We start from the raw sequence: 114,547 nt of genomic DNA on the forward strand, positions 1-114,547 counted from the left end.
TGATCAGTCATCCCCACCGCGGGCATCCCCAGCCGGGCCGCCTCCGCGAACAAAGGCCCGATCTTCGCCGCACCGTCCAACATCGAATACTCAGTGTGGACGTGCAGGTGGACGAAAGAATCGTTCGACACCAGCGAAAACCTCCCCTAGGCAGACGGCTTCCCGGCTCCGGTCGACGCGGCGGGCCCGGGCTGCCCACCCTAGTCCGCCGCGGTCCGAGCGTTCCGTCTGGATCCTCTCTCTTCCGTAGGCCGAGCGCGGCTGCGACGCGCCGGGCGCGTTCGGCGTGGTGATCGCCGGTGCGCCCCTCAGTACCCGGACACGGTCGCACCCGGCACCGACAAAACCGGGGCCTCGGACAGCCGGACCGTCCAGAGTCACCCGGGAGCGTGAACCAGCCCACAACCGCCGAGCAAGGGACCATGGCTCCGCTTGACAGCGGCCGGGCCGGAACCGACGATCCGTCGCGTGAACCTGTCTGACAGCCGGGCAGCCGGACCGCTCCCCCGGCGCGTCAGCGCGATGGAAGCCGTCCTCGGCCATCTGCGGCAGGCGATCGAGCACGGCGAGTACGCCGTCGGCGACCAGCTGCCGTCGGAGGCGGCGCTGAGCAGGGAGTTCGAGGTCAGCCGATCGGTCGTGCGCGAGGCGTTGCGCGGGCTGCAGGCGCTCGGGCTGACCGTTTCGCGCACCGGCCGCGGCACGTTCGTCACCGCGAGCGGCCCGCCGGAGAACCCTACGTTCGGCGACTACTCGGCCCGCGACCTGGTCGAGGTGCGCAGGCACGTCGAGGTTCCGGTGGCCGCCTACGCCGCCCGCCGCCGCGACGCCGACCAGCTCGCCCGGCTCGCCGATCTCGTCGACCGGATGGACGCCGAGACCGCGGACGCCGCTTGGGTGGCGCTCGACTCACAGTTTCACGTCACGATCGCACGGGCATCAGGCAATCCGGTGTTCGCGAAGGTGATCGAGGAGATCCGCGACGCGCTGGCCCGCCAGTCCGCGTTCCTGAACCACCTCGGCGGACGGCGCACCCAGTCGAACGTCGAGCACCGGCGCATCGTCACGGCGATCGCCGAAGGCGAAGAAGACGCGGCGGCGGCCGCGATGACCGAACATCTCGATCACGTCGAGAAGACCCTGACCACGATCGTACGACCGGCGCGCGCCGGCGAAGCAGAAACAGGTACCACCGCGTGACTGAAGAAACCCTGCCCGCGGCTGCCGAGGCGGGTCCCGCCGACGCGGGCGACGCCGGATACCGCAAGGCGCTGAAATCCCGGCACATCACCATGATCGCCATCGGCGGCGCGATCGGCACCGGCCTGTTCCTCGGCGCGGGCGGACGGCTCGCGCAGGCCGGTCCGGCGCTCGCGATCGTGTATGCGGTGTGCGGGCTCTTCGCGTTCTTCGTGGTGCGCTCGCTCGGCGAACTGATCCTGCACCGGCCGTCGTCCGGCGCGTTCGTGTCCTACGCGCGCGAGTTCATGGGCGAGAAGGGCGCGTACGTCGCGGGCTGGATGCACTTCCTCAACTGGTCGACCACCGGCATCGCGGACATCACCGCCATCGCGCTCTACGCGCACTTCTGGTCGTTCTTCACGCCGATCCCGCAGTGGGTGCTCGCGCTGATCGCACTGGCGGTCGTGCTGTCGCTGAACCTCGTGTCGGTGAGGCTGTTCGGCGAGATGGAATTCTGGTTCTCGATCGTCAAGGTCGCCGCGCTGGTGCTGTTCCTGATCGTCGGCATCGTCCTGCTGGTGACGCAACATCCGATCGACGGCCACGTGCCCGGCCCGCAGCTGATCTCCGACCACGGCGGCGTGTTCCCGGCGGGCATCCTGCCGATGATCCTGATCGTGCAGGGCGTGGTGTTCGCCTACGCCTCGTGCGAACTGGTCGGCGTCGCGGCGGGCGAAACCGAGAACCCGAAGAAGATCGTGCCCAAGGCGATCAACTCGATCATGTGGCGGATCGCGGTGTTCTACGTCGGCTCGGTCGTGCTGCTGGCGATGCTGCTGCCGTGGGACGCCTACTCGGCCGACCAGAGCCCGTTCGTCACCGTGCTGGCGAAACTGGGCGTGCCCGGCGCGGACAGCATCATGAACCTGGTCGTGCTGACCGCCGCGCTGTCGAGCCTCAACTCCGGCCTGTACTCGACCGGGCGGATCCTGCGCTCGATGTCGCTGGCCGGGTCCGCGCCGAAGTTCACCGGCGTGATGAACCGCAACCAGGTGCCCTACGGCGGGATCCTGCTGACCTCGTCGGTGTGCGTGGTCGGCGTCGGGCTGAACTACGTGGTGCCGAAGGACGCGTTCGAGATCGTGCTGAACTTCGCCGCCGTCGGCATCCTCGGCACCTGGGCGATCATCGTGCTCAGCCACCTGCTGTTCGTGCGGAAGGCCCAACGCGGCGAGGCGACCCGGCCGCGCTTCCGGCTCCCGTTCTCGCCCTATACCGAAATCGCGACGCTCGCGTTCCTCGCCGCGGTCGTCGTGCTGATGGGCTTCGACAAGACCGGCCGGATCACCCTGATGGCGCTGCCGGTGATCGTCGTCGCGCTGGTGGCCGGCTGGTTCGTCGTGCGCAAGCGGATCGACATGAGCGCGTTCGACAAGGCGGAAGCGTCGTGATCCCGCAGGAACGCGAACCGCGGCACGTCCCGCTGGTCCATCTTCTGCGCGAGGGCATGGTCGAAGGCGTGCACCACGGTTCGGTCGTCGTGCTCTCTCCTGATGGTTCGACGCTGTTCGAGGCAGGCGACCCCGACGTCGCGATGTACCCGCGCTCGACGGCGAAACCATTGCAGGCCGCCGCGATGGCCCGGCTCGGACTGCGCCTCGGCCCGTCCGGTTTCGCGATCGCCGCGGCCAGCCACTCCGGCGAACCGCGGCATCTCGAAGCGGCGGCCGCTGTGCTGGCAAGCCGGGGCTTCGCCGAAACCGACCTGGGCAACCCCGCCGACCTGCCGTACGACCCGATCGAACGGGACGCCTGGATCGCCGGCGGACGGCAGGCGGCGCGGCTCGCGCACAACTGCTCCGGCAAGCACGCCGCGATGCTGGCCGTCTGCCGAGAGCTGCGATGGGACATCGACGGCTACCTCGATCCGGCACACCCGTTGCAGCGCGCGATCCGGGAAACCGTCGAAGAGCTGACCGGGCAAACCGTGCCGCGCGTGGCCACGGACGGCTGCGGCGCGCCCCTGTTCGCCCTCTCCCTGCGGGGCCTGGCGAGGGCTGCTTCGCAGATTGCTACCGCGCCCGAGGGTTCGCCGGAATCGTTGGTGGCCACCGGAATCCGGCGGCATCCGGACCTGGTGGCAGGAAGCAGGCGCGACGTCACCCGGCTGATGCGGGCCGTGCCGGGACTGATCGCGAAGGACGGTTTCGAGGCCGTGCAGCTCGCCGCGTTGCCGAACGGAACCGCAGTGGCCTTGAAGATCGCCGACGGCGGCGACCGAGCCCGCCCAGCGGTACTCGCAGCGGCACTGGCGCGAGCAGGCGTCGGCCCGGAACTGCTGGCCCCGTTCAGCAACCCCGCACTCCGGGTGACGGACGCACTCGCCGCCTAGGTCCGTGCGGGGAACCCTCACAGACGCTGATTCCCTCAGGGTTCCCCTCACGACCAACGACGATGCCTCCCCCTCGCCCCGATACGAAGCCGGGGCGCCACCACTTCCCAGCAGGAGCGGAACGGTAGCGACTCGCGTAGGTTCGATGACGTGCTGAACCGAATCGTCGACCGGGTGCTCGGTCTCCCCGCGGCCGAAGGCCCGGCCCCCGCCGCCGCCGAGGGCCTCCGCGTCCCGATGCAGGACGGCGCACACCTCCTAGCCGATCGCTACACCCCGGCGGGCTTGACGACCGGCCCAGTAGTCCTGATCCGCACCCCTTACGGCCGCACCGGCCCCCTCGCCAAACTCTTCGGCGAAACCTTCGCGCGCCACGGCCTGCAGACAGTCCTCCAAAGCACCCGCGGCACCTTCGGCTCCGAAGGCGAATTCCGCCCGTTCCACACCGAACGCGAGGACGGGATCGCCACCGCGGAATGGCTGCGCGCGCAACCCTGGTGCGACGGGCGGATCGCCATGGCGGGCGCGAGCTACCTCGGCCACACCCAATGGGCGGTCGGCCCGTATCTCGACCCGCCGCTGGAGGCCATGTGCCTCGGGATCACCGCGTCGGAATTCGTCAGCACGTTCTATCCGGGAGGGGTGCTCGCGGCGGACAACATGGTGTCCTGGTCGAGCCTGATCGGGAAGCAGGAGGAGCGGTTCGCCGCGCTGCCGAACCCGCTGCAGACGCGGCGCACGCGCAACGCGATGGCGTACCTGCCGATCGCGGGCGCGGATGTGGCGGCGATCGGCAAGCCGGTGCGGTTCCTCCAGGACGTCACCGAGCACGCGGACCCGGACGACGATTTCTGGCGGATGTCGGACCACAGCGCCGAAGTCGCGAAACTCGACGTGCCGGTCAGCATGGTCACCGGCTGGTACGACCTGTTCATCCGCGCGCAGCTGCGGGACTTCCGCACGCTGCAGGACGCCGGACGGTCGCCGCGGATCACCGTCGGCCCGTGGTCGCACGGCGAACCGGCCAGCTTCCGCACACTGATCCAAGACCAGCTCGGCTTCCTGCGCGCGCACCTCGCCGGCGACCGTACCCAGTTGCAGCGCTCCCCCGTGCGGATCTTCCTTCAGCGGGCGTCGACCTGGCTCGATTTCGACCAGTGGCCGCCCGCTTCCGAGCCCACGCACGCACACCTGCGCCCGGTCGGCGGCCTCGGCGAGACAGTGCCCGGCGAGGCACTGCCCACGCCCTTCACCTACGACCCGGCGGATCCGACCCCGGCCGTCGGCGGGCCGTTGCTGACGGGAAAGTCCAAGCAGCGCGACAATTCCGAGATCGAGGCGCGCGACGACGTGCTGGTGTTCACCGGCGAACCGCTGGCGCACGACGTCGACGTGATCGGCGACGTGTCCGCCACGGTGTTCGTACGGACCGAATTGCCCGACGCTGACGTGTACGTGCGGCTGTGCGACGTCGACCCCGGCGGCATCTCGCGCAACGTCACCGACGGAATCCTGCGGTTGCGTCCCGGCGTGCCGGAAGCCGGTGCCGACGCAGTGGTGCGGGCCGAGGTGGAACTCGACCCGACCGCGTACCGCTTCCGCCGCGGGCACCGGTTGCGCGTTCAGGTCGCGGGCGGCGCGTTCCCCCGGTTCGCGCGCAATCACGGTACGGGAGAACGGGTTTCGTCCGCGGTGCGCGGCGCGCCGAACCGGTTCGAGGTGTTCCACGACGAGACCCGGCCGTCGCGGGTCACGCTGCCGGTCTTTACTCGGTGACCGCGCGCTGATGCGTCGTCAGCCTGCCGTCGTCGTGCAGCACGTGCAGCAGGAGCGACGGCGGGCTGTCGAAGTCCAATGGCCCGCCCTCGTCCCAGCCGCGTTCCGCGCCGGGTTCCACCGGCAGCAGTGAGCCGGACACCACGCCCGGCGCGATCCGCACCGGCACGCCCGCGAACTCGGTCGCCGCGCCGGTGTGCACGTGTCCGCACAACAGCGCCGTTATGCCGGGATGCCGCTTCAGCACGGCGGCGAGGCGGTCTTCGCCGGTCTGGCGGATCGCGTCCACCAAGGGCACTCCGACGTCGAGCGGCGGATGGTGGAACGCGACGAACGACGGACCGTCATGGCTGGCGAGCGTGTCGTCCAGCCAGGCGAGCGTCTCGTCGGCGAGGTAGCCGGCGCCTTTGCCCGGAATCGTCGAATCGCATGACACGAGCAGCAGATCGGCCACCTTGGTCGCGGAGTTCACCGGTGCGTCGCTGGCCGGTTGTCCCAGCATCGCCTCGCGAAACCGCGCGCGGACGTCGTGGTTGCCAGGGCAGACCACCACCGGCATCGGGAGGTCCAGCAGTTCGGCCGCGCGACGGTACTCCTCGGGCAGTCCGTGATCGGCGATGTCGCCGGTGGCGAACACGGCGTCGACCGGGTTTTCGAGGTTTCGCAGGTACCGCGTCACCGCGGCGGCCCGTGCGTCGGCGCGCTCGCTGCCGTCGAGGTGGATGTCGGACAGATGCGCGAAAACCCGCACCGGATCAGCTCCCTTGCAAATACGTCAACGCTTTCACCCAGTTCCGGACGAGCAGCGCGGACGCGCCGGGCAGGTCGCCGGCCCGCAAGGCCGCCGCGATCTCGCGGTGTTCGGCCACGCTCTCCGCCACTCGGTCCCGCCCGCCGAAGTATGCCGTCTCGTAGCGTTTGAGCAACGGTTTTGTCTGCTCGATCAAGCGCAGCAGATGCGGGTTGCCGCAGCGGGACGTGAGCAGCGCGTGCCAGCGGTCGTCCGCCGCGGGGAGATCGCGGGAATCGGCTGTCTCGTCGGAGATCCGGTCGAGCGCGTCCGGCAGCGAGGCGAGCTCCAGCGGCGACGTCCAGCGCAGCGCGAGCGCTTCCAGCTCGGCGACCAGCGGGTACAGCCGGCGCGCCTCCTGCGGGTCGAGCGGCGCGACCAGGAAGCCGCGGCCGGGCGCGGCGACGAGCAGCCCGCGGTCGGCCAGTCCGATGAGCGCCTCGCGCAACGGCGTCCGGGAGACGCCCAGCTCGTTCGCCAGGCGGACCTCGTTGATCCGGGTGTCGGCGGGAAACCGTCCGTCGAGGACGCGCGCGGTGATCTCCTCGACAAGTTCACCGCGCAGGAGTCTTCTGACCATGCGAGGAGTATTGCACACAGTTCGCCCGTACTGTATTCAGTTCATATGGCCAGCTCTTTCGATGTCGACCGCGCACGATACGAAACACCAGGGTGCGTCGGAGTCACGCACTTCAACAACGCAGGCTCCGCCCTCCCGCCCGCGCGCGTCACCGACACGGTGATCGACTACCTGCGCACCGAATCCCTGCTCGGCGGCTACGAAGCGGCCGAACAGGCCAAGGACCGCATCAACGGCGTGTACACCTCGGTCGCGCGGCTGCTCAACGCCGCTCCGGACGACATCGCGCTCAGCGACAACGCGACCCGCTCGTGGCAGGCGATCTTCTACGCGCTGCCGTTCGGACCGGGCGACCGGATTCTCACCGCGAGCGCCGAATACGCCAGCAACGCCATCGCCTACCTCCAGATCGCGCGCCGCACCGGAGCGACCGTCGAGGTCGTGGACAGCGACGAAACCGGCCAGCTCGACGTCGACGACCTGCGCCGCCGCATCGACTCCGACGTCAAGCTCATCGCGGTGACCCACGTCCCCACGCAGGGCGGCCTGGTGAACCCCGCCGAGGAAATCGGCGCCGTCGCCCGCGAGGCAGGCATCCCGTTCCTGCTCGACGCGTGCCAGTCGGCCGGCCAGCTGGACCTCGACGTCGAACGCATCGGCTGCGACGCCCTGACCTCCACCGGCCGGAAATACCTGCGCGGCCCGCGCGGCACCGGCTTCCTGTACGTGCACCCGCGACTGCGCGACCGTCTCGAACCGGCGATGCTCGACCTGCACTCGGCCAAGTGGACCTCCCCTGCCGAGTACGTCGTCGACCCGACCGCCAAGCGATTCGAGGTGTGGGAACGCGACTACGCCGCCGTACTCGGCCTCGGCGCGGCCGTGGACTACGCGATCGAGTGGGGCCTGCCCGCGATCGAAGACCGCGTCACCGCCCTGGCCGCGACCCTGCGCTCCCGCCTGGCCGACCTGGACCGAGTCACCGTGCACGACGCCGGCGCGCGCAAATGCGGCCTCGTGACCTTCAGCGTCGACGGACTGCCCGCGGACGAGATCAAGGACCGCCTCAACGCGGCGAAGATCAACACGAGCGTCACGCACGCGTCGTCGGCGCAGTACGACTTCACCGCCCGCCGCTTGCCGGACCTGGTGCGCGCCTCGGTGCACTACTACAACACCGAGGAGGAAATCGACCGGTTGACCGGCGAGGTCGCCGTCCTCTCGCGGTGACCTCGCGGCGCGGAAGATCACCCGTTTGACGCAGTATCCAGCACCGCCGACACCGCCTCTTGTCTCGCGTACACCCGCGGAGTGCGCTGCGGCCGGGCCTGTCGAGGGGGCAGGCCCGACGGGGCAAGGGGAGGGACGAGAAGGCCTCTTGGGCCGGGAACGATGGGGGATCCCGGCCCAGGAGGCCTTCTCTTGTTCCTAGACCAGCGCCGCCGACGGGTCGGAGTCGCGCAGCGCTTCGACCACCGCCCGGGCGTTCTTGACGCTCGCCGCCTTCGAGTAGGTGTTCTTCGTGCCGCCCATCGCCCGGCTGAAGCCCGAGTGGTACACGGCGTGCACTTCCACCAAGCGGCTGTCGTCCTCGTCGTAGACGTAGATCTGCACCGCCCAGCTGCCGATGTTCTTGTCGTGCGAGGCGACCGCGCTGAAGACCGGCTGGCGCAGCACGTCGGCGAACGGATCGTCGTCCTGGTCGATCTTGCCGAAGACGACGCGCCTGCCGCCCAAAGCGTTCTGGAACACCCGCGCGATATCTCCCGCGGACAAAGACGATCTCGCCTGAATGACGTCACTTGGCATTTCCGCACCCGTTCTGGTCAACAATTTCCGGTTGAATTGCGGCACCCCCGACGCACAAGTCGGCATGAACCGAACAGCTGGTACACGAATTCGCCGACAGAGACCGAACCGTGACTCGCCCGGCTCAGCGCCCCTGCCGCGTCTGCCCCGCCCGGCGGCGCATCTCGGCGGCCTGTTCCTCCTGGCGGCGGCGCTTCCGCTCCGCCTCTTCGCGCTTCTGCTGGTCCGCCAGCTCCTTCTGCTGCTTCTGGACCCGTTTCGCCGCTTCGGCATCGGCCTGCCGGTGGTGGCCGTAGTCCGGCGGCGGGGTGTAGGGCATGAGAACCTCCAGCATCGCGTGACGGTTTCGCTGACGCGCGAATCGACATCAGCACGTGCGGAGTCGGCCGGGCAGAACGGCTTGTTACAACTGCCCTATCCCGGCTCGTCGGATATCGGCAGCAATTCTTGGGCTTCCTCGCCAGATTGTTTAAAACACTCAGGCCGGGCTAGCCGACGAGTGCGAGAACGACCAAACCCCATCCGGTGAAGCTTTCACCGGATGGGGTCAGATCAACCACGGTGGGCGCAGCAGGGATCGAACCTGCGACCGCTCGGGTGTAAACCGAGTGCTCTCCCGCTGAGCTATGCGCCCGCACGCCGGAGCGGGGAAACCCCGCCCCGGCGGACGAAAACAATCAGGCAGTCAGTTCCTCGACCGCCTTCTTCCACCCCGCCTGGTCGCGCGCCTCGCCCGGCGCGTTGACCTCGGCGAAGCGGACCACGCCTTCGGCGTCGATCAGGAAGGTGCCGCGGACGGCGAGCCCTGCCTGGTCGTTGAACACGCCGTATTTCCGCGCCACCTCGCCGTGCGGCCAGAAGTCCGACAGCAGCGGGAACTGGTAGCCCTCGACCTCGGCCCACGCCTTGAGCGAGAACGGCGTGTCGACCGAGACGCCCAGCACCTGGACGCCCTTGCCGTCGTAGTCGCCGAACTCGTCGCGCAGCTGGCACAGCTCGCCGGTGCAGATCCCGCTGAAGGCGAACGGGTAGAACACCAGCAGGACCGGCTTGTCGCCCTTGAACTGCGACAGCGTGACCGGCTGCTTGTTGTAGTCGTTGAGCGTGAAGTCAGGGGCCTGCGAACCGACCTCGACGGCCATACCGGCGATTCCTCTCCAGAGCGAACACGAGCGTGCCGCCCACCCTATCGCGGCCTCAGCGCTGCTTGGCCTTCGAGGACTTCGGCGACACCAGCCGGGTGCCCAGCCAGCCAGGGCCCACGCTGATGTTCGCCGTCTGGGCGAGCCCGACCTGGGGCACCGCCTCGGCGATGTCGCTGGGCTCGACGTGCCCGGGCTGCCCGGTCTTCGGGGTCAGCACCCAGATCACGCCGTCCTCCTCCAGCGGACCGCGGGCGTCTACCAGCGCGTCCCCGAGGTCTCCGTCGTTGTCGCGCCACCACAGCAGCACGACGTCGATGACCTCCTGGGCGTCCTCGTCGAGGAGCTCACCGCCGATCGTTTCCTCGATCGCCGCGCGAACGTCGTCGTCGACGTCCTCGTCCCAGCCGATCTCCTGGACCACCATGTCCGGCTTGATGCCAAGGCTTTCGGCGACGCCGGCACTGCCTGCGTCTCCCGCGGCGACCACTGCTTTCACTCCTCCAACTACGACGGAGCGCGGCAGTAGGTCCGCCGCACTCGGATACACGGATGTCGAACAGCGAACACTGACGCGGCGCTGCGCGCAACCGTCCACACCGGATCTTTGGCAAGTCGTGTCTGCAGCGTAGGGGCCCGCCGCCGCCTCGCCCGACTCCGGGTGGCACTCAGTACCCCACCACTGCGAAGCTCTCCCGGGGAGCCTCCTTTAGGGTGGAGAAGAGAAAACGCGCGCGCGATACACCGTGCGCGGGGAGTGGCGACACTCGGGCGGCCGATGTTACCGGGCAGTACAGGTGACGGGAACCCCAACCGGGACGACCATGGACGTCGGCGAGCACTCCCGCCCACCAGCTACAACGGCTACAACCAGCTACAAGGAGACCCCTTGGCCCCGCAGAACGACGGCGCCTCCGGCAAGGAGACCCCGGCTCGCGTACGCGTCATCCGTGACGGACTCGCGGCGCACCTTCCCGACATCGACCCGGAAGAGACCAGCGAATGGCTGGACTCCTTCGACGAGGCGCTGGCCCGAGGGGGCCAGCAGCGGGCCAGGTACCTGATGCTGCGCATCCTCGAGCGCGCCCGGGAGCGCAATGTCGGCGTCCCGGCGCTCACGTCGACCGACTACGTGAACACGATCCCCACCGAGAACGAGCCGTGGTTCCCGGGCGACGAGGAGATCGAGCGCCGCTACCGCCGCTACATCCGCTGGAACGCGGCGATCATGGTGCACCGCGCGCAGCGGCCGGGCGTCGGCGTCGGCGGCCACATCTCCACCTACGCCTCGTCGGCGGCGCTGTACGAGGTCGGCTTCAACCACTTCTTCCGCGGCAAGGACCACTCCGGCGGCGGCGACCAGGTCTTCTTCCAGGGCCACGCCTCCCCCGGCATGTACGCCCGCGCGTTCCTCGAGGGCCGCCTCACCGAGCAGCAGCTCGACGGGTTCCGCCAGGAGTTCAGCCACGCGGGCGAGGGCGGCGGCCTTCCGTCGTACCCGCACCCGCGGCTGATGCCGGAGTTCTGGGAGAACCCGACGGTGTCGATGGGCCTCGGCCCGATGAACGCGATCTACCAGGCGCGGTTCAACCGCTACCTGCGCGACCGCGGCATCAAGGACACCTCCGACCAGCACGTCTGGGCGTTCCTCGGCGACGGCGAGATGGACGAGGCCGAATCGCGCGGCCTGATCCACGTGGCCGCGGGCGAGGGCCTGGACAACCTGACCTTCGTGATCAACTGCAACCTGCAGCGGCTCGACGGCCCGGTGCGCGGCAACGGCAAGATCATCCAGGAACTGGAGTCCTACTTCCGCGGCGCGGGCTGGAACGTGATCAAGGTCATCTGGGGCCGCGAATGGGACTCGCTGCTCTCGGCCGACCGCGACGGCGCGCTGGTCAACCTGATGAACGTCACGCCGGACGGCGACTACCAGACCTACAAGGCCAACGACGGCGCCTTCGTCCGCGAGCACTTCTTCGGCCGCGACCCGCGGACGAAGGAACTGGTCAAGGACCTGTCCGACGCCGACGTCTGGAACCTCAAGCGCGGCGGCCACGACTACCGCAAGGTGTACGCGGCGTACAAGGCGGCCATGGAGCACCACGGCCAGCCGACGGTGATCCTGGCCCACACCATCAAGGGCTACGGCCTCGGCCCGTCGTTCGAGGGCCGCAACGCCACGCACCAGATGAAGAAGCTCACCCTCGACGACCTGAAGCTGTTCCGGGACGCGCAGCGGATCCCGATCAGCGACGAGGAACTTGAGAAGAACCCGAAGCTGCCGCCGTACTTCCACCCGGGCCCGGATTCGCCGGAGATCGAGTACATGCGCGGCCGCCGCAAGGCGCTGGGCGGGTACCTGCCGGAGCGCCGCCCGAAGACCGCCAAGGCGCTCGTGCTGCCCGGCGACAAGGTCTACGAGGGCGTCCGCAAGGGCTCGGGCAAGCAGGAGGTCGCCACCACGATGGCGATCGTCCGGCTCATCCGCGAGCTGGCGAAGGACTCGGAGATCGGCAAGCGGATCGTCCCGATCATCCCGGACGAGGCGCGCACCTTCGGCCTCGACTCGATGTTCCCGACCGCCAAGATCTACAACCCGCACGGCCAGACCTACACCTCGGTCGACGCGAGCCTGATGCTGGCGTACAAGGAGTCCGAGAAGGGCCAGCTGCTGCACGAGGGCATCAACGAGGCGGGGTCCACCGCGTCGTTCACCGCCGTCGGCACGTCGTACGCGACGCACGGCGAGCCGATGATCCCGATCTACATCTTCTACTCGATGTTCGGGTTCCAGCGCACCGGCGACGGCCTGTACGCGGCGGCGGACCAGATGGCCCGCGGTTTCGTGCTCGGCGCCACCGCCGGCCGCACCACGCTGACCGGCGAGGGCCTGCAGCACGCGGACGGGCACTCGCTGCTGCTGGCGGCGACGAACCCGGCCGTCGTGGCGTACGACCCGGCTTACTCCTTCGAGATCGCCCACATCGTCAAGGACGGCCTGCGCCGGATGTACGGCGAGACCGGCCCGGACGGCAACGGCGAGAACATCTTCTACTACATCACCATCTACAACGAGCCCTACCAGCAGCCGGCCGAGCCGGAGAACCTGGACGTCGACGGCGTCCTGAAGGGCCTCTACCGGTACTCCGACGCCCCGGCGGGCGACGGCCCGGAGGTGCAGGTGCTGGTCTCCGGCGTCACGATGCCGGACGCGCTGAAGGCGCAGAAGAGACTGGCCGAGGAGTGGGGCGTGCGGGCCGCGGTGTGGTCGGCCACGTCGTGGGGCGAGCTGCGCCGCGAAGCGGTCGAGATCGACCACGAGAACCTGCTGCACCCGGACCAGACGCCGCGGGTTCCGTACGTCACGCGGAAGCTGTCGGAGGTTTCCGGCCCGGTCGTGGCGGTGTCGGACTGGATGCGCGCGGTGCCGGACATGATCCGCCCGTGGGTGCCCACCGACATGCTCACGCTCGGCACCGACGGGTTCGGCTTCTCCGACACCCGCCCGGCCGCGCGGCGCAAGTTCCTGGTGGACGCCGAGTCGATCACCGTCGGCGCGCTGTCCGCGCTCGCCAAGCGCGGCGAGTTCGACCAGGCGAAGGTCGCCGAGGCGGCGCGCCGCTACCGGCTCGACGACGTGGCGGCCGCCGGGCCGCAGACGTCCGACTCCGGCAACGCGTGACCGTCGCTTGATTTCAGGGGCCCCTCCGGGACAGTGTCCGGGAGGGGCCCCTGCTGTGCTGATCCGGCCACAAGCAGGCCGGCCGCGCAGCGGCACGCGACCGTGGCTGTGGTCGGATCGGTCGGATCGGCAACGATCGGCACAGTACGGTAGACATCGGATGTATCCGGATGCCTGACGAAAGGTGGTCGAGCGTGACCCAGCGTCGCCTGCCCCGGCCCAGCGAGCTCAAAGAGATCCTGCGGCCGAAGCCGATCGTGCTCAACCCGACCGACCGGCGCCTGGCCGCCGCGCACACGATCGCCGACCTGCGGACGATCGCGCGCAAGCGGACCCCGCGCGCGGCGTTCGACTACACCGACGGCGCGGCCGAGCTCGAGGACAGCCTGCGCCGCGCCCGGCAGGCCTACCGCCGGGTGGAATTCCAGCCCAACGTGCTGCGTGGAGTGTCCGATGTGGACACCAGCAGGGAGATCCTCGGCACGCGCTCGGCGCTGCCGTTCGCGTTCGCGCCCACCGGGTTCACGCGGATGATGCAGACCGAGGGCGAGCGCGCGGTGGCCAGGGTGGCGCAGCGCAACACCATGCCGATGGCGCTCTCGACAATGGGCACCACGTCGATCGAGGACCTCGCGGCGGCCGCGCCGGACGCGCGCAAATGGTTCCAGCTGTACGTGTGGCGCGACCACGGCGCGGGCGAAGATCTGATGAATCGCGCGTGGGAGAGCGGATACGACACGCTCCTGCTGACGGTCGACACCCCGGTCGCTGGCCAGCGGCTGCGCGACGTCCGCAACGGCCTCACCATCCCGCCCGCGCTGACCCTGAAAACGTTCGCGGACGGCGCGATGCACCCGGCGTGGTGGTTCAACCTGCTGACCACCGAGCCGCTGAACTTCGCGTCGCTCAACCACTTCGGCGGCACCGTCGCGGACCTGCTGGACAAGCTCTTCGACCCGACGCTGAACTTCGACGACCTCGACTGGGTGCGCCAGACCTGGCCGGGCAAGCTCGTGATCAAGGGCGTGCAGAACGTCGACGACGCCCGCGACGTGGTGAAACACGGCGCGGACGCGGTCCTGCTGTCCAACCACGGCGGCCGTCAGCTCGACCGCGCCCCGACGCCGATCGAGCTGCTGCCCGCGACGCTGGACGAGATCCAGGACAGCGCCGAGGTCTGGGTCGACACCGGCATCCTGTCCGGCGGCGACATCGTGGCCGCGCTCGCCCGCGGCGCGAACGCGGTGCTGATCGGCCGCGCGTTCCTGTACGGCCTGATGGCGGGCGGCGAACGCGGCGTGCAGCGCTGCGTGGACATCCTGCGCACCGAGATGATCCGCACGATGCAGCTGCTCGGGGTCCGGCGAGTGGACGACCTGCGCCCCACCCACGCCACGCTCCGCTGAGCCCCCGACGTCCTTCCCCGGCCGGCGCGATCGGCGTAATCCGGTATTCAGTGACAGACATCACGTCTCCTGCCTTCGGAACATCCGAGGGGGAAGACCATGTCCGTCACGCCGAACCGCCGCGCACTGGCGATGCTGCGCGCGATCGCCGCCGGCCGAGCCGAACTCACCCGCAGCTGCGAACCGGACCTGAGGGTCGACGGCCTGCCCTGCTGCGACCAGACGACCGCGCACGATCTCGTCCGGGAAGGCCTGGTCCGCCCGGTGTCCGCGCCGGGCGGCGCGGTCGGGCAGTGGACGCGGGCCGAGTTGACCCCGGACGGGCAGCTCGCGCTCGGGGCCTGACCTCAGCGCGCCGCGGCGACGGCCTTCCCGCCGGCCACCGCGGTGCGCGCCGAGCGATTCCAGGTGACCCAGCCGTGGACGACCAGCGCGGCGAAGACGAGGTAGATCGCGGCCGAGAAGTACAGGCCGGAACTGATCTGCAGCGGCACGCCGATCGCGTCGACCACCAGCCACACGCCCCAGAACTCCACGAGCCCGACGCCTTGCGCGGCGAACGCGACGAGCGTCCCGACGAAAATCGCGGCGTCCGGCCAGGGCGCCCACGAGGCATCGAGTGCCTGGAGCGTCAGCGCCATCGCGACCGTGCCCAGCCCGAACGCACCGAGCATCACGGCCCGCTCGGTCCAGCGGCCCTTGCGCACGACGACGCCGTACACCGGGTCGGTCCGGCGGTTCCAGGCCCACCAGCCGTAGAGCGAGATGAGCAGGATCGCGACCTGCCGCCCGGCGAGCCCGCCGAGATGCGCGGACGCGTAAACGGAGAAGAGCAGGACGGTCGCGCCGACCTGCACCGGCCAGGTCCACAGCGTCCGCCGCTGCGCGAGGAACACGACCGCGAGCGCGAACACCTGCCCGGCCAGCTCGGCGATCGAGATCCACTGGCCGAACACGGTCACGCCGTGCTGCAACAGGAAGTCCACGTCGGCACCCCTTCCGATCTACGCTTCCCAACATGCAGCACGGAGCCTCCATTCCCGTGCCGATGTGAGACTGAAGACAGTCCCGCCGAGTGGACGCCGGGCAGAGGGAAGGGGCCGCGCTGCTGGAAGCAGCGCGGCCCCTTGCTCGCCCCGGTCAGCGGACCGGGAAGGCCGTCAGCGAAGCCGTCAGCCGGACTCGACTCCGGGCGGCGGCACGGCCTCACCCTCCTTGCCGGTACCGGTTCAGCGGTCCACGCGCCCGAACCCGGCGGGCGGGGTCGGCGGCTCCGGCGGCCGGCCGCCGTCCACGGGCATCTGGCGCGTCTGCTCGCCCGGCTGCGGCAGGCTGCCCGACTGCGACTGCGGGTAGCTCTGCGTCCGGGCCTGTCCGGCCTGCGCGTGCTGCCCGCTCACCTGGCCCGGCTCGCGCGCACCGTTGCCGGAGCCGATCTGGCCCTGCAGATTGGCCAGCCAGCCGCCCCACCGTTCCTGGGCCGGTTTGATCAGGCCGCCGCCGAAGCCGACCACGATCACGCCGCCGACGGTCGCCAGCACCGCGATCAGGATCGGGCCGGTCACCGCCGTCGCGATGTTCACCTGGCCCAGCGCCGCGATGATGCCGAACGCCATCACCAGCCAGTACGCGATCGTGCTGAGCAGCCGTCCGGCCGGGCGGCCCGACAGCGCGCCCGCGACGAGGTCCCGCACGACCTTCGCGATCGCCGCCGCCACGATGATCAGCACCACCGCGACCAGGATCCTCGGCAGGAACGCGATGATGTCGTTCAGCAGCTGGCTCACCGGGTTCGACTGCCCGAACACCCCGAACGCCAGCTGCAGCGCGATCAGCAGAATGAAGTAGTAGACGAGTTTCACGAGCACCGCGGTGGCGTCGAGATTCGCGCCCTTCACCATTCCGGTCAGCCCGGTCTTCTCCACCATCCGCGTGAAACCGAGTTTTCCGAGAACGAGCCCGACGGCTTTGGACACGGCTTTCGCGATCAGCCAGCCGATCAGGAGGATGATCAGAAAGCCCACGAGTTTCGGGACGAACGTGGCCACCAGATTCCAGGCCTGTCCGAGTCCGTCCTTGAGTTGTTCACCCACGCTGGCTCCCTTCGCCGCGGTTCGACGTGGATTCCGGCACCGTCCTGTCGCACCGGGTCGCAGGACAGGTACCCACTGCACCCGAGTGCTGTGCACCACGATCGAGTGAGACGACTGGCGCGGGAAGATCAATCGCGGCCATACTTGTCCTACCGGTGGGGACCGGGGAGACGAGGCCGCTCGGCGCAGCGAAAACCGCAAGCGCCGGGCGGCCTCGAACATTTCCCGCTCTTTATTGCCGCGCGACGGCGCTTCCGAGACGAATGCGGTTCGGGTTTTCTCCGCCGTTCATCTGGTCTTCATGGTCGGGCCATCGGCGGGCCGCCGACGGATTTGCGCGCCGGCCAGCGGACGGCGGCGGAGATGTCCGGACGGAATCCCGTGCAGGCCCGGTCTGTGCGGTGCGCATTCGCGTTGCGCGGCAGCCCGCGGCGGCGAATTGCGGGCCTTCCGCTCGCATGCCGGATAACCGCGCAGCGGCAATAGCGCGCGGGCGAGATGCCGTACGAAGGTCGATAACCGGTGTTCGGCCGACGACCGGAACGGCGCGCCCTCGCGAGGGCGGCGTTCACGCAACTCACCCGATACCGCTAACCCACGTGGGTGAGAGCTCCCGCTGCCCGGGTCCCGCACCGGACCGACAGGTCCACCGAGAGTAGCGGCTTTCGGAGAAGAACCAGCGGGCCGCGGCAATTCCGCCGCGGCCCGCTGTCCGGAACTCCGCGGTCAGGCAGCGCGCAGCGCGTCCCGCAGCTTCACCTTCGCGCCGGTGCGCATCACCGCGTTGCGGTAGATCCGCGCGGCCAGCCAGATCAGCGCCGGGATGAGCGCGATGACCAGGCCGACCGACAGCACCGCCTCCCACACCGGCACGCCGCCCATCGCCAGCCGCATCGGCATCAGCGTCGGCGCGAACACCGGGATCACCGACAGCACCTCGGCCAGCGGGCTCCCCGGATTCGACGGCAGGATCGAAATCCCCACCACGTACCCGGCGATCACGAACATCAGCGCGGGCATGGTCGCGCCGCCCACGTCCTCCTGCCGCGACACCAGCGCGCCGAGCGCGGCGAACACGATCGAATACATGAAGAACCCGAGCAGATACCAGACGATCAGCCAGATCACGGTGCCGATCGCCGCGTTCGCCGAGATCGTGAGCACGCCGAACCCGAGCCCGGCCGCGACACCGGCCACGCCGATCGCCAGCATCTGGATCAGCCCGACGACGCCGATGCCGAGCACCTTCCCGGCCATCAGCTGCCACGGTTTGATCGTCGAGAGCAGCAGTTCGACCACCCGCGAGGTTTTCTCCTCGACGACGCCCTGGGCCACGCTCTGCCCGTTGAGCATCAGCGAGAGGTAGATCAGGATGCCCGCGATGATGCCGAGCACCAGCTGCTGCCCGTTGTAGTCGTACGGTTTCTCGAGCGGCGGCAGTTCGTCGATCGTCGCCTCGGCGGTCGCCTGGCGCACCTTCGCCGGGTCGCCGCCGAGAGACTCGATCTGCTGGTTGAGCGCCAGCTGCCCCTCAAGCACGGTGAACGTGTTCTTCAGTTTCGCGTCCAGGTCCTTTTTCACCTGGACGTGCAAGCGCTTCGCGTCCTGCACCAGCAGCGCGTCGATCGAACCGTCCCGCAGCTTGTCCTGGCCCGCCTTCTCGTCGGGCACCTGCTGCGTCGCGACGGTCTGGCCGATCGACTTCGCCGTCGCGCTCAGCGGCTGTGCCAGCTGCGCGGCGGCCGGCACGTAGCCGACCGTCGCGTCGGCGCTCCCGCTGCCGTTGAAGAGCTTGAAGACGAGCGCCAGCCCGACGACGATGACCACCATCACCAGCGTGGTGATGCGGTAGGCCTTGGAATTGACCCGCGTGCTGATTTCCCGCCCGGCCACGAGGCCGACCGCGGACATCGGGCTCATCTGGACTCCTGCCCCGGTCATGCCGCGGCCTCCTGCTGCTGCTCGGACACGACAGAACGGAACAACTCGGTCAGGGACGGCAGTTTCCGGGCGAATTCCCGCACCGGGCCGGTCGCCAGCGCGGCGCGCAGCACCGCCTGGTCGTCCGCGCCGTCGGCCAGTTCCAGTTCGGTCACCGCTGCCCTGCGCCCGATCACGGTCACCCCGGACAGCCCGGCCGCCCAGTTTTCGGGAGCCTCGGGAGCGTCGACGAGCAGCCGGACGGTCCCGCCGGCGCGCAGTTCCGCCACCGTGCCGGACGCTTCCATCCGTCCACTCCGGACAATCCCGATCCGGTCGCACAGCCGTTCCACCAAATCCAGCTGATGGCTGGAAAACACGACCGGAACGCCCTCGGCCGCCTTCTCCTTCAGCACGTCGCTCATCACGTCGACGGCCACCGGGTCCAGCCCGGAAAACGGTTCGTCCAGCACCAGAATCCGCGGTTCGTGCACCAGCGCGGCGGCCAGCTGCACGCGCTGCTGGTTGCCGAGGCTGAGCTTCTGCACCTCGTCCTCGCGGCGCGCGGCCACGCCGAGGCGTTCGGTCCACCGCTCGCTCGACGCCTTCGCCGCGGCGGCGGGCATTCCGTGCAGCCGGGCCAGATACGTGAGCTGGTCGCCGACCTTCATTTTCGGGTAAAGCCCGCGTTCCTCGGGCATATAACCGATCTGCCGGCGGGTCTCGTGCGTGATCGGCTCGCCCGCGTAGCGCACCTGGCCCGCGTCGGCGCTCAGCACGCCGAGCGCGATCCGCATCGTGGTCGTTTTGCCCGCCCCGTTGCTGCCGACGAATCCGAAAAGCTCGCCCGGCCGCACCTCGAACGTCATTTTCTCGAGCGCCACCACGGCGCCGTACCGCTTCGAGATCCCGTCGATCTCCAGTCCGGGCTCTGGCATGGCCCGTCCCCCTGTTCTCTTTTCGCCCGGGGCGATCCCCTGCCACCCCACCCGGGATCCTAGGCACTTCGGCCGAACTTCGCCCACCGCCTGAGGTCGCCGCCGCGTCCGCCTAAAGTTGCGGGTCGCGGGCGGCACGTAGGATCGGATCCGACATGGCCGACACCACGGGACGTCCCGCGCGCAAGCACCACGGGCTGTCCGCGAAAACCCTGCGCAGCCTGGAGCACGCCTCCGGGCGGCTGGCGAGCGCGAGCGTCGCGGAAATGGAACGCCGCCTGGTGTGGTTCGCGCGGCTGCCCGCCGACCAGCGCGCCAGCGTCCTGCTCATCACGCAGACCGGGGCCAGCGGATTCGTCGCGTGGCTGCGGGATTCGAAAGAAGCGCTGCAGCTCACCACCGAGGCCTTCCGCGACGCGCCGACCGAAGTGTCGCGCTGGATCAGCCTGCGCCAGGCCGTCGCGATGGTGCGGCTCGCGATCGAGGTATTCGAGGAGCAGCTCCCCGAATTCGCCGCGTCGGAGGCCGAACGTGCCGCGTTGATCGAAGGAATTCTGCGCTACGGCAGGGAAATCGCTTTCGCCGCGGCCAACTCCTACGCCGCGGCGGCGGAAGCGCGCGGCGCGTGGGACGCCCGGCTCGAAGCGCTCGTGGTCGACGGAATCGTCCGCGGGGACGCCGAAGAATCCGTCCTTTCGCGGGCCGCGGCGCTGGGCTGGGATCCGGCGGCGGCAGCGACCGTGTTGGTGGGGAATCCGCCCTCCGACGACCCGCCGACGGTGGTTTTCGACGTCCGCGCCCGCGCCGCGCGCGTCGGCCGCGCGGTACTGCTGTCGGTGCAGGGCTCGCGGCTGGTGATCGTGATCGGCGGCCCCACCGAGGGCGGGCCGAAGGAACGCGAAATCCTCGCCCGGATGTCAACGGTGTTCGCCGACGGCCCGGTCGTGGCCGGTCCGACAGTGCCGACGCTGGCCGAGGCGCACCACAGCGCGGCCGAAGCCCTGTCCGGGCTGCGGGCGGTGGTCGGCTGGCCCGCCGCGCCGCGCCCAGTGCGCTCCGACGATCTCCTCCCCGAACGCGCACTCTCCGGCGACCCCGGCGCGGAACGGCTGCTGGTCGACCTGGTGGCCCGGCCGCTGGAAGAAGCCGGAGCGGCCTTGCAGCGGACGGTCGAGACCTATCTGGACACTGGCGGAGTGCTGGAACGGTGCGCGCAAACGCTGTTCGTGCACCCGAACACGGTCCGGTACCGGCTGCGCAAAGCCGCCGAACTCACCGGCCGCAACCCGACCGACGCCCGCGACGCGCTGGTGCTGCGGGTCGCGCTGACGGTGGGCAGGCTCGCCCGCGCCCGCGGGCTTTGGTGACCGCCTGAGCCGGGTGCCGCTGCCGCACCCGATGCGGGCGTTCGGTGCGTTGTGCCGCTTCGCGGCCGTTGGACGCAGCCCGCTACGGAGATGCGGAGCACCCGGCCGGGCCGCTTGGCTTCCTGCTCCGGCGACCGGCAGCCGAGGACAACTGGTTGCGTCGGACGCCACACACGGGGGACATCCCGTACCCGAGCCCGCGTCCGGTGGAAGCGCCGCTGATCTCCGGCCCGCCGCTCCGAGGCGCGAGCAAGCCGTGACAGGGGCGTGGCGAGCGCGTGGCGGGTGACGGACTTCACGGCAAGCGCTGGTTGAATCCCACAAGGCGGATGGGTTAAGGACCGGGTTCTCCGGCGGGTCTTTGGAGGTTTCCTCCAATTACGCCGCACGGACTTGGTGACCGCCCGCATCTGAAGCACTGACCGGTCCCGTGGTCTCATAGACACCGTGACAGTTGCAGTCCTCTCCCCCGGCCAGGGTTCCCAAGCCCCCGGCATGCTCGCTCCGTGGCTCGAGCTCGACGGTGCCCGCGCGCGCGTCGAAGAGTGGTCCGCCCGCTGCGGGCTCGACCTGATCCGGCTCGGCACGGAGGCCGGAGCCGAGGAGATCCAGGACACCGCTGTCGCGCAGCCGCTGATCGTCGCGCTGTCCCTGCTGTCCTTCGAGCACCTGCCGGTCCCCGCGGACGCCCCGGTCGCCGGCCACTCCGTCGGCGAACTGGCCGCGGCCGCGATCGCCGGCGTGCTCAGCCCCTCCGACGCCGTCGCGCTCGCCGCGGTCCGCGGCGCGGAGATGGCCAAGGCGTGCGCGCTCGAACCGACGTCGATGGCCGCGGTGATGCTCGGCGACCCCGAGGAAGTCGCCGCGTGGCTGGAAAGCCAGGGCCTCGCCGCCGCGAACCGCAACGGGGCCGGGCAGATCGTCGCCTCCGGGTCCGCCGCCGCGATCGAGCGCATCGTCGCCGAGCCGATGGAGGGCACGAAGATCCGTGCGCTCAAGGTCGCCGGCGCCTTCCACACGCCCTACATGGCGCCCGCGGAAGACGCCCTGCGCGAGCACGCCGCCGGCCTCTCCCCGGCCGACCCGGCGCGCCCGCTGCTGTCCAATGCCGACGGTCAGGTCGTCCCGAGCGGCGCGGAGTACCTGCGCAGGCTCGTCGCCCAGGTGACCCGCCCGGTCCGCTGGGACCTCACCATGGACGGGCTCGTCTCGCTCGGCGTGGACCGCACCGTCGAACTGGCGCCCGCGGGCACCCTGACCGGACTGGTCAAGCGGCAGCTCAAGGGCGTCGTCACCACTACCACCGCGCTGAAGTCGCCCGCCGAGCTGGCGGCGCTGCGCGAGGAGGACGCCCAGTGACCGCCCGCCCCACCCTGCGCCTGTCCCAGGGCGCGCCCGCCGCCCGCATCCTCGGCTTCGGCAGCTACCAGCCGGACCGGATCGTCACGAACGACGACCTGTCGCAGGTCATGGACACCAGCGACCAGTGGATCCGCGACCGCGTCGGCATCGTCGAGCGGCGGTTCGGCGAGAAGGACGACGTGCTGGTCGACTACGCCGTCGCCGCCGGGTCCGAAGCGCTCGCCGACGCGGGCGTCGACGCGTCCGAAGTGGACACCGTCATCGTGCCCAACTGCACCATGCCCTCGCAGATCCCGAACGCGGCCGGGCAGATCGCCGCGCGGATCGGCGTCCCGAGCCCCGGCGCGTTCGACCTCAACGCCGCGTGCGCCGGATTCTGCTACGGCCTCGGCGTCGCCTCCGACCTCGTGCGCGCGGGCTCGGCGAAGAAGGTCCTCGTGATCGGCGCGGAGAAGCTCACCGACGTGGTGGACCCGGCCGACCGCGCGAACGCGATCATCTTCGCCGACGGCGCGGGAGCCGCGGTGGTCGGCGGGTCCGACGAACCGGGCATCGGCCCGGTCGCGTGGGGCAGCGCGGGCGACCTCGTCGACCTCATCTACATGCGCGATCACCAGTGGATCTACCAGGAGGGCCAGTCGGTCTTCCGCTGGGCGACCACGCAGATCGCGCCGATCGCGCTGCGCGCGCTCGAAGCCGCCGGGCTGCAACCGTCCGATGTGGACGTGCTGGCCCCGCACCAGGCGAACCTCCGGATCGTCGAGTCGATCGCCAAGAAGCTGCGCGCCAAGGGGGCGCGCGAGGACATGGTGGTGGCCGACGACATCAAGTACTCGGGCAACACCTCGTCCGCTTCGATCCCGATGGCGCTGGACCACATGCGCAAGGCGGGAACGGCGAAAAGCGGCGACGTGGTGCTGGCGGTCGGCTTCGGAGCCGGGCTTTCCTATGCCGCGCAGGCGTTCGTCCTGCCCTGAGCGATACTTCCCCCGCGGGCGCCGTGCCCGCGAGCGGACCTCCAGAAGAACCGAGAAGGGAACAACACCGATGGCTGACAACACTGAGATTCTCGCCGGCCTCGCCGAGATCGTCGAAGAGGTCGCCGGCGTGGCTCAGGACGACGTCACCGCCGAGAAGTCGTTCGTGGACGACCTGGACATCGACTCGCTGTCGATGGTCGAGATCGCCGTGCAGGCCGAGGACAAGTTCGGCGTCAAGATCCCGGACGACGAGCTGGCCAACCTGAAGACCGTCGGCGACGCGGTGAACTACGTCTCCGCCAACTCGAAGTAAGTCCTCTTCGTACCCGGGCCCCGGTCCGGAGCCGACCTTGGGGAGACACCCATGAGCAACATCGACGTCGTGATCACCGGTATGGGCGCGACCACGCCGCTGGGCGGGGACGTCGCGTCCACCTGGGACGGTCTGCTGGCCGGCCGCAGCGGGATCCGCACGATCGAGGCGGACTGGGCGGCGGAGCTGGACCTGCCGGTGCGGATCGCGGCGCAGCTCGCCGTCGAGCCGACCGACATCCTGCCCCGCGTGCAGGCCCGCCGGCTCGACCGGTGCGAGCAGGTGGCGATCATCGCCGCCCGCCAGGCCTGGGCCGACGCCGGGTTCGCCGAGCAGACCGACGAGCACGCCGACGTCGAACCGGAACGCCTCGGCGTCTCGATCGGCACCGGGGTCGGCGGGCCGGTGACCCTGCTGACCCAGAACGATCTGTTGCACCAGCAGGGTCTTCGCAAGGTCTCGCCGCTGACCGTGCCGATGCTGATGCCGAACGGTCCCGCCGCGCACGTGGGCATCGATCTGAAGGCGCGGGCCGGGGTGCACTCGCCCGCGTCGGCGTGCGCGTCCGGAGCCGAGGGCATCGCGAACGGCTTCGAGATGATCCGGTCCGGACGGGCCGACGTGGTGGTCGCGGGCGGTTCCGAGGCGTGCATCCACCCGATCACCGTCGCCGGGTTCGCCCAGGCGCGCACGGTGTCGACGCGCAACGACGACCCGGCCGCGGCGTCGCGTCCGTTCGACGTGAGCCGCGACGGCTTCGTGCTCGGCGAGGGCTCCGGCGTCGTCGTGCTCGAACGTGCCGACCGCGCGAAGGCCCGCGGCGCGCGGATCTACGCGAAGCTGGCCGGCTACGGCCTGACCTCCGACGCCTACCACATCACGGGCAACCACCCGGAGGGCATCGGGCAGATCGCGGCGATGCGCGCGGCGATGACGATGGCCGGACTGTCCCCTTCGGACATCGGCCACGTGAACGCGCACGCGACGTCCACTGTGGTCGGCGACATCGGCGAGGCGGCCGCGATCCGGTCGGCGATCGGCGAGCACCCGGTGGTCACCGCGCCGAAGGGCGCGCTCGGCCACCTCGTCGGCGGGGCGGGCGCGGTCGAGGGCATCGCGACGATTCTCGCGCTGTACGAGGGAGTCGTGCCCGCGACGCTGAACCTCACCGAACTGGACCCGAAGGTGCAGCTCGACGTCGTGGCCGGGGAGAACCGCAAGGTCGAACTCGCCGCGGCGCTGTCCAACTCGTTCGGTTTCGGCGGGCACAACACCGCGCTGCTGTTCACGCCGGCGAGCTGAGTCCCCTTTTCACGCTGAAGGGCCCCTGCGGGAATTTCTCCCGCAGGGGCCCTTCAGCGTTTCACCGGGTTTTCAGCACTTGTCGTGTTCGGTGGCCGTGCCGTCGACGGTGTCGATCCGGTACGAGCCGTGCTCGAATTTCATCGGCAGCACCAGCCGCCAGTGGATGCACTTCTCCGGGAAGTCGACCGGGGCCTCGTCGAGCGACTGGGTGCTGGTGAACCCGACCAGGGCCCGCAGCGTTCCCTGCGCGCCCGGTTCGATGCGGTACAGCATGACGTCGACGTCCTTCGTGGACCGGAAGTTGCGGTGCCAGTCCGCTTCCGGCGTCTTGCTGCGGCGCGCGTCGCTGACCGTCTCGGTCCAGGCTTCGTAGTTCTTCTGGTTCAGCGCGGTGAAATAGGCCTTCAGCACGGTGCGGACGGCGTCGTCCTGCGGGTGGTTCTGGGCGTCCGGGGTGGCCCCGACCTCGACCGAGCCGGACTTGTCGGCCGAACCGCCGCTGGTCGTGGCGGACGGCGCCATGGCCTCGCTGTCGGTCGCACGCGGGGAATCGGGGCGGCGGTACAGCTCGCGGGCGAGCAGACCTCCGGCGACGGTGATGGACAGCACCACCACGAGCACGGGGATCAACCACCGCTGACGGGACGGCGGGGCCGGGTGAACGCTCACCCGGGTGAGGGTACCGTCCTCGCTCACCCGACCTGGTGCAGCCAGGTGACCGGGGCGCCGTCGCCCGCGTGCCGGTACGGCTCAAGCGCCTCGTCCCAGGCCGCGGCGAGGAGTTCGTCGAGTTTGTGCGCGAGGGTTTCGCCGCCGCGGGTCATGCTGACGAGCGCGCGCAGCTGGTCCTCGCCTACGACGATGTCGCCGTTGGCGCTGGTGCGGCCGTGCCAGAGGCCGAGTCCGGGCGCGAAGCAGAACCGCTCGCCGTCGACGCCCGCGCTGGGTTCCTCGGTGATTTCGAAGCGCACCATCGGCCACGCCTTGAGCGCGCCGGCGAGTTTGCCCGCGGTTCCTGCGGGCGCGCTCCAGCTGCATTCGGCCCGGAGCTGTCCCGGACTGGCCGGCTGGGCCGTCCACTTCAGCTCGACGCGGGCGCCAAGGGTGCCCGAAATAGCCCACTCGACGTGCGGACATACCGCAGACGGCGACGAGTGGACGTACACCACGCCTCGGGTGCTGCCACGGGTGCTCACTGCTGACCTCCGCTTGTTCGACGAGGGACGTCTTCCCCTACGACCTCTCGAACCTTGCGCAGGTTGCGTAGCCTCCACGGCAGTTCCCGACCTGTGTAGCACATTCTGCACCCCAACCGTGCCGTTTGGCCACATGAACACCACAAGTCGCAGCGGACGACCCATTGTGGTGAGGCACGCCGACGCGAGGGCGCGGAGCATGGTTCCGGCGGCCCGGCACGCTAGCGTGGTGCACCGGAAACGCTGCGGATTCGACAGGAGATTTCGGTGCGACTGGTCCGTCTCGGGCAGCAGCCCTCGCGCGTCGCGGAAGACGTGCGGGCCGCACTGGCCTCCCTCGGCCGGGGGAGCACGGTGATCGGCGGCGTCGCGCTCGTCGGCGCCCGCCCGGCCGGAGACCGTCCGGTCGAGGCGGTCGTCGTGCTGCCCGCGGGCGTGCTGGTCGTGATCGGCGTGGACCTGCCCGACCCGGCCCTGCGCCTCGAAGCGCCGCTGGGCGGCCCGTGGAAAGCGGACGGCTGGCCCCTGGTCCACGGCGACGACGTCAACCCCGCCACCGAAGCGCTCGACCTGTCCCAGGAATGCGAACGCCGCATCGCGGAGCTCGGCGGAGGCCCGGTCGGCACGATCGTGGCGGTCGGCCCGTACGTGGAAACGGTCGACCAGCCGCCGGGCGACCTCGCGGGCCCGGTCCGGGTCCTGCACCCGACGCCGACGACCATGCTGGCAGCGACGGTCTCCCTCGCCACGGCGCGGCATCCGCGGTCGGTGGACCAGGCGCGGGCGTTGATCGCGGCGCTGGCGCCGGATGCGCCGGAGCTTTCGGACGAGGTTTTGCGCGGAGAAGGGTTCGTCCGGTTCGCGGACGACGTTCCGGTTCCTCCTGGGCCCCGGTCTCCCGGTGGGTCAGCTGGCGCTGCTTCGGCCGGTGCTGCTGGCGCTGCCAGCGCTGGCCCGGCGAGCAATCGCACTGCCGCCGCGAACTCCGGTTCCTCGACGGGCCCCGCTCTGGCAGCTCCTGGAAGCGACGCCGGGCCGAGCACAGCCGCCGCTGCCAGCCCAGGAACGGCCGCGGTCTCCGCAGGCGCCGCTGCCGGCCCAACGGCCGGGGTCTCCGCAGGCGCCGCTGCCGGCCCAACGGCCGGGGTCTCCGCAGGCGCCGTCGGCGCTGCTGCGTCGACGGCGGCGACGTCCGGCCCTGCCGGAGCCGCCGCCGAGCCCGGTGCGGCTGGGTCCGGTTCCGGCTCGCCAGGTCCGGGAAACTCCGCTCCAGACTCGGCCCGGGGCGATGCTGCCGGGTCAGGTGCCGCCGGGTCGAACACTGTCGCTTCCGGCGCCGCTCCGTCCGGCGCCGTCGGATCGGGGGCAGCCGCATCCGGTGCCGCCGGTTCCGGCTCGGCCAAGCCCGACGCTGCCGGTTCGGGTCCGGCTGGTTCCGCCAGCGCTGGCACCGATGCCGCGATCGCGGCTGGACGATCCACCGCGGATGCCGTCACCGGCGACACCGCGGGGCCGCAAAACCCAGCCGGTGCCGAAGATGCCCGGGGCCTTCCCGTCTTCCCTGGCAACGGCACTACCGCTTCGGGCGCTATGGAGCCGAAGGCTGCTGCTTCCCCCAGCAACCCTTCCGCCGCTCCCCCGGTGCCGCGGCCGAAGATCATCGCGGTGCGGCCGCCTCGGCCGGAGATTCCGCCGATCGAACTGGGGTCGCTTTCGGAAGCACCTGCCAAGTCCGCTGCCCCGCCCGAGGCTCCGACCGAGAAGATGCCGTCACCGGCGAAACCGCGGGACGCCGGACGTCCACGCGGAGCCGTTCCGCCGGTCGTGCCCGGGAACGGGCCCTGGCCGAGCAGTCCGCCGCAACCGGCTCCGGCCGCGGGCGCGGGAGCGATGCCGGCCGCCGACCCCGGTACCAGTGCGGGAGCAGGAACCGGATCGGGACCAGCCAGTCCCGGAACCGGAGCACCAGCCACCGGAGCGGGAGCAGAGACAACCGCCGCCGCAGGACCCGGCACCGGGGCAGGGGCGACCGCCGCGGCGGGAACCGGCGCCGGGGCAGCCGGCGCCGGGCCGGACTCCCCGGCCGGGCCCGGAAAACCGGCCTCCCGGACGGTCAAGTGGGTGCCGATCGCGGCGATCGTCTTGCTGGTCGCCCTGGTGGTGTCGGCGATCGTCGTGGCGACAAACGGCGGAGACGACACCGCCGCGGCACCGCCCGCCGGCAGTGCGCCGCCGAGCAGCGTGCCGAGTCCGGCACCGAGCAGCGCGAAGCCGAGCGTCCCCCCGGCCCCGGCCCTCACCTTCGAACCCCGGGCGAGCAGCGCCGACCAGAAGTGCGCCTCGCACGCTTTCGGGGACGTCCAGGCGAGTCTCCAGCAAACCAGCTGCTCCGCGGTCCGCCGCGCGAGCTACACGGCGCTCGTGGACGGACGGACGGCCGCGGTCACCGTCGCGGTGGTCGAGTTTTCCGATGCCGGGCAGGCCAATCACCTCAAGCAGGTCGCCGACAATCCGGGCGGCGGCGGAATCCTGGACGTCGCCACGGAAACCGGCAAGTGGCCTTCGGGCCCACCGCAGTTCGACGGCGCCGCCTACGCCAGCAAGATCGACGGGAACGGCGTCCGGATCGTGCAGGCGGTCTGGCAACCCGGACCGTCCACTGCGGACGATCCCGGCCTCGCCCGCGCGGCGAAAGGCGCGCTCGACTTGCAGCTGCCGTCCTGAGGGAACGGCTCAGCGGCCGATCGCGTCGAGTTCGCCACTGCCCTGCCGAGCGAACGGCTAGGCCACCAACCACGCTCAACTCACCGCCGCCACACCGAGCGAACAGCTCAGCCACCAACCACGCCCAACCCGCCACCGCCACACCGAGCGAACAGCTCACTGCCACCCGTTCTCCAGCAGGTCGAACGCCACGTCGACAACCCGCGGCGGATCGTCCGAACGATCGGCCAGCGCAGCCGTCTCCAACGCGAAATGGGCGAGCACCGCGCACCGCGGATCGTCCTCGGGCGCACCGGTTTCCTCCGTGATCACGCGGCTCAGCGTGTGCTCGTGCCCCATCCACATCTTGTGCCAGTACTCGGCGAGCGCGGGCGTCTCCCGCACCAGCCGCAGCAGCGGTTCGGCCTCGGCGCGGATGCCGGAGGTCGCCCGCACGTGGATGTGCGCGCGCAGCGCCTCCAGCACCGACGTGCCTTCCGTCCGGTCGCGGACGGCCGAGACCAGCGCCTCGTCCACCTCGGGCTCCCGGTCGAAAACGAGAGCTTCCTTCGTCGGGAAGTGCTTCATCAGCGTGGTGGTGGACACGTCGGCGGCATCGGCGATCTCGCGCACGGTCACCTGGTCGTAGCCCCGCTCCAGGAACATCCGCAGGGCGGCGTCGGCCAGCGCCTGACGGGTCGCCGCCTTTTTGCGTTCACGCCGGCCGGGAACGGGGGCACTGGTCATGCCCCCGACGCTACCGGACCGCACCGTCGTTCAGAGCCCGTAAGCCTCCAGCAGCCGCAGCCACACCTCGCTGATCGTCGGGAAGGCGGGGACCGCGTGCCACAACCGGTCCAGCGGCACTTCGCCGACGACCGCGATCGTCGCCGAGTGCAGCAGTTCCGCCACGTCCTGGCCGACGAACGTGACACCCAGCACGACGCCGCGTTCGGTGTCGACGACCATGCGCGCTTTGCCCTGGTACCCATCGGCGTGCAGCGAGGAACCGGCGACCGCGATGTCGATGTCCACCACCCGGTCCGCGGACCCGTCGCGCGCCTCGGTCAGGCCGACCGACGTCACCTCCGGATCGGTGAACACCACTTGCGGCACCGCGTGATGGTCGGCGGTCGCGCTGTAGCGGCTCCAGGGTTCGGTCGAGATCTCCTCGCCGCGGGCGCGGGCGGCGACCGAGTCCCCGACGACGCGAGCGGCGTATTTTCCCTGGTGGGTCAGCAAAGCACGGCCCGTGACGTCGCCCGCGGCGTACAGCCAGCCACCCTCCACAGCGGACACTCGGCCGCTTTCGCCGACCTGGAGCGGGCCGTCGGTGGGCAGGCCGAGGACGTCCAGCCCGATTGTGCTGGTCGCGGGCGCGCGGCCGGTGGCGACCAGGAGCTCGTCGACGACGATCTCGCCGCCGCCGGACAGTTTCAGCCGCGCACCACCGTCCACACTGGACACTTCGGTCAAGCCCGAGTTCGTGTGCACGCGGACGCCCGCCTCGCGCAATCCGTCCAGGACCAGGTCTCCGGCGAACCCGGGCAGCCGGGGCAGCGGGCGTTCGCCGGTGATCACGAGGTCGACCCGCGCGCCGAGCCGGGCCCACGCCTGCGCCATCTCGACGCCGACCACACCGCCGCCGAGCACGCCGAGCCGTCCGGGCACCTCGGTCGCCGACGTCGCTTCCCGCGAACCCCACGGCTTGATGGTGTCCAGCCCCGGAATCCGCGGCGTGCGCGGAACGCTGCCGGTGCACACGATCACCGCGTGCCGGGCGGTGAAAACGCGGCCGTCGTCGAGGGTGACCTCGCGCTCGCCGGTGATCCGGCCGTAGCCGCGCACGGGTTCGATGCCCGCGCCGCGCGCCCATTCGACCTGGCCGGAGTCGTCGCCCTTGCCGGTGAACCAGTCGCGGCGGGCGAGCACCTTTTCCGCGTCGAGCGCGTCGCCGATCGGCACGCCGGGCATCCGCTTGGCCGCGGCGAGCAGGTTTCCCGGGCGCAGCAACGCCTTGCTCGGGATGCAGGCCCAGTACGAACACTCCCCGCCGAACCGTTCGTGTTCGAGGAGCGCCACCTTGAGCCCGCCCTTGGCGGCCCGTTCGGCGGCCACTTCCCCGACCGGACCCGCCCCGATGACCACGACGTCGAAAGTCTCAGCTGCCATGAGCACAGCGCACACCACCGCGCAGGTTCGCGCAAGCCTGCCGGTATTCTCGTCCGAGAGCTGCAAGAAACCGGCGGCACCGCGGAATCCGGGTCGTCGCCGTGCCGGTTGCACGCACGACCACGATCGAGCACGGGAGGCTCCCTTGGCGAGGAACACTGCTGTCCGCATTCAGGACGACCTGACCGGAGGACGCGCGGCCGAGACCGTCGCCTTCGCGCTGGACGGCGTCGAGTACGACATCGACCTCGGTGCCCGCAACGCGACCGCGCTTCGGCGGCTGCTGGAGCGGTACGCCAAGGCAGGCCGCCGGACGGGCGGACGGAAACTGCGGCCGCGGCTCGTTGCCGGGGCGAAGAAGACCGAGCCGAAGCCGGCGGCGGAGAAAGCGGCCGCGGCGGGCAAGGCCGGGAAAGCCGTTGCTGGCAAGAGGACTGCTGCCGCCGGTACCGCGAAGACCGCCCGAACGGGTGGCGCGACCGGGGCTGCCGGCCGGACCGCGCGCAAGTCCGCCGCCGCCAAGCCGGCGAAGGCCGCGACCAAGACCACCGCGAAGACGACCAGCGCCGCGACAGCCAAGCCCGCGCCCAAGCCGACGAAGGCCGCCGCGATCAAGACCGCCGCAGCGACCGCCAAGACACCCACACCCCCGAAGACTGCCCCGGCCAAGACCGCCGCAGCGACCGCCAAGACACCCGCACCCGCAAAGACCGCCCCCGCCAAGACCGCCGCAGCGACCGCCAAGACACCCGCACCCGCGAAGGCCGCCCCGGCAGCGACCAAGTCCGCCGCCAAGCCGCGCCGCCGCGCCGCCAGCGCAGTGCCGCAGGTGCTGTTCTCCTCCTCCAGCAACTGATCCGTCCGTGCGGAGGACCCTGAGGGAATCTGACTCCCTCAGGGTTGCCCGCACGGACTTCCGTTACGAACGCTGGCGTCCCTCGGCATGCCAGTCCGGGTATTCGTAGCGGCTCCACAGCAATGCCCGCTGCCGCTCCAGCTCCCCCGGCGCCGGTTCGCGCGGCGGGAGCGGACCGAGCAGTCCCGCCGCGGCCGCGCGGACGGTGTCTTCCACTTCCGCCAGCGGCAACCGCACCCCGTGGTCAAGCAGGGACGCGACCTTGCTCCGGTGCGAATCCAGCGGCTTCGGGTCCGGCGGCGGACCGGTGAGATACGCGCCGACGCGAGCGGCATCGGTGTCGACCAGCAGTGTCGAATGCGCCAGCAGCACGTCTTTGGTCCGGAACACCGCGAACCCGCACAGTTTCGCGTCGCCGACGAAGATCCCGCGGTCGCCGATCCTGGCCGGAAGGCCGAGTTTCTCCACCGCGGCGGACATCACGAGACCAAGCATTTCCAACGGACGCGGCGCGTGGCCGGGCACCACGAGCGTCACGTTGAGATTGCCCGGGTCGTGGAACACCGTGCCGCCGCCGCTGGCTCGCCGCAGCACCGGAACGCCGTCACGAGCGCATTCGTCCACGCGGACCTCGCGGGCGATTCGCTGACCGCGGCCGACAACCACGCACACCGGGTTCCGCCACAGCCACACCACCGGCGCTGTCGGCCCCTCGCGCAGCAGCGCCTCGTCGAACGCCAGGTTGAGCACTGGGTCGGTGAACTCGGCTCGGACTTCCGACCCGCTCGGCATAGCGTTCCTCCACGATCTGCTGGACCCCGGGATCGTAGAACAGGCTCAGGAGGCGGCCGGTCCGAGCAGGTCCCAGCGGTTGCCCGCGAGGTCGCGGAACACGGCGACCCGGCCGTAGGGCTCGGTCCGCGGTTCGCCGAGGAACTCCACCCCGGCGTCCCGCATCCGCTCGTAGCTGGCCGCGAAGTCGTCCACCCGCAGGAAAAACCCGACCCGGCCGGCGTGCTGGTCGCCGATCGCACGGGACTGCCGTTCGCCGTCGGCCTGCGCCAGCAGGATGCCGGTTTCGCCGCCGGGCGGGCGGACGACCACCCATCGTTTGGGGCGGCCGTCGTTGGTGAGCGACGGCGAGTCCTCGGCCAGGTCGAAGCCGAGCGCGCGGGTGAAGAAGGCGATCGCCTCGTCGTAGTCGTCGACGATGATCGCGGTCAGCTGCAGGAAGGCCACGGGCGCTAAGACTGCCAGTGCGCCGCGCCGAGCAGAATCATCCGGAGCCGTTTTTCCGCCGCGACCAACGTGCGCTCGTCGGCGGCGGTGTCGCCGGGACGGATGTCCAGCAGTTCGGCGACCGTGCCGAGCATCGCGGTGACGATGAGGTCGGCCAGCAGGTGCAGGTCCTCGGTGGGCCAGGTGCGCAGCGGATCGAAGCGCGCCAGGTCCAGCGCCAGATCGCTGGAGAACATCCGCATCTCGACCGCGATCGCCCGGGACACCGCGCCCGGCCCGGCGTAGCGCTCGCGCGTGACGAACCGGAAGTGGTCCTCGTGCTCGCGGACGTGCCGGTGCAGCGTGTGCACCGAAGCCCGGATCATGCCGCCGTAGCCGCTCTGCTCGGTGCGCGCGCCGCGAAGCAGCCCGCGCAGCGTGCGCGTGGTCTCCTCGACCAGCGCGACGCCCAGTTCCTCCATCGACGAGAAGTGCCGGTAGAACGCCGTCGGCACGATGCCCGCGCCCTTCGCGACCTCGCGCAGCGAAAGGCTGGCGAAACTCCGGTCGGCGAGCAGGTCGTGCGCCGCGTCGAGCAGCGCCTGACGGGTGCGCTGTTTGCGCTCCTGCCGGCTCACCGGGCCGGCCGGCTCCTCGGCTGCGGACACGTCGAGCAGCGTACTGGCGATCGCCGCATGGCCCACGTCACATCACCTCGCTTCCGCGTTGACAGGCCCCGGGGCCGTGCCCCCACACTAGTCAGTGTACGACTGTGCACTCAACCTTCTGGAGGAGTGATGACCGCACTGCTCCCGCGCCGCGTGCGCGGGCTCGTCTCGCTCGCCGAGGCGCTGCTCACCCCGCACGGCGCGGACCGGTACCTCGAACTGGTCGACCCGATGCTGGTGCGGCGCGAGATCCGCGGCCGCGTCACCGCCGTGCGGCATCAGACGCCGGACACCGTCACCTTCACGGTGCGGCCGAGCCGGGCATGGCAGGGCTTCCGCGCGGGCCAGTACGTGCGGATGCAGGTGGAGATCGACGGCGTGCGCCGCACTCGCTGCTACTCGCCGTGCGGCGCGCAGGGCAGCGGCGACCTGGAGTTCACCGTGAAAGCCGACCCGAAGGGCCTGGTGTCGCGGCATCTGCAGGACACCGCCGCCGGCGCGGTGGTCGGACTTTCGCCGGCGGACGGCGAATTCACCCTGCCCTCGCCGCGCCCGGACCGGATCGTGCTGATGAGCGGCGGCAGCGGGATCACGCCGGTGCTCGCGATGGCCCGGACGCTCGTCGCCGAGGGACACCCCGGCGAGATCGTGTTCCTGCACTACTCGAACACCGCCGAGGACGCGCTCTACCGCGCCGAACTGGCGGAACTCGCCACCCGGCACCCGGCGTTCCGCGTGGTCCACGCCCACACCCACGCCCGCCGCGGCGGCGACCTGCACGGCCTGTTCTCCGTCGCGCACCTGGAGAAGGCCGCGCCGTGGTTCCGCGAGGCCGAGACTTTCCTCTGCGGCCCTGCTCCACTGATGACCGCCGCCCGCGAACTCTTCGAAAGCGAGGGTTTGAGTGCACAACTGCACACCGAAGAGTTCACGGCAGCGCCGTTGACCTTCGCCGCCGAGGCAGCCGAAGGCCGAGTGCGCTTCGCCCGCAGCGGCCGGGAGTGCGACAACTCCGGCAAGCCGCTGCTCGAACAGGCCGAGGACGCGGGCCTGACGCCGGAACACGGCTGCCGGATGGGCATCTGCTTCTCCTGCACGCAGCTCAAAACCGCCGGACGCGTCCGCAACGCCCGCACCGGCGAGGTCTCCGGCGAGGAGAACGAAGAGATCCAGCTCTGCATCAGCGTCCCCGTCGGGGACGTCGAAATCGACGCCTGACCACCGGAGGTAGCAGCATGACCGGCTTGCAGGACCGCTTGACCCCCGCACAGGTCGAGGAATTCGGCCGGGAACTCGACGCACTGCGCCAGCGGATCGTCGACGACCTCGGCGAGGAAGACCTCGACTACATCCGCAAGATCATCAAGACCCAGCGCGCGCTGGAGGTGACCGGCCGCGGCCTGCTGTTCGCCGGCTTCCTGCCGCCCGCGTGGCTGGCCGGCGTCGCCGCGCTGGCGGGCGCGAAAATCCTGGACAACATGGAGATCGGCCACAACGTGATGCACGGCCAGTACGACTGGACGCGCATCCCGGAGCTGAGCTCGCAACGCTTCGAATGGGACACCGTCGCGCCGGCGGAGAACTGGCGGCACTCGCACAACTACATCCACCACACCTACACCAACATCGTCGACAAGGACCGCGACGTCGGCTACGGAATCCTCCGGATGGACCCAGCGCAGAAGTGGCATCCGTACTACCTGGGCAACCCGGTGTACGCGACGCTGCTCGCGTTGCTGTTCCAGTGGGGTGTGATGCTGCACGACCTGGAGGTCGACCGGGTCGTGAAGGGCGAGCGGACGTGGGCGGAAAACGTGCCGGTGCTGCGCCGGATCGTCCGCAAGGCCTCCCGCCAGATCGGCAAGGACTACGTCCTGTTCCCGCTGCTCACCGGCCCGCTGGCGCCGCTGACGCTGCTGGGCAACGCGAGCGCCAACCTGGTCCGCAACCTGTGGGCGTTCTCGATCATCTTCTGCGGCCACTTCCCGGCGGACGTCGAAAGCTTCACCGAGGAGGAGACCGAGAACGAAACGCGCGGCCAGTGGTACCTGCGCCAGATCCTGGGCTCCGCGAACATCACCGGCAGCCCGCTGTTCCACATTTTGTCCGGGAACCTGTCGCACCAGATCGAGCACCACCTGTTCCCGGACCTGCCCGCACGCCGCTACCCGCAGATCGCGGGCGAGGTGCGGGAAATCTGCGAACGCTACGGCCTGCCCTACCACACCGGCCCCCTGCACAAGCAACTGTGGTCGGTAGCGAAGAAGATCGCGCGGCTGGCCCTCCCCGGAAAACCGGCCGCGCCCGCTACCGTGGACCCGGAACGGCAACTCCGAGCAGCCTGAGGAAGCCCATGGTCGGCCCATTCGAAAGTGGCAAGGACACCGTGCAGGAGCTGACGGAGTCCGCGGCCACCCACATCGGCAACATCGCCACGATAATTACTGGCGCAGTCCGCGACATAGCGCGCGAAACGGGCGACTGGTTCACGGACATGATCGAAATGCGCGAAGCAGCACAACGCGCCAAAGAAGACGACGTCCGCCTGGACCAACCTCCCACAACAGACTGACGCGTATGTGAGGGGAACCCTGAGGAACTTTGATTCCCTCAGGGTTCCCCTCACGTACAGCCGCAGGCCGCCCCACCGCCGGCGCTGCACCGCCCGCGCAGCCCTCCCGCACAATCAAGCTTCGGGGCGCCCACGCCAAGACCACGGCAATGGCCGCCCCAGGCGACGAGGTAGGGCTACCCCCCGCCCAACCACACGGGCCACCCCGCTACCCCCCCACCCCCACAACCCGGCAAACTCAACCAGGTGACCGCCACCCCGCCCCGCGCCCCGCGGAACCGCACCGGTCACCCCATGAACCCCACCCTCCGCCGCCTCTGGCCCGCCACTCCCCGCCAGGCCCTGGCCGAAGCAACCTGGATCGCCACAACCGGCCTGCTCCCGTTGCTCTCCGTACTACTTCTCCTGGCGGGGACAACCCTCGGCCTGGCCCTGACCCCCGTCCTCGCAGGCCTCCTGATCCTCACCGGAGTCCTCAAGACCGCCAGGCTCTTCGGCGGCCTCCACCGCCGCCTGGCCGCCCGGCTCCTGAACCTCCCCCTCCCGGCCCCGCCGAGAACCGACCTCAAACCCGGCCTGTGGAACTGGCTGACCGCCCGCCTGTCCGACCGGACAGCCTGGCGATCCGTCGCCTACCTCCTGGTCCGCCTGCCCACCGCCCTCCTGGCCCTGCTGGGCACCGGCGCTCTCGGCTTGTACGGCCTGGCCTCCTTCACCTACCCCTTCACCTGGCTGCTCGAGACCAGACCCGGCCACGGCCTCCCGGTCTTCAACATCCAGAGCGACACCTGGACAGGCTCCCTGGTCTGGTGCGTCTCCGGCATCCTGGTCCTGGCGGTCTGGCCCGCCGTCGTGCACCTGATCACCGGAGTGGACCGCCTCCTCCTCCGCACCCTCGTGGCCGACCCAGACCTGCGCGAACGAGTCCGCTTCCTCGAAGAAACCCGCGCCACCGCCCTCGACGACGCGGCGGAACAACTCCGCCGCATCGAACGCGACCTCCACGACGGCGCCCAAGCCCAACTGGTCGCCATGGCCATGAAACTGGGGCTGGCAAAGGAAGAACTGGCCGCCGGCCCCGTCGACCTCGACCAGATCCGCACCCTGGTCGAGGCCGCCCACGGCAACGCCAAACAAGCCCTCACCGAACTGCGCGACCTGGCCCGCGGCATCCATCCCGCCGCACTGGACAAAGGCCTGAATCTCGCACTGTCCACATTGGCCAGCTCCGCCGATTTCTCCGCGGCAGTCACCGTGGAACTGAGCCGCCGCCCGCCACCGTCGCTGGAAACGATCGTCTACTTCGCCGCCGCCGAACTCATGACCAACGCGTCCAAACACGGCGCCGGACGCTGCACAGTCCTGGTCGAAGACCGCGAAGACGTCCTGCGCCTGACCGTAATCGACCATGGCCCAGGCGGTGCCGCGATCATCCCCGGCGGGGGACTGTCGGGCATCGCCGAACGCCTCCGCCCCGCCGACGGAGACCTGACCGTGTCGAGCCCGGACGGCGGCCCGACCGTCGTCACCGCCACGCTCCCGCTGCCCCGCTAAACTCGGTGAAATGAGGGGGAAACCGTGCGGATCGTGATCGCGGAAGACTCGGCCATTCTGCGCCAGGGCCTAGTCGAACTGCTGGGCCTGCGCGGCCACGAGGTAGCAGCGGCGGTGAAGAACGCCGACGACCTCCGGACCGCCGTCCGCGAGCACCGGCCCGATGTGTCTATTGTGGACATCAGGATGCCGCCGACCCACACCGACGAAGGCCTGCGCGCGGCGATTGACCTGCGCGCCGAACGGCCCGGCTGCGCGATTCTGGTCTTCTCGCAGTACGTCGAGACCAACTACGCCAAGCAACTGCTCGCCGGGGAAGCAGGCGCGGTCGGCTACCTGCTGAAGGACCGCGTCGCGGAGGTGTCGGACTTCCTCACCGCGCTGGAACGCGTCGCCGCCGGAGAGACGGTGCTCGATCCGGAAGTCGTCCGCCAGCTGTTCGCGACCACCGGCCAGGCCGGCCCGCTCGCCGAGCTGACACCGCGCGAACGCGAGATCCTCGGCTTGATGGCGCAGGGCCGGTCGAACTCGGCGATCGCGGCGGAGGCGTTCCTGTCCGCGGGCTCGGTCGAGAAGTACGTGACGAGCATCTTCGGCAAACTGGGCCTGCCGCCGTCGGACGGGCACAACCGGCGCGTCCTCGCCGTGCTCCGCTATCTCGATTCCTGACGCCTACCCTGACGGTATGTACTCCACCGAGATCGAGGTGCACACCGGCAACACCGCGGTCGTGCACAACCTGACCCGGGAGGCCGAAAGGTTCCTGCGCGACGCCGACGCCACCGACGGCCTGCTGCACGTGTGGGTGCCGCACGCGACGGCCGGGCTCGCCGTGCTGGAAACCGGCGCGGGCAGCGACGACGACCTCCTCGCCGCGCTCGACGATTTGCTCCCCCGCGACAACCGCTGGCGCCACCAGCACGGCACCGGCGGACACGGCCGCGACCACGTGCTCCCGGCGTTCCTCCCGCCGTACGCGACCGTGCCGGTGCTCGGCGGCGTGCTGCTGCTCGGCACCTGGCAGTCGGTGTGCCTGGTGGACACGAACGTCGACAACCCCGTCCGCCGCGTCCGCTTCAGCTACCTCACCGGCTGAACCCGCCGTAGCATCGCTGCCGTGACGGCCATTCGCGCGCACCGGCTGGTGCTCTGGGACATCGACCACACGCTCGTCGACTACACCGGGCTGGGGATCGGCTGGTACGGATCCGCGCTCGCCGCCGCGACCGGCGCGGAGTTCCGCACGCCCCCGGACTTCGGCGGCCGGACCGAACGCGCGATCACCGCCGACGTGCTGAAGACGCACGGGATCGAACCGGACGAGGACACCATCCAGCGGATGTGGCGGGAGCTGATCGCGGCCGTCGAACGCGCCAGGGAAACGCTGCCCGAGGAAGGCCGGGCGCTCGACGGCGCGGCGGCCGTGCTCGCCGACTTCGCCGGCCGTGAGGGCGTCGTGCAGAGCCTCATCACCGGAAACCTGCCGGAGATCTCGCTGCACAAGCTCGCCGCGCTCGGTCTCGACGAACATCTCGACCTGGAGATCGGCGGCTACGGCTCGCTTTCGGCCCGCCGCGCGGATCTGGTCCCGCACGCCGTAAAAGCAGCGGAAACGAAGCATGACACGGAATTCCCTGCTGAATCCGTAGTAATCCTCGGGGACACTCCCCACGATATCGAGGCCGCTCTCGATTACGGCGCGGTGGCGATCGGTGTCGCTACTGGCCGGTTTTCCGCCGAACAACTGACTGCCGCCGGCGCGCACCTGGTTTTGCCGGACCTCGCCGACCTTTCCGCCGTCCGCGCGGCAGTGCTCGGGACGCCGTGAGGCAGGCGACCGGAATCACTCGTTCGGGCGGCATTCGGTGTCAACCCCTGTTCCGGGTCGGATACGCCGCTCATTAGCCGAATGCCAGCTTCTTTGCGCTGGTGAGAGTGTTGCCCTACGCCGAGCGTCAGTCTTGGGACCAGGGTCGGGTCCCCCTGGGGTAGCAGTCCCTTAGGGGGAGAAGTAGGTCCGACGGCCGATGACCGCTTAAGATCGCCGCGCCAAACTTTCCCCATGACGATCGCACAGGGGGGAACCGGCCTCACGGCCGGAGAGGCACGCGGACGGCTAGCAGTGCTGTGGCACCGGATTCCGTTCACGACGACTGTCGTGCTCGCCATTTTGATCACCGGCGTCGCGACCGGTTCGCTCTGGCATGCCGCCGAGCACCAGCACGCTTTCCACTATTACGCCTACGGCCTTCCCTCGCTCGAACACGGCCGCTGGTGGACGCTGTTCACCGGGCCGTTCTACGCCCTGCGCCCGTGGTTCTACCTGCCGATGGCGGGCAGTTTCGCGTTGATGGCCGGATTCGCCGAATGGCACCTCGGCACCCGGCGTGCGATGGCGGTGACCATCGGCGGGCAAGTGGTGTCCACGGTCGTGGCGGTGCAGTTCCTTGAACTTTCCCGCAATTCCGGCTGGGCGTGGGCCGACCGGATCTCCGGCACGCTCGACGTCGGTTTCTCCGGCGGTGCGCTCGCCGCGATCGCCATCACCAGCGCGACCCTGCGCACGCCGTGGCGACTGCGCCTGCGAGCCGGGCTTTGCGTGTACGCCGGGGTAGCGATCGTCTATGTCGGCACGCTCGCCGACCTCGTGCATTTCTTCGCACTCGTTCTCGCACTGCCGCTGGGCCGCCGGCTCGCCGGGCCCGCCGCACGCAACGCGAACAAGCCGTCGCTGCGCGAATGGCGGCTGCTCGCGTCCGCCGGACTGGTGCTGCTGGTCGTCGCCGAAGTGGTGATGTGGCTGGTCCCCGGCGACGGCCCGTTCGGTTCGTCCGACTCGATCTCGTTGTCCGGCAACGAACTTCTCCCGCTGTGCGTCGTCGCGGTGCCGATCCTCAACGGGCTGCGCCGCGGTTCGCGGTTCGCCTGGCGGTGCGCGATCGCGCTGTGCGTGCTCGCCGCCTCGCAGATGGCGGTGCTGGCCGGGCTCGTCGCGATCACCCAGCTCATCCGCGAGGACTACAACCTCAGCAGCCCGCCGCTGTTCATTGTGGACAATCTCTTGTGGACGGTCGAACTGGTGCTGCTGATCTCCGCGCGGCGCGCGTTCCGGGTGCCTTCGCGACGCAGGCGGCGCAAGCTGTTCCGCGGCGGGCCGGACCCGGCCTTCGCCCGGCTTCTGCTGGGCCGCAACGGCGGCAGCACCATCTCGTGGATGACGACCTGGCCGCAGAACACCTACTTCGTCGCCTCCGACGGTGCGTCGTACCTGGCCTACCAGCGGCACGCGGGCGTCGCGGTCGCGCTCGGCGACCCGGTCGCGCCGGACGGGACGAGCGACCGCACGCTGCGGGAATTCTCCGCGATGTGCGAGAACACCGGGCTCGTGCCGTGCGTGTTCTCCGCGACCGCGGCAACCGTCGCGCAGACCGCGAAACTGGGCTGGCAGCACGTCCAGGTCGCCGAGGACACGTTGGTGGACTTGGAAAACCTCGAATTCCGCGGCAAGGCCTGGCAGGACGTGCGGACCGCGCTGAACCGCGCGAAGAAGGACGGGATCGAGTTCCGGCTGGTGCGGCTGGCCGAACAGCCGTGGTCGATCCGCGAACAGGTGCGAACGCTGTCCGAGGAATGGATCTGCGACAAGGGCCTGCCGGAAATGGGCTTCACGCTCGGCGGCGTGGACCAGGCGATGGACCCGGCGACCCGGGTCGGTCTCGCGGTCGACTCCGGCGGCACGGTGCACGGCGTGACGTCGTGGCTGCCGGTGCACACCGGCGACGGCGAGGTCGGCGGCTGGACGCTCGACGTGATGCGCCGCCGCGCGGGCGGATTCCGGCCGGTGATGGAGTTCCTGATCGCCTCGACCTGCCTGGCGTTCCGCGAGGAGGGCGCGAAGTTCGTGTCGCTCTCGGGCGCGCCGCTGGTCCGCAGCAACGACAGCACGCCGCGGCAGATGGTCGACCGGATGCTCGACGCGCTCGGCTCGATGATGGAGCCGTACTACGGATTCCGTTCCCTGCACGCGTTCAAGGCGAAGTTCCAGCCGCGGCACGAGCCGCTGTACCTCGCTTACCGCGACGAGGCCGATCTGCCGCGGATCGGGATCGCGCTCGGTCGCGCGTACCTGCCCAACGCCGGGCTGATGGACTTCGCGAAACTGGCGCTGCGGCGTCAGCGCGTGGTCGGCGGCGGCGTGGTCGTGGACCGCTCCGCCGCCGGGACGCCGCGGTAACTGTGCAGAATCCGGACGAGGTCGTCCCGGGACGCGGAGCCCGGGCGGCCCTGTTCGGAATACGCGACCAGCACGGCCGACTTTTCGCCGGCGTCGAGCGCGAGCGCCCCGACCAGCACGCTCCGCGGCTAGCACGGCGCGTTGCTCGGGGCCACCTCGGCGACCACGAGCGTGCCCTCGCGGCTTTTGTTCTCGATCTTGACCTCGGTCTTCTCCGGCGCGCCGGGCGTCACCTTCGCCGCCGGTGCGCCCTGACCGGTGTATGCGCTGACGCCCAGGTCAGTGACGGCCTTGCGAGCGGCTTCAGCGGCGTCGCCGGTCTTCTCGGCGGTGAAACCCGAGCCGCCGATCTGGCCGACCGGATCCTCCTTGCAGCTTCCCTTGCCGAGGAACGCGCTGGTGGACAGGTTGATCCCGGGCGATCCGGCGGCCGGGTCCCAGCCGTGCAGCGTGGTCGGAGCCGGCTCCCAGGACGGCGGCACGTCGTAGGCGTAGCTGCCGTCTTTGCCTGCCACTGACTGCCATCCCGCGACCACCGGCGGCACGACGACGCGGGGATCCGGCTGATAGGTGTACGGGGCGCGCGGAGTGTCGTCCGTGCGGGCGGAACGGTGGCTCTTGGCGGAGAAGGCGGTGTAGCCGAACACCCCGATCAGGATGACGATCGGGACCGCCTTGACCAGGCGGAGGTTGACCTTGCGGGGCGTCCCTCGCCGGAGCTGTGCCGGAGTGAGGGTCTGCCGCAGGGGATCCGGTTCCGGCGGAGTGTCCTGCGGCTGCGGGGCTGGTTCGGACGGCGCCGGGCCGGTTCTCCCGTACCCGGCGCTCGGGAACTTCGGCGCGTCGGACGGCTCGTACCCGCCGAAACCGCCCAGCGCGGCGTTGTCCCGGTATCCGCCGTCATCGCGGCGTTTGCGTCCGAACCAGCCCACGGCTTCAGCCGCTGACGAGCTTCGCGAGGTGGTCGACGACCGAGTCGACGGCGATTTCCTCGCGTTCGCCGGTGCGCCGGTCCTTGACCTCGACCAGCCCGTTCGCGAGGCCGCGGCCGACGACGAGGATCGTCGGGACGCCGACCAGCTCCGCGTCGGCGAACTTCACGCCCGGGGTGGCCTTGCGGTCGTCGAGGATGATTTCGAGACCTGCGGCGTCGAGTTCGGCGGCGATCTTCTCCGCGCCCTCGCGCACCGTCTCGTCCTTGCCCGCGATGACCACGTGCACGTCGAACGGCGACACCTCGCGCGGCCACACGAGGCCCTGCTCGTCGTGGTTCTGCTCGGCGAGCACGGCGACCAGGCGGGAGACGCCGACGCCGTAGGAGCCCATGGTGATCCGGACCGGCTTGGAGTCCGGGCCGAGCGCGTCCACCTCGAAAGCGTCGGTGTACTTGCGGCCGAGCTGGAAGATGTGCCCGATCTCGATGCCGCGCGCGGCGACGAGCGTGCCGTTCCCGTCCGGCGACGCGTCGCCCTCGCGGACCTCGGCGGCCTCGATGGTGCCGTCCGGGGTGAAGTCGCGGCCGACGACCAGGTCGAGCACGTGGTGGTCGCGCTGGTCGGCGCCGGTCACCCAGGCGCTGCCCTCGACCACGCGCGGGTCGACGAGGTAGCGGACCCCGTTCTCCTGCAACGCCTTCGGGCCGATGTACCCCTTGACGAGGAACGGGTTCTTCGCGAAGTCGGCTTCTTCGAGCAGTTCCACTTCGGCGGGTTCGAGCGCCGCTTCGAGGCGCTTGAAGTCCACCTCGCGGTCGCCCGGGACGCCGATGCCGAGCAGCTCCCACTCCTTCGCACCCGGCCGGCGCGTCTTGACCAGGACGTTCTTCAGCGTGTCCGCCGCGGTGAACTCGCGGCCGAGCCCGGCGGCGTTGAAGAACGCGACGAGGGTCTCGATGGTCGGCGTGTCCGGGGTGTGGTGGACCTGCGCCTCGGGCAGGCCGTCGAGCGGCCGGGCGGCGGGCACGGGCGTGACGACGGCTTCGACGTTCGCCGCGTAGCCCGATTCGGTGCTGCGGACGAAGGTGTCCTCGCCGTTCTCCGCGACCGCGAGGAACTCTTCGGACGCCGAACCGCCCATGGCGCCGGACGTGGCGGCCACGATGACGTACTCGAGGCCGAGGCGGTCGAACAGCTTGATGTAGGCGTCGCGGTGGGCCTGGTAGGAGCGCTCAAGACCCTCGTCGTCGAGGTCGAAGGAGTAGGAGTCCTTCATGACGAACTCGCGGCCGCGCAGGATCCCCGCCCGGGGACGCGCCTCGTCGCGGTACTTGGTCTGGATTTGGTAGAGCGTGACCGGGAAGTCCTTGTAGGAGCTGTACTCCCCCTTCACGGTGAGCGCGAACAGCTCCTCGTGGGTCGGGCCGAGGAGGTAGTCGGCCCCCTTGCGGTCCTTGAGGCGGAAGAGGTTGTCGCCGTACTCGGTCCAGCGGTTGGTGGCCTCGTAGGGTTCGCGGGGCAGCAGCGCGGGGAACTGGATCTCCTGCGCGCCGATCGCGTTCATCTCCTGGCGCACGGTCTCCTCGACGCGGCGCAGCACGCGCAGCCCGAGCGGCAGCCACGAGTAACCACCCGGGGCGACCCGGCGGACGTAGCCGGCGCGCACCAGCAGCCGGTGGCTGGGTACCTCGGCGTCCGCCGGATCCTCGCGCAGCGTGCGGAGGAACAACGACGACATCCTGGTGATCACTGGGAACTCCCTGCGCTGAGCGGGCCTTAGATGTTTCGCACAGAGTAGTCAACCCCCTGGCCGCGACGCATGCGGGTTATCGGCGGGTGCGGTTTTTGTCGGTGGTCGCGGTTAGCGTGCGGGCATGGGTTTGGAAATGGGCATGATCACCGTCGACTGCACCGAGCCGCAGCGCCTGGCGGAGTTCTGGACGGCGGCGCTGGGCGTTTCGGTGGCCGCGGACTACGGCGAGTTCGTGATGCTGGAGGGCCCCGCGTCGGGCGGGCCCCGGCTGGGGTTGCAGCGGGTGCCGGAGCCCCGGGCCGGGAAAAACCGCGTCCACGTGGACTTCGGAGCCGACGACCGGGAGGCGGAGGTCCGGCGGCTGGTCGGGTTGGGCGCGGCGGAGCTGGGGAGGCATTCGGCGCCGGGCCTGGAGTGGACGGTGCTGGAGGATCCGGAGGGGAACGTGTTTTGCGTGTCCGCGAAGGGGGCGCATTGAGGATGCGGTGAGACGCGCCCGGCTGGGTGACCGCGGCTGGCCCTGGCCGAGGGCGAGCGTGGGCGGAGCGGACGGTTCGGGCGGTGGCGGGCCCGGCAGAACCGGACGCGGGCGGGCGGACGGTTCGGGCGGTAGCGGACCCGGCAGAACCAGACGCAGGCGCGCGGACGGTTCGGGCGCGGGCGGCGGCGATCGCGGTCGTGCGCGGCGATCGCGGCGGTGCGTGGCAAAGGCAACCCCCGCACTGGCCCGCGGCCACCGGCGACCGCGGCCCACAGGCCAAGCGAGCCCGCACAGCAGCGGTCCCCGGCCGAGGGGGGTCAGTTGAGCGGCAAAACGTACCCGTAATTCCGCTCGGCCGTGCGATACCCGCACCGCTCGTACACCGCGAGCGCACGATGGGTGTTGTCCACGTCCACCGACAGCGACGACCTCTCGAAGCCAGCCGCGCGCCCGGCTTCGAGGGTGTGGGCCAGCAGGGCCGACGCCAGTCCTCGCCCGCGCGCCTCCGCCAGGGTCCCGACGTAGTTGACGTGCAGTTCCCGCACCCCCGTCGCCAGTGCGTCCGCCTCGTAGAACGACGACATCACGAACGCCACCACCCGGTCGCGCTCCGGAGAAAGGAGGAGGAACGACAAGTCCGGCTGGAAGTCCTTGTTGCCGCGGAACCGGTGCTTCCACTCGTCGGCCGAGAGCCACGTGCTGCCCCAGTGACCGGCGAACGCGGCGTTGCGTGCGTCGAGAACCAAGGCGTCGTAGTGTTCTTCGCAGGCGGCCAGCGGAAGGTCGTCCGGGAGCGGCGGGGCGGGAGGCAGCGAAGTCAGGTCCGCGCGCATCTCCACGAAGGTGCGCTCCTGCTTGAACCCGCCGCGTTCGAGGAGCGAGATGTACCAACGCTCGTTCTCGTGCGCACCGGCGTGGAGTTCGAGCTTCGCGTCCGGGAAGTGCTGGGCGTGGACATTCCGGCCCGTGCGCACGAGCCACTCGGTCAGCACCGAAGCGACCTCGTCCGTCCGGTGTTCCGGGTCGGTCAGCGACGCCACGTGCGGCTGGTGCACCGGCTCGGCGGCGGCGCGCGGGACGACCAGGGCGTAGCTCACCAGGCGCGGACCATCCCACGCTCCGATGCTCGCGCCGGGCAGATCGACCGAGGGGCCCGACATTTCCTGGCGCACGTCGCCCTCGTCCCAGTGCTCACCGGTCCGGTCGGTTTCCTCGGCGACCGCGCAGAGCCGGGTGACGGCCTCGACGTCGGCGAGCGTGAGCGGGCGCCAGGTGAGTTCCATGCGAGCCAGAGTAAGGAGCGGCACACGGCCGCCGCACCTGGATTACCGGGCGGTTACGCTCCGGGGGTGCTGGTGCTCCTCCCCCCTTCAGAAACCAAGGCCGGCGGCGGCAAAGGCGCGCCGCTGGACCTGGACGCCCTGTCGTTCCCAGAGTTGAACCCCGTGCGCGCCAAACTGGCCGACGCCCTCGTGGAGCTTGCGGCGGACGTCCCCGCGAGCCTCGCCGCGCTGGGCATCTCCGCGCGCCAAGCGGACGAGGTCACCCGCAACGCCCACCTCTGGACCTCCCCGACGATGCCCGCGCTGCGCCGCTACACCGGCGTTCTCTACGACGCGCTCGACATCAAGAGCTTCACCCGCGCCGGACTAGCCAAAGCACACCAGCGGCTGGCCGTCACGTCTTCTCTGTTCGGCGTCGTAGCAGCAACAGACCCCATCCCGGCCTACCGCCTCTCCGGCGGCAACACGGTTCCCGCGCTAGGCACCGTGCGAGGACTGTGGAAGCCGGTCCTGGAACCAGTGCTGCACGACGTCGAAGGCCTGGTAGTAGACCTCCGCTCGGGCACGTACGCCGCCTTCGCAAAGCTGCGCTCGGACGCAGTGACCGTCCGCGTAGTAACCGAAGACGCCAACGGCAACCGCACCACAGTGAGCCACTTCAACAAGGCCTACAAAGGCAAACTGGCCGCAGTACTGGCCACCTCGCGAAGCGAACCGTCCACTGTGGACCAACTAGTGCGCGTAATCGCCAAAGCAGGCCTGACCGTAGAACGCACCGGCGACCACGCCCTGGAATTGCTCACCGACTGACCATCCGCCACCAGCGCACCCCACCAGCGAGGCGCCCAGCCCCTCCCCCGCACCTCGATACGAAGCCCCCTGCACACTCAACCTTCGGGGTGCCCCACGCGACCAAGGCGGGCGCAACGTCGCCCCCAGGCGACGAGCCGTCCCCTCAAGAAAACCTCCCCGCCCCCAACCCGGCCAGCAACTCCCCGGGAACGTCCGCCCCCAGCACCAACTCCGCCACCAACTTCCCGGCGAACGGCCCCAAGGTAAGCCCGGCCGGCCCGAACCCGGTCGCCAGATACAACCCCGGCGCCACCTGCCCCAGCAACGGCAGCCCATCCGGCGACACCGGCCGAAACCCGACCCGCGTCTCCACCAGCCCCGCGTCCCCCAGCCCAGGCGCAACAGCCAACGCCTGCTCCAGCACTTCCCGCTGCCCAGCCGCGGTCACCCGATGGTCGAACCCGGCCTCGCTCTCCCGAGTAGCTCCCGCCACCACCCGGCCGCCGGGAAACGCCAGCAGATAATGGCTGCTCCGAGGCAACACCACCGGCCAGCCGGCGGTCTCCACCCCAGGCAGGTCGAAATGACTGATCTGCCCCCGCTGCGGCACAACCGGCACCGGCACCCCCAACGCCTCAGCCACCTGCCCCGACCAGGCCCCGGCAGCGAGCACCACCGCATCCCCGGCCACTTCCTCCGCCCCGGCCCGCACCCGCAACCCAGGCTCCAACGAAGCCTCAGCGGTCACGAACTCAACGCCCCGGTCAATCGCCGCGGAGATCAGCGCACGACGCAGCACCTGCCCGTCCACCCGCCCGGCCCCCGACAGACGCACCGCGGCCAGCCCCGGAGCCAACGGCGGAAAAAGCTCCCGCGCCTGCCCCTCGTCAAGCCGCTCAAGGACCCCGGCCTCCGGCGCGTCCGCCACCCGCCCGGCAAGCCGGTCATAAGCCGCGGTCAGCTCGTCCTCAAGAGCCGACACCACCATCCCGCCGACCACCTCGTACGACGATTCATGCCCAGCCTCGCTCAATTCCGCCGCCAACGCCGGGTAGTACCGCCCAGCAGCGGCCGCGAGCGGATAAACCGCTTCGTCCCAGGCGGAGGTCCAAGGGCTGACAATCCCGGCGCCCGCGTCGGTCGCCACCCCGGCCCGATCCGCGTCCACCACGACGACGTCCGCTCCAAGCAGCGCCAGATGGTAAGCCGTCGAAGCCCCGCCGATTCCGCTGCCGATCACGATCACGCGCATGTCTTCACCCTGCCTGTCCGCCGCCGAAACGTCGACCGAGCACCGCCATCGCCGCGTTGTGCCCGGGAATCCCGCTGACCCCGCCACCACGGACCGCGCCGGCCCCGCACAGCAACACCCGCTCGTGCGCGGTCTCGACGCCCCAGGTCCCCGCCGTCTCGTCCTCGCCGTAGGGCCACGACAGGTCGCGGTGGAAGATGTGCCCGCGTGGCAATCCCAGCTCCGCCTCCAAATCCAGCGGCGTTTTGGCTTCGATGCACGGTTTCCCGTCGTCGTCCAGCAGCAGACAGTCCTCGATCGGCTCCGCGAGCACGCTGTCCAGCGACGCCACCGTGGCCCGCAGCGCCTGCGCGCGCGCCCCGTCGTTGTCCGCCTCGAACAGCCGAGCCGGCATGTGCAGGCCGAACAATGTCAGCGTCTGCACGCCCGCCGACCGCTCAGCCGGGCCGAGAATCGAGGGATCAGTCAGCGAATGACAGTAGATCTCGCACGGCGGCACGGTCGGAATCCGGCCCTCCGCGGCCTCCTGGTAAGCAGTTTCGAGCTGGGCAAACGATTCGTTGACGTGGAATGTCCCGCCGAACGCGTCGCGCGGATCAACCGCCGCCTCACGCAGCCGAGGGAGCCGGCGCAGCACCATGTTCACCTTCAGTTGCGCGCCCTCCGGCGACGCCGCGGACTCCTCGCCGAGCAACCGGGCGAGCGTGCGCGGCGCGACATTCGCCAGCACATGCCCGCCGACCACGACGCGGTCGGCATCGCCTGCGCGGTAACGAACTTCTCCGTCCGGCGTCACAGACAGCACCTCCGCGCCGGTGACCAGCGTCGCCCCAGCGCGACGAGCGGCGTCGGCGAGAGCATCGGTGACCGCGCCCATCCCGCCGACCGGGACGTCCCAGTCACCAGTCCCGTTGCCGATGAGGTGATAGAGCAGGCAACGGTTCTGCCGAAGCCGCTCGTCGTCCGCGGAGGCGAAAGTGCCGATCAACGCGTCAGTGAGCACGACCCCGCGCACGACGTCGTCGTCGAACAACTCGCGCAGCGTTTCCCCTGCCGGACGCTCGAAAAACGTCGTCCACACCTCGTCGTCGCCGATCCGGCGCCGCAACTCGGCACGCGTCGGCAACGGCTCGGTCAGCGAAGCGAAAGTCGCTTCCGCCACCCGTGCCGCCGAGGCGTAAAACCGTTGCCAGGCCGCATAGTCCTTAGTGGACCCAGTGACCGCGCGGAACGACGCGCCGGTCCGCTCGCCGTCGCCCGTGTCGACAAGGAGACCCGTTCCGCCGGCCGGGGTATAGGACGACATCCGCCGCCTCCGCAGCTGGACGCCCAAGCCCAGCTCGGCCGCGATCCGCTGGGGCAACAGGCTGACCAGGTACGAATAGCGCGAGAGCCGGACGTCCACGCCGGGGAAAGCGCGGAACGACACTGCCGCGCCACCGATCTCCGCACGCCGTTCCAGCACCAGCACCGACCGGCCGGCCCGGGCCAGATAGGCAGCGGCGACGAGCCCGTTGTGCCCGCCGCCCACGATCACCGCGTCGTAGTCCACCGCCGCGAGCCTAATGCTTGACCAGGAGCGCGCTCCAGGCTTTAGCGTCGCCGGAGACAGGATCCAGCGCAGAAGGAGCGACCATGACCGACGTCCCGACCCGGAACCTCGGCGGACTGACGGTTTCCGCACAGGGCCTGGGCTGCATGGGAATGAGCCACGGCTACGGCGCGACCGACGACGCGCAGTCGATCGAGACGCTGCGCCACGCCGTCGACCTCGGGGTGAATTTCCTCGACACCTCTGACTTCTACGGCTCCGGCCACAACGAGCAACTGATCGGCCGCGCGATCGCCGACCGCCGCGACGAGGTCGTGCTCGCCACGAAATTCGGCATCGCGAACCGCCTCGGCGAACCGACCCAAGTCCGCGGCGACGCCGCCTACGTGCACCAAGCCTGCGACGCCTCGCTGCGACGGCTCGGCATCGACCACATCGACCTGTACTACCTGCACCGAGTCGATCCGGATGTGCCGATCGAGGAAACCGTCGGCGCGATGGCCGAACTGGTTCAAGCCGGGAAAGTCCGCCACCTCGGGCTTTCCGAGGCGAGCGCGCGGACCGTCCGGCGCGCACACGCGGTGCACCCGATCGCGGCGCTGGAGAGCGAATGGTCCCTGTGGACCCGCGACCTGGAAGCCGAAATCGCACCGACCTGCCGGGAACTGGGCATCGGCATCGTCCCGTTCTCCCCGCTCGGCCGCGGCTTCCTGACCGGCCGCTACCGCTCGACCGCGACGATGGCGGACAACGATGTGCGGCGCTATCAGCCCCGTTTCGCCGACGGCAATCTCGACCGGAATCTCGCGATCGTGGCGAAACTGGAGGAGCTGGCCACCGCGAAGGAGGTCACGACCGGACAGCTGGCGCTGGCGTGGGTGCAGGCGCGCGGCGAGGACGTGGTGCCGATCCCGGGCACGCGGCGGAAGCAGTACCTGGAGGAAAACCTCGCGGCCCTGACCGTAGACCTCACCACCGACGATCTCGCCGCGATCGAGGCCGTCGCCGCGCCGGAGAACTTCGCGGGCGAGCGCTACGACGCGGCGCATCTCGCATTCGTCAACCGCTGACCCGCCTGAGGCGACGCTGGATCTCCAGCGTCGCCTCAGCCGCCGGCCAAACGGTCCAGCGCATCGAACGCCCGCGCGCGACGAACTTTCCTCGTGCCTCCGAGCCAGTCCGGCCGAGACTGGCTCCCGCTCGAACCCGGCCCCTGGCGGTTCCCTTACCGACGCGAGCCATGGACGCAGCAGCCTGCCTCAGCCGCCGACCAGGCGATCGACCGCATCGAACGCCCGGGTCAACCGCTCCCGGTGCGACACCCTCAGCTCAGCGAGGTCCTGCCCCTCCAGCCGCCGCCGGATCGTCTCCACCGTCACAGTCCGGTAAGCCGCCACCACCAACGCCGCGACCAGCGCCGCGTCCCCGGAGAACCGCGCGTCCGCGGCGAGTTCCGCGGCCAGCTCGGCTTCCATCTCGTACCCGAACGCGCGCAGCCGCGCGATCAGTGCGGGCGACTCCGCGACCGTCCTCATCAGCGGCTCGATGTCGCCGCCCACGCCGGACAGCACGTGCCCGTCTTCCTGCAGCGTCAGCGCGAGCTGCCGGAGCGCGTCCACCACGCCGCCAGTCCGTTCGCGGACCGCCGACCGCACCAGTTCGATCGCCTCCGGCAGGCGGTCCAGCAGCAGGTCCTCCTTGCGCTCGAAGTGCGAAAACACCGTCACCTTGGACACCCCGGCCGCGGCGGCGACCTCGGCGATCGTGACCGCGTCGAACCCGCGTTCCAGGAACAGCCCGGTCGCGACCTCGGCGATCCGCGCCCGCGTCTTGGCTCCGCCTCGATCGCCGCGATTGGGCATGAGTCCACCCTTCCGTGTTGTATTTACCTGGTAAGCTTACTAGGTAAGCACACTTGGTTAAGCCGTCGGACAAGAGTAGAGGGGAGAACGACATGGAGCGCACTGAGGTGATCGTCGCGGGGGCCGGGCCCACCGGGCTGTTCCTCGCCGGGGAACTGGCGCTGCGCGGGGTGGCGGTGACGGTGCTGGACCGGTTGCCGGAGCCGGATCCGAACATCAAGGCCGGATCGGTCAACGTCGCCAGCGCCGAACTCCTCGACCGGCGCGGCCTGCTGCCCGCGGCGGAGGCGGCCCAACGGCGGTTCCTCGCGTCGGTCGGCAAATTCGGCCCGACCGTCGAGGCGGCCAAACGGGGCGGCCGCCGGTTCCTGGCCGCCGGGCACTTCGCCGGCTTCCTGTTCGACAACGACCTGATCGACCAGAGCGATCCCGTGCTCGCCGCGCACCGGGCGGTGTCGAACGGGCTCGGCGTGCCGCAGCAGGAAGTCGAGCTGATGCTCGGCGAACACTGCGCCACGCTTGGCGTCGACCTCCGGCGCGGCATCGAAGTGCACGGCGTGCGGGCCGCCGACGAGTCCGTGACAGTCCACACGAGCGCGGGCGAGTTCACCGCGGGCTGGCTCGTCGCGGCCGACGGCGGGCGGAGTGTCATCCGGAAGCAGCTCGGCATCGAGTTCGACGGCACAGATCCGGAGATGACCGGCTACCAGGCCATCGCCGACTTCGCAGACGCGAGCGGCCTGCGCCCGGGCTGGACCTGGACGCCGCGCGGCGTCTACGCGTACGGCCCAGTCCCCGGCCGCATCTTCCTCAGCCGATTCCGGCAGCCGCCGGAGGACCGCGACGCCCCGGTGCCGGTCGAAGAGCTGCAGGAAGCCGTCCGCGAGGTCACCGGCGTCCCGGTCATCATCACCGGAATCCAGGGCCGGGCAACGCGCTTCACCGACAACGCGCGTCAGGCTCGGCACTACCGGCACGGCCGCGTATTCCTGGCCGGCGACGCGGCACACGTCCACTCCCCGCTCGGCGGACAGGGCCTGAACCTCGGTCTCGGCGACGCGGCGAACCTCGGCTGGAAGCTCGCCGCGACCGTCCAAGGCTGGGCGCCTGCGGGACTGCTCGACACCTACGAAACCGAACGCCACCCGGTCGGCGCAGCAGTGCTCGACTGGACCCGTGCCCAGGTCGCTCTCCTGCGCGGCGACGAACGCACCGAACAACTGCGCGAAATCGTCGGCGGCGAACTGCTCCGAGTGCCCGCCGCGATGAACCGCATCGTCGCGCTGTCGTCCGGAATCCTGCAGCACTACGACGTCGCCGACGACGCCCCCGCCCCGGTCGGATCGATCGCCGGAGACGTCGAACTGACGTCCGGAACCCGCCTCGCCGACCACGCACACGACGGCCGCTTCGTCCTCGTCGACCACTCCCCCGACAGCCGGTTCGCAGTATCCGGCTTGGACGACCGGCTCGCGTACGTGGCCGATCCAGCGGACGAGCCGAGCCTGCTCGTCCGCCCGGACGGAGTGATCGTCTGGGCCAGTTCCGGAAGCGACGACCAGAAGCTCCTCGACACCGCACTCGCGCGATGGGCAGGCGCGAAATAACCAGTCACGCGACCCAACCGGCAAACCCAGCCCCTCGCCCGCCCAGACAGAGCCACCACGTCGGCAAGCTCGGAAGCGACGACCAGAAGCCCCCGACACCGCAGCCGCACAACGAGCAGCCGCGAAATAACCAGTCACGCGACCCAACCGGCAAACCCAGCCCCTCGCCCGCCCAGACGGGGCCATCACGCGAGCCAGTCCCGGAAGCGACAACCAGAAGCCCCCCGACACCACACTCACACGATGGGCAGGCGCGAAATGATCAGCCACCAGGCCCAACCGGCAACCAAGTCCCCTCGCCCGCCCGGATCGCGTGACCGCGCAGACGAGTCCCGGGACCGGCCAACCAGAAGCTCCCCGACGCCATACTCACACGATGGGCAGGTACGAAATAGATCAGTCACGCGTTCCGGCCGACCGGCCGGAGCGATCACAGAGGCGAGTTCCGGAAGCTCCGCGTCACCGCACGCGCGTGCCGGGCGGGCACGAAATAAATCAGTTGCGCGGGTTCGAGACGGGCGGCAAAGTGGTCGGCGTCCGGCGGGTTGCCGTCGGCTGCCGGAAGCAAGGGAGGTGCGTCGTGGAGTTTGTCCGGGCGCAGTCCTGCCCTCTTCCGCCCGCCCGCCTCGGCTAGAGCACGCGCTCGCCCGGTGGGCACCCTGGTCTAGGAGAACCCACCAGTGCGCGAGCACGATTTCGACGAATTTTCCGAAGCCTCCGACTACACCGACCGCCGGATGCGCCGTCGCCCCCGCTACGACGACGGGCCCGCCCCCGCTCGCCGGGGACGGCTCACCGAAGCCGAGCGAGTCCGCCTCGCCCAGCTTCGCGAAGACGCCTACACCGAAACCGCATTGCCCGACGGCGCCGACCGATGGACCAACTGGGACGACGCCGACCAAGGCCCGCATCCGCGGCCCGATTGGGTGGTCACCGAACTCGCCGCGGTCGACACCGATCTCGGCGTGCTCAAGACCGGCAAGGAAGCGGACGTGCATCTGCTGCGCCGCAACCTTCCCGGAGAAGACGGAGTTCTGCTGGCAGCCAAGCGATACCGCTCAGACGAGCACAAGCTGTTCCACCGCGACGCGGGCTATCTCGAGGGCAGGCGGATGCGCCGGTCCCGCGAGATGCGGGCGATGGCGGGGCGCACCTCGTTCGGCCGCAACCTGATCGCCGAACAGTGGGCGGTGGCGGAGTTCGCCGTCCTCAGTCGCTTGTGGACGATCGGCGCGCCGGTGCCGTATCCGGTGCAGCGGCACGGCACCGAGATCCTGCTGGAATTCCTCGGCGAATCCGACGGCACCGCCGCGCCGCGGCTGGCGCAGCTGCGGCCCGGACCGGACGAGCTGGCCGATCTGTGGGAGCAGGCCGTGTCGGCGCTGGAACTCCTGGCGGGGCAAGGTCTCGCGCACGGCGACCTGTCCGCGTACAACCTCCTGGTGCACGAAGGCCACCTGATGGTGATCGACCTGCCCCAGGCGGTCGACGTGATCGCGAACCCGCGCGGCCGGGAATTCCTCGCCCGCGACGTCGCGAACCTCGCCGGCTGGTTCCGCGGCCGCGGACTGTCCGAACAGGTCGCCGGCACCGATGACCTGGTGCGGGAACTGGAAAACGCGGCCGGTCTCGGCTGAAGCTCCGGGCGGGGCCGCGGGTGTGCGACAGGCCACACCTGCGACCCCGCCCACAACCGCGCACCTGGGTGCGGGGCAACCGCGATCTCTCAGGTAGAGTGTGTCAAGACCGCAACGGCGGCGTGGATGAGTTGGTGTCCGTCGCCTCCACAGTCCGCAGAAGGACTCGCGGCCATCCGAAGCAATTTCCGTCGGTGTGCCACGCCATGGCTCGGCGCACCGGGTCCGTCCCTGTGAACGCCCATCGCCACACCATCTTGCCCTGCCTGCGCGCGGGCAGCCCGGGCCTCCCTTGCGACGTGCCACGTCCGAGAGGCATTTGTGACAGTCACGTACGAACCCGGCCAGTCCTCCCGCTCCCGCGGGGACCGCCCCGAGCGCAAGCCTCGGCACCGGCCGGCCGGTGGAGACGTTCTCCACAACGACACGGTGGAAACCCCCGCCGTGAAGACCTTCGCCCAGCTGGGCCTGCCCGAGCCGCTGCTGCGGGCGCTCGCCGAGGCGGGCATCGACGCTCCGTTCCCCATCCAGTCCGCGACCATCCCGGACGCGCTGGCCGGCCGCGACGTGCTGGGCCGCGCCCAGACCGGTTCCGGCAAGACGCTGGCCTTCGGCCTGGCCATCCTGGCCCGGCTCGACGGCGGCAAGGCCCGCCCGAAGCGCCCCCGCGCGCTCGTGCTGGTGCCGACCCGCGAGCTGGCCATGCAGGTCGCCGACTCGCTGACCCCGCTCGCCAAGTCCCTCGGCCTGTGGTGCCGCACCGCGGTCGGCGGCATGTCCTTCGGCCGCCAGGCGGAATCGCTCGCCCGCGGCGTCGACCTGCTGATCGCCACCCCGGGACGGCTGTCGGACCACGTCCGCCAGGGCACCGCCTCGCTCGGCGACTGCAACTTCATCGCGCTCGACGAGGCCGACCAGATGGCCGACATGGGCTTCATGCCGCAGGTCCGCGAGATCATGGACCTCACCCCTCCCGGCGGGCAGCGGCTGCTGTTCTCCGCGACGCTCGACGGCGACGTCGACAAGCTGGTCCGGCAGTACCTGGCCGACCCGGTCACGCACTCGGTCGCGCCGTCGACCGCGAGCGTCACCACCATGGACCACCACCTGTTCCAGGTTTCGCACTCCGACAAGCAGGACATCATCACCCGGATCGGCGCCCGCGAGGGCCGCACGATCATGTTCGTGCGCACCAAGCACCACGTGGACCGGCTCACCGAGCGGTTGCGCGAGAGCGGCGTGCACGCGGTCGCCCTGCACGGCGGCAAGACCCAGGGCCAGCGCAACCGCGTCCTCGCCGACTTCAAGGAAGGCCACGCGGCGGTCCTGGTGGCCACCGACGTCGCCGCGCGCGGCATCCACGTCGACGACATCTCGCTGGTGCTGCACGTGGACCCGGCCGCGGACCACAAGGACTACCTGCACCGCGCCGGCCGCACCGCCCGGGCGGGCGCGTCCGGCATCGTCGTCACCCTCGTGACGCACGACCAGCGGCGCACCGTCCGCCGGATGACCGATCGGGCCGGCGTGCGCGCCGAGACCACGATGATCCGCACTCACGACGAGGACCTGTCCCGCATCACCGGTGCCCGCGAGCCGAGCGGCGAGCCGGTCGTGGAGCGTCGCCGGGAGTCCCCGCGCCGTTCCGGCGGCCGCGGCTTCGGCGGCGACCGCGGCGGCTTCCGCGGCCCGCGCGAGGGCGGCGGCTACCGCGGCGGACGCGAAGGCGGCCGCGGCGGCTACGGCGGCTCTCGCGAAGACCGTGGCGGTTACGGATCCCGTGAGGACCGCGGTCCCCGCGAAGGCGGCTACAACCGCGGCTCGTACGAGGGCCGAGGCTCCCGCGACGGCGGTTACGCCCGCGAGGGCGGCTACTCGCGCGAGGGCGGCCGCGAAGGCGGTTACGCACGCGAAGGTGGCTACGGCTCCCGTGAGAACCGCGGCGGCGGTTACAGCCGCAGCCGTCAGCAGTCACGCTTCGGCGGTGGCGGCTCCGGCCGCCCGCAGCGCCCGAGCCGTGGCCCGCGCCGCGGTCACGACGCCTGATTGATTCCTGGAGAACGGCCCCGCTTCGGCGGGGCCGTTCTTCGTTTCCGGGCAGGTTTCGCCTGCTGAACCGGATCGCACACCGCAGCGGCCGGACCTGGGCTCACCGTCAGGCCGCAGCAGTCACCGCACCCCAGCAGCCGCGACCCGACGCAGCGATCGCCGCCGAGCACGGGTCTCACGCACCAGCCAGTCCGCACCCCACCACAGCGGCCGTCACCAAGGAGGGGCCGCGCCCGCCGACTCTCACACGTTAGACATGCCACGCTCCGCCACCCCGCACCCCGACACAGCGGCCGCCACCAAGGAGGGGCCGCGCGAGCCAGCCAGCCCGCATCGCTGAAAGCCACAACCCGACGCAGCAGCCGCCGACTACGGGTCTCGCACGCCGGGCCACACTCCGCCAGCCCGCACCCCGGCCCAGCGACCATCGCCAAGCACACGCCCCGCCCACCAGCCAGCCCACACCCCGACACAGCAACCATCACCAAGCACACGCCCCGCCACCAGCCAGCCCGCCCCCAAAGCCACACCCCGGCCGTCGCCAAGCAAAGGTCGGGCCAGCCGGCCCGGCCCAAACCCGCCGCACCAGCCTTTTTCCGTTGTCCCGTCCCGCTTCCCGGCCTTCCCGAGGCGGGGGCGGGAAACGCGGCACCCGGCCGGATGCGACACTGCCTCAGTGACTGACACTCCGCCGCTGCCGCCTGAGAACGTCTTCGACTGGCTTGAAGCCGAAGGCCAGCGGCGCGCGGAAGCCGGTCTGTCCCGTCGGATGAACCCGCGGCCGGCGCAGCACTCCACACTTGACCTCGCGGGCAATGACTACCTCGGTCTCGCCCGCGACAAGCGCGTCGCCGGAGCCGCCGCCGCGGCCGCGTTGCGGTGGGGTGCCGGGGCTACCGGATCGCGCCTGCTCACCGGGTCCACCGAACTCCACTCGGAACTCGAACACGAGCTGGCCCGGTTCTGCGGAGCCCAGGCGGCGCTCGTCTTCTCCTCCGGTTTTACCGCCAACCTCGGCGCGGTGACGGCACTGTCCGGCTCCGAATCGGCGATCGTCACCGACAAGTACGTGCACACGTCGCTGGTCGAAGGCTGCCGGCTGTCCCGCGCGGACATCGCGGCCGTCGAGCACGCGACGCCGTCGGCGATCAAGCACGCGCTGGCCACCCGACGCAAACCGCGCGCGATTGTCGTCACCGATTCGGTGTTCTCCACCGACGGCGAACTCGCGCCGCTGGGCGAACTCGCCGAGATCTGCCGTGCGCACAGCGCTGCGCTGGTCGTCAACGACGCGCACGGTTTCGGTGTCCTCGGCGAAGGCGGCCGGGGTGCGGTGCATGCCGCCGGACTGTCGTCCGCGCCGGACGTCGTCACCACGCTCACGCTTTCCAACGCCTTGGGTGCTCAAGGCGGCGCCGTGGTCGGTCCGCGCCGCGTGGTCCGGCATCTCGTCGACACGGCGCGCAGCTTTATCTTCGACACCGCGCTCGCTCCGGCCAGTGCCGCTGCCGCGTTGACGGCGTTGCAGGTGCTCAAGTCCGAGCCGGAACTGCCGGCAAAGGTCATCGAGAGCGCCGGGAACCTGGCGATGGGACTGAAGAACGCCGGTCTGCCGGTCGATCTCCCGGAGGCTGCCGTCGTCGCCGTGCGGACGCCGTCGCCGCAAGCGGCCGCCGCGTGGGCGGAAGCCTGTGCCGAGCAAGGGATCCAGGTCGGCTGCTTCCGGCCGCCCGCCGTGCCGGACGGCGTTTCCCGGCTGCGCCTCACCGCCCGCGCGGACCTGTCCGAGGCGGACGTCGACCGTGCGGTGAAGGTGATCGCCGCGACCGCACCCCGGGGTTAAGCGGGGCGGCGCATGGTGATGTGCGGGATTCCGTCCTCAAGAAATTCCTCGCCCTCAGCCACAAAACCGAACCGCGCGTAAAGCTTCTGCGCGTAGGTCTGCGCGTCCAGCACGAACGCACCGGTCGCACCGTCCAGCGCCGCCGCCATCAGCTGCGCCGCCAACCCCTGGCCGCGCGCTGACTTCGCGGTCACCACCCGGCCGATCCGCCGGCCGCCGCCCGGCTCGGCCAGGACACGCAGGCACGCGAGAACCTCGGTGCCGGAAGCCAGCCACAGATGCTCGGTCTCCGGAAGCAGATCGAGCCCGTCGATGTCGGCGTACACGCAGTCTTGTTCCACCACGAACACGTCCGACCGCAGCCGGAGGATTTCGTACAGGTCGGCAGCGGCGAGGTCGGGCCCGGCGGCGCGGTGCAGAGTCGTCACGCCGCCTTGCTTAACACAGCTCAGCCGAACAACCGCGCCTGGGACTGGGCCGCGATGTCGTCGGAGAACCGCGAAACCCGCGTGTACACCCCGGGCTTGCCCGGTTTCCCGCAGCCGTCGCCGAAGGACACGATGCCGATCAGCGTGTCGCCTTCGACGAGCGGGCCGCCGGAGTCTCCCTGACAGGCGTCCTGGCCGCCCTGCGGGTAGCCGGCGCACACCATGCTCGCCGGGTCGTAGGTGTCGTAGGCCGTTTTGCACGTGGAGTCGCTGACCAGCGGCACCTGGGCGCTGCGCAGCACGTCCGACCGCTGCCCGCCTTCGGAAAGCCGTCCCCAGCCGAGCACGGTCGCCTGCGTGCCTTCCGCGTACAGCGACTGGTCGCTCTTGTCCGCGACCTTCGCCGCGCGGTAGGGCAGCCGTCCGCGCACGGTGAGGACCGCGATGTCGTCGCCCTTCGTCGGGTCGCTGTAGTCCGGGTTCACCCAGACCCGCGAGACGCCGAGTTCCACGCCGTCGCCGCCGCGCTTGTCCTGACGGCCCGCGACCACGCGGACCGACGACTGCGACAGGGCTTTCGCGCAGTGCGCGGCAGTCGCCACCGCTGACGGGCTCACGATCACCGCGCCGCAGAACTGTGAACCGCTCTGGTCGGTGAGGTACACCGCGTACGGGTGCTCGGCCAGCGAAGCTTCGCTGCCGCCGACGATCCGGGGCTGCGCGTGCGAACCCGGGTCGGACGGCGTCGACGCCCAGGCCGAGCCGACCGGGACCGCGATCGCGGCGGCGAGCAGCGAGCCCGCCGCGAGCAGGACCGGACGACGGAACTTCGCGGGCATGGGCTTTCCCTTCATCGGCACTACGACGGCACAGCCTGGACGCGCACGGGAACCAACCGACTCCGGCGCGTGCACACACGGCCGCGATTACCCTAAACGGGCCAAGCCCAAAACGGTGTCACTGGAACGGGTGGACTCTCTATACACCGAGCGCATTCGCTTAGCTGGAGACATGCGACGGAAAACAGCCGCGACGGCCGGCGCGCTGATGGTCTTTCTGCTGGCCGGATGTGCCACCAGCACCCCCGCGGCTCCCCCGCCGAGCCCGCTGAGCGCGCCGTCGGCGCCGTCCAGTCCGGCACTTCCGGCAACTCGGACAGCGACGAGCGCGCCCGCCGTCACCTGGCAGGTGGGTGCCCGTCCGCTGCCGCTGCGCCCGGACGGCTTCGGCCAGATCCTGCCGACTCCACCCGAACTGGTGAACCGCTCGCTGCCGACCCAGGACTTCCTTCCACCGCCGTCCAGCACGACGTACGCCGCGAAGATCGCCGACGTCCCCGACGCCGTGCTCAAGCGCAGCACCTGGCAGGCCGCCTGTCCGGTGCCGGTGGCCGACCTCCGCTACGTCACGCTTTCCTTCTGGGGCTTCGACCATCGCGCACACACCGGCGAGCTGCTGGTGAACAAGGACGCCGCTCCAGCGGTCGTCAAGGCGTTCAGCGAGCTGTACGCGCAGCAGTTCCCCATCGAAGAAATGCGCATCACCTCCCCCGCCGAACTCGACGTTCCGCCGACCGGCGACGGCAACGACACCAGCGCGTTCGTCTGCCGTCCGGTGCGCGGGCAGAAGAACTGGTCCGCGCACGCGTACGGGCTCGCGGTGGACGTCAATCCGTTCTGCAACCCCTACACCAAGGACGACCTCGTCCTCCCCGAGCTGGCCTCCGCTTACGTCGACCGCGCGAACGTGCGGCCGGGGATGGTCACCGCCGGCGGCCCGGTCGTGCGCGCGTTCGCCGGGGCGGGCTGGCAGTGGGGCGGGGCGTGGAAGTCGCCGGTCGACCGGATGCATTTCACCGCCAACGGCGAGTGATCCGGGAACACCCGGGCAGGCGTCCGGGGTTGACTAGGCTGGCAGCAAACCGCTTTCGGGAAGGACCGCCGTGCCGCACTACGACCTGGTGATCATCGGGACCGGATCGGGAAACTCGATCCTCGGGCCGGAGTTCGCCGACCTCCGGACGGCCATCGTGGAGAAGGGCGTGTTCGGCGGGACCTGCCTGAACGTCGGCTGCATCCCCACGAAGATGTTCGTCTACACCGCCGACGTCGCCGCGACGCCAGCGGGCAGCTCGCGCTTCGGCGTGGACGAGGAGCTCACCGCGGTGCGCTGGCCGGACGTCCGCGACCGGATCTTCGGCCGGATCGACCCGATCGCCGAGGGCGGCGCGGAGTACCGCGAGAACCACGAGGACAACCGCAACGTCGAGGTCTACCGCGGCGAAGGCCGGTTCACCGGCAGGAAGGAGCTGCGAGTCAGCTTCGCCGACGGCCGTCCGGACGAGGTCGTCACCGCGGACCGGTTCGTGCTCGCCGCGGGCGGACGGCCGGTGATCCCGGACGTGCCGGGGCTGGCCGAAACCGGCTACTACACCTCCGACACGATCATGCGGCTCGACGCGCTGCCGGAGCGGATCGTCGTCCTCGGCGGCGGATACATCGCGGCGGAGTTCGCGCACGTCTTCGCCTCGTTCGGGGTCGCGGTCACGATGGTGAACCGTTCCGGCGCGCTGCTGCGGCAAGAGGACGCGGACATCAGCGCCCGGTTCACCGAGCTGGCTTCGCGACGATTCGACGTCCGGCTGGACCGGAAGACGGTTCGCGCGCGCAGCACGGACACCGGGGTCGCGCTGGATCTCGAAGGCCCGCAGGGCGCGGAGACCGTCGAGGCCGACCTGATCCTGGTCGCCACCGGCCGCAGGCCGAACTCCGATCTGCTCGACGTGGCCGCCACCGGCGTCGCCACCACCGAACGCGGGCACGTCGTGGTGGACGACTACCAGCAGACGTCCGTCGAAGGCATCTACGCGCTCGGGGACATCTCGTCGCCGCTGGAGCTGAAGCACGTCGCGAACCACGAAGCCCGTGTGGTGCAACACAATCTGGCGCACCCGGACGACCGCATCAAGGCCGACCACCGGTTCGTGCCGCACGCGGTGTTCACCTCGCCGCAGGTGGCGTCGGTCGGGCTGACCGAGGCGCAGGCGACCGGGCGCGGAGTGTCCTTCGTGGTCTCGAAGCAGGACTACGCGGGCATCGCCTACGGCTGGGCGATGGAGGACACCACCGGTTTCGCGAAGTTGCTGGCCGATCCGGCGACCGGGCAGCTGCTGGGCGCGCACATCATCGGCCCGCAGGCGTCGACGGTGATCCAGCCGCTGATCCAGGCGATGAGCTTCGGCCTCGACGCGCGGTCGATGGCGCGGGGGCAGTACTGGATCCACCCGGCGATGCCGGAACTGGTGGAGAACGCGCTGCTGAATCTGCCGCTGGACTGACCCCGGGACACCGGGAGGTGATCGCCCGGGGCGGCGATTCCGGAATCAGGCAACAAGGATGTCGCGTTGCCAGGGTTCCCCGCGCAGGTGCGGGGACTGACCTGACCGCCGGGGAGTCGTTGCGGCCGCGGAGGAAAGGGCCGCTCGCTGGACCGAGGTCACGGATCTTGAGCTGGCGTTGCTCGTAAGTGGCCTCACACGAAGCGGCGCCGCCCGGACAACGCCCCGAACACCATCTGCGTCACCATGACCACGAGCAGCACGATCAACGACACCGTCCAGCTGCCCGTCGCGTCGTGCAGCAGGCCGAACACGAACGGTCCGACCGCTGCCAGCAGATATCCGAAGCCCTGGGCCATCCCGGACAGCCGCGCCGTTTCCGCGCCGGTCCGGGCTCGCAGCGCGATGACCGTCAGGGCCAGCGAGAACACGCTCATCCCGATGCCGAGCAGGATGCTCCACAGCAGCGGCGAGAACCCGGGCGCGACGACGAGGCCCAGCATGCCTGCCGCGCCGAACACGCCCATGCCCACGATCCACGGGCTCTGGCTCTTCTGCCGCGCCGCGATCGGCGGGATCACCAGGCTGATCGGCACCGCGATCACCGAGATCAGGCCGAGCAGCAGACCGGCGTCGGCCTTGCTGACGCCCGCGTCGATGAACACCTGCGGCAGCCAGCCCATCACGACGTAGGCGATGAACGACTGGAGGCCGAAGAAGATCGTGACGATCCACGCCAGCGGGCTGCGCATCAGCGACCGGGCGGGAGCGGAGCCCGCGGCCGGCCGCGGCGTACGGCCCGTGCCGCGCGAAGCGATCAGCCATGCCACCAAAGCGATCGCCGACAACACGCCCCAGGAGCCGAGCGCGGCACGCCAGCCGCCGAAAGCCGATTCCAGCGGCGGGCTCAGCGCGGAACCCGCCGCGCCGCCGCCCTGCAACGCCGCGGTGTAGACGCCGGTCATGAGCCCGACGCGAGCCGGGAACGAATCCTTGATGACCACCGGGATCAGCACGTTGACCAGCGCGATTCCCGCGGTGGCGACGAGCGTGCCGCCGAGCACGACGTACGGTCCGTCGAGCACCCGCACCACCAGGCCCGCGGTCAGCACCGCCAGCGCCAGGCCGATCGCCGGGCCGATGCCGAAGCGGCGCGACAGCACCGGCGCGGCCAGGCCGGCACCGGCGAAGCAAAGGCCGGGCAGGGTCGTGAGGATGCTCGCCCACACCGCGGACGCGCCGAGACTGCCGCGCATTTCCGCGAGCAGCGGGCCGACGCTCGTGATCGCCGGCCGCAGGTTCATCGCCGTCAGCACCACCGCGACCGCCAGCAGCACGCCGCCCGCCACCACGCCCGGACGGCGACCGGCGGGCACCTCCTCTTCGAGGCTGCCTTCCAGCTCCAGCTCAAGCCGGTCGGAATAGGTGGCGGTGGACACGGCTCGAGAGTCTCGGGAGTCGGCGGACATGTGCGCTACTATTCCATACGTAGGATGATTGGATGAAGGGATCAGGCTGTGCCGTTGGCCACCACCCGCCGAGCCGGACTCGTCGACCAAGTCATCGACCAGCTGCGCGAGGCGGTCACCGCCGGGGAATGGCCGATCGGGCACCGGATCCCGACCGAGCCGGAGCTGTCCGCGCAGCTGGGCGTCGGGCGCAACACGGTTCGCGAGGCCGTGCGCGCGCTGGCGCACACCGGGATCTTGGAGGTCCGCCAGGGTGACGGCACGTACGTGCGCGCGACGAGCGAGGTGTCCGGCGCGATCCGCCGCCTGTGCGGGACGGAACTGCGCGAGGTGCTGCACGTCCGGCGGCTGCTGGAGGTCGAGGGCGCTCGGCTGGCCGCGACCGCGCGCACCGAGGAGGACCTGGCCGAGCTGCGCGTCCTGCTCAACCGCCGCGACACCGACTGGGACGAGGGCCGCCTCGACGATTTCGCCCGCAGCGACGCGGAATTCCACCAGGTCGTGGTCCGGTGCGGGCACAACGGGCTGCTGCTGGAGCTGTACCGCGGCCTGATGGAGGCGATCACCGCGAGCGTGGCGTCCACTTCGGACAATCCGGAGCACGCGGAGATGATCCGGCACCGGGAGCTGGTGGACGCGATCGAGACACGGGACGCGGGGCGGGCGGCCGACGAGGCGGCGGGGTTCCTGGACGAGCTGATCGCGCGGGCGGAAGGCTGGTGAGTGTTGATCCCGGTGAGAACCGGGATCAACACTCACGACGAGCCCTACGGAAGCGTCAGGATTTCCGCACCGTCAGCCGTCACCACGAGGGTGTGCTCGAACTGCGCCGTCCACTTCTTGTCCTTCGTGGTGACCGTCCAGTCGTCGGCCCACAAGTCGTAGTCGATGGTGCCGAGCGTGATCATCGGCTCGATGGTGAAGGTCATGCCCTCTTCGATCAGCGTCTGCACCGAGGGCTCCTCGTAGTGCAGCACTGTCGGCGCGGTGTGGAACGCCGGGCCGACGCCGTGGCCGGTGAAGTCGCGGACCACGCCGTAGCCGAACCGCTTCGCGTACGCCTCGATGACGCGGCCGATCACGTTGAGCTGCCGACCCGGGCGGACCGCCTTGATCGCGCGCGCGGTCGCCTCGCGGGTGCGCTCGACCAGGAGCCGCACCTCTTCGGAGACGTCGCCGGCCAGGAACGTCGCGTTGGTGTCGCCGTGCACGCCGCCGATGAAGGCCGTCACGTCGATGTTGCAGATGTCGCCGTCCTCGATCACGGTCGAGTCCGGGATGCCGTGGCAGATCACCTCGTTCAGCGAGGTGCAGCACGACTTCGGGTAGCCGCGGTAGCCGAGCGTGGACGGGTACGCGCGGTGGTCGAGCAGGAACTCGTGCACGACCTTGTCGATGTCGTCGGTCGTCGCGCCCGGTTTGACCGCCTTGCCGCCCTCTTCGAGCGCCTGTGCGGCGATCTTCGACGCGACCCGCATCGCCTCGATGACCTCGGGCGTGCGCACTCCGTTGCCGGTGTCCCGTTTCGGTGCCGGCCGGTCCACGTACTCGGGGCGGACGATGTCGGCGGGGACGGCACGGCGCGGCGTCTGGACGCCGGGCTTCAACGGGGCGCGAACGGACATGTCCCCAGCCTACGACCTCGCCCGGCCGCGGCGCAGCCAGCTCAGAACAGCACCGTCGCGTACTGCCCGACCTGCTGGAAGCCGATCCGCCGGTACGCCGCCAGCGCGGGCGCGTTGAACCCGTTCACGTACAGGCTTGCGGTCCGGCCGAGGCCGTGGACCAGGCGGTTCACCACCGCCGCGGTGCCCGCGGTGCCGAGCCCGCCGCCGCGCCGGTCCGGATGCACCCACACGCCCTGGATCTGGCCGACCCGCGCGGACATCGCGCCGATCTCGGCCTTGAACACGACCTCGCCGTCCTCGAACCGGGCGAACGCGCGTCCGGTGGAGATCAGCTCGCTGACCCGGGCGCGGTAGCTGGCTCCGCCGTCGCCCGCGCGCGGGTCGACGCCGACCTCCTCGACGAACATCGCCACCGCCGCGGGCAGGTAGCGGTCCAATTCGTGCGGCCGGACGGTGCGGACCTGCGAATCGGCAGGCACCAGCGGGTCGCCTTCGAGGGCCATCAGGGGCTGGTCGCCGCGCACCTCGCGGGCTGGTCCCCATTCCGGGGACAGCTCGTCCCAGAGCCCGAGCACCTGCGGCGCGGGCCCGACGAGCGAGGAACAGGTGCGCTGGCGGCGCAGGGCCCGGTCGGCGAAGGACCGCAGCGCCGAAGCGTTGCCGCGCAACGGGATCAGGTTAGGCCCGGCGAAGCACAACCCGGTCAGCCGTCCGGCGCGCACCGGACGGGAATCAGCCGCCCACAGCTCGCCACCAAGACGCCACGGGTCGAGACCGGCCGCCTCGACCCGGGCGCTGACCATGCAGCTGCCCACCGGGTCGGCGGCGAGTGCAGCGCGCACCGCCGGATAGTCCCGATCATCGAGCAGCCGTGCACCTGCAAGCCGCAACACGGGGTCCAGAGTGCCAGATGAACCGGGTGAACGGAACGCGAGCCGGCCGACACGCTGAGATGAACGGCCCTCGCACCCGAACGGCGGCGCCCCGGCGGGCTCCGCCGCCGACAACGCCCGGCTCCAGGGGGAGGCGCCTCCGGAGCCTCCCCCTGGAGTCTGTGAGGGTTCCCCTCACGGACGGCTGGAACGGCCGCCGGGCATCAGTGCTGCCGCGGAACCAGGTGCAGCAGCCGCGAAGCGTGCGGCGCCAGCGTCGCGGTGAAACTGTCCCGGCTCACTCCCAGGTTCCGGTGCGTCCACAGGTCCCGCACCGCTGCCGGGCCGCGCAGCCCCAGGTCCGGCCAGGAAGCGGTCACCGGGGCCTCTGTCGAGCCCAGGTTGAACAGCGCGACCGTCACCCCGCCGCGGCCGTCGGGGCTGAACCACACCTGCTGCTGGGTCGCCTGCGAAACCGGACGCGCCGGCCGTCCTGCCTGGTCGACGGCCAGCACCTCGCGGTTGGTGAGCAGTTTCAGATCGGCCGGGTCAAGCTTGGTCAGGTCGGTGCCGAGCAGCAGCGGCGAGGCTTCGATCGCCCACAGCGTCATGACGCTCTGCCGCTCGTCCGGGGTGATGCCGTTCGCGTCACCGTTGCCGATCTCGATGGAGTCCAGGTCGTTCCAGTGGCCCGGGCCCGCGTAGTGCGTCCACTTGGGAGCGTCGGCGAAGCGCAGTTTGACCCGGACGTCCCAGTTCGTGAGGCCAACACAGTGCGAGTAGCACTCGATGTCGCCTTCGATCCGCCAGCCGTTGCTGTAACGCTGCCAGGTCGCGGCCTCGGCGATGCTGAGCGAGTTCGACAGTTCCCAGTGGATCGCACGGCCGCTGGCCCGGATCGCCGCGTGCCACTGCCGGAGGTCCTCGCGGTTGTCCGCGGGGATCTTTCCGCCGCCGGGTCCGACGAAGTCCATCTTGATGTAGTCGACGCCCCACGACGCCAGCAGCCGAGCCTGCGAACGGACATACGCGGCCGCGCCGGGCTTGCCGAAGTCGAGTTTCGCGGATTTGTCGTCCGCGGTGTTGCCCGCGCCCGCCATGACGATGTCGTGCACCCGGTACGGCGTGCCCTCGACCGGCGAATCGGCCGCGACCGCTTGCGCCGGAACGCCGGGCACCAGGTAGATGCCGAATTCGAGGCCGCGCTGGTGCAGGTACCGGGCCAGCGACGCGATGCCGTCCGGGAACTTCTTCGGGTCCGGCGCGACCCGGCCGAACTCGTCGACGTGGTCGTTCCAGCCCGCGTCGATGTTGAGATAGCGGTAGCCGTACGCGGCGAGCCGGTCGTGCATGACGTCGGCCTGCGCCTTGAGCGTTTCCTCGGTGAACTTCCGGCGCAGCGCGCTCCAGCTGCTCCAGCCCATCGGCGGCGTTCTCGCCACCGGCGTCCAGGACTCGATCGAGTGACTGTCCGCGGCCGCGGTTCCCGCCAGCGCTCCGGCCAGCACCGCCATCGCCGCGGCCAGCACACCGATCCGACTTCGCTTCATCGCGACCACCTCTCCCGGGGATCGCTTCGTTGTACGCGCGCCGAACCTGAGTCAGCAATGATTCATCGGATCACTGACCGCTAACCGGGACAGCACCCGCCGACCGGATCAACCCTGTTCACCACCGTGAATGCCAGGAATATCCCAGGAAGACCTCTCGACACGACCGCAAATAGATCCTATCTTTCTTGCGGCGCGCCCCAGCGTCGTTCACTGGCGAACACGGAGGTCCCGGATGAAGTTCAGACCAGCGCGCACCCTCGGGCTCGCGGTAGCGGCGCTGACCGCGACCGCGCTGCTGCCCGCCGGTGCGGCCGCGGCGTGGCCGGGCAGCCAGGACGTGTACGTCTCGCCGTGGGGCAACGATTCCGGGTCCGGCGCCATCTGGTCTCCGGTGCGCACGCTGCCGCGCGCCCAGCAGCTGGTCCGGCGACGCGCACCGCACCTGAACTCCGACCTGACCGTGCACGTCGCCTCCGGTACTTACCGGCTCGACAAACCGCTCGAACTCGACGCGGCCGATTCACCCGCGGACGGCCACCGGGTCGTCTGGCAGGGCTCGCCGGGCACCGTGGTCAGCGGCGGCAAGCAGGTCACCGGCTGGCATCCGGTCGCCGGACGCCCTGGTCTCTACTCCGCTCCCGCGCCCGCCGGGCTGGAGAACACTCGCCAGCTGTACGTCGACGGCGTCCGCGCGCAGCGAGCGTCCGGACGGCTTCCAGTGACGGTGAAGGCGACCGGCACCGGGTACACCGCGTCCGCGGACACCATGGCGCACTGGCGAAACCCGAGTGACCTCGAACTGGTGTACACCAGCGGCGAGGAACTGTGGAACGTCGAGCGCAACGGCCTCGGCCAGTGGACCGAGCCGCGCTGCCCGATCGCCTCGGCGCGGGGCACGACGATCACCATGGCGCAGCCGTGCTGGGACAACTCGACCCGGCGCGTGATGTTCGCCGACATCCCCGGCCGTTCGGTCAACATGGTCGGCCCGGGCGATCTCACCAACGGACGGCAGCCGTCCTACGCGGAGAACGCGTTCGAGCTGCTGGACACTCCCGGCGAGTGGTATCTCGACCGGTCCGCACACACCGTGTACTACCTGCCGCGCAAGGGCGAAAACCTGCATTGGGCCGATGTCGAGATGCCCGCGCTGGAGAAGCTCGTGGACGGCCGCGGCACCGCCGAAGCGCCGATCCACGACATCTCGTTCCGCGGCATCCAGTTCTCCTACGCGACCTGGCTCGAACCGTCGTCGCCGGAAGGCTTCTCCGAAATCCAGGCCGGCTACCGGATCACCGGCGAACGCGGCTGGGCCACGCAGGGTCTGTGCCAGTTCACCCCCGGCGGCACCTGCCCGTACGCGGACTGGACGAAGGAACCCGGCAATGTCTCGATGTCGCACGGGCACCGGATCGAGTTCCGGGGCACCGTGTTCGCGCACCTCGGCGCGGCCGGGCTCGACCTCGGCGAAGGCGCGCAGGACAGCAGCGTGTCCGACAGCGTGTTCACCGACATCTCCGGCAACGGCGTCGAGATCGGCGGGGTCAGCAAGCCCGCCGCGGCTGGCGCGGACCTGACCGCGCGGGTCAAGGTGACCAACAACCACCTGTACGGCATGCCGCGCGAATTCACCGGCGGAGTGCCGATCGTCAACGGGTATTCGCAGGACAATGTCGTGTCGCACAACCAGATCGACCACGTCGCGTACTCCGGCATCTCGATGGGCTGGGGCGGCTGGCCGGACAAGATCAAGCAGGCCGCGACGCCGAACGTCTCGCGCGGCAACGTGGTGTCGGACAACCTGATCCACGACTACATGCTTTCCCTCGACGACGGCGGCGGCATCTACACCCAGGGCATCACCGGCCCGTCGCAGGCGGAGGGCGAGAAGGTGACCGGGAACGTCATCTACGACCAGTGGGGCCTCGGCAAGTCGGTCTACACCGACAACGGCTGCACCTACGAAACCGTTTCCGGCAACGTGCTTTACCACGCGGCGTACGCCAACGTCGCCTCCACGCACGTGGACTACCGCGATTCGCTCGGCAACAACGACCCGACCGTCATCTCCGGAAACTACTGGGATCAGGGCGATCCGGACGGCACCAAGAAGGGTGTCATCACCTCGGGCAACCACCTGCTGAACAACCCGGCGGCCGCACCCAAGTCCATTGTGGACAACGCGGGGATCGAACCGGGCCACCGCTGGGTGCTGAACCGCCGGACCGACGGCGCGTCCGCTCCGCAGGCTCCGACGCGGATCGGCACCTTCTCGGTGTCCGGCCGGCTGTACGCGACCTGGAACCCCACTGTCGCGGAAAACGGCGCGCCGGTGCAGGACTACGTGCTGACCGCTTCGGACGGCAGGCACAGTGTCACCAGTTCGGTGTCTGCCAAGGACTTCGCGCGGACCGGATACACGGTGATCCCGAAGCTGACGGACGGCCGGACGTACACGGTCACGGTCGCCGCGCGCAATCGGCATGGGGTTGGCCTGCCGTCGCTGCCGTCGGCGCCGGTCACCGTCGCGCAACCGGGGACCCAGCTCGCTGCCGTCCCGACCGGGGCGAAGGCGCTGCCGAGCACCGACGCGGCGAGCATCCGCTGGACGCCGCCGAAGGAAACCGGGTCGACCCCGGTGATCGGCTACCGGATCACCGTGTCCGACGGCCGCACCATCGAGATCACCGGACGAGACACGATCGTCAGCCAGCCCACGCAGAAGGGCCTGACCCGCGTCGTGGACGGTCTGAAGTCCGGCACCGCGTACACGTTCACCATCGCCGCCGTCACCGGAAACGGCGCCGGCCCCGCGGTGACGGTGCACGCCACCACCGCGTAACCCGGTGGTCGGCGCGTACCGGACCGCCCTGCCGGTGCGCGCCGATCACCCTATCCGGAAGGCCCTTCGATACGCCCCCGGCGTCGTCCCCACCTGCGCCCGGAACCGGCGCCGCAGGTTCACCGCGGACACCAAGCCGACCCGCGCCGCGATCGCGTCCACCGGCAGATCGGTCTCCTCCAGCAGCCTCCGCGCCTCGGCCACCCGTCTCGACAACAGCCACGCACCCGGGCTCGTCCCGAACTGATCGGCGAACCGGCGCGCCAGCGTCCGCGGCGAAATCCGCAAGCGGGCAGCCAAATCCTCCACCGACAGCGGCGTGCCCAACCGCTCCCCCGCCCAGTCGAGCAGCCCGTCCAAGGACGCGTACGCGGACGCCTGCCGCGGCACGTACTGCACCTGGCCGCCTTCGCGATGCGCCGGCATCACCATGTGCCGCGAGATGAGCGCCGCGTGCGCCGCCCCGTGATCGCGCCGGACCAGGTGCAGGCACAGGTCGATGCCCGCTCCCGCACCCGCGCTGGTGGCGACGTCGCCGTGGTCCACGTATAGCACGTCCGGTTCCACCCGGACTTCCGGGAAATCCCGCCGCAACTGTTCGAGCCGCGCCCAGTGCGTCGTCGCGGTTCTTCCGGTCAGCAGCCCGGTTTGGGCCAGCGCGAAGGAGCCCGAGCAGATCGTGACCAGCCGCGCGCCTCGCTCGTGCGCGCGGAGCAACGCCCGGCGCACCTTCGGCGAGAGCGGCGTTTCGACGGGCGTCCAGCCGGGGATCAGCACCGTGTCCGCCTTCGAGAGCGCCGAAAGCCCGCTGGAGACGTGGATCTCGTATCCGGCCGTGGTCGGCACCGGCCCGGGGTTTTCCGTGCACACCTCGAATTCGTAGTGCTGCGGCACCCCGCCCCGGGTCGTGCCGAACACCTCCGCGCCGCAGCCGAGTTCGAACGTCGACTGCACCGGCTGGACGAGAGCCACCACGCGATGCATGGCAAGAAAGTACCCGATGACGTCTTTTCTGACACTGTCCTGCCGGTGCCGGGGAAGCCAAGCTGGGACCCATGCACTCGGAAATCCTCGCTCAGCCGGGCTACATCTCGGTCCCGGTCGGCGAAGCCCCGGTGAAGGACCTGTTCCCCGGCATCCGCCTCCGTCCGCTGTGGAAGGGCGAAAACGGCGCGCACGCCAACGTGGTCGAGTTCGATCCCGGCAGCACGTGGCCCGAACGCGACGTGCACGAGCCCGGTCCCGAAGAGGTCTTCGTCGTGTCCGGGACTTTCAACGACGGTGCCCGCGACTATCCGGCAGGCACGTTCATTCATGCCCCGGCGGGGTCGTGGCATGTTCCGGCGACGGAGAGCGGCTGCACGTTGTTCGTGTTCTATCCCGAGGGGTAGTCGTGAGCGGCAATCCCGGTTCTCACCGGGATAACCACTCCCGAGTCCCCTCAGCGCCGCGGTAACTCCCGATAGTCCAAGCGTTCCCCTCGGGGTCGCGGACGGTGAACGTGCGCGAGCCGTAGTCGGTGTCGTGCAGCTCCATGCTGATTTCGGCACCGGCTTCGCGCACACGGGCGTGAATCTCGTCCACCCGGTCCGAGACCACGTACACCGCGCTGGCCCCGGGTTTCATCTCGTCGTGCACGCCGTCTGCTGGGCCGCCGCAACTGCCCAGCATCACCGCGCCGCCTTCGGGCCAGCGGAGTTCGGCGTGCGCGACACCGTTTTCCCCGGGCACCACGAGGGTTTCTTCGAAGCCGAGAACGTCGGCGAGGAAACGGATCGCGCCGCGGGCGTCGTTGTAGCGGAAAGCGGGCCAGACCGCTGGTTGTGGCGTCATGCTCCCGATTCTGCGGCAGCGGTCTTCGTTTCGTCTTGGAGAAACGGGAGCTCCTCCGCCATCCAAGTCCGCGGCGAACACCCCGCCAGCGCGCGCCATTCGTTCGAGAAGTGCGCCTGGTCGTAATACCCTGCGGCATAAGCGATCCCGGCCAGATCGCGATGCCCGGTACGCAGCAACCGCACCGCCCGCTCGAACCGCAGCACGCGTGCCGCCTGTTTCGGGGCCAATCCCAGCTCCGCGCGGAACCGCTCCCCCAGATGCCGGCGGCTCCAGCCGACCTCGTTCGCCAGTTCGCCGACCCGCACCAGCCCGCCGCTGCGCCGCAACTCGTGCCACGCGCGGTCCAGCTCCGGCGGTTGTTCGGCGCGCTCGACCGCACGCGCGGCCAGCACCTCGTCGAGGATCGCGAACCGGGCGCGCCAATCGCCGGCCGAGGCCAGCCGGTCCGGCAGGCGGGCGAAGTCGCCGCCGAAGTCGGCGAGGTCGGTCACCCGGCCGGTCAGCTCCGCGGCGGTGACGCCGAGCAGCGTCCGCGCCCCCAGCGGATCCAGCTCCAGCTGCACCCCGCGCTGCACCCGGCCCTGCGTGATCAGCGCGGGTGCGGTGTGCAGGCCGCCGACCACGCTCTGCAGCGCTCCCGCCCCGGCCAGCCCGGCGTACCGGATCGGCTCTTCGAGGCTGATGGCCAGCGTGATGTGCCGCGAGGGCAGCCCGCGGTGCACTGCGAAGCCGACGTTTTCCTGCGCGTAGCCGATGTAGCGCGTGACCAGGCCCCGCAGCACCGGATGCGGCGGCCGGGCGGCCCAGCTGTGACTCACGCGACCAGGCTAACCCCGCCCCGGGCGAATTCTGCTACCACGGGAGAGCGGTCCCCACGATGAGGAGAAGCCCGATGACGATCCAGGAACAGGCCCAGCAGCTCGAACTGCTCGCCGACCAGGTGCCGACCGGAATCGCCCTCGCCACCAAGGGCGAACTGGAAGATCTGCAGGCCCAGGTGCTCGGCTTGCTCGGCGAAACCGGCTCCGCGACGACGATCCAGGGGTCGGTGCAGATCGCGATCCGGCAGATCGACGAGGTCGCGGCCTCGCTGGAGAACGTCCGGATCCAGATCCGCGAGGCCGCCCAGCATCACCTGCGCGGCTGACGTGGCCGGGCTGCTGGCCGCGCACGCCGGCGAGTTCGCGGAGGTCGCGCTGACCAACGTCGTGCGCGAGTATCCGCATTACGAGAGCCACTGGCGCATCGACGACACTCCCGTACCGGCGATCCGCGAGCTGCATCCGTGCTTCTACGGCAGCTTCGACTGGCATTCGTGCGTGGAAATGTTCTGGGTGCTGGTGCACCTGCTGCGCCGATACCCGGCGCTCGTCCCCGCCGACGAGATCCGCGCCCTGCTGAACGCGCACCTGACCGAGCCTGCGCTGGCCGCCGAAGCCGCGTACTTCGCGCCGGAGCGGCACCGCACGACCCAGCGTCCGTATGGCTGGTCGATCCTGGTGGCGGTGACGTTCGAGACCGCCACCTGGGACGATCCGGACGCCGCGCGCTGGTCTGCCGCGCTGCAACCGTTGAGCAGGCTTTTCGTGACCCGCTTCCGCGACTGGCTGCCGAAGGTCACGTACCCGATTCGGTACGGGCTGCACGAAAACGGCGCTTTCGGACTTTCTCGCGCGCTTCCCCACGCTCGTTACCTCGCCTCCCGCGGAGAGCCGCAGTTGCTGCAGGCCCTCACCGAAACGGCCTGGCGCTGGTTCGGCTCAGACCGCGGCTACCCCGGTGCCTGGGAACCGTCCGGAGCCGATTTCCTCAGCCCGGCCCTGGCCGAAGCCGAGCTGATGAGCCACCTGGTGCCCGATTTCGGCGCCTGGCTGGAGGCTTTCCTGCCCGGAATCGCCGACCGGAACCCGGCGGCGCTGTTCACCCCGGCGGTGGTGACCGATGCTTCCGACGGGTTGATCGCTCACTTGCACGGGCTCAACCTCCACCGCGCGTGGTGCTGGCAGCGGATCGCGGCGGCGTTGCCGGAGGGGGACGACCGGGTCGCGGCGATCGACGCGGCTGCGCGCGAGCATGCGCAGGCCGCGCTGCCGCAGGTTACGGGGGGCCCGTATGCGGTGGAGCATTTCCTGGCTTACTACGCACTGCTTCTGCTGAGCGACGCCGAAGCGGGGAAGGCCTGATCTGTGTCGGATCCGTGGTTATCCATCGAAGTGCTCGACGGAGAAGTCCCGGCGAGCGATTGGCGGCGCACCTACTCCGACGCATTGCGCAAAGCCGCGATCACCGACCGCGCTGTGCGATGGTCCTGGCGGACGCACGAACGCGGCGTCGTCTTCGAGATCGCCTTCACAACCGAGGCGATCCGCGACGAATTCTGCGACCAGCCGTCAGTCCGGACGGCGCTCGGCGCTGTGCCGGATCCGCGCCACGGGATCACCATCGCCTCCGGCAGTTAGCTTTCCGGCAACGGCTCCCGATGCTCCGCCCGCAATCCGTCCAGGGAAACCAGCAGCAGCCGGTTCCACATGTGCGGCCGGCACGCGTCGGTGAACTGCGCCGCATACCCCAGCGAAATCAGCAGCAGCACCAAATCATCCGTCGTAACCCCGGGTCTCAGCAGCTGCGCCGCACGGGCCCGCAGCTGCTCCAGAACCGCGCGGAGCTGCGGGATCCCGGTCGGATCGGGGTCGGTCCAGGTCAGCGCGAAGCTCTCCATGAGCGCGCGGTGCCGGGCGCAACCGGACAACGCCTGCCGATAGAAGTCCGTCAGCGCCGCCCACGGGTCCTCCGCCTCGACCGCCGCCTGGCGCGCGGACTCGGCCCACCGGGAGAAGTCCTGGTCCAGGACCGTCCGGACGAGGTCTTCCTTCTTCGGGAAATGCCGGTACAGCGTCCCCATGCCGACCCCGCCGCGCCGGGCGATCTCGCGGACGTCGACCGCGGCTCCCTGTTCCGCCATCACCTCGGCGGCGGCTTCGACGATCGCCTCCCGGTTGCGGATCGCGTCCGCGCGCGGGGCGCGACGGCGGGTGGGGGTGTGCGGTTCAGCCACGGCCATGCGCCGAGCATACTCGCTTACCCGGAGCACATGCTCCGTCTAGTGTGCTACTTTGCGGAGCAAGTGCTCCGCCTAGCGAAGGAGAGGTCGTGCCCACCCTCGACGACTGGAATGTCCGGATCCTCGCCGAATTCCGGGAGAACGCCGGATACGTCGCCTGGAGCAGTCCGGAGGAATTCGCGGCGGGCCGGCCCGTTCCGCCGTACCTGCCGGGATTTCCGGAGCGGGGGATGCCGCTGATTCTCGTGCACCACGTCGGGGCGAAAACCGGGAAGGCGCGGATCAGCCCGCTGTTCTACCGGCCGGTCGGCGACAGCTGGGCGGTCTTCGGCACGCACGGCGGCAGTCCGCGCGATCCCGCGTGGTACCGCAATCTCATGGCGAATCCGCGGACCGTCGTCGAAGCCGGCGCGGAAGAGATCCCGGTCGAAGCACGGCTGACCGCCGGGAAGGAACGCGCCGAGATCTGGGCGGGCCAGATCGCGCAGGTCCCGAAATTCGCCGAGTTCGAAGCCGCATCCGGGAGGCAGGTCCCGGTCGTCCTGCTGGAACGCCGCTGAAACGAAGGGGCTCCCCGACCGAAGCCGAGGAGCCCCTTCGCGGAGAGAGAACTCAGCCGACGGTGACGCTCGGCGCGCCCTCGCCGATCGACTCGCCGGATTCCTCGGCGATGCGCATGGCCTCTTCGATCAGGGTCTCCACGATCGCGTGCTCCGGCACGGTCTTGATGACCTCGCCCTTCACGAAGATCTGGCCCTTGCCGTTGCCGGACGCGACACCCAGATCGGCCTCGCGCGCCTCGCCCGGGCCGTTCACTACGCAGCCCATCACCGCGACGCGCAGCGGGATCTCCATCCCCTCCAGCCCGGCGGTGACCTGGTCGGCCAGCGTGTACACGTCGACCTGCGCACGCCCGCACGACGGGCACGAGACGATCTCCAGCTTCCGGGGCCGCAGGTTCAGCGACTGCAGGATCTGGGTGCCGACCTTGACCTCCTCCACCGGCGGCGCGGACAGCGACACCCGGACGGTGTCGCCGATGCCCTGGCGCAGCAACGCGCCGAACGCGACGGCGGACTTGATCGTGCCCTGGAACGCGGGCCCGGCCTCGGTGACCCCGAGGTGCAGCGGATAGTCGCACTGCTCGGCCAGAATCTCGTACGCCCGCACCATCACCACCGGGTCGTTGTGCTTGACCGAGATCTTGATGTCGTGGAAGTCGTGCTCGGCGAACAGCGACGCCTCCCACATCGCCGACTCGGCGAGCGCCTCCGGAGTGGCCTTGCCGTACTTCTCCAGCAGCCGCTTGTCCAGCGACCCGGCGTTGACGCCGATCCGGATCGGCGTGCCGCGGTCCTTCGCGGCCTGCGCGATCTCCTTGACCTGGTCGTCGAACTTGCGGATGTTGCCCGGGTTCACCCGCACCGCGGCGCAGCCCGCCTCGATCGCGGCGAACACGTACTTGGGCTGGAAGTGGATGTCGGCGATCACCGGGATCTGCGACTTCTTCGCGATCGCGGGCAGCGCCTCGGCGTCGTCGGCCGACGGGCACGCCACCCGCACGATGTCACAGCCCGCCGCCGTCAGCTCGGCGATCTGCTGCAGGGTGGCGTTGACATCGGAAGTCAGCGTCGTGGTCATCGACTGCACCGAGATCGGGTGGTCGCTGCCGACTCCCACCGACCCCACCATCAGCTGGCGGGTCTTGCGACGCTCGGAGAGAACGGGCGGGGGCAGAGCGGGCATACCTAACGCGACGGTCACGCTTCCAGCGTACCCACCCCACCCGGGCGCGTTTCAACGAAGTCAGCCGACGCGGTGAGCAGCGTTACCCCCGGTCGGGCGGCCGGGGACGCCCGCGTGCCCCGGCCGGTACGCGCGGTTACTGCAGGCGGATCGGATTGACGATGTCGGCCGTGACCGTGAGCAGCGTGACGCCGCCGCCGATCACCACCAGGACCATCGTGATCGCGGACAGCTTCGTGTAGTCGACCGGGCCGCCCGCGGGTTTGCCGCGCAGGCCGCGCAGCCAGTCGCGGACGCGTTCGTACCAGACGATCGCGATGTGCCCGCCGTCCATCGGCAGCAGCGGCAGCAGGTTGAACACGCCGATGAAGAAGTTCAGGCTGGCCAGCAGCAGCAGGAAGACCTGCCACAGCCCGGCCTCGACCGCCTCGCCGCCGAGCCTGCTCGCGCCGACCACGCTGACCGGGGTGTCCGGGTCGCGCTCGCCGCCGAAGATCGAGTTGAAGACCGCCGGGATGCGCTTCGGGAAGGCCATCAGGCCGTCCCACGTGCGGGCGAACATGTCGCCGGTGAACGACGCCGCGCCGCCGAACGCGCCGCCCACGCTGTAGTGGATGGCCGTGGCGCGGGCGATGCCCACCGCGCCCACCGAATGGGTGCCGCCGTTCACGGCGGGCCGAGTCACCTTCGGAATGTCGACGGTAAACGTCCGCTCGACCCCGTCGCGTTTCACCACCACCGGCACCGGACCGGAGAGCGACTGCACCTGGTTCACCATGTCGTCCCAGGTCGGAGTGGGTTTGCCCGCCACTGACAGCACCTGGTCCCCCGGGAGGATCCCGGCCTTCTTGGCTGGCGCCGGGTCGCCCGGCTTGCAGACCGGGTTGTTGGCCTGGTCGACCGTGGTGGCGTTCTGCACGCAATCGGAGACCTGGGCGGCGATCGGCTTCATGTCCACGTTCGGCAGGCCCATGGTCGCGGCCATGACGAACAGCACGATGAAGCCGAGCAGGAAGTGCGTGATGGAACCGGCCGACATCACGACGGTCCGCTTCCAGGCCTTGAACCGCCACATCGCGCGCGGGGCCTCTTCGGGGGTGACCTCGTCGAGCGCGGTCATGCCCGCGATGTCGCAGAAGCCGCCGAGCGGGATCGCCTTGAGGCCGTACTCGGTCTCGCCGCGCCGGAAGGAGAACACCGTCGGCCCGAAGCCGACGAAGTACCGGCGGACCCGCATGCCGAACATCCGGGCGGTGACCATGTGGCCCGCTTCGTGCAACGCGACCGAAACACAGATCGCGAGCGCGAAGAGCACCACGCCGATCACATAGGCAAGCACGGGCCCTGCACCTCACCCCTCAGCCGCGGCCCGCGATGCGGTGGCGGCAGGTTCGTTCGTCTTCCACGGCTCCAGGCGGTGAGACCACCCGAGAAAGTTCCGGGTTCAAGTATCCGCCGCCAGCGTGAAGCCAGTGTTGCATCGCCCGGCGCGGCCGCGCGCACCGGTCGCGCTCATCCCAGCAGCTCGGCGGCCCGCGTGCGAGCCCACTGCTCCGCGGCCAGCACGTCCGCGACGTCGCGGGGTTCGCGCCGCCATTCGCCCGCGTCGGACACCACCTGCGACACTGTGTCCACAATCGAGAGGAACTTGGCCTTGCCCGCCAGGAACGCGGCCACCGATTCCTCGTTCGCCGCGTTGTACACCGCGGGAAGGCAACCGCCCGCGGCACCCGCTTCGCGAGCCAGCTCGACAGCCGGGAACGCCTCGTTGTCGACCGGTTCGAAGGTCCAGCTCGCCGCCGTGTCCCAGGAGCACGCGGCGGCCGCGCCGGGCACGCGGTGCGGCCAGTTCAGCGCCAGCGCGATCGGCAGCCGCATGTCCGGCGGGCTGGCCTGGGCGATCGTGGAGCCGTCGGTGAAGGTGACCATCGAGTGCACGATCGACTGCGGGTGCACCGTCACGTCGATCCGCGCCGGTTCGATGCCGAACAGCAGCGACGCCTCGATCAGCTCCAGGCCCTTGTTCACCAGGGTCGCCGAGTTGATGGTGATCAGCCGTCCCATCGACCACGTCGGATGCGCCATCGCCTGCTCGACGGTGACCTCGCCGAGGTCCGCGCGCTTCCGGCCGCGGAACGGGCCGCCGGACGCGGTGAGCACGAGCCGCGCGACCTCGTTGTCCCCGCCGGAACGCAGCGCCTGCGCCATCGCCGAATGCTCGGAGTCGACCGGCACCAGCTGTCCCGGCTTGGCCGCGGCGAGCACCAGCGGTCCGCCGGCGATGAGGGATTCCTTGTTGGCCAGCGCGAGCGTCGCGCCGGTGGCCAGCGCGCGCAGCGTCGGGTCGAGGCCCTGCGAACCGGGCAGCCCGTTGAGCACGACGTCGACCGGCACCGAGTCGATCAGCTCGGCCACCGCGTCCGCACCGGCGAGGATGCGCGGGAGGCGGAACTCGCCCTTCGCGTACCCCCTGCGCTGCGCCTCGGCGTACAGGGCGAGCTGCACGTCTTCGACTGCCGTGGGCTTTGTCACGGCGATGGCCGCTACTTCGTGCGCGATCGCCTGCTCGGCGAGTGCCGCCGGATCGGAACCGCCGGCAGCGAGGCCGGCGACAGTGAACAAATGCGGGTTACGTGCGGCGACGTCGAGCGCCTGGGTCCCGATGGACCCGGTGGAGCCCAGCACGAGGACGCTTCGCGAAGTAGTCATCAGCAAGCATTATGGCCCGGGTCGTGTCCGCGCGGCGGCCAGCGGTGTGGGATCATGCGAAGGCACAACATCAGGGGAGTTTGAAGGAGTGGTCGTGGCAGGCAAGGCGGTCGAGAAGCGCCCCGAGGTCGACCCGCGCGACGAGCCGTCGGCGGAGTGGGGCTGGCACGGCTCGTTCCCGAAGGCCACCCGCATCGCCGGCTGGCTGTCCGCGGTCATCCTGCTGCTGATGATCAAGGGCAACCACGAGAACAACACCGAGAACGTGTGGCTCGTCGGGCTGGCCGCGTTCATCGTCCTGCTCCTGCTGCTCGACCTGCGCAAGAGCCGCACCGCCTGGCGCAAGTAAGCCCTGGCGCCGGCGACCCCTGATTCGCTAGTTTCCGGGCCCATGAAGCCACGCTGGGCCGCGCTCGCGGCCGCCGTCATCGCCGGTCTTTCGCTGGGCACCGCGGCCCCGGCCAGCGCTGCCCCTCCGGTGCGGCCGCCGGTAGTGCAATGCACCTTCACGCCGACGCCGGAGAACCCGGCGGCGCGTCCCGTGCTGCGCCCGCTGCCGTTCGCGCTCACCCGCGGAACGATCGACGTCACCTTCCACTACAACTACGGCCCGGTCACCGTCCGTCTCAACAGCGGCGGAGCGGCCCCGTGCGCCGTCGCGAACATGGCGAGCCTGGTGCTGCAGCACTTCTACGACCGCTCGCGGTGCTGGCGGCTGTCGAACTCCGCGCGCCTCGGCGTCCTGCAGTGCGGCGACATCTACGAGGTCGAAAAGGGCGGCCCGGGATACAAATTCCCGGACGAGGTCACCGGCGAGGAGACCTACGAGCGCGGCACTGTCGCGATGGGCAACCAGGGTCCGGGAACCAACGGGTCGGAGTTCTTCATCGTGCACTCGTTCGCGCACATTCCGGCGAACTACTCGGTGCTCGGCAAGGTGGTGCGCGGCATGGAGGTCCTGGACCGGATGGTCGCCGACGGCATCGTCCCGACCGACCCGAACGGCCCGCTCGACGGCGCGCCCAAGCATCCGGTGAAGATCCGCTCGGTCAGCTTCGGCCGGTGACGCCCGGCGCGTAAGCGCGGAGGAAAACGCCGACGCCGGACCGGACCAGCGCTTCCCAGTCCTCCCCCGGTTCGGCCGCGGCGGCGCTGCCCGCGGTGAGCTGCACGAGGTGCACCGCGGCCAGCGACGGGTCTTCCAGCTCCACGTGGCCTTCCGCGGCGAGCCTGCGGAGATGCCCGGCCAGCGCCAGCCGTACCCGGGTCGGGCCGCGCTCCTTCCACGCGGCGACCGTCTCCGGGTCGATGTGCTCCAAGTCGGCCTGGATCTGGCGCACCAGCGCCCAGTGCGGTTCGGTCTCCGGATCGCGTTTCGCCCAGCGGAGGCCGAACTCGACGAGGTCGGCCTCCAGGTCGGCGATCCGGCCGAGCAGCTTGTCCGCGACCGCGATCTGCCGCTCGGCGACCCGGTCGGAGCTGTCCAGGATCACCGCGCGGAAGAGCCCGGCCTTGTCGTCGTAGTGGTTGTAGATCGTCCGCGACGACACGCCTGCCTCGGCCGCGAGCACGTCGATGCTGGCGCGCGAGTAGCCGTCCCGCGCGAACACCCGCAGGGCGCCGTCGAGCAGAGCACGTTGTTTGTCCGTCCGCACCGGCCCAGTATGCCGAAGTACAACGGTCGTTGCAAAAACGACAACGACCGTTGTACGTTTGCGGCATGACTTCTCCGCTTCGCATCGCGGTCATCTCCGGAAGCACCCGCCCCGGCCGCCGGGCGACGCAGGTCGCCGAATGGACCCGCCGTTCCTGGACGAGCCGATGCCCGCCGCGATCGGCGGCTACCGCAACGACCACACCCAGCGCTGGGCCCGGCTCGCCGACAGCTTCGTTTTCGTGACCCCCGAGTACAACCACTCCCTGCCCGCGGCGCTCAAGAACGCCATCGACTTCCTGTTTTCCGAATGGGCGGACAAAGCCGCCGGTTTCGTCAGCTACGGAACCAACGGCGGCACGCGCGCGGTGGAACACCTGCGGCTGACGCTCGCCGAGGTGAAGGTCGCCTGCGTGCGCTCTCCAGTCGCGTTGGGACTGTTCACCGACTTCGCCATTCCGGACCTGGCCGAGCCCGGCACCTTCACCCCCGCCGAGCACCACGAAGGCATCCTGACGCGGATGCTGGGCGAACTTGCCGATTGGTCGACCGCGCTGCGCACCCTCCGAGCTTCGTGTTGACCGCTGTCGCCGCTCCCCTCGACCGCGCGACGTGGCGGATCTGCTGGATCATCGTGTTCGGCGCGTTCGCGAGCGGACTCGACGCGTCCGTGGTGACGATCGGCCTCGACTCGATCAGCAGCGATCTGGGCGCGGATCTCTCGGTGACCCCATGGGTCGCGAGCGGCTACCTGCTCGCGCTGGCCCTGTCGCTCCCTTTGACCGGCTGGCTCGCCCGGCGCTTCGGCGCCGGCCGGGTGTGGCTCGTCGCGCTGGCCGCGTTCACCGTCGCATCCGGCTTGTGCGCGGTCGCGCCGGACGTCGTGCTGCTCATCGTTTTCCGGTTCCTGCAAGGTTTGGCGGGCGGAGTCCTGATCCCGGCCGGGCAAACGGTTCTGGGCCACCAGGTCGGCGCGGCGCGGCTGGGCCGGGTCATGGCGACGCTCGGGATCGCGGTGAGCGTCGCGCCCGCACTCGGCCCGCTCGCCGGAGGCTTGATCCTGCACGGGCTTTCGTGGCCGTGGCTGTTCCTGATCAACCTGCCGATCGGGGCGGCCGGCCTGCTTCTCGGTCTCCGGTACGTGCCCCGCGGCTCTCGGGAGAGCACTGGCGGGATCGATTTCGCCGGCCTGGCCCTGGTCGCCGCCGGGCTGCCGTTGGTCCTGTACGTCGTCACGACGTGGGGCGAGACCGGACGGCTCGAATGGCCGATTCTGGTTCCTGGTCTCGTTGTGCTGGTTTGGTTCGTGCTGCGGTGCCGTCGGCATCCGCGTCCGCTGCTGGACTTTTCCCTGTACCGCAACCGGCTTTACCGGGCGGCGAGCCTGGCCGCCGCGTTCAACGGTGCGCTGATCTTCGGCAGCGGGATCGTCGTGACGCTGTACTTCCAGCTCGGCCGGCACCTGGATTTCGTCGGCACCGGGCTGAGTTTGCTCGGCTTCGCCGGTGCCACGGCCGCGATCGCACCGGTGACCGGGCGGGCGGTGGATCGGTACGGTGCCGCGCCGGTCGCGTTGGCGGGCGCGGTGCTGGCGGTGGTGAGCACAGTGCCGTTCGCGTTCCTGCCGGTGGACGCGCCTGGCCTGGTGGTGCAGGTTCTGCTGGCGGGGTATGGGGCTTCGGTCGCGTTGGTGAGCATGCCGATGGGGATCGCGGCGTACAAGACTGTTGAACCGTCCCGGCTTCCGGATGCTGCCGCGCAAGTGACGATCCTGCTGCGGGTGGGCGGATCGCTCGGGGGCGCGGTGTTCGCGGTGCTGATCGCCCGTCGGTTGCCGGATGTCGACGGGGCGTTCCGGGTGGGGTTCGCGGCGATCAGCGTGGGCGCGGTGGGGTCGCTGGGAACGGCATGGCTGGTGCGGAGGGCCTCGTGAGCGGCGATCCCGGTTAGAACCGCGATCGCCACTCACGACACCATGACCGCATGAACACGCCCCCGGACGGTCTTCCCGCCTACCGAGTCCTCACCGGTCCCGACGACTCCGCCTTCTGCCGCCGGGTCAGCGAAGCCCTCGCGCTCGGCTATCGCCTGCACGAGGGCCCCGCCTTGACCTTCAACGGCGAGAACGTGATCGTCGCCCAAGCCGTGCTCTGGCCGGAACCCGCTACCGGTCGCTCCGGGGAGAAACCAGCTCGCTAGGCCCGCCGCCGGATTCCCCGGCCACCGCGGCCAATTCCTCGCCCACCGACTCCGACGGCTTCTTCGTGTCCTTCGTCAGCAGCGACGCCACCGCGCCGATCAGGCACACCACGATCGCGAAGCCGAACGCCACCGCGAGGCCGTCCTGGAACGGGCCCGAGATCAGGTTCGGGAAGAAGCTGCGTCCGGTCAGGAAGCTCGCCTGGTCCGCGGGCAGACTGCCCAGCTGGCCGCCCAGCAGCTGCTGGATCGGGTTGTATCCGAGGAACGCCGCGAACAGCACCGCGACCGCGGGCAGGTGCGCGACCTGATTCGCGGCGTCCGGGGCCACGCCGTGCGCGGTCAGGCCCTGCGACATCGCGATCGGCAGGTGGTCGGACAAGCCGGCGATGATCAGGCTGAAGAAGAAGCCGATCGACAGCACCATCGCCGCGTTCTGGAAGGTCGTCATCATGCCCGCGCCGGAGCCTCGCGCGTCGGCCGGAAGGCTGTTCATCACCTCGGCCCGGTTCGGCGAGGAGAACATGCCCATGCCGATGCCGTTGAGCAGCAGGATCCCGGCGAACGCCCAGTAGTCGAAGTTCACCGGCAGCAGCGTCAGCAGCAGGAAGGTGACCGCGGTGATGACCAGGCCGCCGGAGGCGAGCGCGCGGCTGCCGATGCGGTCGGACAGGATGCCGGACGTCGGCGCGGCCACCAGGAAGCCGATGGTCAGCGGCAGCATGTAGATCCCGGCCCACAGCGGCGTCTGTTCGAAGGTGAAACCGTGCTGCGGCAACCAGATTCCCTGCAGCCAGATGATCAGCACGAACTGCAGCCCGCCGCGGCCGAGCGACGCGGTCAGGTTCGCCAGGTTGCCCCAGCTGAACGAGCGGATCCGGAACAGCGACAGCCGGAACAGCGGGTTGGGCACCTTCGTCTCGATCACCACGAACGCGATCAGCACCGCGACCCCGCCGATCAGGCAGGACAGCACCATCGGGCTGCCCCAGCCGGTCTGCGAAGTGCCGTACGGCTGGATTCCGTAGGTGATCCCGACCAGCACCGCGATGAGGCCGACCGCGAAGGTGATGTTGCCCCACCAGTCCATTTTCGCGTGCTGGCGGACGCCGGTGTCGTGCAGCTTGAGGTACGCCCACACCGTGCCGATGACGCCGAAGGGCACCGACACCAGGAAGATCAGGTTCCAGTTCACCGGCGCGAGCACGCCGCCGACCACGAGGCCGAGGAACGAGCCCGCGATCGCCGCGACGCCGTTCATGCCGAGCGCGAGCCCGCGCTGGTTGGCCGGGAAGGCGTCGGTGAGGATGGCCGACGAGTTCGCCATCAGGAACGCGCCGCCGACGCCCTGCACGATCCGCCAGCCGATCAGCCACAGCGCGGCCGCGTCGCCGCCGAACCAGGTGATCGCCAGCATGATCGAGGAAACGGTGAACACGGCGAAGCCGAGGTTGTACATCCTGGCCCGGCCGTACATGTCGCCGAGCCTGCCGAACGCCACCACCAGCACCGCGGTGACCACGAGGAAGCCCATGATCATCCACAGCAGGTAGCTCGTGTTCGACGGCTCCAGCGGGTTGATGCCGATGCCCTTGAAGATGTCGGGCAGCGCGATCAGCACGATGGAGGAGTTGATCGTCGCGATCAGCATCCCGAGCGTCGTGTTGGACAGCGCGATCCACTTGTACCGCGGACCGAGTTCCGCGATCGAATACGTCCTGCGCTCCGCCACTGTCGAAAACCCCTCTCCCAGCCGTTCCCTTAGCTAGGCTAAGCAAGTTGCTTGCGGTAGGCAACCAACAAAAGAAAACGACTGGGAGACAAGGGTCACAAACGGATGACTATCCTTTGTGGACTGTTTACTTTCACTCGGTCGAGTTACCGCCGCACGGGACCTCCGACAACCTTTCCCGGGTTGAGAATCCCGTGCGGGTCGAGGGCGTTCCTGACCGCGCGGTGCAGGTCGAGAACCGCTGGTCCCAGCTCTTTCTCAAGCCCTGGCCGCTTCAGCAGGCCGACGCCGTGCTCGCCGGTCACTGTCCCGCCGAGTTCGAGCGCGTCGGCGACGATGTCGTCGAACGCGGCCTGCGCGCGGCGCTGCGCGTCGTCGTCCCCGGCCGGCGTAATCAGCAGCGGATGCAGATTCCCGTCTCCGATATGCGCGATATTGGCGATTTGCGTATTGTGCCGCTGCGCCGCCAGATCGATCCGGGCGAGCATTTCCGGCACCAGATGCGTCGGCACGCAGACGTCCTCGGTGAGCACCGGGCCGAGCCGTTCGAGCGCCGGGTACGCCAGCCGCCGGGCGGCGAACAACGCGTCCGCCTCGGCCTCGTCGGTCGACTGCGCGGCCCAGGTCGCGCCCGCCTTCTCGAAGCACTCCACCATCACCGCGGCCTCGTGCCCGCCCGGCACGTCGCTGCGGCCGAGCAGCACCACGTTCGCGTCGGCGGACAAGCCCATGTTCTTCCAGGCGTCGACCGCGGCCAGGCAATGCCGGTCCACCAGCTCCAGCGCCGACGGGACGATCCCCGCCGCGCGGATCGCCGCCGCCGCCTCCCCCGCCGCGACCGTCGAGTCGAAGTAGCCCGCGACGGTCGCCTCCGGCGCGCGTTTCGCCCGCAGCCGCACGGTGATCTCGGTGATGACGCCGAGCGTTCCCTCCGAACCGACCATCAGCCCGGCGAGGTCGTACCCGGCCACGCCCTTCGCGGTCAGGCGGCCGAGCCGCACGAGTTCGCCGGTGCCGGTGACGACCTGCAGACCGAGCACGTAGTCGCGGGTCACGCCGTACTTCACGCAGCACACGCCGCCCGCGTTGGTCGCGACGTTGCCGCCGATCGTCGACCACGGCGAGCTGGCCGGGTCCGGCGGGTACCACAGCCCGTGTTCCGCACAGGCCGCACGGAGATCGTCGTTGACCACTCCCGGTTCGACGACGGCGAGCCGTTCCACCGGGTCGATCTCCTTGATCTCGGTCATCCGGTCGGTCGCCAGCACGACGCAGCCGGCCAGCGCGTTCGCGCCACCGGACAATCCGGTTCCCGCCCCGCGCGGCACCACCGGCGTGCCGTGCTTGATGCATTGGCGCACGATCGCCCGCGCTTCGTCCGCGGTGCGCGGGCGGACCAGGACCGCCGGTTCGCCGTACGGGGCCCACTCCGCCTCGTCGTGCGCGAAGCTGCGCAGCACATCGGGGTCCCGCACGATCCGGTCGTCCGGCAGGACGGTGTGCAGGTCGTCGATCAGCATGGGGGCTCCCGCGTTCTTTCCGGTCCGCTTCTCCCCGCCAGGTTAGGTCGAAATCCGGGCGGCTCGTTCGACGTATCGGCGAGCGCGAGCTTCGAGGAGGCAGCCGTGCACAGCACCGGCACCACCGTCACCCGCCGCGGGATTTCGATGCTGCGTGCCGTCGCCGCCGGGCGCGGACGCCTGACCTGCGGCTGCGAACCGGATCTGTTCGTGGGCGGCCTGCCGTGCGGCGACCAGTTCACCGCGCACGCGCTGGCACGCGCCGGTCTGCTGCGCGCGCGGGAACCGGGGCCGTTCGGGCAGCCGGTGCCCGCCGTGCTGACGCCGGCCGGGGAAGCACTGCTCGCCGCCGCCTGACCCGGCTACGCTGACCAGCGAGAAACGGGAGGGCGGAGCAGATGGCGTCCGGAGCATCCGGAACGGAGACAGCGCGGCGCAGGCGGCGCACCACAGTGGCGCTCAAGGAGTCGCTGCGGGAACTGCGCAATCAGCTGTCGCTGCTGAACCACCAGGTCGGCGGACGGCTGAAGCTCAAGGACGTCGACCTCGACTGCCTCGAACTGATCTCGACCGCCGGACCGCTGAGCCCGAGCGCGCTCGCCCGCCGCGCGGGCTTGCACCCGGCGACCGTGACCGGCATCCTCGACCGCCTGCAGCGCGGCGGATGGGTGGTGCGCGAACGCGATCCCGAAGCGGCCGACCGGCGCGCGGTCACCGTGCGGGCGGTGCCGGGACGCACCCAGGAACTGTTTCGCGTGTACGGCGGGATGAACTCGGCGATGGACGACCTGTGTGCCGGATACACCGAAGACGAACTCATGCTGATCGCCGGATTCCTGCGCCGCACCGCCGAAGCGGGCCGGGCGGCGACCGGCGAACTCTCCGCGGAATGACGGCAGGGCCTCGCCGCTTCGCCCGAGCGCGAAACGACGAGGCCCCGGTATCCGTCGGCGCGGCTCAGCCGTCGAGCGTGCCGTACACGATGATGTTGTCGAGATAGCTCTTCTTTTCGGCGTCGAACGCGCCGCCGCACGTGATCAGCCGGATCTGCGAATCGGTCGTGTTGCCGTACACGGCTTCGGTGGGGAACGTCTTCTTCGCGATCTGGTCCACCTTGGTCACCGTGAACGAGGCCTTCGACCCGTCCTTGCGGCCGATGACGACCTTGTCGCCCTTCTTCATCTCGTGCAGCCGCCAGAAAATGCCCTTCTGGTGGTTGCCGTCGATGTGACCGAGGACGACCGCCGGTCCGACCTGGCCCGGTTTGGGTCCGAAGTGGTACCAGCCCGCCTGCAGCGGCTGGTCCACCGGCGGCACCTGGACGGTCTTGTCGTCGTTGAGGCCGAGCGGCACCAGCGACGAATGCGCGTCGATGCTGGGAACGTCGAGCGAGACCGGGTCCGCGACCTGCTGCGCGGCCGCCGCGGAACTCGCCGGGGCCGCGGCGGGCGGGGCCTGATCCGCCGAACCGCAGCCCAGCAGGGCGAAGTTCGCGACGAAAGCCAGCAGCAGCGCGAAAAGCCCGAACCGGGAACGCGTCACCGGGCGGTCACCGCGGCCAGCGTGCCGTCGCCGGTCTCCGGCGCGCCGACCGGAACGACCGTGACCTGGCCGGGGCCTTCGGCGGGCGGGGCGGGCTTGCTCGGCTGGGTGGTCGGCGGAGTGGTGGGCGGGGTGGTCGGGTTGCCCGCGACCTTGGCGCAGGTGGCCGAGGCGAGGACGATGTCGCCCTTGCCGAGCGCGCCGGTGACGGCGCCGCCGAGCAGCTTGATGTGCAGCGCGTTGACGGTGAGGCTGCCGTCGGAGTGCTTGATCTGCTCGTTGACGATCACCTGGAGCACGCCGTCGATGCCGAGCTTCTGGTTCGGCTTGGTCGACACCGGGAGCTTGCCGATCTTGCCGAGGTCGAGGCCGGCCAGCTCGGACGAGGCGGTGATGCCGTCCGGGGTGGACTTGCACTCGGAACTGATCACGCGGGCCTTGGGGGTGGAGCCGGCGAGCGGGGCGAGCACCGGGAGCGCGGCGTCGACGATCGAAGCCTTCGCCTCGACCGGGCCCTTGCTGCCGTCCTGCTTCGCCGAGCTGCTGACCGCCTTGGCCGTGACCAGGCCCTTCAGCGGCACGTTCACCACCTGCGCGGACTCCGGGCCCTCGGTCGAGGAGGGCGCGATCTTGCCGGTGTCGACGGTGATTCCCTTGTCGCCGAGCACGCCGGGCAGCAGCGAGACCGAGGCGGACGCGCCGTAGGCCGAGCCGGCGGGCGCCTCGGCGGCGAGCGCCGACGGGGCGACGGCGGTGGCGAGCAAAGCCAGCGCGGGAACAGCGACCGCGACGGTCCGTCCGCGCAGCAGGGCAGAACGCATGAATTGTCCTTCCGAACATCAAGAATGGAGCCGCCGCACGGATCCCCGAATCCACGCGTGACCGAGCACAACTGTCGGTCCCTGGCAGAGCGCGACATTATCAAGACGCCCAGGAAACGCAAAGCAAGATCCGTCGCGCACCGCGCCCGCCCGGCGGTTCCGGTGACCACAATTATCGCAATTTAACCACTAAAGAGTGATGTAACGCGGCGTTGCCGCCGCGTTTTTCTCACGCTGAGCCACCAGAACCGGGGCACCGATGGCGGATTGCCCCTCGCCCCACTCGGAGGGGTGATCCTGCGGAGGGTAGTCGTTGAACACCCTCCGCACTGTGACCGCTACCGCTCATTCCCGGCCCGCCAATTCGTCCCGCGACCGAGGGCCGTGCGGGCGGAAATTGTCCACAATGGAATCGACCGGAGCGGAACGAGCGAACGGGAAAAAGGGTACGAATTTCTTGCCCGGGGCGGTGACCAGCGGTAACGCTCAATCCGAGGCGTCGCTCCGCACCGGCCGGACCGTGTTTCGTCCGGCAGTCCTGCCGCGACGAAACACGGTCCGGCCGGTCTGGTCTTCTTTCTGCCTGTCCGGCTCACTCCTGGTCCGCGCCCGAGCTCCCGGGGTGGGCGACGCGGTCGGTACGCTCCCCCGGCGCACCAGGATCCGGCCAGAGCAAAGCCGGTTCAGCGCCGTCTTGCGGCGAGCCGGAGCCCGACCTCCCGTCCGAGTTGTCTTGCTCTGCATCCGGAGCCCCTGGCTGTGTGCCGTCGCCCCCGCGGTCCGAAACCGGATCAGGCGTCTCGTCCCGGCCGAACTCCGCCTTGTCGTCAGGAGCTCGGACAGCCATGACGTCGCGAGGCGACCCAGCATCAGCGTCGGCACCTTCTTCGTCCCGGTGAAACCATGCCCGCGCAGCCACATTGTCTTGAGCCTGCTGAGCGTGATCGTCGTACGCCGGGGAAGGCGAGCGGCCTTGGGCCGATCCGTCCTGGGGCAGCTCCTCCTGAACCGGTCCGGACGGCGACGGGTCCGGGTCCAACGCGCCAAAGGCCTCACGGACCTGATCGGCCAGGTCTGGTTTGCCCGCCCCGGCGAAAGAGCTGGCCAGCCGTTCAGCCAGCAGATCCCGTTCGGGTGCGTCTGCGTCCAGGCCAATCCCGTTCATCAGAGCTTCGACAAGATCGACCACGCTGTCCCGTGGTGATGGGTCGGAGACCGCTGGCGTGCGCTCGGACGCGGACACGTCCTCCGGAAACGCCATCTGCCCATAGCCCAGTTCCCGACCCGTCGCCGCCCGCACGTTGTTGGCGGCCGCCGTCAGCTCGGCGAGAGTGTTGATGTCCTTCACTACATTCGCCACGTCGTTGTTCTGCTTCACCAGCCACCAGACGACCGCACTGCCGGTGTCGCTGAGAACGTCTTCTCCGAGATAACGCCGCCGGTCTTCCTCATGCTTGCGCTCGTACTCCCACACCAGCGCGTCTTTGCGCGTCTTCGCGAACAGCTCAAGCCGCTCGCGGTCGGCAGTCTCAAGATCGAGCCGCACGTCGGCAGCCGAAACCTCGACGAATCCGGATTTGTCCGGCCCTACCTTGCCTAACACGCTGTTCAGCCGATGCCGGACCTGTTCGTGGTCAAGAGGCAGTTCACCCGCCGTGATCGCCTTCGCTCGTTCCACGACTTCGTTGATCGCTACCGCACCCGGACTCGCGTGCACCGGCCCGCGCACCTCCGGGCATAACCGCCACCACACCGTCGCCGAGAACAGGAACCGGTAGTCCTCGCGCCTGCTCGGCAACGCAGTCGCGGTCACCTCCGTCCGCTCGAACCGAACCGGGGCTGGTTCCGGCACCGGCTCCGGCGCGGGCGGTTGCACAGCAGCCAGGTGCGCCGTCATGCGCCGGTCGACCTCGGACTCGTAGGCGATCCGGGCGCTGATCCGCTTGTGGACAGCTACTGGAATGATCACCAGCGGAAGCATGAGCATAAGCCACAGCAGGGAGTCCAGTCCGATCGTGAGACCGATCGGAACACCGGCGCAGACAAGCAGTGCGATAGAGAGCGTGGCCTTGTCCGATGAAGTCATGATCGGCCTTTCTTCTCGCGGAGCGTGGTGGTATCCGAATCGACCACGCCCTGCGCTTCGTTGATCAGCTGGATGACAAGGAGCGCGAAGCGGGCACGTGACACGCGATCACCGCTCCGCGCCCAATCTCTGGCAGTCACATAGACGGTGGCGAGAGTCCGGGGATCGCCGCCCGCTCCGGCGAGCACCTCGCGAACGAGCAAGGCCGCGTCCGGAGCGTCCGCACCGGCGCATTCGCTCAGCCAGGTCCGCAGATGCTCCTGCCATTGCGGCGCGGGCAGGTTCGTCATGAGCGCGCGCCAGACCGCCTCGATGCACCTGCGCACAGTGGGATCGGACCCGAAGCGACGGCCTCGGACGTCAGTGCTCAGCACCAGCTTCGGACTGAGCACTCGCAGCGCCAGCTCTGTCTCGGATCGCCCCCGATCCGGCCGGGGAGGATGCTGCCGCAACCGCCAGGCGAGACGGCGGTAGAGCCGGAGATCGCTCGCGACCAGTTGGAGCAGCCGCTCCAGCGCATAACTGTCGACGCGGTCTCGATTTCGCTTGACCAAGTGGTTGAGCCTGGTGAGCGCCTCTTCCGGGTACTCCGCCGCCATCTCCGCCGCGCACAGATCGGCCAGCACCGCGGCAAACTGGCCCGGCAAGTCGCGCGCCCGCGCCCAAGTGTAGAACTGCTGCCGGAAGAACCGGCCGTGCCGCGAATGTGCCAGCCCCCTCGACAGGACGGTCTGCACCTGATCTGGCCAATCCCGCGCCGGCGGCCAGTTCCTGACCAGCTGCGCCAGATCGTCTTGCAGATCTGCATCAAGCAGTTGAATCGCCATCCGGTCAGCCAGCCGAAGCCGGGACGACCTGCTCAGCTCCTCCATGCCCACGAGGCTGGCGCTCCAGTCGTGGAGAACATTGTGCAATCGCGGGTACTCCCGCCAGAAGTAGGCGGCGACCGCGCCGCCGTATCCAGCTTCCCGGAACCGGATCCCGCCATGCTCGTCCGCGGGCACCGCGGTGACCTCGCCCAGGTAGCTGGACAGCGAGATACGTTCCAGCAACGGAACCTCGCTCTCCGGATGCTCCACCTGCGTCAGCAGCTTGGCCGCAGCCGCGAAGACCACCCTGCGATGCTCGCCCTCCAGCATCGCCAAGGCCAGAGCGAGCGCGCGGACCACGCCGTCCTTCTTGCCGTCGAGAAGCTTCCGCGCTTCTTCAGTCCGGTCGGCAACCGCCTGCTGTGCTTCCCTGAGCAGATCCAGCAGCCGTTGGCCGCCTCGCGCCGACGACCGCGCCCTCTCGGCAAGACGTGCCAGATTGTTCATACTCGACGAAACCAACGAAGCGCAGAAGGCCTGGTACTCCGCCGGATCGAGGTCGCCGGACAGCCCGTCCGCAGCGAGATGCCGCCGCAGCACCACCGCCGGGTCCGGCCGCCCCAGCGGAACCAGGAACTGGCGGCTCTCGTCGAATTCGAACTGCTCCTCCACCGCCCGATCGACGATAATCACCAATCTGGTCGATCTGGCTTTCGTGTGCGCCCGGAGATAGAGCGCCTTCTCCTTGAGCTTCGCGTAGTACTCGCTCTCGACCGAGGAAAGGTCAAGGAGAAGCAGGTCTCCGTCGGCAACGCTGTCCGGGTCGAACGCGTCTTCCTCCACTTCAGTCGGCAAGACCCGGAAAAGATGACTGGAATCAGCGTAAGTGCGCAGGAGCATCTTCGCCGCGGTCCGCATCCCGGCCCCGGCCGGCCCGGAAATGAGGACCAGCCGGCACTTCTCCAGCTTGTGCTGAGCCTGCGGAAAGCCTTCCGGTGGCTCGAACCTTCGATAAAGCCAGCCCAGATCCGACTCGTGGAGCAGGCCGAACGGCCGGCGCCGGTTGTGCGGGCCGGGGGTGTCGATGTTGTTGATCTGGGTGTATTGAGTGACCGGTGAACCCACGCCTGGCCGGGGAAGCGGGCCGGGCGACTCGCGCTCGCCCGCAGTCAACGCCGCCCCTCGCCCTCCGCCGAGCCGTCGTCTTCCCTGACGTTGATGGTGCGTGCGTTGTTGAACGTGCCTGTCCCCGCATGGGTCGGACCATTGAACTGCGAACCGCCGACCACGTCGCCGTTGTACTGGTTTCCCGGGCCGCTGATGATCGTCCCGATCGACGGGTCGCGCCAAACCCCGCCTACGCCTCCGCCATGGACTTCGTTCCGCGTGGCGGATTCGCCTGTCTGCTTCGCGGGCTCAGTAAGATCTTTCAGCTCAGGGACGAAATCGAGCACATCCTGAGCGATCCGGTTCAGCAGGGTGTCAGGATCCCGGTGGTGGTAAACCTGGTACTGCAGATCCGCCAGCCGCTTGAGCCGCTGAGGCAACTCTTTGACCGGCAGCGGCGACTTCGCACGTTCGTCGACCACAGGGATCACCCGCACCCCGTGGTCGAATGCCATCACCAGCTCGCGGTGAATCCAGTCTTCCGGATTGTCGATCTTGCGCCGTCCGGTCCCGTCGGCGGCGGTCAGCCAGGTGGGTCCGATGACGCACAACAAGACTTTGCTGCCCCAGACGCCGTTCTCCAGCGCTTTCTGGAACACTGCGCCTGCCTGAATCGACCGATGGTCCTTGAAGATGTGTTCGTCGCCGAATCGACGGCGCAAGTCCTGGTCGATGATCGTCGCCAACTGCTCGCCGTCCCCGGTCCGGTAATTCAAAAATACTTTAGGCATGCTAAATAAACCTCCGTACACAAAGAACTCAACAAACGGGCACGCTCAGTGCGACTAGCCCAGTTGGCCGGTCAGGAGCGGATAGATGTTTCGGACCGATTTATGTCCGTGGAAGCGGGCAAGCGTCCGCCGCAACCGACGGAGGTCCTGGGCCACGGTCGCCGAGCCGATCGCCTGCAACGGCCCCTGCAACTCGGCGGTGATTTCACAGGCTCTTTCGACCTCGTTCTGCATCGCGTACGCGAGTGCCCTTCGGACGCCGTAGCGGGCTCTCGTCCGCAGCGCATGCTCCGGCACCGTTTGGAGTTGCCGGTCGAGCACTGCGGCGGCTTCCCGAGGGCGGCCGAGATCGAGCAAACACCACCCTGCCGCCATGGCCACCGGGTCCTCGAGGTGCATGGCGCCCAGCACCGGCAGGGCGGAATCGCCGCGGTCGTCCGGTATCACCAGCAGCGAACGCGCGCGGTCGAGTACTCGCATGCACGATTCGTAGTCACCGGCCAGCGCGTGCCCTTGCGCCTCCAGCTGTGCGGCCAGGCCTTGGATTCGCGCCGGCGTCGGCCCTGCCTGTGCCTCGCGGCTCAGTGCGATCGTCTTCCCGGCATCCTCCTGGTACAGGGCGACGACTGCCTTCCGGACGAGCGCGTAGCGGGCCAGATGACGGTCTCCTCCGGATTCTGCCATGCGCACTGCCTGATCTGTCCACCACAGCGATGCCCGCTCGTCCCCGCTTTCCTGCGCCATCCAGCCCACGTACTCCGCGGAGCGGGAAGCGAGCAGGAAAAGCTCCGAGTGGTCGCTGCCGACCGCCTGCCTGGCCAGCTCGCGAAGGGTGTGCGTCTGCGCGATGACGGTGGGGATGACCGCGCCGGGGCTCGCGACCTGCCCCAGAGCCCGCATTTGGTCGAACTGCAGGCGAAACACGGACAACGCCGTTCCCCCGGCCGAACGCGCCAAAGCGGGCGCCCCCACGCTGAACCCCAGCCCGGCACCCAGCACGATCGCCTCGCGTCTCCCCATCGGACGGAACCAGCTGCCGTCCCTGCCGTCGAGATTCACCATCCAGGCCTCTCCGTCGTCAGCCTCGTCGGCCCGTTCGGTCCGGTGCTCCCCGGTTTTGACCAAGGAAGCAAGCCGGCCTCCTGCCCGCAATTCGACATCGCACCGGCGCGCGAGGTCGGGATGCGCTCGTTTCAGCCCGTTCTCGATTTTGCTCAGATAGCCCTTGCTGTAGTGCACCACGACCGCAAGATCTGCGAGCGATACTCCAGCTCCGGTGCGCCACCGCCGAAGCTCGGCACCGAACTGTGCGCGGCTATCCGCCACCGATCCCTCCCCGTTGCCTGATGCCCGTGGCGAAGGACTGGTTGAAAGCCTCCGCGCGGTGCTGGAACCGCGGCACTTCGCACAGTCCAGCACAGCGACACCCCGCTTGGGCAGACGAACTCGGCGATTTACAACGGATGGAGTCATGAATTGACAGCCGGCCAGCGCGAAACAGCACGAACTCGCGCTCACCGGCGTGGAACAGTCAGCTGCTCCGTCGTCCTCGTGCTTTCCAATCCTTTTCCGCATGTCGCGCCTCAGAGCGCCCGAAAGAGCCTCGGCTCGCGTGCGCTGAATGACATCGTCCACAGCGAAGATTTTGCAGATCACGACAGTGCGGCACGAGCGTGAAGCGAGGGTTTCCCGGTGCCTGCTCGATGGGAAACGGGAAACCCCCTAGTCGCGTCGCTTGCCCGACAGCGAGCCGGAGCCGGTCAGGAAGGTTCTCCGCTTACCGGGTTACTCCGCGGCGACGGTGACCTGATAGAAGATCCCGGTCCGGTCCGGGAACACGAGCGCGCCCCGTTCGTCGACCATCTTCCACAAAACGTGGCAGACGCCGGTGCCGGTCGGCGTCACCGGGACGCTCACCTCGACCAGCTGCCCCGGTTCGGCGTCCGGGACCGGGACGCGCGGCGGCGACGGGCACAGCACGGTGGTGCCGCCGGCGACCTGCAGATAGCGGCTGCGCCACGGCACCGAGCCGGTGTTCTTCAGCCGCCAGATCTTCGTGAACGTCTGGCCGTAGCGGGCTTTCGCGCCGTCCGGGAAGGTGACGTCGCCGGGCAGGCCGTCGCCGCCGAAGCCGGACGAGTCGCCGGGCAGCGGGTAGTGCGGGACGGCGGCTTCCTTGTCCCGGGAGGACGGAGTGGCCAGGACCACGACGGCGGCCACCAGTCCGAGAACGACCAGCACCGTCGCGACGACGACGATCGAACCCCAGCGGCGGGTCTTGGCCGCGGCCGGTTCGGGAGCGGCGGACGGAGCGGCGATCGCCGGATCGGCATCGGGCGACGGTTGCGGCGCGGGAGAAGGTTCGCCCGCCGGAGACGTCCAGTCCCCCGTGCCGGGCCGCTCGGCGGACGAAGCGCCTTCTGCCGGGTCAGGCCCCCGGCCGGCCGGAGACGTCCAGTCCCCCGCGCCGGGCCGCTCGGCGGACGAAGCGCCTTCTGCCAGGTCAGGCACCCGGCCGGCCGGAGACGCCGCACCCCACGCCGGATCCGCCGGCTGCCCCTCGGCCGCCTCTTCCCAGCGCGCCAGCCACGCGCGGCGCACCGTCTCCTCGTCGCGGCCGAGGCCGGTCACCGCGAGGCTGCGGACGAACTCCCAGGTCGTCGGCCAGGACGGCATGCTGCGGCCGCGCGTGGCAGCCGAAAGAGCGGACTTCGACGCCGCCGCGCCGAGTTCGGTGCGCATGCGGTCGTAGGACGGGTCGCCCGCTTCCCGCTTCAGGTCCAGCAGAGCGCGAGCGAAACGGGCCACCGGGCCCGCGCCGGCGTCGGGCACGATGTGCTTGCGACCCCGGCGGGTCCCGGGCTGCCCGGCCGCGGGCTCGCTCATGCCACCTCCAATGATCGACATCGACCCTTGGAGGTTGCCAGGCGGCCCGGAGCGGTGCAGCCCCGGGCCCGCCAGCCGGTTCAGCGACCGAGGCTCAGAGCTTGCAGCCCTTCTGGATGCGCGCGACCGTGTGGTCCGCGCCGATGTGGAACTTCTTCTTGCCGCTGGTGCCGCCGTTGGTGGTCATGCACTGCACGCTCAGGGCGCCGTCCATGTCCTTCACCACGATGCCCGCGGACACCTTGTGCGAACAGTGGTTGTTGAAGTAGACGGTCACGTTCGTGAAGCCGTCGCCCCAGGAGTAGTTGGCCTTCTTCCCGGACGGCTTCGTGCACTTGATGCTCGCGGTGTGCTTGCTCTGCGCGCTCACCGGAGCCGCGGTGTCCGCCGACGCGGCGGGCGCGGCGATCCCGGCGAATGCGATCCCCAGCGCGGAGGCGGCCATCAGCGTCTTGCCGATCTTCATGGGTGTCCCCTCGGACGAATCGGAATGGAGTACAGCCGGGAAATCCCGGTGCGCTCATCCCAGCGCGCCGCCCGCCCTGTCCTCAACCGCTGACTGTCCACGGTCAATGGCCGGGGTTGTCCACGCAGGTCAGCGAATTGTCCACGGCTCAGTCAGCCGGGCCGCGCAGGGTCAGGACGACGCGTAAGACGTGTTCGACCGCCGACTCGAACATCGCGGCGCGCAGTTCGCCGCGCGTCTCGAGATTGCGCGCGGCGAAGTCGAGCATGCGGTCCGGTCCGGCGCGGCGGACGAGCAGCGCCGCGACCTCCTCAAGGTCGAGGCTCGGGTTGTCGAGCCGGGCGAGGGCGAACTCGATGATGAGCTCTTCGTCGGTCACACCTGCCAGGGTAATCACAAATCGGGGTTCAGCCGTCGTTCCGATAGCGGCCGTAGGGATAAGCCTCGACCAGCGTCACCCGCACGAGCGCACCACTGGGCACCTCGTACTCGCGCCGCTCCCCCGGCTTCGCTCCGTGCAACGCCCGCCCGAGCGGCGAATCCGGCGAGTAGACCTCGAGCCCGCCGCCGACCTCGTCGCGCGCGGCCAGCAGGAACGTCTCGGCCCCGCCGTCGTCGTAGCGGACAGTCAGGACCATCCCCGGCTCGGCGACCCCGTCGTCGGGCGGATCCTCGCCGACGACGGCGTTCTGCAGCAGGTCCTGAAGCTGCCGGATCCGTGCCTGCCGGTGCTGCCTGCGGTCGAGCCGGTCGTGTTCGCCCGCCCCCTCGTCGAGGTCGGGTTCGCGCTGCAGGGCGGCGAGTTCCGCGGCGAGGCGGGCGTGCGCGTCGGCGGTCAGCCAGGGACGCGAAGAGGTCGTCGACATGAGAGGTGCCTTTCGGATGACGTCCGTGGGGGCCGGGCAAGCAGGAGGCGCCCAGCCCCCACGGACTTTCGAGGAGTCCCGCGGCGGTCAGCGGGGCTCGGGCTCGGTGCGGCGGTCGAGCACGCCCGCGTCGGCGGCGAACCAGCCCGCTGCCTTCACCAGAATGTCCCTTTCGGTGCGCAGCAAGGCGTTCTCCGCGCGGAGGAAGAGCAGTTCGGCGTGCTCGTCCCCGGTCAGCGGGACGGGTTCGGCGGACACGCGCGGGTCACCGCAGCGGGTCGAACGGCCGCAGCGCTTCCGGCTGCCTGCCGGTGACCATCTGCTCGGCGAGCAGCTTCCCGGTGATCGCGCCGTGGGACAGGCCCCACATGCCGTGCCCGCCCGCGACGTACATCCCGGGCGCGCCGGTCTGGCCGATCACCGGCCGCCCGTCGGCGCTGACCGGACGCGAGCCGACCCAGACGTCGGTGCGCTGGTCCCAGCGCAGGCCCTTGAGCAGCGGCCGGGCCGAGGCGATGATCGCGTCGACGCGCGCCGGGTACAGCGGGTCGTCCGGCTTGCGGAACTCCATCGTCCCGGCCACCCGCAGCCCGCCGCGGTACGGCGTGCAGGCGACCCGGATGTCGGGCAGGTACATCGGGCTCGGCACCGGCTCGTCGGCCGGCACGGTGAAGGAGTACCCGCGGCCGGCGCGCACCGGGACGCGCACGCCCCACTTGTGCGCCAGCTCGCCCAGCCAGGCGCCGGTCGCGAGCACGACGGCGTTGGCGTTGACGGTCTGCCCGTTCGCCGACAGCACGGTGTAGGCGTACTCGTGCCTGCGGATCGCGGCGACCTCGAACCGGTGCCGGATCGTGCCGCCGCGGCTGACCACCGCGCGGGCGAGCGATTCGACGAACCGGCCGGGGTCGGCGTACCGCTGGCCGTCGAGCCGGATGCCGGTCCCGATCCGGTCGGTGACCTGCGGGAAGTGCTCGCGCAGCTCCGGTCCGGCGAGCTGGGTCCAGGACACCTTCTGCCCGGCGTCGCCGAGCCGGTCCAGCTCCTTGACCAGCGTCTGCGCCTTCGCCGACGTCTCGAACAGGGCGGTGATGGGTGCGTCGACGGTCGGTGCGTCGACGCCGTTCGCGGTCAGGATGTCGAATGCTTCGAGGCATTGCTCGTTGAACGGCAGATTCGCGCGCACCGCCCGGTTCCAGGACCGGTGGGTGCAGTTCGCCGCGAAGCGGGCGAGGAACTGCCACAGCCGCGGGTCCGGAGTGGCCGGGACGTGCAGCGGAGCCTGCCGGTCGAGCAGGGTGCGCAGGCCGTAGCGCAGCACGGCGGGTTCGTTGAGCGGGATCGCCAGCCCCGGCGAAAGCCAGCCCGCGTTGCCCCAGGACGAGCCCGCCGCGATGCCCTCGCGGTCGACGACCGTCACCCGCACGCCGCGTTCCTGCAAGAACCAGGCGGTCGACAGGCCGACAATGCCCGCGCCGACCACGATCACCGAACGCGGCCCGCCGTCCAACCGGTCGAGATCGCTCATGTGTTCCTCCGCCGAAGCCGTGCCGCTGGTTGTGCTGGTGCGGCCAGGATGACCCGGATCCGGCGGACGGGCTTTGTCGAGTTCGGCCAAACGGATCAAGCCGGTTTGTCCGGATCGGTCAATCCTGCGGATCGGCGACAGCGAGTTCGATGATCATCGCCAGCCGTTTCGCGGGCAGGTCGAGCCGCAACGGCGTCACGTCGGCCATCTTCCGCAGCCGGTAGCGGATGGTGTTGGGGTGCACGCCGAGCCGTTCGGCGGCCTCGGTGAGCTCGCCCTGGGTCTCGAGCCACGCGCGCAGGGTCGCGACGTAGCTGGTCGAGTTGGCCGCGTCGTGCCGGGCCAGATCCGCGATCGGGCCGCGCGCCGGTGCTCGTCCCGCTGCCGCCGCGGCGCGCAGGCGAAGGATCAGGATGTCGTCCCAGGACTCGTCGTACGCGAAGGTCGCGCCCGGCTTCGGGCGGACGTCGTGCAGCGCGAGGCATTCGTCGGATTCCCGCCTGCTCGCGGGCAGATCCGCGGTGGACGCGGGCGCGCCGATTCCCGCCGCGACCGTGACCTGCGCGGGCAGCGCGGCACGGATCCCGTCGATCCACTCGCGGGCGGTTTCGCCGTCCTCGCCGGGCAGAACGGTGTAGACGGTGTTGCTGAACAGCGTGCTCCGGCCCGGCCGCGACCAGCCGAACCCGGTGGTCGCGCGCTCGAACGCGAGCAGCAGCGCCGCGTGCCGCTCGTCGGCGATGTGCGCTTGGAGCGCGACCACGCGGAACCGGCCGGGCGGCAAGCCGAGCCTGCTCAGCACCGCCGCCGCGTCCGGAGTGCCTTCCAGCAGGCGGATCACCAGGTCCGATTCGACCTGCCGTTCGAGGTCAGCGCTCGCTCGCGACCGCAGCAAATGCAGCCCGACCGTACGGGAACTGTCGTGCAGGACGGTGCGCCGGACGTCGGACAGCGGCTCCTCGCACTCCACCCAGATCGACCCGAGCGTCTCGCGCCCGGCCCGGACCGCGACGACCATGCGCCCGGTGAGCCCGTGTCCGGGATCGGCCTCGACGAACAACGGCTCGTCCGAAACGGCGAGATGCGCGAACACTCCGCGGCGCTCGAACAACTCGCGCACCTGGTCCGGCACTCGCCGCCCGAGGATCGTCTCCAGCCGCACGCGGTCCGCACCCTGCTGAAGGCTGGAGTACGCGAGCACTCGCGACAGCTGGTCCTCGATGGTGACCGCGCTGCCGAGTGCGTCGGCGAGGCTGTCGGCCAGCGCGAACAAGTCGGTCGGGCCGCGGCCGGATTCCGTCTCGCGCCCTTCGAGCACCAGGCCGTAGACCACGCCCGCGAGCTGTCCCCACGACACTTCCGGGTCGACGAGCAGCACCGCGACCTGGCTGTCCGCTTCGGGTCCCGGTGGCGTCGCTCCCCGCACCAGCACGACCGACGCCCGCGCCGCGGTGGCCCGTTCGACGGCTTCCCGCACTGAATCGACGCCGACCGCGAGGTAGACGTCGCCGCGCAACTCGCGCGGATCGGCGGGGTCGTCCATCACCACGTCCCGCAACGCCACTTCGCGCGCGACGGGACAGCAGCACAACCGCGCGCCGTACCCACCGAGGACGTTGACGAGCCGATCCAGTGTGACCATGCCCTGTTCATACCTGACGCGGCGCGACTGGAGTCGTATCGTGCAGGTCATGCGGGCGCGGGTCGAGGACGTGCACGAGCTGGCGCTGGGAATGCCCCACGTCACGGTGGTGCGCGGCTCGCGCGAGAACCCCGTCTACCAGGTCGGCGGCAAGTCGTTCGTGTTCTTCCGGACGCCGCGGCCGGACGCCTTCGACCCGGAGACCGGGCAGCGGTATCCGGACGTCATCGTGTTCTGGGTGCCGTCCGAATCGGACAAGCAAGCGCTGGTCCAGGACCCGGACAGCCCGTTTTTCACCACTCCGCACTTCGACGGCCACCTGTCGGTGCTGATCCGCGCCGCACACCTGGGCTCGTTGACGCGGCAGGAACTGGCCGAGGTCGTCGAGGACGCCTGGCTGTCCCGGGCGTCACCGCGCCGGCGCGAAGCGTGGCTGGCGCGGGCTCGTTAAGCGATCAGGAATCAAGAAGCATCCGCGGTGGCGCCGGACTTAGCGTTTACGGCATGACCTCCTTCGACTTCGTCACCCTGGACGTTCCCGATGTCGCCGCCGCCGAGCGCTTCTACACCGCCGCGTTCGACCTGGGCGACCGTCTCCGCTTCCGGCAGGCCGCCGCGCCGAGCACCGGTTTCCGCGGATTTACCTTGTCGCTCACCGTTTCCCAGCCCGCCAACGCCGTCGCTTACCTGGACGCCGCTCTCGCCGCGGGCGCTACCGCGTTGAAGCCGGCGGCCAAGTCGCTGTGGGGTTTCGGCGGAGTGGTGCGGGCTCCCGACGGCGCGATCTGGAAAGTCGCGACTTCCGCGAAGAAGGACTCCGGCGCGGGCGTTCGGGAGTACGACCAGATGGTATTGCTGCTGGGCGCGTCCGATGTGGCGGCGGCCAAACAGTTTTACGTCTCGCACGGGTTTGCGGTCGGCAAGAGCTACGGGCGCAAGTATGTGGAATTCGAGACGAGCCCGATCAAGCTGGCGCTTTACGGCCGGAAGGCTTTGGCGAAGGACGCCGGGGTGCCGGAAGCGGGTTCGGGCTCGCATCTCCTGACCGTCGGCGGGGACGCGGGGCGGATCACGGACCCGGACGGATTCGGCTGGGAGGCTTCGGTTCTCGCTGAAGGGTGCGGGCCCGCAACGCCCCCAGACTGATGTCGACGATCGCACGCAGTTGCTCCGCACCAGCCCCAGCCCTGCTCATCACCGCCAGCGACTGATTGACCGCCGCGAGATGAACGGCGAAGTCATCCACGTCAGCCAGCTTCGCAGCCCGCAAGGCGGCCCGCAGCCGCGCTTGCTGAAGCCCCAGCACTTCGGTCGCACGCGCGGCGATGTCCGGACTCAGCACCGGGATCGCCATCGCGGTCTGAGCGACGAGGCATCCGTCCGGCAGCTCGGCGTCGGCGATGCGCTGCAGCGTGACTTCGAAGAACTCCCGTACCGCCCGCAGCGGATCCTCAGCCGCGCTTGCCAGTGCCTGGTCGTACCGTTCCCCATAACGCGCGGCGTAGCGGTCCAGGCAGCGCAAATACAGCGTGTCCTTGTCGCCGAACGAGGAGTAGATCGAGCTGCGGTTCAACCCAGTCGCCTGGGAGAGATCGTCCAGAGAAGTGTCGGCGTACCCCGCTCGCCAGAACCGGACCATCGCCGCGTCGAGCACGGCGTCGATCTCGAACTGCTTCTTTCCTGCCATCACGCGGGCCATGCTAACTCATCTTGAACTGATCGGTTCAAGATGAGTTAGGCTCCGGCCATGAACCCGCTCCCCGCACTGCCGCTGCCCGACCTGGCCGGATTCGCCCACCGCTGGGTCGACGGGATCCACGCCGTGGACGGCGGTCAGCCGGCCGGCCCCGCCGTCGTCCTGCTCGCCGGATTCCCGCAGACCTGGTGGGCTTGGCGCAAGACGATGCCCGCCCTCGCCGAACGATTCCGCGTGCTCGCGATCGACCTGCCCGGACAAGGCCATTCCGCCCGCCCGTACGACAGCTACGACACGCACACCGTCGCCTCGCGAGTCCAGGCCGCGGTGACCGCGCTCGACGTGCCGCAGTACTGGCTGGCCGCCCACGACATCGGGGCCTGGGTCGCTTTCTCGCTGGCCCTTCAGCACGAAGAGCGCCTGCACGGGGTCGCCCTGCTGGACGCGGGCATCCCCGGAGTCACCCTCCCCGAGTCCATCCCGACCGACCACCGAGCCTGGAAGACCTGGCACTTCGCGTTCCACCTGGTGCCCGACCTCCCCGAGACGCTGCTCACCGGTCGCGAACGCGACTACGTCGACTGGTTCCTGAAGGCCAAATCCCGGTCCCCGTTCGACGATGCGGAGGTCAGCCATTACGCCGCCGCGATCGCCGCCGAGGGAGGGCTCCGCGCGTCCCTCGCCTACTACCGCGATGCCGCGGAATCAGCACGCGAGAACCGCGACGCTCTCGACCGGCAGCACCTGACCGTGCCCGTCCTCGGAATCTCCAGCTCCCATGGATCGATCCCCGACATGGCCGCTTCCCTCCGCCCCTGGGCGGACGACGTGACCGGCGTCGTCATCCCTGACGCCGGACACTTCATCCCGGACGAACAGCCCGACGCGGTCGTGGCCGCCTTGACTGCGTTCATCGAAAACGCGGGGTAATGCCACGTCGGATTTGCGCCAGCGAGAGCGTCGTCGCGGCGCGAGACTGGCGGGCGTGATCATCGGCCGGTTCGCCGGACATCCGTCCGCTCCGATCAGTGGACGGCCCCGACGCCCTGCGCGGGATGGAACGTGCGTCAACTCGTCAACCACCTGGTCCGAGGCAATCCCAACTACGTCGACCTCCTCGCCGGCGGCACCCGGGAGAGCCCGCTGGGCCAGGTGACCGGACACCAAGCGCTGGCAGTGCGCACCACGGATTCCGCTGTCCACGCTGGGGATCCGGCCCAATCCCTTGGCGTCGACAACCGTCTCGACCCTGGTCTGGTCGCGTGGATCAGCGAGGACCTCGAAACGATCTACGCCGGTCTGGCTTAATCCCCCGTCGCTGCCGACACGACGCACCGGTTCTTCGCCGCGCCGCGGACGGTCAGTGAATCAGGGTCCCGACAGGACCGGTTGCTGCACTTGATGGGCCGGAGCCCGCGGCGATTCCGTGCCACCGGGAAACCTCGCGGGCCGCGAGGTAGTCGACCGCGAAGGCGCACATCAGGGCGTAGGTGAAGCTTCCCGAGTCAAACCGCTCGCCCAGCAGGGCGCGGGCCACGTCCACCGCGGTCTGGCGGCCGTTGACGTCAGCCCGCGCACCTGCTGCCGGCGCGGCGGTGAACCGGAAACCGTTGCGGTCTTGACGTGGTGCATGTCCTGGCTCACGGCGAAGCGATGACCGGCCGAAAAAACGTTCTGCGTGCGAGAAAACCGAAGTCCGCGCCGTCTTCCACTTCGTTTTTACCGCACTGGGAAACGCTTCGGCGGCTTGCGGCGATCAACGAACCGACTGCAGGCCGTCAGCGGACAGCCGGGATGACGCGCCGGGGAGGAATGTGCCAGTGGCGGATCAGGCGGCGGCGTTGCGTGAGGTGTGGGAGAGAATGGGCCGCGTCGATCCGTTGTGGGCGGTGATGTCCTACCCGGAGCGACGCGGCGGAAAGTGGACGGTCGAGGAATTTCTGGGCGCGGGCGTGCGGGATCTGGCGTTCGTGCGAGACCTGATGGACCGGCACGGAGTCGGACTGGGCGAGCGGGTGCTGGACTTCGGCTGCGGCGTCGGGCGGCTGAGCAAAGCGCTCAGCACCCACGTGCCGAAGGTCGTGGGAGTGGACATCGCCGACTCGATGCTGCGGCTGGCGCGCGAATTCAACCCCGACCCCGGGCGAACGGAGTTCCTTCGGATCGACGGACGACGGCTGCCGTTCGAGGACGACAGTTTCGACAGCGCGATCAGCCTCACCGTCTTGCAGCACTCGCCGCCGCAGGTACAGATCGCCGCACTGGCCGAGCTGGCACGGGTGATCCGCCCGGGCGGACTGCTCGCGATCCAGGCAGTGAGCGCACAGTGGTCTGGACGACCTCTGGGAGCCGAGGCATGCCAGGCCGAGATCACGATTCTGGAGGCGCCCGCGTCGATCCGCCCCGGAGCCGCGGGCCTGGTTCGAGCGCGGGTGACCAACCGCGGAACACAGGTGTGGCCCGTAGACGAGGAAATCCGGCTGGGCAACCACTGGCTCCGCGACGAAGACACCACCGTCCGCGACGACGGCCGCACCGACCTTCCCTACCCCCTGCGGCCGGGAGAATCCGCGGAGCTGACCTTGTCCGTGCGGGCACCGCAGTCCCCAGGCGGCTACGTGCTGGAACTGGACATGATGCAGGAGCTCGTCGCCTGGTGGGCGCAATACGGCAGCCCCACCGCCCGGGTTACTGTCGAGTGCGCCGACGAGGCCGAGCCCGCCCAGCACACCCCGCCCCGCCCGCTGGTTCCGCCCGCACCCGACCTCCGCGACGGCACCGAAGGCATCGAAATGCACCCCATCCCGGTGTCGCTCCTGCAAGCGCTCTTCTCCCACTTCGGCGGGCACGTCCTGACCACCGAACCCGATCCGTTCAGCGAACCGCCCTGGGACAGCCGGACCTACCTCGTCACACTCTGATCCCGAGCCACGGCACCCCCTGAGCTACCGGAGGGCACCCACCTCGCGCCGGTGTGGTCGCCGGTCGATGAGCATGCGACGCCCCGGCGCGGAGCGCGTTCATGGACCTCCGCGCGTGCGCGGAGCCGACTCGCCGCGGATTTCGCCACGACCAGACCTCCTGCCGGCTTTCGCTACACAGGAGAGGTCCGGGCCAGAACACCGCGCGGCACCGCCTTTGCCCGCGACCACCGGTCGATTCTCCCACCGCGCAACGGATCTGGCGCACATCACCGGCCGAGCCCTCGACAACGGCACCGAAATCCTTCGCTGACAGCCGAATCCGCGGCCCTGTCAGACCAGACATCTCCCGTGGGTGTTTCACCCAACCGGATAGGGCCAGTCCACCGCCTTCGCTCCACCGGAGTGACGCAATGAGGGTTTTCGGTCACCTGGGCCTGTTTGCCGCGCCGAAGCGGGCGGCGGCGGCGATGAAGCCGTTTGCATGATCGTGTTCCGCCGCGCCGTTCTGGTGTCGCGCACGGCCTGTAGACCTCGGGCCTGGTTGTTTCCGGCTCGGTTCGTGCTGCACTCAGTTGGTTCCAGGGGAAGAATGTGAGGCACAGATCCGCGTTGTCGGTTTCCACTGTGACCAAAACACCGACCGGCGACGGGAAGCATTCCTTCCGGCGCATCTTATCGCCTTGTCCGAAAATCGATTGAGTGAGAAATACATTCGAGAACCTTCGATACTCCGGCACACCACTCGCAAACCTGAATAATCTCGGCCGGACGCGGCGTCATCACCTATACCGAAGAGAGTGGTCGTCGAAATACTCATCGCATCCGTCGCAATACTTGCAGCCCTCTCGCGCGAAAAGAAATCCATCGTCACGGGGTACATCAGCGGGCAGGCTGCCGCGCTCCTGCTGATCCCGGCGCAACGATCGGCGCACCAAATCCCAGTACACGAACCCCCAGGGCGGAGCCATGACCAACCCAACGCCGGAGACAAACCGGTTCCACCACCTCGACCACCACCAGTACGACGTCGACATGCCGCTCGGCTACCGCCGGTACTTCCCGGCCGGGGCCGCTTCCTCACCCCCGGCCCCACAGGAGGGAGCTTCAAAGGAACTGTTCTGGGCGCGTTCATGGGGCTCACAGAAGAAGCACAAGATCGCATCGATGACCAGGGCAGTCGTTCTTCTGATATCCATGGCTTTCGCAGCATTCTTTGGATTTACCCCGATCACCTCCGCTGTCCTGGCAGGGGTATTCTCCAGCCTCTTCTCAAGAGGGAAAATAGCGACGATGGGGCGAGGACCGGGGCAGCCGCCAGGCTTGACTGCCCGGCCTTCCGGGCCCTGCGCTCGGACGGCGCAGCCGAAGGCGACTGCGCCGCGGTCACGACCGCACGGACTGCTCAGGGCTTTCGTACCGGTTCACCAGCGTCCTCTAGCTGCGTAAAAGCTCTCAGGGGCCGGCTGACGAGGAGGCCGGTCTCGTCACCTGCAGACGTCGGCCAGCTGCAGCCAACTTGAGCAACAGATCGTTGGCCCTGAGATTGGCCCCAGGGCGTGACCGGGATCGGCGGCCGCGCGGACCTCGCGCAATGAGTTCTTCGGGAATCTGAACAAACGCGAGCGAGTGCGGCGACGCCATCAGGCCATCGTCGTCGAAGCCCAGTTCGTCCAGCGGCACCAGGAAATACGGCTCCGAACGGCTGATTGGGTTTTCCCCAGGGTCGGTCCGCGACTCAGTACGGTGTCGACATACTGCTGGGCTACCGCGCGGACCTGATCGAATAGCCGCACCGGCAACCGATCCACGGGTGCCCCAACAGCCGAGCGAGCCATCGGCTACCTGCTCCGGCACCACCTGCACTGCGCTGCCTTATGCGGCGTCGGCAGCTTGCCGGACCGTTCTCCGACCGCGTCTCGTCGGCGTCCGACTCCACCGGGAGCCCGGTACAGTTCCGGCCGTTGCCGCCTCGCACTCAGTCGAAGTCCCGGCAGCGATGGAGCCCGAGGTGCCGACCCGGCCGGCAACCAAGACGCATCTCGTCGACACCAAGCCAACGAGGTCGCTAGGAAGCCGATTGCCCGCCGCCCTGTCCCCCGACGGCGATCGGAGTGGTCAGCGGGCCAGCCACGGGGCCAGCAGCTTCTCCAGATCGGCATCCGACAACGCCCGCGGACCGCCATGGAACTCATGCCACCGCGACGCATCACGTGCCACCGTGTAGTCGACCTCGAACGCCCGCATCAGCACGTACATGAACGTCACCGAACTGAACCGCTCGCCCAGCAGCGTCCGCGCCTCGCGAGCCACCTCGGTCGCACCACGACCCACCACATCGGCGAGCCGCAGCTCCTCCGCAGCCGGTTCCAGCAGGCTGGGGGCATACATCACGACAGACACTCCATCATCGAAACCAGCAACTCAGCCTTCAGCGGCCAACTGACCACACGCCGCCGCAATATCCTGACCACGCGTGTCGCGGACCGTGCACGCGACACCGCCCGCGTTGACCAGCCGCACGAACTCCCGCTCCACCGGCTTCGGCGACGCGTCCCACTTCGAACCCGGAGTCGGGTTCAACGGAATCACGTTCACATGCACCAACTGGCCCAAGTGCTTCCGCAGCCGCTTCGCGAGCAACTCCGCCCGCCACGGCTGGTCATTGATGTCCCGGATCAACGCGTACTCGATCGACACCCGCCGTCCGGAAGTATCCGCGTAGTAGCGGGCGGCCGAAAGCACCTCGTCCACCGACCAGCGATTGTTCACCGGCACCAGCGTGTCCCGCAGCTCGTCGTCCGGCGTGTGCAGCGACACCGCCAGCCGAACCTGCATCCGCTCGTCCGCCAGCTTCCGGATCGCCGGAGCCAACCCCACCGTCGACACCGTCACCGAACGCTGACCGATACCCAGACCGCCCGGAGCGGGATCAGTGATCCGGCGCACCGCGGCCACCACCCGCTTGTAGTTCGCCAGCGGCTCGCCCATGCCCATGAAGACGATGTTCGACAGCCGGCCCGGGCCACCCGGCATCGAGCCGTCGCGCATGACTGCGGCGGCGTCGCGGACCTGGTCCACGATCTCCGCGGTCGAGAGGTTGCGGTCGAGACCGCCCTGGCCGGTCGCGCAGAACGGGCAGGCCATCCCGCAGCCGGCCTGGCTGGAGATGCACAGCGTCGCGCGGTCCGGGTAGCGCATGAGCACGCTTTCCAGCAGCGTCCCGTCGTGCGCGCGCCACAGGGTCTTGCGGGTCGCACCGCCGTCCGCGGCCAGTGCGCGCACCTCGGTGAGCAGCGGCGGCATCAGGTCGGCGACGAGCTTCTCGCGCGAGGCGGCCGGGATGTCGGTCATCTCCGCCGGGTCGACGGTGAGCCGCGAAAAGTAGTGGTTCGACAACTGCTTGGCGCGGAAGGGCTTCTCTCCCAGTTCGGCGACGGCCTCGGCTCGCTCGGCCACCGTGAGGTCGGCGAGATGGCGCGGCGGCAGGCCGCGCTTGGGCGCGTCGAAAACAAGAGGGAGGGCAGTCATGACCGATCAAGTGTCTCATACGCGCGAACCCGCCGCCCCACCCCCTCGGGAGCGGCGGGCGAACCGGCTCAGCGGCGGGTGCCGGCGCGATCCGGCCGCCGGGTCGCCGGAACGGCGGTCGACGAAGGACGGGCGCGGTTCAACGGAAAAACACCCTACGAAAGTCGGATTGCTTAATGCTTTCCGGGATGAATTCCCTTATAGTCGACGCCGGGCGCGCAAATAATCGACCGGCGTAGAAATATCCGCCGCGGCACTTCGGCAACGGAATACCCCCGTTCGTCGGTAGTCGCCGCAAACTTCGCGCGCGTACCGTTCCCGACGCATCTCCCCCTTCCCCACCGGCCCGGGAATTCACCCGGACCGGCCGGGCTTCCCCGTTGGAGGATCCCGTGAAAGTGCGTTCTTCGATTCTGCGCGCAATAGCGGCGGTCGCGACCGCCGCGACCGCCGCGCTCGCCGTTCCCGCCGCCGCGGACGCGGGCGAGACGAACATCTCGATGCAGGCCCAGCAGAAGGACCAGTGGTGCTGGGACGCCAGCGGCAACACCATCGCCGCGTTCTGGGGCCATTCCCTGACCCAGACCCGGTTCTGCCAGATCGCGCACAACGAGTCCGGCAGCGACTGCGCGAACAACCAGGGCTATCTGAGCGACCAGCAACGGGTTTTCCGCTACCTCGGGTTCCGCAGCGTCGGCACCTACAATTCCAACGGCTACCGGCTCTCCTTCTCCGGCATCAAGAACCAGATCGACGCCGGGCAGCCCATCGGCACCCGGATCGGCTGGACCTCCGGCGGCGGCCACATGCACGTCCTCTACGGCTACGACGACTCCAACGGCCGCAGCATCGTCGAATACGGCGACCCGTGGCCGTCGAACAACCGCTACAACTCGATGAACTACAGCTCCTACGTCTCCAACAACCAATTCGCCTGGACCCACACCGTCTACGGAATGGTGGGCTGACTCATGCTGCGAACCATCCTCCGCACCACCGTCGCATCGGGAGCCATCGCCGCCGCCGTGTTCGCCGCGAACCCGGCGTCGGCCGCGCAGTCGCCGACCGGACCGTCCTCCTCGGACACCGCCGCGATCTCCGGCCTGCTCGCCAGCCCGGACACCACAGCCCGCCTCGCGCACACCAAGTTCCCCGGTGCCGCGCCGGCAGCCGCGCACGCCACCCGCGCCGCGGCTGAAGCCAGCACCCAGATCCCGGTCTACGAACCGACCGCGGCCTTCGTCAACGGCGAATCCGACGTCCCGGCCGCCCTCGCGTACGTCGCGTCCCCGGCTCACCTCGCCGACGGCCGCGCCGCGACCGTGTGGGCCCAGCCGAGCCAGAACGGGTGGCAGGTCATCAACGTCGCCTCCGGCAACGACGAACAGGCCCACGCGGCGGCCGCGCACGGCGGCTATCTGCTGCACGAACCGCAGGTCAACGCCTGGTATTCGGTCAACGGCGACACCGTGACTGTCCTCGACGGCGCAGTCTCCGGCGTCCCGGCGGGCACCCGCGTCACGCTGGCGGCCTACCGAGCCGAACTGCAGAAGCGCTACGGCGACAAGCTGCCCGGCTCGATCTACGACAAGACCGGCGCGGGCGGCGGTTACGCCGTCGCCGTTCCGAACACCGGCGGGGACGGAAGCCCGGCCACCGCACTCGCCATCGGCGGGGCGGCCGCGGCAGCCGCGGGCGGCGCGTTCCTCCTGCGCCGCCGCTCCCAGCACAGCAAGTGATCCCTCGGCGGCAGGGGTACGCCCCTGCCGCCGATCACTGCCCGGCGACCGGGAGAACGTCCGCCTGCGACACGAGCGGCCGCAGCGCGCCGAACGCCTCGCGGCCCGGTGTCGTCAACGCGTAGGGCGATTCGCCGGTCTGGTGCACCAAACCGGCCTCGCCGAGTTCGACCAGGAATCGCCGCAAGACGCTCGAAGACATCCCGTCGTACCGTTGCCGCAGAGCGCGAAACCCGAGGGCGTCGATCTGCAGCTCCCCCACGATCCGCAGGCACCACCGCCGCGCCTCCTCGTGCTTCGATTTCCGAAGCAGGTCTGCGCCACGCTCGGCATCGACGTGCCGATCGGCTCCGCGAGCGGTCTCGAACGCGAGCGGTCTGGGACGCTCGCGCTCACCTGGACCGACCCGGACGAGGCGATCCGCCGGATCCGCGAGGTGCGCCGCCGCACCGACCGTCCGTTCGCGGTCAACCTCGTGCTCGGCTTCCCGATCGGCGACGTGCTCGACGCCTGCCTCGCCGAGGAGGTCCCGCCAGGATCTCCGCACGTGTGAAGGACACGCAGCTGATCCACACCGCAGGTTCGGTCGCCGGAGCACGACAAGCGGCGGAGGCAAGCGTCGACGCTCGTGCTGGTGGACGCGGTCGACCCGATTCCCGTGCTCGCCGCAGTACTCGCTCTCGGAGCGCAAGGCGGCTGGCCCGGCACGCCGCACCGCGTCTTGCGCAATTCGACGCTCACGCAAGGGCAATCGACGGGCCAACCGCGAACGGACCCCTCCCGGCGAAGGCGGCCGGAAACCCAGGGCATCGCTACGCTGACATGGTTCCCGTGCCGGGCATGACCGGAGACCTCGAAGCTCTGGCGCACTACGCCGGGCGGTCCGCGGGATTGGTCCGGAACATCGCCCCAGCAGCGGAAATCGTCGGCTAAGCTTGTTCCACCGCCGCCGGAAGCCCGACCGGCTGCCGCAGCGCGTCGAGCACCGCGTTCACCGCCGCCCGCCGCGGCGATCCACGCCGGGTGACCGCGACGATCGTGCGCGTCACCGGCGTCGCCAGCGCTTTCGTCGCGACCCGGTACCGCGGGTCCACCGCCAGCCCGGGCAGCAACGCGAGCGACAGCCCGGCCTCGACGTGCTGCAACGTCATCAGGTAGTTGCTGAACCGGCACACCACGCGCGGCTCGAATCCCGATTCGCGGCAGAGCCGCAGCGTCAGATTCGCCATGTAGGACGGGGGAATGTCGAGCGCCCACGGTTCGCCCGCGTAGTCCGCGAGCACCGCGGGCCCTGGCGGGCACGGCCGGTCGAGCGCGGTGACCAGCACGATCGGGTCGGTCGCCAGCCGGATGATTTCGAGGTCGGGGCCGAGCGGCAGGTCGGCGAAGTCGGTGGTGGTGATGACCACGTCGCTGTCGCCCGCCCGCAGCGCCGGGACGCTTTCGTGCGGTTCCCGTTCCGCCAGTTCGGTTTCCAGCCGCGGATAGGTCCGCGCCAGACGGATCACGGCGGGCACGGCGAAGGTGTGGATCGCGCTCTGGAACGCGCCGATCCGCACCAGCCCGGCCGGTTCGTCGCCGCGCAGTTCGGCCTCGACCGCGTCGAGATGGTCCAGGATCGCCCGCGCCTGCCGGGCCAGTTTCTCCCCGGCCGGAGTCAGCCGGACGCGGCGGCCGGTGCGTTCCAGCAGCCGGGTGCGGGTTTCGGTCTCCAGCAGCGCGAGCTGATGCGAGACCGTGGAGGCGCTCAGATTCACGTCCTGCGCCACCGCGCGAACCGTGCCCAGCACGGCGAGCCGGCTCAGCAGCCGCAGCCGCCACGGGTTCAACATGACCCCATCGTTGTTCGACGCCATCGCACAGGCAAGCGGAAACTGTGAGATGGACACGGCGCTCGGCGCGGCTCTACCGTCGAAGCCATGGCCACCGACACCTTCTGGTCCGACGTCGACCGGCACCTCGTCCGCTACGCCGGCCCCGGCTCGTTCACCGGCGAGATCATCGACCGCGCCGAGGGCAGTTTCGTCTTCGCCGAGGACGGGCGGCGGATCCTCGACTTCACGTCCGGGCAGATGAGCGCGATCCTCGGGCACGCGCATCCGGAGATCGTCGAGACCGTCCGGAAGCAGGCCGCGAAGCTCGACCACCTGTTCAGCGGGATGCTGAGCCGTCCCGTGGTCGACCTCGCCCGGCGGCTCGCCGAAACGCTGCCGGCCCCGCTGGAGAAGGCGCTGCTGCTCACCACCGGCGCCGAGTCCAACGAGGCCGCGC

Annotated in this window: 111 protein-coding genes, 1 tRNA gene and 2 pseudogenes (1 of these 114 cut by a window edge); 55 read left to right on the top strand and 59 right to left on the bottom strand. The window is 69.8% G+C overall.

Features of this window, described 5'->3' with window-relative positions:
• A partial coding sequence (locus BM362_RS50870; protein WP_143132627.1) for a PHP domain-containing protein occupies positions 1–131 on the bottom strand: 131 nt, incomplete at its 3' end.
• A 391-nt stretch (positions 132–522) separates the two neighbouring features.
• On the opposite strand from BM362_RS50870, the gene BM362_RS41905 reads away from it, so the two are divergent.
• The 4 genes from BM362_RS41905 to BM362_RS41920 all read left to right on the top strand — a co-directional run bounded on the left by BM362_RS41905 (position 523) and on the right by BM362_RS41920 (position 5,350).
• Entirely contained in the window at positions 523–1,200 is a 678-nt protein-coding gene (locus BM362_RS41905) for a FadR/GntR family transcriptional regulator (protein WP_067591226.1), read from the top strand.
• A complete protein-coding gene (locus BM362_RS41910; protein WP_093576919.1) occupies positions 1,197–2,633 on the top strand; it encodes an amino acid permease in 1,437 nt (478 codons plus the stop codon). Before BM362_RS41905 ends, BM362_RS41910 begins: the two co-directional genes overlap by 4 nt.
• Complete coding sequence (locus BM362_RS41915; RefSeq protein WP_093576920.1) at positions 2,630–3,574, top strand: asparaginase; 945 nt, start codon at positions 2,630–2,632, stop codon at positions 3,572–3,574. Before BM362_RS41910 ends, BM362_RS41915 begins: the two co-directional genes overlap by 4 nt.
• 150 nt (positions 3,575–3,724) lie before the next feature.
• Complete coding sequence (locus tag BM362_RS41920; protein WP_067591179.1) at positions 3,725–5,350, top strand: CocE/NonD family hydrolase; 1,626 nt, start codon at positions 3,725–3,727, stop codon at positions 5,348–5,350.
• Here the strand turns inward: BM362_RS41920 and BM362_RS41925 are convergent.
• The gene (locus BM362_RS41925) at positions 5,340–6,101 is read right to left on the bottom strand and encodes a metallophosphoesterase (RefSeq protein WP_093576921.1); all 762 of its coding nucleotides are present in this window, start codon (positions 6,099–6,101) and stop codon (positions 5,340–5,342) included. The two genes, BM362_RS41920 and BM362_RS41925, sit on opposite strands and share 11 nt — an antisense overlap.
• Before the next feature lie 4 nt (positions 6,102–6,105).
• Entirely contained in the window at positions 6,106–6,720 is a 615-nt protein-coding gene (locus BM362_RS41930) for a GntR family transcriptional regulator (RefSeq protein ID WP_067591173.1), read from the bottom strand.
• 45 nt (positions 6,721–6,765) lie between these two features.
• On the opposite strand from BM362_RS41930, the gene BM362_RS41935 reads away from it, so the two are divergent.
• Positions 6,766–7,950 carry an aminotransferase class V-fold PLP-dependent enzyme gene (locus tag BM362_RS41935; RefSeq protein WP_093576922.1) on the top strand — a complete coding sequence of 395 codons (1,185 nt, stop codon included), beginning with the start codon at positions 6,766–6,768 and terminating at the stop codon, positions 7,948–7,950.
• A 198-nt stretch (positions 7,951–8,148) separates the two neighbouring features.
• On the opposite strand, the gene BM362_RS41940 is transcribed toward BM362_RS41935, so the two are convergent.
• The 5 genes from BM362_RS41940 to BM362_RS41960 form a co-directional block, all read right to left on the bottom strand.
• Complete coding sequence (locus BM362_RS41940; protein WP_143132628.1) at positions 8,149–8,529, bottom strand: hypothetical protein; 381 nt, start codon at positions 8,527–8,529, stop codon at positions 8,149–8,151.
• Between the two features lie 124 nt (positions 8,530–8,653).
• On the bottom strand, positions 8,654–8,863 hold the full coding sequence (locus BM362_RS50170) for a hypothetical protein (protein WP_067591164.1): 210 nt from the start codon (positions 8,861–8,863) through the stop codon (positions 8,654–8,656).
• A 228-nt stretch (positions 8,864–9,091) separates the two neighbouring features.
• Positions 9,092–9,163, bottom strand: a tRNA-Val gene (locus BM362_RS41950).
• Between the two features lie 43 nt (positions 9,164–9,206).
• The gene (locus BM362_RS41955; RefSeq protein ID WP_067591161.1) at positions 9,207–9,671 is read right to left on the bottom strand and encodes a peroxiredoxin; all 465 of its coding nucleotides are present in this window, start codon (positions 9,669–9,671) and stop codon (positions 9,207–9,209) included.
• A 55-nt stretch (positions 9,672–9,726) separates the two neighbouring features.
• Entirely contained in the window at positions 9,727–10,161 is a 435-nt protein-coding gene (locus BM362_RS41960; protein WP_067591158.1) for a DUF3052 domain-containing protein, read from the bottom strand.
• A gap of 399 nt (positions 10,162–10,560) precedes the next feature.
• Here BM362_RS41960 and aceE point away from each other — a divergent pair, with 399 nt between their 5' ends.
• The 3 genes from aceE to BM362_RS41975 all read left to right on the top strand — a co-directional run bounded on the left by aceE (position 10,561) and on the right by BM362_RS41975 (position 15,107).
• Entirely contained in the window at positions 10,561–13,356 is a 2,796-nt protein-coding gene (gene aceE, locus BM362_RS41965) for a pyruvate dehydrogenase (acetyl-transferring), homodimeric type (RefSeq protein WP_067591155.1), read from the top strand.
• A 194-nt stretch (positions 13,357–13,550) separates the two neighbouring features.
• Positions 13,551–14,762, top strand: a complete 1,212-nt coding sequence (locus tag BM362_RS41970) for an alpha-hydroxy acid oxidase (RefSeq protein ID WP_067591152.1) — start codon at positions 13,551–13,553, stop codon at positions 14,760–14,762.
• A gap of 99 nt (positions 14,763–14,861) precedes the next feature.
• Positions 14,862–15,107, top strand: a complete 246-nt coding sequence (locus BM362_RS41975) for a hypothetical protein (protein ID WP_067591149.1) — start codon at positions 14,862–14,864, stop codon at positions 15,105–15,107.
• 2 nt (positions 15,108–15,109) lie between these two features.
• Here the strand turns inward: BM362_RS41975 and BM362_RS41980 are convergent, their stop codons facing one another.
• The 4 genes from BM362_RS41980 to BM362_RS41995 all read right to left on the bottom strand — a co-directional run bounded on the left by BM362_RS41980 (position 15,110) and on the right by BM362_RS41995 (position 19,713).
• Positions 15,110–15,748 carry a nicotinamide mononucleotide transporter family protein gene (locus BM362_RS41980; RefSeq protein ID WP_067591146.1) on the bottom strand — a complete coding sequence of 213 codons (639 nt, stop codon included), beginning with the start codon at positions 15,746–15,748 and terminating at the stop codon, positions 15,110–15,112.
• 243 nt (positions 15,749–15,991) lie between these two features.
• Complete coding sequence (locus BM362_RS41985; protein WP_093576923.1) at positions 15,992–16,855, bottom strand: mechanosensitive ion channel family protein; 864 nt, start codon at positions 16,853–16,855, stop codon at positions 15,992–15,994.
• Between the two features lie 726 nt (positions 16,856–17,581).
• The gene (locus BM362_RS41990; protein ID WP_093576924.1) at positions 17,582–18,796 is read right to left on the bottom strand and encodes an ABC transporter permease; all 1,215 of its coding nucleotides are present in this window, start codon (positions 18,794–18,796) and stop codon (positions 17,582–17,584) included.
• A complete protein-coding gene (locus BM362_RS41995; protein WP_093576925.1) occupies positions 18,793–19,713 on the bottom strand; it encodes an ABC transporter ATP-binding protein in 921 nt (306 codons plus the stop codon). Before BM362_RS41995 ends, BM362_RS41990 begins: the two co-directional genes overlap by 4 nt.
• A 155-nt stretch (positions 19,714–19,868) precedes the next feature.
• Here BM362_RS41995 and BM362_RS42000 point away from each other — a divergent pair, with 155 nt between their 5' ends.
• The 5 genes from BM362_RS42000 (at position 19,869) to BM362_RS42020 (ending at position 25,037) form a co-directional block, all read left to right on the top strand.
• Positions 19,869–21,080: a PucR family transcriptional regulator gene (locus tag BM362_RS42000; protein WP_067591139.1), complete on the top strand. Its 1,212-nt coding sequence runs from the start codon at positions 19,869–19,871 to the stop codon at positions 21,078–21,080.
• A 447-nt stretch (positions 21,081–21,527) separates the two neighbouring features.
• Entirely contained in the window at positions 21,528–22,439 is a 912-nt protein-coding gene (locus BM362_RS42005; protein ID WP_093576926.1) for an ACP S-malonyltransferase, read from the top strand.
• A complete protein-coding gene (locus BM362_RS42010) occupies positions 22,436–23,419 on the top strand; it encodes a beta-ketoacyl-ACP synthase III (RefSeq protein WP_093576927.1) in 984 nt (327 codons plus the stop codon). Before BM362_RS42005 ends, BM362_RS42010 begins: the two co-directional genes overlap by 4 nt.
• Positions 23,420–23,489: 70 nt before the next feature.
• Positions 23,490–23,735 carry an acyl carrier protein gene (locus tag BM362_RS42015; protein WP_037820481.1) on the top strand — a complete coding sequence of 82 codons (246 nt, stop codon included), beginning with the start codon at positions 23,490–23,492 and terminating at the stop codon, positions 23,733–23,735.
• 51 nt (positions 23,736–23,786) lie between these two features.
• Positions 23,787–25,037 carry a beta-ketoacyl-[acyl-carrier-protein] synthase family protein gene (locus tag BM362_RS42020; RefSeq protein WP_067591136.1) on the top strand — a complete coding sequence of 417 codons (1,251 nt, stop codon included), beginning with the start codon at positions 23,787–23,789 and terminating at the stop codon, positions 25,035–25,037.
• A gap of 72 nt (positions 25,038–25,109) precedes the next feature.
• On the opposite strand, the gene BM362_RS42025 is transcribed toward BM362_RS42020, so the two are convergent.
• Positions 25,110–25,709: a hypothetical protein gene (locus BM362_RS42025; RefSeq protein WP_167545645.1), complete on the bottom strand. Its 600-nt coding sequence runs from the start codon at positions 25,707–25,709 to the stop codon at positions 25,110–25,112.
• A gap of 23 nt (positions 25,710–25,732) precedes the next feature.
• Positions 25,733–26,236 carry a DUF3145 domain-containing protein gene (locus tag BM362_RS42030; RefSeq protein WP_093576929.1) on the bottom strand — a complete coding sequence of 168 codons (504 nt, stop codon included), beginning with the start codon at positions 26,234–26,236 and terminating at the stop codon, positions 25,733–25,735.
• Positions 26,237–26,503: 267 nt separating this feature from the next.
• Here BM362_RS42030 and BM362_RS42035 point away from each other — a divergent pair, with 267 nt between their 5' ends.
• Complete coding sequence (locus tag BM362_RS42035) at positions 26,504–28,960, top strand: hypothetical protein (RefSeq protein ID WP_093576930.1); 2,457 nt, start codon at positions 26,504–26,506, stop codon at positions 28,958–28,960.
• A 156-nt stretch (positions 28,961–29,116) separates the two neighbouring features.
• Here BM362_RS42035 and BM362_RS42040 read toward each other — a convergent pair whose 3' ends face one another.
• The gene (locus tag BM362_RS42040) at positions 29,117–29,686 is read right to left on the bottom strand and encodes a TetR/AcrR family transcriptional regulator (protein ID WP_093576931.1); all 570 of its coding nucleotides are present in this window, start codon (positions 29,684–29,686) and stop codon (positions 29,117–29,119) included.
• A gap of 30 nt (positions 29,687–29,716) precedes the next feature.
• Positions 29,717–31,111: a dihydrolipoyl dehydrogenase family protein gene (locus tag BM362_RS42045; RefSeq protein ID WP_167545646.1), complete on the bottom strand. Its 1,395-nt coding sequence runs from the start codon at positions 31,109–31,111 to the stop codon at positions 29,717–29,719.
• Positions 31,112–31,256: 145 nt separating this feature from the next.
• Here BM362_RS42045 and BM362_RS42050 point away from each other — a divergent pair, with 145 nt between their 5' ends.
• A complete protein-coding gene (locus BM362_RS42050; protein WP_244287460.1) occupies positions 31,257–31,967 on the top strand; it encodes an Lsr2 dimerization domain-containing protein in 711 nt (236 codons plus the stop codon).
• 63 nt (positions 31,968–32,030) lie between these two features.
• Here the strand turns inward: BM362_RS42050 and BM362_RS42055 are convergent, their stop codons facing one another.
• The 3 genes from BM362_RS42055 to BM362_RS42065 are packed head-to-tail and all read right to left on the bottom strand — an operon-like array spanning position 32,031 to position 33,889.
• Positions 32,031–32,759 carry a lipoate--protein ligase family protein gene (locus tag BM362_RS42055; protein ID WP_093576933.1) on the bottom strand — a complete coding sequence of 243 codons (729 nt, stop codon included), beginning with the start codon at positions 32,757–32,759 and terminating at the stop codon, positions 32,031–32,033.
• 45 nt (positions 32,760–32,804) lie between these two features.
• Positions 32,805–33,206, bottom strand: coding sequence for a VOC family protein (locus BM362_RS42060; RefSeq protein WP_208865506.1), 402 nt, complete (start codon positions 33,204–33,206; stop codon positions 32,805–32,807).
• A gap of 5 nt (positions 33,207–33,211) precedes the next feature.
• On the bottom strand, positions 33,212–33,889 hold the full coding sequence (locus BM362_RS42065) for a TetR family transcriptional regulator (RefSeq protein WP_093576934.1): 678 nt from the start codon (positions 33,887–33,889) through the stop codon (positions 33,212–33,214).
• Between the two features lie 93 nt (positions 33,890–33,982).
• Here BM362_RS42065 and BM362_RS42070 point away from each other — a divergent pair, with 93 nt between their 5' ends.
• From BM362_RS42070 to BM362_RS42105, 8 genes are all read left to right on the top strand, one after another.
• The gene (locus BM362_RS42070; RefSeq protein WP_067591123.1) at positions 33,983–35,071 is read left to right on the top strand and encodes a ferredoxin reductase; all 1,089 of its coding nucleotides are present in this window, start codon (positions 33,983–33,985) and stop codon (positions 35,069–35,071) included.
• A 17-nt stretch (positions 35,072–35,088) separates the two neighbouring features.
• On the top strand, positions 35,089–36,198 hold the full coding sequence (locus BM362_RS42075; protein ID WP_067591120.1) for a fatty acid desaturase family protein: 1,110 nt from the start codon (positions 35,089–35,091) through the stop codon (positions 36,196–36,198).
• Positions 36,199–36,206: 8 nt separating this feature from the next.
• The gene (locus BM362_RS42080) at positions 36,207–36,425 is read left to right on the top strand and encodes a hypothetical protein (RefSeq protein ID WP_067591117.1); all 219 of its coding nucleotides are present in this window, start codon (positions 36,207–36,209) and stop codon (positions 36,423–36,425) included.
• A 294-nt stretch (positions 36,426–36,719) separates the two neighbouring features.
• Positions 36,720–37,979, top strand: coding sequence for a sensor histidine kinase (locus BM362_RS42085; protein ID WP_093576935.1), 1,260 nt, complete (start codon positions 36,720–36,722; stop codon positions 37,977–37,979).
• A 24-nt stretch (positions 37,980–38,003) separates the two neighbouring features.
• Positions 38,004–38,648: a response regulator transcription factor gene (locus tag BM362_RS42090; protein WP_043834330.1), complete on the top strand. Its 645-nt coding sequence runs from the start codon at positions 38,004–38,006 to the stop codon at positions 38,646–38,648.
• 16 nt (positions 38,649–38,664) lie between these two features.
• Positions 38,665–39,075, top strand: coding sequence for a YjbQ family protein (locus tag BM362_RS42095; protein ID WP_037820381.1), 411 nt, complete (start codon positions 38,665–38,667; stop codon positions 39,073–39,075).
• A gap of 30 nt (positions 39,076–39,105) precedes the next feature.
• On the top strand, positions 39,106–39,807 hold the full coding sequence (locus BM362_RS42100) for a haloacid dehalogenase-like hydrolase (protein ID WP_167545650.1): 702 nt from the start codon (positions 39,106–39,108) through the stop codon (positions 39,805–39,807).
• Positions 39,808–40,041: 234 nt separating this feature from the next.
• Positions 40,042–42,213, top strand: a complete 2,172-nt coding sequence (locus BM362_RS42105; RefSeq protein WP_093576937.1) for a bifunctional lysylphosphatidylglycerol flippase/synthetase MprF — start codon at positions 40,042–40,044, stop codon at positions 42,211–42,213.
• On the opposite strand, the pseudogene BM362_RS42110 reads toward BM362_RS42105, so the two are convergent.
• Positions 42,153–43,145 (bottom strand): annotated as a pseudogene (locus tag BM362_RS42110) (DUF8017 domain-containing protein). The gene BM362_RS42105 and the pseudogene BM362_RS42110 overlap by 61 nt on opposite strands.
• A 4-nt stretch (positions 43,146–43,149) precedes the next feature.
• Positions 43,150–44,898: a proline--tRNA ligase gene (locus BM362_RS42115; protein ID WP_093576938.1), complete on the bottom strand. Its 1,749-nt coding sequence runs from the start codon at positions 44,896–44,898 to the stop codon at positions 43,150–43,152.
• Positions 44,899–45,022: 124 nt separating this feature from the next.
• Between BM362_RS42115 and BM362_RS42120 the strand changes: the two genes are divergently transcribed.
• Positions 45,023–45,379, top strand: coding sequence for a VOC family protein (locus tag BM362_RS42120; RefSeq protein WP_093576939.1), 357 nt, complete (start codon positions 45,023–45,025; stop codon positions 45,377–45,379).
• A 320-nt stretch (positions 45,380–45,699) separates the two neighbouring features.
• Here the strand turns inward: BM362_RS42120 and BM362_RS42125 are convergent, their stop codons facing one another.
• Positions 45,700–46,665 (bottom strand): GNAT family N-acetyltransferase, encoded by a 966-nt coding sequence (locus BM362_RS42125; protein ID WP_167545647.1) that lies wholly within the window; start codon positions 46,663–46,665, stop codon positions 45,700–45,702.
• Positions 46,666–46,731: 66 nt separating this feature from the next.
• On the opposite strand from BM362_RS42125, the gene yaaA reads away from it, so the two are divergent.
• Entirely contained in the window at positions 46,732–47,475 is a 744-nt protein-coding gene (gene yaaA / locus BM362_RS42130; protein WP_093576941.1) for a peroxide stress protein YaaA, read from the top strand.
• A 145-nt stretch (positions 47,476–47,620) separates the two neighbouring features.
• Here yaaA and BM362_RS42135 read toward each other — a convergent pair whose 3' ends face one another.
• Together BM362_RS42135 and BM362_RS42140 are read right to left on the bottom strand one after the other, a co-directional pair.
• A complete protein-coding gene (locus tag BM362_RS42135; protein ID WP_093576942.1) occupies positions 47,621–48,709 on the bottom strand; it encodes an NAD(P)/FAD-dependent oxidoreductase in 1,089 nt (362 codons plus the stop codon).
• A gap of 4 nt (positions 48,710–48,713) precedes the next feature.
• Positions 48,714–50,261: a phytoene desaturase family protein gene (locus BM362_RS42140; RefSeq protein ID WP_067591092.1), complete on the bottom strand. Its 1,548-nt coding sequence runs from the start codon at positions 50,259–50,261 to the stop codon at positions 48,714–48,716.
• A gap of 83 nt (positions 50,262–50,344) precedes the next feature.
• On the opposite strand from BM362_RS42140, the gene BM362_RS42145 reads away from it, so the two are divergent.
• The gene (locus BM362_RS42145) at positions 50,345–51,331 is read left to right on the top strand and encodes an aldo/keto reductase (RefSeq protein WP_093576943.1); all 987 of its coding nucleotides are present in this window, start codon (positions 50,345–50,347) and stop codon (positions 51,329–51,331) included.
• A gap of 189 nt (positions 51,332–51,520) precedes the next feature.
• On the opposite strand, the gene BM362_RS42150 is transcribed toward BM362_RS42145, so the two are convergent.
• Positions 51,521–52,123 (bottom strand): TetR/AcrR family transcriptional regulator, encoded by a 603-nt coding sequence (locus tag BM362_RS42150; protein ID WP_093576944.1) that lies wholly within the window; start codon positions 52,121–52,123, stop codon positions 51,521–51,523.
• Between the two features lie 92 nt (positions 52,124–52,215).
• Here BM362_RS42150 and BM362_RS42155 point away from each other — a divergent pair, with 92 nt between their 5' ends.
• From BM362_RS42155 to BM362_RS42170, 4 genes are all read left to right on the top strand, one after another.
• Positions 52,216–53,730 carry an FAD-dependent monooxygenase gene (locus BM362_RS42155; protein ID WP_093576945.1) on the top strand — a complete coding sequence of 505 codons (1,515 nt, stop codon included), beginning with the start codon at positions 52,216–52,218 and terminating at the stop codon, positions 53,728–53,730.
• Between the two features lie 680 nt (positions 53,731–54,410).
• Positions 54,411–55,367: a serine protein kinase RIO gene (locus tag BM362_RS42160; protein ID WP_093576946.1), complete on the top strand. Its 957-nt coding sequence runs from the start codon at positions 54,411–54,413 to the stop codon at positions 55,365–55,367.
• Between the two features lie 321 nt (positions 55,368–55,688).
• Positions 55,689–57,413 (top strand): DEAD/DEAH box helicase, encoded by a 1,725-nt coding sequence (locus tag BM362_RS42165; protein ID WP_093576947.1) that lies wholly within the window; start codon positions 55,689–55,691, stop codon positions 57,411–57,413.
• A gap of 679 nt (positions 57,414–58,092) precedes the next feature.
• The gene (locus tag BM362_RS42170) at positions 58,093–59,259 is read left to right on the top strand and encodes an 8-amino-7-oxononanoate synthase (RefSeq protein ID WP_093576948.1); all 1,167 of its coding nucleotides are present in this window, start codon (positions 58,093–58,095) and stop codon (positions 59,257–59,259) included.
• Here the strand turns inward: BM362_RS42170 and BM362_RS42175 are convergent.
• Positions 59,256–59,687 (bottom strand): GNAT family N-acetyltransferase, encoded by a 432-nt coding sequence (locus tag BM362_RS42175; protein WP_093576949.1) that lies wholly within the window; start codon positions 59,685–59,687, stop codon positions 59,256–59,258. The genes BM362_RS42170 and BM362_RS42175 overlap by 4 nt on opposite strands.
• A 20-nt stretch (positions 59,688–59,707) precedes the next feature.
• Entirely contained in the window at positions 59,708–60,526 is an 819-nt protein-coding gene (locus BM362_RS42180) for a S1 family serine peptidase (RefSeq protein WP_067591073.1), read from the bottom strand.
• A 172-nt stretch (positions 60,527–60,698) separates the two neighbouring features.
• On the opposite strand from BM362_RS42180, the gene BM362_RS42185 reads away from it, so the two are divergent.
• A complete protein-coding gene (locus BM362_RS42185; RefSeq protein ID WP_093576950.1) occupies positions 60,699–61,559 on the top strand; it encodes a M15 family metallopeptidase in 861 nt (286 codons plus the stop codon).
• Positions 61,560–61,629: 70 nt separating this feature from the next.
• On the top strand, positions 61,630–63,024 hold the full coding sequence (locus BM362_RS42190) for a mycothione reductase (protein WP_093576951.1): 1,395 nt from the start codon (positions 61,630–61,632) through the stop codon (positions 63,022–63,024).
• A 194-nt stretch (positions 63,025–63,218) separates the two neighbouring features.
• Here the strand turns inward: BM362_RS42190 and BM362_RS42195 are convergent, their stop codons facing one another.
• Entirely contained in the window at positions 63,219–64,493 is a 1,275-nt protein-coding gene (locus tag BM362_RS42195; RefSeq protein ID WP_425285772.1) for a CynX/NimT family MFS transporter, read from the bottom strand.
• A gap of 48 nt (positions 64,494–64,541) precedes the next feature.
• Between BM362_RS42195 and BM362_RS42200 the strand changes: the two genes are divergently transcribed.
• Complete coding sequence (locus BM362_RS42200; RefSeq protein ID WP_167545648.1) at positions 64,542–65,216, top strand: FadR/GntR family transcriptional regulator; 675 nt, start codon at positions 64,542–64,544, stop codon at positions 65,214–65,216.
• Between the two features lie 44 nt (positions 65,217–65,260).
• Here the strand turns inward: BM362_RS42200 and map are convergent, their stop codons facing one another.
• The 3 genes from map to BM362_RS42215 form a co-directional block, all read right to left on the bottom strand.
• The gene (gene map / locus BM362_RS42205) at positions 65,261–66,118 is read right to left on the bottom strand and encodes a type I methionyl aminopeptidase (RefSeq protein ID WP_067591062.1); all 858 of its coding nucleotides are present in this window, start codon (positions 66,116–66,118) and stop codon (positions 65,261–65,263) included.
• Positions 66,119–66,159: 41 nt separating this feature from the next.
• Complete coding sequence (locus BM362_RS42210) at positions 66,160–67,014, bottom strand: GNAT family N-acetyltransferase (RefSeq protein WP_067591059.1); 855 nt, start codon at positions 67,012–67,014, stop codon at positions 66,160–66,162.
• 203 nt (positions 67,015–67,217) lie between these two features.
• Positions 67,218–68,543, bottom strand: a complete 1,326-nt coding sequence (locus BM362_RS42215; protein WP_244287462.1) for a glycoside hydrolase family 27 protein — start codon at positions 68,541–68,543, stop codon at positions 67,218–67,220.
• Positions 68,544–68,778: 235 nt separating this feature from the next.
• Here BM362_RS42215 and BM362_RS42220 point away from each other — a divergent pair, with 235 nt between their 5' ends.
• Complete coding sequence (locus BM362_RS42220) at positions 68,779–71,388, top strand: fibronectin type III domain-containing protein (RefSeq protein WP_093576953.1); 2,610 nt, start codon at positions 68,779–68,781, stop codon at positions 71,386–71,388.
• Positions 71,389–71,433: 45 nt separating this feature from the next.
• On the opposite strand, the gene BM362_RS42225 is transcribed toward BM362_RS42220, so the two are convergent.
• Positions 71,434–72,372 (bottom strand): GlxA family transcriptional regulator, encoded by a 939-nt coding sequence (locus tag BM362_RS42225; RefSeq protein ID WP_093576954.1) that lies wholly within the window; start codon positions 72,370–72,372, stop codon positions 71,434–71,436.
• Positions 72,373–72,443: 71 nt separating this feature from the next.
• On the opposite strand from BM362_RS42225, the gene BM362_RS42230 reads away from it, so the two are divergent.
• Positions 72,444–72,779 carry a cupin domain-containing protein gene (locus tag BM362_RS42230; protein WP_067591050.1) on the top strand — a complete coding sequence of 112 codons (336 nt, stop codon included), beginning with the start codon at positions 72,444–72,446 and terminating at the stop codon, positions 72,777–72,779.
• 22 nt (positions 72,780–72,801) lie between these two features.
• On the opposite strand, the gene BM362_RS42235 is transcribed toward BM362_RS42230, so the two are convergent.
• Together BM362_RS42235 and BM362_RS42240 are read right to left on the bottom strand one after the other, a co-directional pair.
• On the bottom strand, positions 72,802–73,221 hold the full coding sequence (locus BM362_RS42235) for a VOC family protein (protein WP_093576955.1): 420 nt from the start codon (positions 73,219–73,221) through the stop codon (positions 72,802–72,804).
• Complete coding sequence (locus tag BM362_RS42240; protein WP_093576956.1) at positions 73,218–74,042, bottom strand: helix-turn-helix domain-containing protein; 825 nt, start codon at positions 74,040–74,042, stop codon at positions 73,218–73,220. The genes BM362_RS42235 and BM362_RS42240 overlap by 4 nt, the downstream gene beginning before the upstream one ends.
• Positions 74,043–74,116: 74 nt before the next feature.
• On the opposite strand from BM362_RS42240, the gene BM362_RS42245 reads away from it, so the two are divergent.
• From BM362_RS42245 to BM362_RS42255, 3 genes are read left to right on the top strand one after another with little or no spacing between them, the layout of a single operon-like run.
• Positions 74,117–74,371, top strand: coding sequence for a hypothetical protein (locus tag BM362_RS42245; protein ID WP_067591041.1), 255 nt, complete (start codon positions 74,117–74,119; stop codon positions 74,369–74,371).
• 1 nt (position 74,372) lies between these two features.
• Positions 74,373–75,407, top strand: coding sequence for a DUF2891 domain-containing protein (locus BM362_RS42250; RefSeq protein WP_244287463.1), 1,035 nt, complete (start codon positions 74,373–74,375; stop codon positions 75,405–75,407).
• 3 nt (positions 75,408–75,410) lie between these two features.
• The gene (locus BM362_RS42255; protein ID WP_067591035.1) at positions 75,411–75,683 is read left to right on the top strand and encodes a hypothetical protein; all 273 of its coding nucleotides are present in this window, start codon (positions 75,411–75,413) and stop codon (positions 75,681–75,683) included.
• Here BM362_RS42255 and BM362_RS42260 read toward each other — a convergent pair.
• On the bottom strand, positions 75,680–76,285 hold the full coding sequence (locus BM362_RS42260) for a TetR/AcrR family transcriptional regulator (protein ID WP_093576958.1): 606 nt from the start codon (positions 76,283–76,285) through the stop codon (positions 75,680–75,682). The genes BM362_RS42255 and BM362_RS42260 overlap by 4 nt on opposite strands.
• Positions 76,286–76,374: 89 nt before the next feature.
• Between BM362_RS42260 and BM362_RS42265 the strand changes: the two genes are divergently transcribed.
• A complete protein-coding gene (locus tag BM362_RS42265) occupies positions 76,375–76,845 on the top strand; it encodes a nitroreductase/quinone reductase family protein (protein WP_067591029.1) in 471 nt (156 codons plus the stop codon).
• A gap of 52 nt (positions 76,846–76,897) precedes the next feature.
• Here BM362_RS42265 and ispG read toward each other — a convergent pair whose 3' ends face one another.
• From ispG to dxr, 3 genes are all read right to left on the bottom strand, one after another.
• On the bottom strand, positions 76,898–78,049 hold the full coding sequence (gene ispG, locus BM362_RS42270) for a flavodoxin-dependent (E)-4-hydroxy-3-methylbut-2-enyl-diphosphate synthase (RefSeq protein WP_067591026.1): 1,152 nt from the start codon (positions 78,047–78,049) through the stop codon (positions 76,898–76,900).
• 118 nt (positions 78,050–78,167) lie between these two features.
• The gene (locus BM362_RS42275) at positions 78,168–79,370 is read right to left on the bottom strand and encodes a M50 family metallopeptidase (protein WP_093576960.1); all 1,203 of its coding nucleotides are present in this window, start codon (positions 79,368–79,370) and stop codon (positions 78,168–78,170) included.
• 173 nt (positions 79,371–79,543) lie between these two features.
• Positions 79,544–80,740, bottom strand: a complete 1,197-nt coding sequence (gene dxr / locus BM362_RS42280) for a 1-deoxy-D-xylulose-5-phosphate reductoisomerase (RefSeq protein WP_067591020.1) — start codon at positions 80,738–80,740, stop codon at positions 79,544–79,546.
• 94 nt (positions 80,741–80,834) lie between these two features.
• Between dxr and BM362_RS42285 the strand changes: the two genes are divergently transcribed.
• Both BM362_RS42285 and BM362_RS42290 read left to right on the top strand, forming a co-directional pair.
• Entirely contained in the window at positions 80,835–81,089 is a 255-nt protein-coding gene (locus BM362_RS42285) for a DUF2631 domain-containing protein (protein ID WP_067591018.1), read from the top strand.
• A gap of 42 nt (positions 81,090–81,131) precedes the next feature.
• On the top strand, positions 81,132–81,806 hold the full coding sequence (locus BM362_RS42290) for a peptidylprolyl isomerase (protein ID WP_067591015.1): 675 nt from the start codon (positions 81,132–81,134) through the stop codon (positions 81,804–81,806).
• Here the strand turns inward: BM362_RS42290 and BM362_RS42295 are convergent.
• The gene (locus BM362_RS42295) at positions 81,790–82,395 is read right to left on the bottom strand and encodes a TetR/AcrR family transcriptional regulator (protein ID WP_093576961.1); all 606 of its coding nucleotides are present in this window, start codon (positions 82,393–82,395) and stop codon (positions 81,790–81,792) included. The two genes, BM362_RS42290 and BM362_RS42295, sit on opposite strands and share 17 nt — an antisense overlap.
• A 139-nt stretch (positions 82,396–82,534) precedes the next feature.
• Here BM362_RS42295 and BM362_RS42300 point away from each other — a divergent pair, with 139 nt between their 5' ends.
• The 3 genes from BM362_RS42300 to BM362_RS42310 are packed head-to-tail and all read left to right on the top strand — an operon-like array spanning position 82,535 to position 84,593.
• The gene (locus tag BM362_RS42300) at positions 82,535–82,975 is read left to right on the top strand and encodes an NADPH-dependent FMN reductase (RefSeq protein WP_244287464.1); all 441 of its coding nucleotides are present in this window, start codon (positions 82,535–82,537) and stop codon (positions 82,973–82,975) included.
• Positions 82,969–84,327, top strand: coding sequence for a DHA2 family efflux MFS transporter permease subunit (locus BM362_RS42305; protein ID WP_244287465.1), 1,359 nt, complete (start codon positions 82,969–82,971; stop codon positions 84,325–84,327). The genes BM362_RS42300 and BM362_RS42305 overlap by 7 nt, the downstream gene beginning before the upstream one ends.
• Before the next feature lie 50 nt (positions 84,328–84,377).
• Positions 84,378–84,593, top strand: a complete 216-nt coding sequence (locus tag BM362_RS42310) for a DUF1737 domain-containing protein (RefSeq protein ID WP_093576962.1) — start codon at positions 84,378–84,380, stop codon at positions 84,591–84,593.
• On the opposite strand, the gene BM362_RS42315 is transcribed toward BM362_RS42310, so the two are convergent.
• The gene (locus tag BM362_RS42315) at positions 84,559–86,325 is read right to left on the bottom strand and encodes an MFS transporter (RefSeq protein WP_093576963.1); all 1,767 of its coding nucleotides are present in this window, start codon (positions 86,323–86,325) and stop codon (positions 84,559–84,561) included. The two genes, BM362_RS42310 and BM362_RS42315, sit on opposite strands and share 35 nt — an antisense overlap.
• 146 nt (positions 86,326–86,471) lie before the next feature.
• Complete coding sequence (locus tag BM362_RS42320) at positions 86,472–87,845, bottom strand: FAD-binding oxidoreductase (RefSeq protein WP_093576964.1); 1,374 nt, start codon at positions 87,843–87,845, stop codon at positions 86,472–86,474.
• A gap of 105 nt (positions 87,846–87,950) precedes the next feature.
• Between BM362_RS42320 and BM362_RS42325 the strand changes: the two genes are divergently transcribed.
• Complete coding sequence (locus BM362_RS42325) at positions 87,951–88,202, top strand: hypothetical protein (protein ID WP_167545649.1); 252 nt, start codon at positions 87,951–87,953, stop codon at positions 88,200–88,202.
• 41 nt (positions 88,203–88,243) lie between these two features.
• Positions 88,244–88,738 carry a MarR family transcriptional regulator gene (locus tag BM362_RS42330; RefSeq protein ID WP_067591003.1) on the top strand — a complete coding sequence of 165 codons (495 nt, stop codon included), beginning with the start codon at positions 88,244–88,246 and terminating at the stop codon, positions 88,736–88,738.
• 64 nt (positions 88,739–88,802) lie between these two features.
• Here BM362_RS42330 and BM362_RS42335 read toward each other — a convergent pair whose 3' ends face one another.
• The 13 genes from BM362_RS42335 to BM362_RS42390 form a co-directional block, all read right to left on the bottom strand.
• Positions 88,803–89,387: a class F sortase gene (locus tag BM362_RS42335; protein ID WP_093576965.1), complete on the bottom strand. Its 585-nt coding sequence runs from the start codon at positions 89,385–89,387 to the stop codon at positions 88,803–88,805.
• Positions 89,384–90,208 carry a choice-of-anchor P family protein gene (locus tag BM362_RS42340; protein ID WP_093576966.1) on the bottom strand — a complete coding sequence of 275 codons (825 nt, stop codon included), beginning with the start codon at positions 90,206–90,208 and terminating at the stop codon, positions 89,384–89,386. Before BM362_RS42340 ends, BM362_RS42335 begins: the two co-directional genes overlap by 4 nt.
• A gap of 592 nt (positions 90,209–90,800) precedes the next feature.
• Positions 90,801–92,294 (bottom strand): hypothetical protein, encoded by a 1,494-nt coding sequence (locus BM362_RS42345; RefSeq protein ID WP_093576967.1) that lies wholly within the window; start codon positions 92,292–92,294, stop codon positions 90,801–90,803.
• Positions 92,291–94,228, bottom strand: a complete 1,938-nt coding sequence (locus BM362_RS42350) for an nSTAND3 domain-containing NTPase (protein WP_093576968.1) — start codon at positions 94,226–94,228, stop codon at positions 92,291–92,293. The genes BM362_RS42345 and BM362_RS42350 overlap by 4 nt, the downstream gene beginning before the upstream one ends.
• A 44-nt stretch (positions 94,229–94,272) precedes the next feature.
• The gene (locus tag BM362_RS42355) at positions 94,273–95,001 is read right to left on the bottom strand and encodes a TIR domain-containing protein (protein WP_093576969.1); all 729 of its coding nucleotides are present in this window, start codon (positions 94,999–95,001) and stop codon (positions 94,273–94,275) included.
• A gap of 54 nt (positions 95,002–95,055) precedes the next feature.
• Complete coding sequence (locus tag BM362_RS42360) at positions 95,056–96,636, bottom strand: helix-turn-helix domain-containing protein (protein ID WP_232791931.1); 1,581 nt, start codon at positions 96,634–96,636, stop codon at positions 95,056–95,058.
• A 150-nt stretch (positions 96,637–96,786) separates the two neighbouring features.
• Positions 96,787–97,887: an NBR1-Ig-like domain-containing protein gene (locus BM362_RS42365; RefSeq protein ID WP_093576970.1), complete on the bottom strand. Its 1,101-nt coding sequence runs from the start codon at positions 97,885–97,887 to the stop codon at positions 96,787–96,789.
• Positions 97,888–97,981: 94 nt separating this feature from the next.
• A complete protein-coding gene (locus BM362_RS42370; protein ID WP_067590981.1) occupies positions 97,982–98,353 on the bottom strand; it encodes a hypothetical protein in 372 nt (123 codons plus the stop codon).
• Positions 98,354–98,501: 148 nt separating this feature from the next.
• On the bottom strand, positions 98,502–98,732 hold the full coding sequence (locus BM362_RS42375; RefSeq protein ID WP_067590978.1) for a hypothetical protein: 231 nt from the start codon (positions 98,730–98,732) through the stop codon (positions 98,502–98,504).
• Positions 98,733–98,760: 28 nt separating this feature from the next.
• Positions 98,761–99,219, bottom strand: coding sequence for a GreA/GreB family elongation factor (locus BM362_RS42380; RefSeq protein ID WP_093576971.1), 459 nt, complete (start codon positions 99,217–99,219; stop codon positions 98,761–98,763).
• Between the two features lie 87 nt (positions 99,220–99,306).
• Positions 99,307–99,477, bottom strand: a complete 171-nt coding sequence (locus BM362_RS48010; protein ID WP_037810387.1) for a hypothetical protein — start codon at positions 99,475–99,477, stop codon at positions 99,307–99,309.
• A 7-nt stretch (positions 99,478–99,484) separates the two neighbouring features.
• Positions 99,485–100,747 (bottom strand): NAD(P)/FAD-dependent oxidoreductase, encoded by a 1,263-nt coding sequence (locus tag BM362_RS42385; RefSeq protein ID WP_067590975.1) that lies wholly within the window; start codon positions 100,745–100,747, stop codon positions 99,485–99,487.
• Positions 100,748–100,865: 118 nt separating this feature from the next.
• Positions 100,866–102,389 carry a PucR family transcriptional regulator gene (locus BM362_RS42390; RefSeq protein WP_093576972.1) on the bottom strand — a complete coding sequence of 508 codons (1,524 nt, stop codon included), beginning with the start codon at positions 102,387–102,389 and terminating at the stop codon, positions 100,866–100,868.
• A 49-nt stretch (positions 102,390–102,438) separates the two neighbouring features.
• Between BM362_RS42390 and BM362_RS42395 the strand changes: the two genes are divergently transcribed.
• Both BM362_RS42395 and BM362_RS42400 read left to right on the top strand, forming a co-directional pair.
• Complete coding sequence (locus tag BM362_RS42395; RefSeq protein WP_093576991.1) at positions 102,439–102,840, top strand: MmcQ/YjbR family DNA-binding protein; 402 nt, start codon at positions 102,439–102,441, stop codon at positions 102,838–102,840.
• Positions 102,841–102,893: 53 nt separating this feature from the next.
• Positions 102,894–103,535, top strand: coding sequence for a VOC family protein (locus BM362_RS42400; RefSeq protein ID WP_067590972.1), 642 nt, complete (start codon positions 102,894–102,896; stop codon positions 103,533–103,535).
• Here BM362_RS42400 and BM362_RS42405 read toward each other — a convergent pair.
• Positions 103,459–104,076, bottom strand: a complete 618-nt coding sequence (locus tag BM362_RS42405; RefSeq protein WP_208865509.1) for a TetR/AcrR family transcriptional regulator — start codon at positions 104,074–104,076, stop codon at positions 103,459–103,461. The two genes, BM362_RS42400 and BM362_RS42405, sit on opposite strands and share 77 nt — an antisense overlap.
• Before the next feature lie 60 nt (positions 104,077–104,136).
• Here BM362_RS42405 and BM362_RS42410 point away from each other — a divergent pair, with 60 nt between their 5' ends.
• The 3 genes and pseudogenes from BM362_RS42410 to BM362_RS42425 all read left to right on the top strand — a co-directional run bounded on the left by BM362_RS42410 (position 104,137) and on the right by BM362_RS42425 (position 107,006).
• Positions 104,137–105,015 (top strand): alpha/beta fold hydrolase, encoded by an 879-nt coding sequence (locus BM362_RS42410; RefSeq protein WP_093576973.1) that lies wholly within the window; start codon positions 104,137–104,139, stop codon positions 105,013–105,015.
• A gap of 93 nt (positions 105,016–105,108) precedes the next feature.
• Positions 105,109–105,393, top strand: a pseudogene (locus BM362_RS48015) (maleylpyruvate isomerase N-terminal domain-containing protein); the annotation flags it as partial.
• 512 nt (positions 105,394–105,905) lie between these two features.
• On the top strand, positions 105,906–107,006 hold the full coding sequence (locus BM362_RS42425) for a methyltransferase domain-containing protein (protein WP_093576974.1): 1,101 nt from the start codon (positions 105,906–105,908) through the stop codon (positions 107,004–107,006).
• Between the two features lie 2,118 nt (positions 107,007–109,124).
• On the opposite strand, the gene BM362_RS42430 is transcribed toward BM362_RS42425, so the two are convergent.
• Positions 109,125–109,400 (bottom strand): hypothetical protein, encoded by a 276-nt coding sequence (locus tag BM362_RS42430; protein WP_232791936.1) that lies wholly within the window; start codon positions 109,398–109,400, stop codon positions 109,125–109,127.
• Between the two features lie 30 nt (positions 109,401–109,430).
• The gene (gene rlmN, locus BM362_RS42435) at positions 109,431–110,537 is read right to left on the bottom strand and encodes a dual-specificity RNA methyltransferase RlmN (RefSeq protein ID WP_067590960.1); all 1,107 of its coding nucleotides are present in this window, start codon (positions 110,535–110,537) and stop codon (positions 109,431–109,433) included.
• Positions 110,538–110,935: 398 nt separating this feature from the next.
• Between rlmN and BM362_RS42440 the strand changes: the two genes are divergently transcribed.
• The gene (locus tag BM362_RS42440; protein ID WP_425285773.1) at positions 110,936–111,505 is read left to right on the top strand and encodes a papain-like cysteine protease family protein; all 570 of its coding nucleotides are present in this window, start codon (positions 110,936–110,938) and stop codon (positions 111,503–111,505) included.
• 3 nt (positions 111,506–111,508) lie between these two features.
• Entirely contained in the window at positions 111,509–112,276 is a 768-nt protein-coding gene (locus BM362_RS42445; protein ID WP_067590954.1) for an LPXTG cell wall anchor domain-containing protein, read from the top strand.
• Between the two features lie 34 nt (positions 112,277–112,310).
• On the opposite strand, the gene BM362_RS49725 is transcribed toward BM362_RS42445, so the two are convergent.
• A complete protein-coding gene (locus BM362_RS49725; RefSeq protein ID WP_244287467.1) occupies positions 112,311–112,478 on the bottom strand; it encodes a hypothetical protein in 168 nt (55 codons plus the stop codon).
• Between the two features lie 12 nt (positions 112,479–112,490).
• Between BM362_RS49725 and BM362_RS48020 the strand changes: the two genes are divergently transcribed.
• The gene (locus BM362_RS48020; RefSeq protein ID WP_167545644.1) at positions 112,491–112,829 is read left to right on the top strand and encodes a hypothetical protein; all 339 of its coding nucleotides are present in this window, start codon (positions 112,491–112,493) and stop codon (positions 112,827–112,829) included.
• Positions 112,830–113,205: 376 nt separating this feature from the next.
• On the opposite strand, the gene BM362_RS42455 is transcribed toward BM362_RS48020, so the two are convergent.
• Complete coding sequence (locus tag BM362_RS42455) at positions 113,206–114,108, bottom strand: LysR family transcriptional regulator (RefSeq protein WP_093576975.1); 903 nt, start codon at positions 114,106–114,108, stop codon at positions 113,206–113,208.
• 87 nt (positions 114,109–114,195) lie between these two features.
• Between BM362_RS42455 and BM362_RS42460 the strand changes: the two genes are divergently transcribed.
• Positions 114,196–114,547, top strand: the beginning of a protein-coding gene (locus BM362_RS42460) for an aspartate aminotransferase family protein (RefSeq protein ID WP_067590948.1). The gene runs 911 nt beyond the window's last position; only the first 352 of its 1,263 coding nucleotides appear in the window; it begins with the start codon at positions 114,196–114,198; the stop codon falls past the right edge of the window.

Source organism: Amycolatopsis rubida (assembly GCF_900115345.1).
Lineage (GTDB): Bacteria > Actinomycetota > Actinomycetes > Mycobacteriales > Pseudonocardiaceae > Amycolatopsis > Amycolatopsis rubida.

Bases quoted from the DNA above. Each gene is read 5' to 3' on its own strand.
- BM362_RS42345 (WP_093576967.1), bottom strand. From the start codon at position 92,294: ATGACTTCATCGGACAAGGCCACGCTCTCTATCGCACTGCTTGTCTGC.
- BM362_RS42445 (WP_067590954.1), top strand. From the start codon at position 111,509: ATGCTGCGAACCATCCTCCGCACCACCGTCGCATCGGGAGCCATCGCC.
- BM362_RS42235 (WP_093576955.1), bottom strand. From the start codon at position 73,221: ATGACGCCACAACCAGCGGTCTGGCCCGCTTTCCGCTACAACGACGCC.
- BM362_RS42075 (WP_067591120.1), top strand. From the start codon at position 35,089: ATGACCGGCTTGCAGGACCGCTTGACCCCCGCACAGGTCGAGGAATTC.
- BM362_RS42155 (WP_093576945.1), top strand. From the start codon at position 52,216: ATGGAGCGCACTGAGGTGATCGTCGCGGGGGCCGGGCCCACCGGGCTG.
- BM362_RS42245 (WP_067591041.1), top strand. From the start codon at position 74,117: ATGACGATCCAGGAACAGGCCCAGCAGCTCGAACTGCTCGCCGACCAG.
- BM362_RS41990 (WP_093576924.1), bottom strand. From the start codon at position 18,796: ATGACCGGGGCAGGAGTCCAGATGAGCCCGATGTCCGCGGTCGGCCTC.
- BM362_RS42220 (WP_093576953.1), top strand. From the start codon at position 68,779: ATGAAGTTCAGACCAGCGCGCACCCTCGGGCTCGCGGTAGCGGCGCTG.
- BM362_RS42180 (WP_067591073.1), bottom strand. From the start codon at position 60,526: ATGCCCGCGAAGTTCCGTCGTCCGGTCCTGCTCGCGGCGGGCTCGCTG.
- BM362_RS42230 (WP_067591050.1), top strand. From the start codon at position 72,444: ATGCACTCGGAAATCCTCGCTCAGCCGGGCTACATCTCGGTCCCGGTC.
- BM362_RS42370 (WP_067590981.1), bottom strand. From the start codon at position 98,353: ATGAAGATCGGCAAGACGCTGATGGCCGCCTCCGCGCTGGGGATCGCA.
- BM362_RS42300 (WP_244287464.1), top strand. From the start codon at position 82,535: ATGGACCCGCCGTTCCTGGACGAGCCGATGCCCGCCGCGATCGGCGGC.
- BM362_RS41905 (WP_067591226.1), top strand. From the start codon at position 523: ATGGAAGCCGTCCTCGGCCATCTGCGGCAGGCGATCGAGCACGGCGAG.
- BM362_RS42080 (WP_067591117.1), top strand. From the start codon at position 36,207: ATGGTCGGCCCATTCGAAAGTGGCAAGGACACCGTGCAGGAGCTGACG.
- BM362_RS42395 (WP_093576991.1), top strand. From the start codon at position 102,439: ATGCGGGCGCGGGTCGAGGACGTGCACGAGCTGGCGCTGGGAATGCCC.
- BM362_RS42405 (WP_208865509.1), bottom strand. From the start codon at position 104,076: ATGGCAGGAAAGAAGCAGTTCGAGATCGACGCCGTGCTCGACGCGGCG.
- BM362_RS42120 (WP_093576939.1), top strand. From the start codon at position 45,023: ATGGGTTTGGAAATGGGCATGATCACCGTCGACTGCACCGAGCCGCAG.
- BM362_RS42150 (WP_093576944.1), bottom strand. From the start codon at position 52,123: ATGCCCAATCGCGGCGATCGAGGCGGAGCCAAGACGCGGGCGCGGATC.
- BM362_RS42215 (WP_244287462.1), bottom strand. From the start codon at position 68,543: ATGAAGCGAAGTCGGATCGGTGTGCTGGCCGCGGCGATGGCGGTGCTG.
- BM362_RS42085 (WP_093576935.1), top strand. From the start codon at position 36,720: ATGAACCCCACCCTCCGCCGCCTCTGGCCCGCCACTCCCCGCCAGGCC.
- BM362_RS41930 (WP_067591173.1), bottom strand. From the start codon at position 6,720: ATGGTCAGAAGACTCCTGCGCGGTGAACTTGTCGAGGAGATCACCGCG.
- BM362_RS42310 (WP_093576962.1), top strand. From the start codon at position 84,378: ATGAACACGCCCCCGGACGGTCTTCCCGCCTACCGAGTCCTCACCGGT.
- BM362_RS42040 (WP_093576931.1), bottom strand. From the start codon at position 29,686: ATGACCAGTGCCCCCGTTCCCGGCCGGCGTGAACGCAAAAAGGCGGCG.
- BM362_RS42390 (WP_093576972.1), bottom strand. From the start codon at position 102,389: ATGGTCACACTGGATCGGCTCGTCAACGTCCTCGGTGGGTACGGCGCG.
- BM362_RS41935 (WP_093576922.1), top strand. From the start codon at position 6,766: ATGGCCAGCTCTTTCGATGTCGACCGCGCACGATACGAAACACCAGGG.
- BM362_RS42355 (WP_093576969.1), bottom strand. From the start codon at position 95,001: ATGCCTAAAGTATTTTTGAATTACCGGACCGGGGACGGCGAGCAGTTG.
- BM362_RS42000 (WP_067591139.1), top strand. From the start codon at position 19,869: ATGGCCGACACCACGGGACGTCCCGCGCGCAAGCACCACGGGCTGTCC.
- BM362_RS42020 (WP_067591136.1), top strand. From the start codon at position 23,787: ATGAGCAACATCGACGTCGTGATCACCGGTATGGGCGCGACCACGCCG.
- BM362_RS42015 (WP_037820481.1), top strand. From the start codon at position 23,490: ATGGCTGACAACACTGAGATTCTCGCCGGCCTCGCCGAGATCGTCGAA.
- BM362_RS42135 (WP_093576942.1), bottom strand. From the start codon at position 48,709: ATGCGCGTGATCGTGATCGGCAGCGGAATCGGCGGGGCTTCGACGGCT.
- BM362_RS42195 (WP_425285772.1), bottom strand. From the start codon at position 64,493: ATGTCCGCCGACTCCCGAGACTCTCGAGCCGTGTCCACCGCCACCTAT.
- rlmN (WP_067590960.1), bottom strand. From the start codon at position 110,537: ATGACTGCCCTCCCTCTTGTTTTCGACGCGCCCAAGCGCGGCCTGCCG.
- BM362_RS41955 (WP_067591161.1), bottom strand. From the start codon at position 9,671: ATGGCCGTCGAGGTCGGTTCGCAGGCCCCTGACTTCACGCTCAACGAC.
- BM362_RS42070 (WP_067591123.1), top strand. From the start codon at position 33,983: ATGACCGCACTGCTCCCGCGCCGCGTGCGCGGGCTCGTCTCGCTCGCC.
- BM362_RS50170 (WP_067591164.1), bottom strand. From the start codon at position 8,863: ATGCTGGAGGTTCTCATGCCCTACACCCCGCCGCCGGACTACGGCCAC.
- BM362_RS42185 (WP_093576950.1), top strand. From the start codon at position 60,699: ATGCGACGGAAAACAGCCGCGACGGCCGGCGCGCTGATGGTCTTTCTG.
- BM362_RS42225 (WP_093576954.1), bottom strand. From the start codon at position 72,372: ATGCATCGCGTGGTGGCTCTCGTCCAGCCGGTGCAGTCGACGTTCGAA.
- BM362_RS42055 (WP_093576933.1), bottom strand. From the start codon at position 32,759: ATGCCGAGCGGGTCGGAAGTCCGAGCCGAGTTCACCGACCCAGTGCTC.
- BM362_RS42455 (WP_093576975.1), bottom strand. From the start codon at position 114,108: ATGTTGAACCCGTGGCGGCTGCGGCTGCTGAGCCGGCTCGCCGTGCTG.
- map (WP_067591062.1), bottom strand. From the start codon at position 66,118: ATGTCCGTTCGCGCCCCGTTGAAGCCCGGCGTCCAGACGCCGCGCCGT.
- BM362_RS42365 (WP_093576970.1), bottom strand. From the start codon at position 97,887: ATGAGCGAGCCCGCGGCCGGGCAGCCCGGGACCCGCCGGGGTCGCAAG.
- BM362_RS42340 (WP_093576966.1), bottom strand. From the start codon at position 90,208: ATGCGTTCTGCCCTGCTGCGCGGACGGACCGTCGCGGTCGCTGTTCCC.
- BM362_RS42410 (WP_093576973.1), top strand. From the start codon at position 104,137: ATGAACCCGCTCCCCGCACTGCCGCTGCCCGACCTGGCCGGATTCGCC.
- dxr (WP_067591020.1), bottom strand. From the start codon at position 80,740: ATGACTACTTCGCGAAGCGTCCTCGTGCTGGGCTCCACCGGGTCCATC.
- BM362_RS42260 (WP_093576958.1), bottom strand. From the start codon at position 76,285: ATGGCCGTGGCTGAACCGCACACCCCCACCCGCCGTCGCGCCCCGCGC.
- BM362_RS42095 (WP_037820381.1), top strand. From the start codon at position 38,665: ATGTACTCCACCGAGATCGAGGTGCACACCGGCAACACCGCGGTCGTG.
- BM362_RS42045 (WP_167545646.1), bottom strand. From the start codon at position 31,111: ATGGCAGCTGAGACTTTCGACGTCGTGGTCATCGGGGCGGGTCCGGTC.
- BM362_RS42105 (WP_093576937.1), top strand. From the start codon at position 40,042: ATGACGATCGCACAGGGGGGAACCGGCCTCACGGCCGGAGAGGCACGC.
- BM362_RS49725 (WP_244287467.1), bottom strand. From the start codon at position 112,478: ATGTCTTCGAGCGTCTTGCGGCGATTCCTGGTCGAACTCGGCGAGGCC.
- BM362_RS42400 (WP_067590972.1), top strand. From the start codon at position 102,894: ATGACCTCCTTCGACTTCGTCACCCTGGACGTTCCCGATGTCGCCGCC.
- BM362_RS42330 (WP_067591003.1), top strand. From the start codon at position 88,244: ATGGCGTCCGGAGCATCCGGAACGGAGACAGCGCGGCGCAGGCGGCGC.
- BM362_RS41940 (WP_143132628.1), bottom strand. From the start codon at position 8,529: ATGCCAAGTGACGTCATTCAGGCGAGATCGTCTTTGTCCGCGGGAGAT.
- BM362_RS42380 (WP_093576971.1), bottom strand. From the start codon at position 99,219: ATGTCGACGACCTCTTCGCGTCCCTGGCTGACCGCCGACGCGCACGCC.
- BM362_RS42145 (WP_093576943.1), top strand. From the start codon at position 50,345: ATGACCGACGTCCCGACCCGGAACCTCGGCGGACTGACGGTTTCCGCA.
- BM362_RS42385 (WP_067590975.1), bottom strand. From the start codon at position 100,747: ATGAGCGATCTCGACCGGTTGGACGGCGGGCCGCGTTCGGTGATCGTG.
- BM362_RS41995 (WP_093576925.1), bottom strand. From the start codon at position 19,713: ATGCCAGAGCCCGGACTGGAGATCGACGGGATCTCGAAGCGGTACGGC.
- BM362_RS41975 (WP_067591149.1), top strand. From the start codon at position 14,862: ATGTCCGTCACGCCGAACCGCCGCGCACTGGCGATGCTGCGCGCGATC.
- BM362_RS42125 (WP_167545647.1), bottom strand. From the start codon at position 46,665: ATGGAACTCACCTGGCGCCCGCTCACGCTCGCCGACGTCGAGGCCGTC.
- BM362_RS42320 (WP_093576964.1), bottom strand. From the start codon at position 87,845: ATGCTGATCGACGACCTGCACACCGTCCTGCCGGACGACCGGATCGTG.
- BM362_RS42290 (WP_067591015.1), top strand. From the start codon at position 81,132: ATGAAGCCACGCTGGGCCGCGCTCGCGGCCGCCGTCATCGCCGGTCTT.